Annotated in this window: 103 protein-coding genes, 3 tRNA genes and 1 pseudogene (1 of these 107 running past the window's edge); 50 read left to right on the top strand and 57 right to left on the bottom strand. The window is 43.1% G+C overall.

All coding sequences use genetic code 11. From position 1 onward, the window contains the following. Together DFP80_RS10165 and DFP80_RS10160 are read left to right on the top strand one after the other, a co-directional pair. On the top strand, positions 1-688 hold the 3' portion of the coding sequence (locus DFP80_RS10165) for a GntR family transcriptional regulator (protein WP_113916697.1). It extends 50 nt beyond the left edge of the window; the window shows 688 of its 738 coding nt (coding positions 51-738); its start codon lies off the left edge, out of view; it ends in the stop codon at positions 686-688. Between the two features lie 113 nt (positions 689-801). After that, complete coding sequence (locus DFP80_RS10160) at positions 802-1,131, top strand: DHCW motif cupin fold protein (protein WP_113916696.1); 330 nt, start codon at positions 802-804, stop codon at positions 1,129-1,131. 84 nt (positions 1,132-1,215) lie between these two features. On the opposite strand, the gene DFP80_RS10155 is transcribed toward DFP80_RS10160, so the two are convergent. Further along, a complete protein-coding gene (locus DFP80_RS10155; RefSeq protein WP_113916695.1) occupies positions 1,216-1,746 on the bottom strand; it encodes a peroxiredoxin-like family protein in 531 nt (176 codons plus the stop codon). A gap of 123 nt (positions 1,747-1,869) precedes the next feature. On the opposite strand from DFP80_RS10155, the gene DFP80_RS10150 reads away from it, so the two are divergent. After that, complete coding sequence (locus DFP80_RS10150; RefSeq protein ID WP_113916694.1) at positions 1,870-2,712, top strand: AraC family transcriptional regulator; 843 nt, start codon at positions 1,870-1,872, stop codon at positions 2,710-2,712. 1 nt (position 2,713) lies between these two features. Here DFP80_RS10150 and DFP80_RS10145 read toward each other — a convergent pair whose 3' ends face one another. Continuing rightward, a complete protein-coding gene (locus DFP80_RS10145; RefSeq protein ID WP_113916860.1) occupies positions 2,714-3,652 on the bottom strand; it encodes a GlxA family transcriptional regulator in 939 nt (312 codons plus the stop codon). A gap of 108 nt (positions 3,653-3,760) precedes the next feature. Between DFP80_RS10145 and DFP80_RS10140 the strand changes: the two genes are divergently transcribed. From DFP80_RS10140 to DFP80_RS10130, 3 genes are all read left to right on the top strand, one after another. After that, complete coding sequence (locus tag DFP80_RS10140; protein ID WP_113916693.1) at positions 3,761-4,279, top strand: isochorismatase family protein; 519 nt, start codon at positions 3,761-3,763, stop codon at positions 4,277-4,279. 174 nt (positions 4,280-4,453) lie between these two features. Next, positions 4,454-4,530: transfer RNA gene (locus DFP80_RS10135), tRNA-Ile, on the top strand. Between the two features lie 244 nt (positions 4,531-4,774). After that, on the top strand, positions 4,775-6,166 hold the full coding sequence (locus DFP80_RS10130) for an L-cystine transporter (RefSeq protein ID WP_113916692.1): 1,392 nt from the start codon (positions 4,775-4,777) through the stop codon (positions 6,164-6,166). Between the two features lie 185 nt (positions 6,167-6,351). Here the strand turns inward: DFP80_RS10130 and DFP80_RS10125 are convergent, their stop codons facing one another. From DFP80_RS10125 to DFP80_RS10090, 8 genes are all read right to left on the bottom strand, one after another. Continuing rightward, positions 6,352-6,756 (bottom strand): hypothetical protein, encoded by a 405-nt coding sequence (locus tag DFP80_RS10125; RefSeq protein WP_113916691.1) that lies wholly within the window; start codon positions 6,754-6,756, stop codon positions 6,352-6,354. Positions 6,757-6,789: 33 nt separating this feature from the next. Continuing rightward, a complete protein-coding gene (locus DFP80_RS10120; protein ID WP_147243846.1) occupies positions 6,790-7,125 on the bottom strand; it encodes a hypothetical protein in 336 nt (111 codons plus the stop codon). A 182-nt stretch (positions 7,126-7,307) separates the two neighbouring features. After that, positions 7,308-8,696, bottom strand: coding sequence for a DEAD/DEAH box helicase (locus tag DFP80_RS10115; protein ID WP_113916689.1), 1,389 nt, complete (start codon positions 8,694-8,696; stop codon positions 7,308-7,310). 232 nt (positions 8,697-8,928) lie between these two features. Further along, positions 8,929-9,810, bottom strand: coding sequence for a transglutaminase family protein (locus DFP80_RS10110; protein ID WP_113916688.1), 882 nt, complete (start codon positions 9,808-9,810; stop codon positions 8,929-8,931). Continuing rightward, positions 9,807-12,386: a circularly permuted type 2 ATP-grasp protein gene (locus DFP80_RS10105; RefSeq protein WP_113916687.1), complete on the bottom strand. Its 2,580-nt coding sequence runs from the start codon at positions 12,384-12,386 to the stop codon at positions 9,807-9,809. The genes DFP80_RS10110 and DFP80_RS10105 overlap by 4 nt, the downstream gene beginning before the upstream one ends. A 29-nt stretch (positions 12,387-12,415) precedes the next feature. Then, positions 12,416-15,790, bottom strand: coding sequence for a transglutaminase family protein (locus DFP80_RS10100; RefSeq protein ID WP_113916686.1), 3,375 nt, complete (start codon positions 15,788-15,790; stop codon positions 12,416-12,418). Beyond that, positions 15,787-16,731 carry an alpha-E domain-containing protein gene (locus DFP80_RS10095; RefSeq protein WP_113916685.1) on the bottom strand — a complete coding sequence of 315 codons (945 nt, stop codon included), beginning with the start codon at positions 16,729-16,731 and terminating at the stop codon, positions 15,787-15,789. Before DFP80_RS10095 ends, DFP80_RS10100 begins: the two co-directional genes overlap by 4 nt. 2 nt (positions 16,732-16,733) lie before the next feature. Next, positions 16,734-18,188 carry a circularly permuted type 2 ATP-grasp protein gene (locus DFP80_RS10090; RefSeq protein WP_113916684.1) on the bottom strand — a complete coding sequence of 485 codons (1,455 nt, stop codon included), beginning with the start codon at positions 18,186-18,188 and terminating at the stop codon, positions 16,734-16,736. A gap of 333 nt (positions 18,189-18,521) precedes the next feature. Between DFP80_RS10090 and DFP80_RS10085 the strand changes: the two genes are divergently transcribed. From DFP80_RS10085 to DFP80_RS10070, 4 genes are all read left to right on the top strand, one after another. Beyond that, the gene (locus tag DFP80_RS10085) at positions 18,522-19,727 is read left to right on the top strand and encodes an FAD-dependent monooxygenase (RefSeq protein WP_113916683.1); all 1,206 of its coding nucleotides are present in this window, start codon (positions 18,522-18,524) and stop codon (positions 19,725-19,727) included. A gap of 177 nt (positions 19,728-19,904) precedes the next feature. After that, a complete protein-coding gene (locus tag DFP80_RS10080) occupies positions 19,905-22,244 on the top strand; it encodes a glucose/quinate/shikimate family membrane-bound PQQ-dependent dehydrogenase (RefSeq protein WP_113916682.1) in 2,340 nt (779 codons plus the stop codon). Positions 22,245-22,553: 309 nt separating this feature from the next. Then, entirely contained in the window at positions 22,554-23,867 is a 1,314-nt protein-coding gene (locus DFP80_RS10075; protein ID WP_113916681.1) for a Na+/H+ antiporter NhaC family protein, read from the top strand. 142 nt (positions 23,868-24,009) lie between these two features. Beyond that, positions 24,010-24,900 (top strand): DMT family transporter, encoded by an 891-nt coding sequence (locus DFP80_RS10070; protein ID WP_113916680.1) that lies wholly within the window; start codon positions 24,010-24,012, stop codon positions 24,898-24,900. Here DFP80_RS10070 and DFP80_RS10065 read toward each other — a convergent pair whose 3' ends face one another. Next, positions 24,901-25,479, bottom strand: a complete 579-nt coding sequence (locus DFP80_RS10065) for a TetR/AcrR family transcriptional regulator (protein ID WP_113916679.1) — start codon at positions 25,477-25,479, stop codon at positions 24,901-24,903. 93 nt (positions 25,480-25,572) lie between these two features. Between DFP80_RS10065 and DFP80_RS10060 the strand changes: the two genes are divergently transcribed. Continuing rightward, positions 25,573-26,763: an efflux RND transporter periplasmic adaptor subunit gene (locus tag DFP80_RS10060; RefSeq protein ID WP_113916678.1), complete on the top strand. Its 1,191-nt coding sequence runs from the start codon at positions 25,573-25,575 to the stop codon at positions 26,761-26,763. A 3-nt stretch (positions 26,764-26,766) separates the two neighbouring features. Further along, on the top strand, positions 26,767-29,895 hold the full coding sequence (locus tag DFP80_RS10055) for an efflux RND transporter permease subunit (protein WP_113916677.1): 3,129 nt from the start codon (positions 26,767-26,769) through the stop codon (positions 29,893-29,895). Between the two features lie 82 nt (positions 29,896-29,977). On the opposite strand, the gene phnE (DFP80_RS10050) is transcribed toward DFP80_RS10055, so the two are convergent. The 8 genes from phnE (DFP80_RS10050) to DFP80_RS10015 all read right to left on the bottom strand — a co-directional run bounded on the left by phnE (DFP80_RS10050) (position 29,978) and on the right by DFP80_RS10015 (position 39,377). Beyond that, positions 29,978-30,775 carry a phosphonate ABC transporter, permease protein PhnE gene (gene phnE, locus DFP80_RS10050; RefSeq protein ID WP_113916676.1) on the bottom strand — a complete coding sequence of 266 codons (798 nt, stop codon included), beginning with the start codon at positions 30,773-30,775 and terminating at the stop codon, positions 29,978-29,980. 21 nt (positions 30,776-30,796) lie between these two features. Continuing rightward, on the bottom strand, positions 30,797-31,591 hold the full coding sequence (gene phnE, locus DFP80_RS10045) for a phosphonate ABC transporter, permease protein PhnE (protein ID WP_113916675.1): 795 nt from the start codon (positions 31,589-31,591) through the stop codon (positions 30,797-30,799). Next, complete coding sequence (gene phnC, locus DFP80_RS10040; protein ID WP_113916674.1) at positions 31,579-32,364, bottom strand: phosphonate ABC transporter ATP-binding protein; 786 nt, start codon at positions 32,362-32,364, stop codon at positions 31,579-31,581. Before phnC ends, phnE (DFP80_RS10045) begins: the two co-directional genes overlap by 13 nt. A gap of 87 nt (positions 32,365-32,451) precedes the next feature. Next, the gene (gene phnD, locus DFP80_RS10035) at positions 32,452-33,501 is read right to left on the bottom strand and encodes a phosphate/phosphite/phosphonate ABC transporter substrate-binding protein (RefSeq protein WP_113916673.1); all 1,050 of its coding nucleotides are present in this window, start codon (positions 33,499-33,501) and stop codon (positions 32,452-32,454) included. 218 nt (positions 33,502-33,719) lie between these two features. Then, entirely contained in the window at positions 33,720-35,087 is a 1,368-nt protein-coding gene (locus DFP80_RS10030) for a sigma-54-dependent transcriptional regulator (protein ID WP_113916672.1), read from the bottom strand. Further along, positions 35,088-36,980 carry an ATP-binding protein gene (locus DFP80_RS10025; protein WP_113916671.1) on the bottom strand — a complete coding sequence of 631 codons (1,893 nt, stop codon included), beginning with the start codon at positions 36,978-36,980 and terminating at the stop codon, positions 35,088-35,090. Between the two features lie 373 nt (positions 36,981-37,353). Next, the gene (locus DFP80_RS10020; protein WP_113916670.1) at positions 37,354-38,295 is read right to left on the bottom strand and encodes a 2OG-Fe(II) oxygenase family protein; all 942 of its coding nucleotides are present in this window, start codon (positions 38,293-38,295) and stop codon (positions 37,354-37,356) included. 152 nt (positions 38,296-38,447) lie between these two features. After that, positions 38,448-39,377 carry a LysR family transcriptional regulator gene (locus DFP80_RS10015; protein ID WP_113916669.1) on the bottom strand — a complete coding sequence of 310 codons (930 nt, stop codon included), beginning with the start codon at positions 39,375-39,377 and terminating at the stop codon, positions 38,448-38,450. A 133-nt stretch (positions 39,378-39,510) separates the two neighbouring features. On the opposite strand from DFP80_RS10015, the gene DFP80_RS10010 reads away from it, so the two are divergent. The 4 genes from DFP80_RS10010 to DFP80_RS09995 all read left to right on the top strand — a co-directional run bounded on the left by DFP80_RS10010 (position 39,511) and on the right by DFP80_RS09995 (position 42,573). Next, on the top strand, positions 39,511-40,287 hold the full coding sequence (locus DFP80_RS10010) for a CmcJ/NvfI family oxidoreductase (RefSeq protein WP_113916668.1): 777 nt from the start codon (positions 39,511-39,513) through the stop codon (positions 40,285-40,287). Between the two features lie 30 nt (positions 40,288-40,317). Then, positions 40,318-41,136, top strand: a complete 819-nt coding sequence (locus tag DFP80_RS10005; RefSeq protein WP_113916667.1) for an SDR family NAD(P)-dependent oxidoreductase — start codon at positions 40,318-40,320, stop codon at positions 41,134-41,136. A 170-nt stretch (positions 41,137-41,306) separates the two neighbouring features. Continuing rightward, positions 41,307-41,882, top strand: coding sequence for a nitroreductase family protein (locus DFP80_RS10000; protein WP_113916666.1), 576 nt, complete (start codon positions 41,307-41,309; stop codon positions 41,880-41,882). Between the two features lies 1 nt (position 41,883). Beyond that, entirely contained in the window at positions 41,884-42,573 is a 690-nt protein-coding gene (locus DFP80_RS09995) for a 4'-phosphopantetheinyl transferase family protein (RefSeq protein ID WP_113916665.1), read from the top strand. Between the two features lie 87 nt (positions 42,574-42,660). Here DFP80_RS09995 and DFP80_RS09990 read toward each other — a convergent pair whose 3' ends face one another. The 5 genes from DFP80_RS09990 to DFP80_RS09970 form a co-directional block, all read right to left on the bottom strand. Then, positions 42,661-44,883, bottom strand: a complete 2,223-nt coding sequence (locus DFP80_RS09990; protein ID WP_113916664.1) for a TonB-dependent siderophore receptor — start codon at positions 44,881-44,883, stop codon at positions 42,661-42,663. 35 nt (positions 44,884-44,918) lie between these two features. Next, a complete protein-coding gene (locus tag DFP80_RS09985; RefSeq protein ID WP_113916663.1) occupies positions 44,919-46,574 on the bottom strand; it encodes a multidrug ABC transporter permease/ATP-binding protein in 1,656 nt (551 codons plus the stop codon). Positions 46,575-46,665: 91 nt separating this feature from the next. Continuing rightward, positions 46,666-48,642, bottom strand: a complete 1,977-nt coding sequence (gene fhuB, locus DFP80_RS09980; RefSeq protein WP_113916662.1) for a Fe(3+)-hydroxamate ABC transporter permease FhuB — start codon at positions 48,640-48,642, stop codon at positions 46,666-46,668. Next, positions 48,642-49,529 (bottom strand): iron-siderophore ABC transporter substrate-binding protein, encoded by an 888-nt coding sequence (locus DFP80_RS09975; protein WP_113916661.1) that lies wholly within the window; start codon positions 49,527-49,529, stop codon positions 48,642-48,644. Before DFP80_RS09975 ends, fhuB begins: the two co-directional genes overlap by 1 nt. A gap of 20 nt (positions 49,530-49,549) precedes the next feature. Further along, a complete protein-coding gene (locus DFP80_RS09970) occupies positions 49,550-50,314 on the bottom strand; it encodes an ABC transporter ATP-binding protein (protein WP_113916660.1) in 765 nt (254 codons plus the stop codon). Between the two features lie 347 nt (positions 50,315-50,661). Here DFP80_RS09970 and DFP80_RS09965 point away from each other — a divergent pair, with 347 nt between their 5' ends. Both DFP80_RS09965 and erpA read left to right on the top strand, forming a co-directional pair. Further along, positions 50,662-52,248 (top strand): peptide chain release factor 3, encoded by a 1,587-nt coding sequence (locus tag DFP80_RS09965; protein WP_113916659.1) that lies wholly within the window; start codon positions 50,662-50,664, stop codon positions 52,246-52,248. A gap of 69 nt (positions 52,249-52,317) precedes the next feature. Then, positions 52,318-52,665 (top strand): iron-sulfur cluster insertion protein ErpA, encoded by a 348-nt coding sequence (erpA, locus tag DFP80_RS09960; RefSeq protein WP_110575191.1) that lies wholly within the window; start codon positions 52,318-52,320, stop codon positions 52,663-52,665. A 95-nt stretch (positions 52,666-52,760) separates the two neighbouring features. Here erpA and DFP80_RS09955 read toward each other — a convergent pair whose 3' ends face one another. Then, entirely contained in the window at positions 52,761-53,603 is an 843-nt protein-coding gene (locus DFP80_RS09955) for a hypothetical protein (protein WP_113916658.1), read from the bottom strand. A 100-nt stretch (positions 53,604-53,703) separates the two neighbouring features. Further along, a complete protein-coding gene (yhbY, locus tag DFP80_RS09950; RefSeq protein ID WP_113916657.1) occupies positions 53,704-54,006 on the bottom strand; it encodes a ribosome assembly RNA-binding protein YhbY in 303 nt (100 codons plus the stop codon). A gap of 99 nt (positions 54,007-54,105) precedes the next feature. On the opposite strand from yhbY, the gene rlmE reads away from it, so the two are divergent. From rlmE to DFP80_RS09875, 15 genes are all read left to right on the top strand, one after another. Then, positions 54,106-54,726, top strand: a complete 621-nt coding sequence (gene rlmE, locus DFP80_RS09945) for a 23S rRNA (uridine(2552)-2'-O)-methyltransferase RlmE (protein WP_113916656.1) — start codon at positions 54,106-54,108, stop codon at positions 54,724-54,726. Positions 54,727-54,795: 69 nt separating this feature from the next. Beyond that, complete coding sequence (gene ftsH, locus DFP80_RS09940) at positions 54,796-56,778, top strand: ATP-dependent zinc metalloprotease FtsH (RefSeq protein ID WP_241560267.1); 1,983 nt, start codon at positions 54,796-54,798, stop codon at positions 56,776-56,778. Positions 56,779-56,811: 33 nt separating this feature from the next. Beyond that, positions 56,812-57,645 (top strand): dihydropteroate synthase, encoded by an 834-nt coding sequence (gene folP / locus DFP80_RS09935; RefSeq protein ID WP_113916654.1) that lies wholly within the window; start codon positions 56,812-56,814, stop codon positions 57,643-57,645. After that, positions 57,645-58,991 carry a phosphoglucosamine mutase gene (gene glmM, locus DFP80_RS09930; RefSeq protein ID WP_113916653.1) on the top strand — a complete coding sequence of 449 codons (1,347 nt, stop codon included), beginning with the start codon at positions 57,645-57,647 and terminating at the stop codon, positions 58,989-58,991. The genes folP and glmM overlap by 1 nt, the downstream gene beginning before the upstream one ends. Positions 58,992-59,080: 89 nt before the next feature. Further along, positions 59,081-59,830 carry a triose-phosphate isomerase gene (gene tpiA, locus DFP80_RS09925; protein ID WP_113916652.1) on the top strand — a complete coding sequence of 250 codons (750 nt, stop codon included), beginning with the start codon at positions 59,081-59,083 and terminating at the stop codon, positions 59,828-59,830. Between the two features lie 3 nt (positions 59,831-59,833). After that, complete coding sequence (secG, locus tag DFP80_RS09920) at positions 59,834-60,187, top strand: preprotein translocase subunit SecG (protein ID WP_113916651.1); 354 nt, start codon at positions 59,834-59,836, stop codon at positions 60,185-60,187. A gap of 52 nt (positions 60,188-60,239) precedes the next feature. Continuing rightward, positions 60,240-60,325, top strand: a tRNA-Leu gene (locus DFP80_RS09915). A gap of 327 nt (positions 60,326-60,652) precedes the next feature. Then, positions 60,653-61,114 carry a ribosome maturation factor RimP gene (gene rimP / locus DFP80_RS09910; RefSeq protein WP_113916650.1) on the top strand — a complete coding sequence of 154 codons (462 nt, stop codon included), beginning with the start codon at positions 60,653-60,655 and terminating at the stop codon, positions 61,112-61,114. A gap of 28 nt (positions 61,115-61,142) precedes the next feature. Continuing rightward, positions 61,143-62,633, top strand: a complete 1,491-nt coding sequence (gene nusA / locus DFP80_RS09905) for a transcription termination factor NusA (protein WP_113916649.1) — start codon at positions 61,143-61,145, stop codon at positions 62,631-62,633. A 26-nt stretch (positions 62,634-62,659) separates the two neighbouring features. Then, positions 62,660-65,233 (top strand): translation initiation factor IF-2, encoded by a 2,574-nt coding sequence (infB, locus tag DFP80_RS09900; RefSeq protein WP_113916648.1) that lies wholly within the window; start codon positions 62,660-62,662, stop codon positions 65,231-65,233. A 12-nt stretch (positions 65,234-65,245) separates the two neighbouring features. Next, positions 65,246-65,635: a 30S ribosome-binding factor RbfA gene (rbfA, locus tag DFP80_RS09895; RefSeq protein WP_012068746.1), complete on the top strand. Its 390-nt coding sequence runs from the start codon at positions 65,246-65,248 to the stop codon at positions 65,633-65,635. 9 nt (positions 65,636-65,644) lie between these two features. Beyond that, a complete protein-coding gene (gene truB / locus DFP80_RS09890) occupies positions 65,645-66,571 on the top strand; it encodes a tRNA pseudouridine(55) synthase TruB (protein WP_113916647.1) in 927 nt (308 codons plus the stop codon). A gap of 111 nt (positions 66,572-66,682) precedes the next feature. Continuing rightward, the gene (rpsO, locus tag DFP80_RS09885; protein WP_113916646.1) at positions 66,683-66,952 is read left to right on the top strand and encodes a 30S ribosomal protein S15; all 270 of its coding nucleotides are present in this window, start codon (positions 66,683-66,685) and stop codon (positions 66,950-66,952) included. 166 nt (positions 66,953-67,118) lie between these two features. Continuing rightward, positions 67,119-69,227: a polyribonucleotide nucleotidyltransferase gene (gene pnp / locus DFP80_RS09880; protein ID WP_113916645.1), complete on the top strand. Its 2,109-nt coding sequence runs from the start codon at positions 67,119-67,121 to the stop codon at positions 69,225-69,227. Between the two features lie 155 nt (positions 69,228-69,382). Beyond that, the gene (locus DFP80_RS09875; RefSeq protein ID WP_113916644.1) at positions 69,383-69,973 is read left to right on the top strand and encodes an LPP20 family lipoprotein; all 591 of its coding nucleotides are present in this window, start codon (positions 69,383-69,385) and stop codon (positions 69,971-69,973) included. Between the two features lie 54 nt (positions 69,974-70,027). Here DFP80_RS09875 and DFP80_RS09870 read toward each other — a convergent pair whose 3' ends face one another. Further along, the gene (locus DFP80_RS09870; RefSeq protein ID WP_113916643.1) at positions 70,028-70,438 is read right to left on the bottom strand and encodes an acyl-CoA thioesterase; all 411 of its coding nucleotides are present in this window, start codon (positions 70,436-70,438) and stop codon (positions 70,028-70,030) included. Between DFP80_RS09870 and DFP80_RS09865 the strand changes: the two genes are divergently transcribed. Continuing rightward, positions 70,437-71,468 (top strand): DUF3080 family protein, encoded by a 1,032-nt coding sequence (locus tag DFP80_RS09865; RefSeq protein WP_241560268.1) that lies wholly within the window; start codon positions 70,437-70,439, stop codon positions 71,466-71,468. The two genes, DFP80_RS09870 and DFP80_RS09865, sit on opposite strands and share 2 nt — an antisense overlap. 11 nt (positions 71,469-71,479) lie before the next feature. On the opposite strand, the gene DFP80_RS09860 is transcribed toward DFP80_RS09865, so the two are convergent. Then, positions 71,480-71,803: a hypothetical protein gene (locus DFP80_RS09860; RefSeq protein WP_113916642.1), complete on the bottom strand. Its 324-nt coding sequence runs from the start codon at positions 71,801-71,803 to the stop codon at positions 71,480-71,482. 279 nt (positions 71,804-72,082) lie between these two features. Here DFP80_RS09860 and DFP80_RS09855 point away from each other — a divergent pair, with 279 nt between their 5' ends. The 4 genes from DFP80_RS09855 (at position 72,083) to DFP80_RS09840 (ending at position 76,421) form a co-directional block, all read left to right on the top strand. Beyond that, positions 72,083-73,183 (top strand): GGDEF domain-containing protein, encoded by a 1,101-nt coding sequence (locus DFP80_RS09855; RefSeq protein WP_241560271.1) that lies wholly within the window; start codon positions 72,083-72,085, stop codon positions 73,181-73,183. A gap of 102 nt (positions 73,184-73,285) precedes the next feature. Then, positions 73,286-74,260, top strand: a complete 975-nt coding sequence (gene glk, locus DFP80_RS09850) for a glucokinase (RefSeq protein WP_113916641.1) — start codon at positions 73,286-73,288, stop codon at positions 74,258-74,260. 19 nt (positions 74,261-74,279) lie between these two features. Beyond that, positions 74,280-75,755, top strand: a complete 1,476-nt coding sequence (zwf, locus tag DFP80_RS09845; protein ID WP_113916640.1) for a glucose-6-phosphate dehydrogenase — start codon at positions 74,280-74,282, stop codon at positions 75,753-75,755. Between the two features lie 39 nt (positions 75,756-75,794). Next, positions 75,795-76,421 carry a bifunctional 4-hydroxy-2-oxoglutarate aldolase/2-dehydro-3-deoxy-phosphogluconate aldolase gene (locus tag DFP80_RS09840; protein WP_113916639.1) on the top strand — a complete coding sequence of 209 codons (627 nt, stop codon included), beginning with the start codon at positions 75,795-75,797 and terminating at the stop codon, positions 76,419-76,421. Positions 76,422-76,519: 98 nt separating this feature from the next. Here the strand turns inward: DFP80_RS09840 and DFP80_RS09835 are convergent, their stop codons facing one another. From DFP80_RS09835 to rpsU, 5 genes are all read right to left on the bottom strand, one after another. After that, positions 76,520-77,917, bottom strand: coding sequence for a PhoH family protein (locus DFP80_RS09835; protein ID WP_113916638.1), 1,398 nt, complete (start codon positions 77,915-77,917; stop codon positions 76,520-76,522). Positions 77,918-78,264: 347 nt separating this feature from the next. Beyond that, a complete protein-coding gene (gene rpoD / locus DFP80_RS09830) occupies positions 78,265-80,103 on the bottom strand; it encodes an RNA polymerase sigma factor RpoD (RefSeq protein ID WP_113916637.1) in 1,839 nt (612 codons plus the stop codon). 115 nt (positions 80,104-80,218) lie between these two features. Beyond that, positions 80,219-82,219 carry a DNA primase gene (gene dnaG / locus DFP80_RS09825; protein ID WP_113916636.1) on the bottom strand — a complete coding sequence of 667 codons (2,001 nt, stop codon included), beginning with the start codon at positions 82,217-82,219 and terminating at the stop codon, positions 80,219-80,221. A 4-nt stretch (positions 82,220-82,223) separates the two neighbouring features. Next, a complete protein-coding gene (locus tag DFP80_RS09820) occupies positions 82,224-82,670 on the bottom strand; it encodes a GatB/YqeY domain-containing protein (RefSeq protein ID WP_113916635.1) in 447 nt (148 codons plus the stop codon). A 185-nt stretch (positions 82,671-82,855) separates the two neighbouring features. After that, complete coding sequence (gene rpsU, locus DFP80_RS09815; protein WP_009835737.1) at positions 82,856-83,071, bottom strand: 30S ribosomal protein S21; 216 nt, start codon at positions 83,069-83,071, stop codon at positions 82,856-82,858. Positions 83,072-83,520: 449 nt separating this feature from the next. On the opposite strand from rpsU, the gene tsaD reads away from it, so the two are divergent. Continuing rightward, the gene (gene tsaD, locus DFP80_RS09810) at positions 83,521-84,558 is read left to right on the top strand and encodes a tRNA (adenosine(37)-N6)-threonylcarbamoyltransferase complex transferase subunit TsaD (protein ID WP_113916634.1); all 1,038 of its coding nucleotides are present in this window, start codon (positions 83,521-83,523) and stop codon (positions 84,556-84,558) included. Between the two features lies 1 nt (position 84,559). Then, on the top strand, positions 84,560-84,925 hold the full coding sequence (gene folB, locus DFP80_RS09805) for a dihydroneopterin aldolase (RefSeq protein WP_113916633.1): 366 nt from the start codon (positions 84,560-84,562) through the stop codon (positions 84,923-84,925). Between the two features lie 32 nt (positions 84,926-84,957). Here the strand turns inward: folB and DFP80_RS09800 are convergent, their stop codons facing one another. From DFP80_RS09800 to DFP80_RS09765, 8 genes are read right to left on the bottom strand one after another with little or no spacing between them, the layout of a single operon-like run. Further along, positions 84,958-86,055 (bottom strand): tRNA nucleotidyltransferase/poly(A) polymerase-related protein, encoded by a 1,098-nt coding sequence (locus DFP80_RS09800; protein ID WP_113916632.1) that lies wholly within the window; start codon positions 86,053-86,055, stop codon positions 84,958-84,960. A 6-nt stretch (positions 86,056-86,061) separates the two neighbouring features. Further along, positions 86,062-86,382 carry a thiosulfate sulfurtransferase GlpE gene (gene glpE, locus DFP80_RS09795; RefSeq protein ID WP_113916631.1) on the bottom strand — a complete coding sequence of 107 codons (321 nt, stop codon included), beginning with the start codon at positions 86,380-86,382 and terminating at the stop codon, positions 86,062-86,064. Beyond that, positions 86,379-87,206 (bottom strand): symmetrical bis(5'-nucleosyl)-tetraphosphatase, encoded by an 828-nt coding sequence (locus DFP80_RS09790; protein ID WP_113916630.1) that lies wholly within the window; start codon positions 87,204-87,206, stop codon positions 86,379-86,381. The genes glpE and DFP80_RS09790 overlap by 4 nt, the downstream gene beginning before the upstream one ends. A gap of 8 nt (positions 87,207-87,214) precedes the next feature. After that, the gene (apaG, locus tag DFP80_RS09785) at positions 87,215-87,589 is read right to left on the bottom strand and encodes a Co2+/Mg2+ efflux facilitator ApaG/CorD (protein WP_113916629.1); all 375 of its coding nucleotides are present in this window, start codon (positions 87,587-87,589) and stop codon (positions 87,215-87,217) included. Then, the gene (gene rsmA, locus DFP80_RS09780) at positions 87,590-88,390 is read right to left on the bottom strand and encodes a 16S rRNA (adenine(1518)-N(6)/adenine(1519)-N(6))-dimethyltransferase RsmA (RefSeq protein ID WP_113916628.1); all 801 of its coding nucleotides are present in this window, start codon (positions 88,388-88,390) and stop codon (positions 87,590-87,592) included. Further along, complete coding sequence (gene pdxA, locus DFP80_RS09775) at positions 88,383-89,405, bottom strand: 4-hydroxythreonine-4-phosphate dehydrogenase PdxA (RefSeq protein WP_113916627.1); 1,023 nt, start codon at positions 89,403-89,405, stop codon at positions 88,383-88,385. Before pdxA ends, rsmA begins: the two co-directional genes overlap by 8 nt. Positions 89,406-89,414: 9 nt before the next feature. Further along, positions 89,415-90,665, bottom strand: coding sequence for a peptidylprolyl isomerase (locus DFP80_RS09770; RefSeq protein ID WP_113916626.1), 1,251 nt, complete (start codon positions 90,663-90,665; stop codon positions 89,415-89,417). 2 nt (positions 90,666-90,667) lie between these two features. Beyond that, positions 90,668-92,920 (bottom strand): LPS-assembly protein LptD, encoded by a 2,253-nt coding sequence (locus DFP80_RS09765; RefSeq protein WP_113916625.1) that lies wholly within the window; start codon positions 92,918-92,920, stop codon positions 90,668-90,670. A 128-nt stretch (positions 92,921-93,048) separates the two neighbouring features. Between DFP80_RS09765 and djlA the strand changes: the two genes are divergently transcribed. Further along, on the top strand, positions 93,049-93,852 hold the full coding sequence (djlA, locus tag DFP80_RS09760; RefSeq protein ID WP_113916624.1) for a co-chaperone DjlA: 804 nt from the start codon (positions 93,049-93,051) through the stop codon (positions 93,850-93,852). A 16-nt stretch (positions 93,853-93,868) separates the two neighbouring features. Here djlA and DFP80_RS09755 read toward each other — a convergent pair whose 3' ends face one another. Further along, positions 93,869-94,858, bottom strand: a complete 990-nt coding sequence (locus DFP80_RS09755; protein ID WP_113916623.1) for a DUF3530 family protein — start codon at positions 94,856-94,858, stop codon at positions 93,869-93,871. 89 nt (positions 94,859-94,947) lie between these two features. Between DFP80_RS09755 and rpe the strand changes: the two genes are divergently transcribed. Beyond that, on the top strand, positions 94,948-95,619 hold the full coding sequence (gene rpe / locus DFP80_RS09750) for a ribulose-phosphate 3-epimerase (RefSeq protein WP_113916622.1): 672 nt from the start codon (positions 94,948-94,950) through the stop codon (positions 95,617-95,619). Beyond that, positions 95,619-96,299, top strand: a complete 681-nt coding sequence (locus DFP80_RS09745; RefSeq protein ID WP_113916621.1) for a phosphoglycolate phosphatase — start codon at positions 95,619-95,621, stop codon at positions 96,297-96,299. Before rpe ends, DFP80_RS09745 begins: the two co-directional genes overlap by 1 nt. A gap of 90 nt (positions 96,300-96,389) precedes the next feature. Here the strand turns inward: DFP80_RS09745 and DFP80_RS09740 are convergent, their stop codons facing one another. After that, complete coding sequence (locus DFP80_RS09740; RefSeq protein ID WP_175020614.1) at positions 96,390-97,547, bottom strand: mechanosensitive ion channel family protein; 1,158 nt, start codon at positions 97,545-97,547, stop codon at positions 96,390-96,392. 60 nt (positions 97,548-97,607) lie between these two features. Beyond that, positions 97,608-98,939, bottom strand: coding sequence for a magnesium transporter (locus DFP80_RS09735; protein WP_113916620.1), 1,332 nt, complete (start codon positions 98,937-98,939; stop codon positions 97,608-97,610). A 366-nt stretch (positions 98,940-99,305) separates the two neighbouring features. On the opposite strand from DFP80_RS09735, the gene DFP80_RS09730 reads away from it, so the two are divergent. The 4 genes from DFP80_RS09730 to DFP80_RS09715 are packed head-to-tail and all read left to right on the top strand — an operon-like array spanning position 99,306 to position 102,236. After that, complete coding sequence (locus tag DFP80_RS09730; protein ID WP_113916619.1) at positions 99,306-99,884, top strand: anthranilate synthase component II; 579 nt, start codon at positions 99,306-99,308, stop codon at positions 99,882-99,884. Between the two features lie 23 nt (positions 99,885-99,907). Next, on the top strand, positions 99,908-100,954 hold the full coding sequence (gene trpD, locus DFP80_RS09725; RefSeq protein WP_113916618.1) for an anthranilate phosphoribosyltransferase: 1,047 nt from the start codon (positions 99,908-99,910) through the stop codon (positions 100,952-100,954). A gap of 13 nt (positions 100,955-100,967) precedes the next feature. Beyond that, a complete protein-coding gene (gene trpC, locus DFP80_RS09720; protein ID WP_113916617.1) occupies positions 100,968-101,783 on the top strand; it encodes an indole-3-glycerol phosphate synthase TrpC in 816 nt (271 codons plus the stop codon). Positions 101,784-101,828: 45 nt separating this feature from the next. Beyond that, positions 101,829-102,236, top strand: coding sequence for an OsmC family protein (locus tag DFP80_RS09715; RefSeq protein ID WP_113916616.1), 408 nt, complete (start codon positions 101,829-101,831; stop codon positions 102,234-102,236). A gap of 228 nt (positions 102,237-102,464) precedes the next feature. On the opposite strand, the gene DFP80_RS09710 is transcribed toward DFP80_RS09715, so the two are convergent. From DFP80_RS09710 to flgA, 12 genes and pseudogenes are all read right to left on the bottom strand, one after another. Continuing rightward, a complete protein-coding gene (locus tag DFP80_RS09710; protein ID WP_113916615.1) occupies positions 102,465-103,820 on the bottom strand; it encodes a reverse transcriptase domain-containing protein in 1,356 nt (451 codons plus the stop codon). 16 nt (positions 103,821-103,836) lie between these two features. Next, complete coding sequence (locus DFP80_RS09705) at positions 103,837-104,475, bottom strand: SLATT domain-containing protein (RefSeq protein ID WP_206610597.1); 639 nt, start codon at positions 104,473-104,475, stop codon at positions 103,837-103,839. 652 nt (positions 104,476-105,127) lie between these two features. Then, the gene (locus tag DFP80_RS09700) at positions 105,128-105,715 is read right to left on the bottom strand and encodes a YagK/YfjJ domain-containing protein (protein WP_113916613.1); all 588 of its coding nucleotides are present in this window, start codon (positions 105,713-105,715) and stop codon (positions 105,128-105,130) included. 352 nt (positions 105,716-106,067) lie between these two features. Beyond that, a complete protein-coding gene (locus DFP80_RS09690; protein ID WP_113916611.1) occupies positions 106,068-106,427 on the bottom strand; it encodes a hypothetical protein in 360 nt (119 codons plus the stop codon). 15 nt (positions 106,428-106,442) lie between these two features. Continuing rightward, on the bottom strand, positions 106,443-106,643 hold the full coding sequence (locus DFP80_RS09685; protein WP_113916610.1) for a helix-turn-helix transcriptional regulator: 201 nt from the start codon (positions 106,641-106,643) through the stop codon (positions 106,443-106,445). A 299-nt stretch (positions 106,644-106,942) separates the two neighbouring features. Beyond that, positions 106,943-107,593: a tyrosine-type recombinase/integrase gene (locus DFP80_RS09680; RefSeq protein ID WP_373962365.1), complete on the bottom strand. Its 651-nt coding sequence runs from the start codon at positions 107,591-107,593 to the stop codon at positions 106,943-106,945. A gap of 12 nt (positions 107,594-107,605) precedes the next feature. Continuing rightward, positions 107,606-107,803 (bottom strand): annotated as a pseudogene (locus DFP80_RS21070) (phage integrase central domain-containing protein); the annotation flags it as partial. 15 nt (positions 107,804-107,818) lie between these two features. Then, positions 107,819-108,160, bottom strand: a complete 342-nt coding sequence (locus tag DFP80_RS20890) for an Arm DNA-binding domain-containing protein (protein WP_241560270.1) — start codon at positions 108,158-108,160, stop codon at positions 107,819-107,821. Between the two features lie 221 nt (positions 108,161-108,381). Beyond that, positions 108,382-108,457 (bottom strand) — tRNA-Arg (locus DFP80_RS09675). Between the two features lie 80 nt (positions 108,458-108,537). Next, positions 108,538-109,017 (bottom strand): flagella synthesis protein FlgN, encoded by a 480-nt coding sequence (locus tag DFP80_RS09670; protein WP_113916609.1) that lies wholly within the window; start codon positions 109,015-109,017, stop codon positions 108,538-108,540. Between the two features lie 37 nt (positions 109,018-109,054). Beyond that, positions 109,055-109,369, bottom strand: coding sequence for a flagellar biosynthesis anti-sigma factor FlgM (gene flgM / locus DFP80_RS09665; protein ID WP_113916608.1), 315 nt, complete (start codon positions 109,367-109,369; stop codon positions 109,055-109,057). Positions 109,370-109,480: 111 nt separating this feature from the next. Next, complete coding sequence (flgA, locus tag DFP80_RS09660) at positions 109,481-110,173, bottom strand: flagellar basal body P-ring formation chaperone FlgA (RefSeq protein WP_113916607.1); 693 nt, start codon at positions 110,171-110,173, stop codon at positions 109,481-109,483. A 139-nt stretch (positions 110,174-110,312) separates the two neighbouring features. On the opposite strand from flgA, the gene DFP80_RS09655 reads away from it, so the two are divergent. Continuing rightward, positions 110,313-111,242 (top strand): chemotaxis protein CheV, encoded by a 930-nt coding sequence (locus DFP80_RS09655; protein ID WP_113916606.1) that lies wholly within the window; start codon positions 110,313-110,315, stop codon positions 111,240-111,242. Positions 111,243-111,300: 58 nt separating this feature from the next. Then, positions 111,301-112,137, top strand: a complete 837-nt coding sequence (locus tag DFP80_RS09650; RefSeq protein ID WP_113916605.1) for a CheR family methyltransferase — start codon at positions 111,301-111,303, stop codon at positions 112,135-112,137. 182 nt (positions 112,138-112,319) lie between these two features. Here DFP80_RS09650 and DFP80_RS09645 read toward each other — a convergent pair whose 3' ends face one another. Beyond that, entirely contained in the window at positions 112,320-113,726 is a 1,407-nt protein-coding gene (locus DFP80_RS09645; protein WP_113916604.1) for a peptidoglycan DD-metalloendopeptidase family protein, read from the bottom strand. Between the two features lie 108 nt (positions 113,727-113,834). Here DFP80_RS09645 and tyrS point away from each other — a divergent pair, with 108 nt between their 5' ends. Next, complete coding sequence (tyrS, locus tag DFP80_RS09640; RefSeq protein WP_113916603.1) at positions 113,835-115,139, top strand: tyrosine--tRNA ligase; 1,305 nt, start codon at positions 113,835-113,837, stop codon at positions 115,137-115,139. Positions 115,140-115,343 lie beyond the last annotated feature (204 nt).

The raw sequence follows: 115,343 nt of genomic DNA, 5'->3' as shown, positions 1-115,343 counted from the left end.
GGTACGTGATGAATTACTAGACAATATTAGTTCCGGAACTTGGTTGCCGGATGTGCCAATACCAACGGAAAGTGAGCTAGCAAAAAGCTATGAAGTTGCTATTGGTACGATTCGTAAAGCGGTTGATACTTTAGTGAATGATGGGTTGCTTTATCGTAGCCAAGGCCGCGGTACTTTTGTACGTCGCCCAGATTTTAATGCCTCTCTATTTCGTTTTTTTCGTCAAATGTCTTCTGATAGGCGGTTTGTTATGCCTACCAGTCAATTGCTTTCCAAGACATTAAAAAAGCCATCACTGCAAGCGGCTTCTGCCTTAAAAATAGATGTAAATGACAATGCAATTTGTCTTGAGCGTTTGCGCTTTTTAGAGAGTCAAGTGGTATTGACGGAAGAAATTTGGCTGCCAGCACCTCTTTTTAGTAGCCTTATTGATTTAGAGTTATCTGATTTTGGTAACTTGCTCTATCCATTTTATGAGCAACAATGCGGTCAGCTTATTGCTTCAGCAAAAGAAACCTTGACCATTCAGACGGCCAATTCGTATATAGCTGCAGCATTAAAAACCGCGCAAAACAGTCCTGTTGCTGTCATTGAACGAGTAGCTTACGGCTATGATAAAACGCCTTTGGAATATCGAATTTCTCATGGTGCTGCAGAGACATTTTGTTATCAAATAGAGATCGCTTAAACCGGTAAGATAGTACTTGACCTTAATCTTCTGCTAACGCTTACTACTTCTTATGTTATGTCGCTCAAATGAGGTGGCATTGTCTTGTAAATAGAAGGATTTTAAGGCGTTTTATGAAGATTACAGATTTACCCTTTGGTATTACTGATTGGCAAGGCGTCGAAAAAACGACCCACAAAGGAGAAAGTGGCTTCGCTTATTGGCAGACTAAGCAATTTGGTGATATTCGAGTGCGAATAGTGACCTATTCTGCTGGATATTTAGCGGATCACTGGTGTACAAAAGGGCATATTCTTTTTTGTATGAGTGGTGAGTTGAAGACCCTGCTAAAAGATGGCCGAACTTTTATATTGTCTGCGGGTATGAGCTATCAGGTAGCTGATGATGCTGAACCTCACCGTTCTTCAACTTCTGAGGGGGCAACTCTATTTATTGTAGATTAATGGGTTTGAAATATAAAAAGTAGAGCCAAGGTGTCGGTTCTACTTTTGAATATACAAGGTCAAATTGCAGCAAGCATCCTGCTATTAAACAAGTTCTCCACGGGCTGGGTAATCTCTGCTGACCGCAAATTCGATGGCGCCAAGAACTTCTTTGAAGTGTGGGCGTGCAAAAGGCATGGTGCTGATGTTGCTCCAATATAATGTGCCATCTGGGCGAACAAGGTACAGTCCAGGCTCAGTAAACTCAGCAGGTTCCTCAATCCCAATACTAGTCACTCCTCGGCCGGCGCTTCTATGTAATCCCCAAGCTTGAGATTGTTCAGCAGTCAGGCCGTATCCCATGGTTAAGTTCTTAATTTCCCATTCTGTTGACGCCTGTACTGCTCTCTCTTCTGTGTCCGAGCTTAGTACAAGAATATTCACGCCCTTTTCAGCAAAGTCATCGGCTAGACGACTTAATTCTCTTAAGTAGTTTTTACAAATAGGGCAATGCAAACCACGATAAATGACAAGCATGGTGAAGTTCTCTGGTGCTTGTTGAGCCAGTGACCAAGATCCTTTTAGAGTGTTAATAGTGAGATCTGGTGTTGCTGTTCTTGGTTTTAGGACGACCATTTTGCTTACCTCATAATCTATTGTTAGTTTGATGAAGGCATCTTATGATTTTAAGTGATACGATTGGTGATTAATTGTGCTTTATATATTGCAGATCGTATTTTCTCGTGAGGAGATATTATTATGGATCGTCTTTCATCGGTATTAAGTGCGTTTCGCCCTAAGGCGACTTCGGTAAGTGCTTTTCATTTTTCTTTTCAAAACGAGCGTTTAGTTTTATCTGCGGATTCAAGTTATTGGCTGTATTTAATCACCGGAGAACTTTCTTTAACCGCGCAGGGGGAAAGCCGAACAAGATTGAAAGAGGGGGATGGTGTATGGCTTGCTACAGGTCAGGATCTCAACGTATCGCTTATTCAAGGGTTACACGGTGAAGCTAAGTTATTAATTTGTGAATTTGATTTTGCTACAAAAGCACTTAATCCATTGCTGGATTTGGAATGGCAATGGGTGAAAGTCGAAAAAGACGATGAAATTGCTCTACAATTGATTCCCTTGAAAAACCTATTGCTCACTGAGAGTTTGCAGCCTCGTTGTGGTTCCCAGGTGGTGATTGAACGACTAGCCGAAGCGCATTTGGTACAAATGCTGAGGCTGTTTATTCAAAACCAAAAAATCGAATTAGGTTTATTGGCTGGTTTAAGTGATGCAAGGCTGGCGCGGGCAATAGTGGCTATCCATGAACAGCCTCAACAAGCTTGGCAGGTTGCTAGTCTTGCCGAGCAAGCAGGTATGTCGCGTTCGGTATTTAGTGGCTTATTTAAAAGTACAATGGGGATGTCTCCCATGGCTTATTTGACGTCATGGCGTATGCGTTTGGCCGCGCAGCGAATAAAAAATGGTGATAGCAACCTCGCGGTTTTAAGTGACGAGTTAGGTTATCAAAGTGAAGCTGCTTTTCGTCGGACGTTCAAAAAAGTCATTGGCGTGACGCCGGGCGATATTGGTCGTCAAGCTCGTCTTTGAGTTAATGAGATGGCGATACAAAACGTTGGCGAAAAGCACTGGGAGTTAACCCCATAACCTTCTGAAAGGCTTTACGGCAGCTGCCCGCATCTTCATATCCTACTTGCAGGGCGATACTCTCGAACGGTAGTGTTGTTTGTTCTAAGGCATTGCACGCTGTTTGAATACGGATGCGCTGTAAGTATTCATTTGGATTTAGCCCTGTGCATTTTGCAAAGCGCCTTAGAAATGTTCTTGGTGTGAGGTTTGCCAAAGCGGCCATATTTTCTGCGCGTTGTTGTTCCGCAAAATGGCCTTGTAAGTGACGCTGAACTGTTAGTATCGCGGTATCGCCATGGTCGAAATTTGGCTGAAATTGTTGGTAGTAGCGTTGCTCTCTTTTGCCTGTATCAATCACCAATGTTTTGCCTAGTTGACGAAGGATATTAGCATTGGTTAGTGTTTGTACTAATTCCATGGCTAAATCTATCCAAGACATCATACCGCCAGCACTGATGATATCGCCTTGATTAATCAATATCTTCGACGTATCCACCGCTTGTTGGGGAAAGCGTTCTTTGAACAGGCTTTCTAGTCCCCAGTGTGTCGTCATGACTCGTTTATCCGTTAGGCCTGTATAGGCCAAGAAAAACGCGCCAGCGCAGGCACTACAAAGCATAGCTCCTTGTTGATGGTGTCTGACTAAAAAATCATTAATGCTGACACTTTTCTCGCTATAGCTGGCTTTATTCACACTAGGAGGCAATAAAATCGCATGATAATGCTGCTTTGTAGTGGTTCTTAGTAAATCTGCTTCATATAAAATATGCGTTGAGATGCGAATATTCAGTCTCGCACTTTCACAAGCGTTATTGGCCAGTTCGAATGTTTCTGCAAAACCATGCACAGCCGATAAAAGGCTATGAGGGTAAGCGATTACGGCAATGTGATAGTGCTTCAAAGAAATCACCTGTTTGTCACTTTAGGCTTCTAATATGTCAAATTTGACACTGTAATGGAATCCATCGTTTTGCGATTCTAATGTTTTACAAACAATAGGAACCAAATTATGAGCCGTACCGCATTATTAGTTATCGATCCACAGAACGATTATTTTGATAAGGGAAGTTTTCCATTGTGGAATGTAAATAACACGCTAAAAAAAATTCTCAGCGCTATGAACACAGCCAAAGAGCAGAACGCCGACATTGTACTTGTGCAACATGTGGCCGCTGGTGAGTCACCATTGTTTGTAAAAGGTACCGAGGGGGTGAAGCTTCACCAAGCGATTCTAGATGCTGCACCAGATGCGCCAATTATAATCAAAGAGCATGCCGATGCTTTCCAAGATACTAACCTGGCACAAGTGTTAGCAGAGGGAGAAGTCGATCGTTTAGTTATCTGCGGTATGATGACGCAAAACTGTGTGACTCATACTGCGATTTCTGATTCTGCCTATCCATATCAAATCAGCATTTTGCCAGATGCTTGTACTACTCGAGAACAGCTTTTGCACCTAATAGCCTTAGGCGCGATTAAGACTAAAGTGACTTATACCGATGAACAGCATGCTTTTGAACGAGTCTAAATTAACCTGTAATGATAAATAAACATTGAGTAATACAATGCAAGCTAAGGGGCAGAATAAGTGATTGGTTGAAAAATAGCCTAATAATCAACCACTTCAAAAAAATATTATACATAAATTGCATCGACTTCTTGGCAAGAGGCGAGCATATCGATATAATCTGCAACGCTTTTAGGGCCTGTAGCTCAGTTGGTTAGAGCATCCGACTCATAATCGGCAGGTCCCCCGTTCAAGTCGGGGCAGGCCCACCATATAAAATAAGCCTCTAGAGGGTTAGTTAACGCTAACTTCTAGGGGATTTTTTATTTTTGTTTATAATAATTTCAAGTTTCTTCCTTATTCGTTTTTCTTATATAAGTTAATCATTTTTCCTTCTTATCCATTTAGTCAGCATTTTGTTACCATTGCGCCAACTTACCGATTTGTCTTGTTGATTGATGTTTAGGTGAACAGGGTTCGGTGTTCTATGGCTTATTTTTTTAAGGTTTTTTCTCCATGTTGTATCCCATTATTAACTTAGCGGTATTCGCTTTGTTGATCGCATTGCTGTTTAAACTGCAAAAAGCGAAAAAGACGTTATCCACTCAGGTATTTACTGGGTTAGGTTTAGGCGTTGCTTTTGGTGCTGCGTTGCAATTTATCTATGGTGTTGGCAGTGCTGAAGCTAACGAGACGTTAGAGTATGTGAATATCGTCGGATATGGTTATGTTAGCTTGCTGAAGATGATCATTATGCCGTTAATTTTGGTGTCTATTATTGGCGCTATTATTAAGGTAAAAGACACAGGTTCTTTAGGTAAAATGTCTGGTGGCATTATTGGTATTTTGTTAGCGACAACAGCAGTCTCTGCTTTGATCGGTGTTTTCGTTAGTAATTTATTTGGTTTGTCTGCCGATGGTATTGTGCAGGGCGCTCGTGAAATGGCGCGTGGTGCGGCTTTGGAAACCCGTTTAGATGGGTTAGCGAGTGTTTCATTTGCTGACATGATTACCTCTTTTTTCCCTGGAAACCCTTTTGCAGATTTAGCGGGTAGTCGTCCGACTTCTACCATTGCAGTGGTTATTTTTGCTGCCTTTGTTGGTGTAGCGGGTGTGACCGTTGCCCGTGCTGAGCCAGAGCTAGGGGTAAGTTTTGAGCGTTTTGTAGATGTCGCTCAATCTATTGTTAGAACCTTGGTTCGTATGGTGTTAAGCCTTACGCCATACGGTATTCTTGCTTTGATGACTAAGGTTGTTGCGGGATCGAATGTTTCTGATATTTTGACTTTGCTTAACTTTGTGGTGGCGTCTTATGTGGGTTTAGCGTTGATTCTTGTTATGCACTTATGTTTGCTAGCATTTAACGGTATATCACCACTTCGCTACTTTAAGAAAGTGCTACCTGTATTGCTGTTCGCTTTTACGTCTCGTTCTAGTGCAGGCACGATTCCATTGAATATTGATGCCCAAGTGAAGCGTCTTGGTAACGGTGAAGGCGAATCGAATTTTTCTGCTTCATTTGGTGCCACAATGGGACAAAATGGTTGTGCTGGATTGTATCCTGCAATGTTGGCTGTGATGATCGCGCCAACAGTGGGTATAAATCCATTGGACCCTGGCTTCATTCTTTCCCTGATTGCCATAGTAACCATTAGTTCATTTGGTATTGCAGGTATTGGTGGTGGTGCGACTTTTGCGGCTTTGATTGTGTTATCGGCTTTAGATATGCCAGTTGCGCTAGCAGGTTTGTTGATCTCTATCGAGCCTTTAATCGATATGGGGCGCACAGCGGTGAACGTTAATGGTGCGATGACTGCAGGCAGTATTACGTCGAAATGGCTTGGTCATACTGATTCGAATGTGTTCGAGCAAGATGAAGAGCCAGAAGCCGAGCTGAAAAACAGCTAAAAGCAAAGCAATATCTAGTCGATATAAAACCACCTTCGGGTGGTTTTTTTGTATGAAATTAACTCATAACACTCGAAGAGTGACGCGTAATCAAGGAAGTTTGTAAAAGTTATTGCTGGGCATGTAAGGTGTGTGACCTTATTTCCAGCCTCAACGTATCCCATTCAGTAGCTGTCTTTTCTTATTTAATGAGTGCGCTTTATTGCGAGGCTTTTTATGAAAATATCATTACTAAATGTGCCTATAATCGCACTAAACGCAAGGGTGAAATTTAAGATAAATATCATTTCATTGCCATATTCTTGGGCTTTTAGAGCATCTCCCCAAACGTAAAAAAATATAGATACACCATATAGAAACAAGCTAATTTTGTTGGTCATGAAAAAGAAAGGGATCTCAAATACCCACAATTCTTTTTTATTGCCAAATCGAATCAGAAAGCTCAGTAAGACATAAACCAATGTTGTTATGATCGCAATCAAATAGGCTATAAATGATTGGCCGTCCTCTAGCAGAGCATTTCCAATATAAATGGAAAATCCAGCAGCCATAATCCAAAAAAGTAAAAGAGGTCCTAATATCAGTCCCATGATCTGATCCTATCGTTTAATGTTTGTGATTTTTCAATGTGTTTGTTCGATGTTGTGTTTTTCCATGAAACTTTCGCTGCCAAATGAGCCAAGCAGAGTTCCTAATGAAATGGAGAAGGTGATAATGAAAATCAGAGATTTAATGGATGGGTTTTGAATGCGTTTCTTGAAAAGGAAGTAGGTTAAAAGTGCGGCTAAATATAAGAGTGCAGCCTCTATATTGAACAGGAAAAAAAACAATATTTCGAATGCCCAAAGTGACTCATTACCTTCAAACTGGTTGAGGGAGTGCTGCATATACATAATGGCGAGCAGAATAGCGGCTATCGTTGGGAGTAGTTTATAGGCAAAGAGTTTTTCTTCTTTCAATAGGGCATAGCCTATTCGGAGCGAGAAAAGAAAGCAGATTACCCAAAATAAAAACAGAGGAAGGATGATTATTCCCATAACACGTCCTTGATGTTGGTGAGTATTGTTAGATGTTCATTGAATAAAGCCACAATAAGACTATCTCATTGTGGCTTTATTTATTCTAGCAAATTAGCTGGAAATTAATCTGGCTTACGGTTACGGCGTGCTGGTGCTAAAGGTTTGCTACGTAAACCTTGGCCTGGTGTCATTTCAGCTTTCTGTGCGGCAGGGCGACGGTTGCCAGACTTAGGTGCATTGCCTTGTCTTGCTGGTTTACCGCCTTGCTTCGCGCTATTACCTTGTCTTGCTGCGCCTTGTTGATCGCGTGGTGCTTTTGGTTTTTTGGGTTTGTTGGGTTTAATTGGACGTGTATCCAGAGTGGTATCAGGCAACATGTGTGTTGGCATGAAGTCATCTTCATAGCGACGTTCAATAAGTTTCTGAGTCAAACGTTCAATTGCACGTAATTGATCAAGTTCGTCAGCAGCAACCAATGAAATGGCTTTGCCCGTTGCACCAGCACGGCCAGTACGACCAATACGGTGAACGTAATCTTCTGCTACATCAGGTAAGTCAAAGTTGACCACGTGAGGCAATTGTTCGATATCCAATCCACGAGCGGCAATATCGGTAGCTACAAGAATACGAATACGACCTTCTTTAAAGTCGGCTAAAGCACGAGTACGTGCGCCTTGGCTTTTGTTGCCGTGAATCGCGCTAGCACGAATGCCAGCATCTTCTAACTGTTTGGTGATTTTGTTAGCGCCATGTTTAGTACGAGAAAAGACCAATGCTTGGTCCCAGCGACCATCGGCGATAAGTTGGATTAACAACTCAGTTTTGCGTTTCTTGTCGACAGGGTGTAACCATTGTTCAACAGAAACAGCCGTAGCGTTACGTGGTGTAACGGAAATCTCGATAGGGTTATTTACCAACCCTTTGGCAAGTTGGCGTATGTCTGGAGAAAAAGTCGCAGAGAACAATAGGTTCTGACGTTTTTTCGGAAGAATCGCGAGGATTTTTTTGATGTCATGGATAAAGCCCATGTCCAGCATACGATCGGCTTCGTCTAGAATAAGCACTTCCAGCTTATCGAAACGTACCGCTTTTTGGTTATACAAATCCATCATACGGCCAGGAGTTGCGATTAAAATATCTGCCCCGCGACGTAGAGCCATCATTTGTGGGTTGATTTTTACACCACCAAAAACAACAGTGGATTTCAGTGATAAATGCTGACCGTAGTTTTTCACGCTTTCAGCGACTTGGGCTGCCAATTCACGAGTGGGTGTTAATACTAAAGCACGAACTTGGTTACTTTGTGCGTTCTCGCCTTTACTTAGAATTTCAAGCAAGGGCAAGGTAAAACCGGCCGTTTTGCCTGTCCCTGTTTGGGCTGCGGCCATCACATCTTGGCCTTCAAGAATGGCTGGTATTGCCTGAGCTTGGATAGCAGATGGCTCAGTATAGCCTTGATCTTCAATGGCTTTTAGGATGGGGGCAGAAAGCCCAAGTTTGTTGAAACTCATAGATGTTCTCATGTTTAATAAAGGCAGGTGCAAAGCTGAAAGGTCAGGTAATGCAAGAATTTCGCGAAGCTTACCTTATATCGGCTCTACATGCTATGTAGTATGACTTTTGAACGATAATTGTACAGGCTGAGGTCGCAGTAAAAGTTGTAGAAAGAGACGCCTTTGCATCGATTCACAATGTTGAGCGAAGACTTACTTTTATTTTTCCTGTTTTCTTCTTCTTTCTTTTCTAGACTCGTTTTACATCAACAGAAACAGCAAGTTGTTGAGAGCCGCCGCCTTCAAAAATAACGCCTTGCAGTGGTGTCACGTCGGCATAATCGCGACCCCATGCGGTGACGATATGCTGATCGCTTGGCATTAAGTCATTGGTTGGGTCAAATTCAACCCAGCCTAGTTCAGGAATAAACACCGCGAACCAAGCGTGAGAAGCATCGGCGCCAACCAGTTTTTCTTGCCCTGGTGGGGGCAAGGTTTCTAGGTAGCCACTCATGTATCGAGCAGGGATGCCTACCGAACGCAAGCAGCCGATGGCTAAATGAGCGAAATCCTGACATACACCGCTTCGCTGTTTAAGTACTTGCTCAAGCGGTGTTGCAACGGTTGTCGTTGTTGGGTCAAATTTGAACTCGGTGAAAATTTTGTGAGTGAAGGCTAATGCGGCTTGTAAGACAGGTTTGTCATCAGCGAAAGTACTGAGTGCGTAGACTTTTAAGTCTTCTGAGCAGCGAATTTGCGGTGAATCCAGTAAATACTCTTTTGCCATGCGCAGTTCAGGGGTGTTTGGGTTGCTTAATTGCGTACGTAATTGGCCACAAGTAAGTGAGCTCTGCATTTGCCATTGCAATACATCTAATGGTGCGATTTCAAAGTCGGTGGTGACGTCAATGACCAGTTTTTTATGGGCTTCTTGAATTGAAAAATAAAACGTCTGATTACCGAAATAATCCTCACCATCGTTTTGATAAACTGGTGGCGGATTGATTTGTACTTTTTGATGTAGACAGCGTTGATTGCGCGTATCTCGAGGTAGAAGGTGAGCCATGTTGTAGCATAAGCTTACAGGCGCTCCATAGGTGTATTCCGTAATATGGCGAACGCGGTATCTCATACATTTTTTCCTCTGAAGGCTTCGGTCAATGACTGCGGGCCAGCGGTATGGTCAAAATACTTATCGCTAATGAGGATGGTAAATTGCTCAAGTTGATCCAAAAGCTCCATCATGAGTTTGTCTAACTTTAACCGACTTTGGCTGTCTGGGTCGATCTTAGCGAGTGCTTCTAAATCAGCAAGCTGGATATCATTTAGTGATTTTAAAATAATTTTATTTTCAGGGCTTAGGCCGGGTGTCGTCGTCTCATTTCTGGGTAATTCTCTAATGTATTTACGTAGTTGTTCTACTTGATAAAGCAACGAGCGTGGATTTGTTCCATCAATCATCAACAGATCCAATCCGTAGGCAATACGTGCGCGATTACGGTAGCGGCGACGGAAGGAAATAAGGGCTTCTACGCTTAATAAAACGGATTCTAGAATTTGCTGTTGTGGGCCAGATGGTAGGGGAGTGGTTAGTGCTGAACGTAGTAAGGTTGCTGTTTGTAGAGCTCGTTCAGTGCGACGGCCGATTTCCTGAAAAGTCCAGTCGAGTCCACGCAACATACTTTCATGGTTCAAACCGGACAGCGCTAACAAAGAGGTAACCAGGCTGTCTAACGATTCTTCAGGTGCAGAAGGTAAACCATTAGTATATGCCCGATCCAGTTCATGAATATGATCACGTAGCTCATTGATAATGATGCGAGTATCGGCAGATAGCATTTCTTTTACTTGTTCGCCACAACTCAACATAGCTTGCAGGTTGGCTTTGATTGATCCAGCTCTATTTCCATCTGTAATGATAGACACGAGCTCAGCTTCTGGATCAGCGAGCAGTTTTTCATCGGCTTCCATAAACCCCGGCAAGCAGCCAGTTTGTGTAGACGCCATTTGAAGCAGCATGCGGCGGCTTTCTTCTGGTAATGGGTCGATGCCGTTCATCTGTTTAAAAATGGTGCGTAGTAGGCGCATGCTTATCTCTGCACGCTCGGCATAACGTCCCATCCAAAATAAGTTTTCTACCACTCGGCTTGGCAAGTTAGCTTGTAGGGCTTCGTCTTGCAATAAAACTTGATCATTAAGTAAGGTAGTTTGTGTTTCTGGTTCTGCTGCAATGACCCAAGTGTCTTTACTCTTTGAGATAGACATATTGGTGACTATGGATTCTTCCGTTGACTCGCCTGCGCGGGACAAGCCGCCAGGCATCACTGTGTAGCCGGTTGGGCTGGCTATTGTGAAAGCTCGTAATAGGCTTGGTCTAGCTTGTATTTTGCCGTCTAACCAAATGGGGGACATGGACCCCGGAACATAACTTTGTGCCGTATAGAGATGAGGTGTTTTTTTGATCTCTTCTATCGTGTTGAGTTTTTGTTTTTCGTTGAGTGTGTGGCCATAAATACTGTTGCTACTATGGCTGCGAATTGCAGGTTTGATGATTAGGTTACTAAGATTGGCGATAACATAGTTAAGGTCGTTTTCATCACCGCACCACCACGTTGCGACTGAAGGTAAAGTAAGCTGTTCACCTGTTAAGAACTCACTGATGGCGGGTAAAAACTTAACTAAGGCTGGCGCTTCTAAAATGCCGCTGCCTAAAGGGTTGGCTAATACGATATTGCCTGCTCGAACAACCTCCAGTAGGCCTGGAACACCCAGGAATGAGTCAGCTTTTAGTTCAGCTTGGTCGCAGTAGGCATCATCGACACGGCGTAAAATCACATCGACACGAGCCAAACCGTTTAAGGATTTCATCCATACCGCGCCATTGCGTACGGTTAAATCGCTGCCTTGAACTAATGGAAAGCCAAGGTAATTGGATAGATAAGCTTGTTCGAAATAGGTACTGCTGTAGGCGCCAGGAGACAGCATGACGATACGTGGTGTATCTGTCCATTGGCTGGCAAGGGACGTCAGCATATTTTTGAAGGATTGGAAAAAGCCTGCAAGGCGACGTACCTGACTATCGCGGAAACTGTTTGGGATCACTCGTGATACCACTGTGCGGTTTTCTAATGCGTAGCCTGCACCATTTGGTGCTTGAGTACGATCGCCAATAACTTGGAACTGGCCTTTATGGTCACGAACGAGATCCATTGCATGATGAAGCAATTGATGAGCTCCAGGAACCATAACGCCGTGGCACTGACGTAAAAAGCCAGGGTGACTAAAAATAATTTCAGAAGGAATTATGCCGTTTTTCAGTAGCTCTTGTGGGCCATAAAGGTCTTTTAGAATGAGATCAAATAAGTTTGAGCGCTGAGCTAAACCTTGTTCAATCTCAAGCCATTCATCGGTCGGAATAATATTGGGAATAAGGTCCAGCGACCAAACACTTGGCGTGAGTGGGTCGCTGGTCAAGTTGTAGGTGGCCCCATCTTCACGAAGGATACGTTGAGCGCGACGTTGCTTATTAAGCATTTCTTCGTCTGAAAGCTTGCTCATATTGCTTAGTAAAGCTTTCCAATGCGCGCGCGGTTGGCGATCTTCCGTGAAGGCCTCATCATAAGCATTGATAGGTTTATCATAGGCGGAAGGTAACGTCGGCTTTTCATCTATTACCGACGTTACAAAGTTACCTGTTTGAAGTTGCATAATGAGCTTGAGCCTAAAAAAATTAATTATTAGAGAACATTATACTGCTTCCTTAAGTCTAATGTATGCGGATATTCATTCATTGGCTCTTCTGCTGGTGGTGCCATGGCACGAGGTTCGTCTCCATTTGGGTAAAAAGAGCGCAATGCACTGAAGGCTGGTGGTGGAGACAAGGCGCCTTGGGTGAAGCCGTGATCCCAAAAACGGTTTACACGACGAGCTTCAGCTTCATTACTATTGACCGGTACATTGTCATAGGTGCGTCCACCTGGATGAGACACATGATAGGTACAACCGCCCACAGATAAGCCATTCCACGTATCGATAAGATCAAATATTAGAGGCGTATCAGTTCCCAATGTAGGGTGTAAGGCCGATGGTGGTGCCCATGCTTTATAGCGTACTGCGCCAACGTATTCGCCTTTTCGCCCAGTAGAACGAATCGGCACGCGACGACCGTTACAGCTAAGCACATAACGTCCATCGGTTAAGCCAGATAGTTTTACCTGCAAACGTTCAACAGAAGAATCCACATAGCGAGCGGTGCCCGATCCAGTGATTTCTTCTCCTAGAACGTGCCAAGGCTCAATCGCCCAGCGTAGTTCAATTTCCATGTCATCAATTTGTTGACGACCGTAATGAGGGAAACGGAATTCTTCAAACGGAGCCAACCACTCTAGTTTGAATGGGAAACCATGACGTTGAAGATCTTCGACCACTTCTTTTACATCTTGCCAAACGAAATGAGGCAGCATGAATTTGTCGTGCAAGCTGGTACCCCAACGAACCAGAGGTTTTTTGTACGGTTCTTTCCAGAAACGTGCGACTAAGCAGCGTAACAACAACATTTGTACGAGAGACATATGTGGATGTGGCGGCATTTCAAAGCCACGGAACTCTAATAAACCTTGTCGACCACTGGCGCTGCCAGCAGCATAAAGCTTATCGATACAGAATTCAGAGCGGTGGGTGTTACCTGTGATATCGACCAGCAAGTTACGCATTAAACGGTCAACTAACCAAGGTTCCTCAACAAAGCCTTCAGGCATATTTTGGAAAGCAATTTCCATTTCGTATAGGGCTTCATCGCGACCTTCGTCGGGACGTGGCGCTTGGCTAGTTGGGCCAATAAACATGCCAGAGAATAGATAAGATAGACCAGGGTGGTGCTGCCAAAAAGTGACTAAACTTTGTAGCAACTCTGGTCGGCGTAATAGCGGACTATCGGCGGGTGTGCGACCGCCAAGTGTCACATGATTGCCACCGCCGGTACCAGTATGGCGGCCATCCAGCATAAATTTTTCTGCACCTAGGCGGGAAAGGTAAGCTTGGCGGTATAAGGTTTCGGTATTGTGAACTAGCTCCTTCCAGCTTGCTGCAGGGTGAATATTTACCTCGATAACGCCTGGATCTGGTGTGATTAAGAATTTCTGCAAACGAGGATCTTTTGGTGGTTCATAACCTTCAATGACGATAGGTAGCTCAAGAGTCTTTGCAACCGCTTCAAGCTGCTCGAGAATGCTAACAAAATGCTCAAGGTGCGTCATTGGAGGCATAAATACATGTAATCGGCCGTCACGAGGTTCGATACATAAGGTAGTTCGAATGACGTTCTTCAGCGTTTTTTGAGGTGCTAATTTTTCCTGTCTAGGAGCGGGTTGCGCTGGTTTTTTAGCAAAATGCTGTTTGGCGACGCTGTCTAATACAGCATTGTCTTTTTTGTTTGCCAATGGCTGACGAGGGTCGAACGGGTCACGTTCAGGAATGCGATCTTCTTCCGCTTGTGCTGGTAAAGAATTCAGGGGTAAACGATAACCCATTGGGCTGTCGCCCGGAATCAAGGTAATAACGTCACTGCGCATTGGCCAAAGGGAGCTGTTCCAATGATTATTTACGCTATCGAATTCTAACGGTAAAACGAAGCCTGTTGTGGTGCTTAAGCCGCGGCTCAGCAGTTTTGCTAGGCGACGGCGCTCTAAATCGTCTTTTAAATCGGCTTTAGTTGGGTCGGCATCCGCAGGTAGGGATTGCTCCATCCACAAATAATACAGTGTGTCTTCGTAGGTACTTTGTAGATATTGTTTGTCTAGGGCTAGTTTTTTACACAATAATTCGCCAAACGCTTGAGCGTCTTTGATGGTGTGTTTGTAGTCTTTGTCTACGCGTGCCAAATAGTTTGGGTCATTCCACAACGCTTCTCCGTCGGTGCGCCAGAAACAACCCAACGCCCAGCGTGGTACTTCTTCGCCCGGATACCATTTACCTTGGCCATAATGAAGCAGGCCGTTAGCACCGAATTCTTGCTTCATTTTGATCAGCAAGTCTTTAGCTAATTTAAGCTTTTCTGCGCCCAATGCGCCTGTATTCCATTGCTCTGAATCCATGTCATCAATAGAAACGAACGTCGGCTCGCCACCCATAGTGAGACGAACATCGCCTTCTTCTAATTGCTTGTCGACCGCAAAACCAAGGGCTTTGATGGTGTCCCATTCGCCTTCTGCATAGGGTTTGGTGACACGTGGATCTTCGTGAATACGAGTCACAATATTGCTGTAGCTAAACTCACATTCACATTCGTCGATCAAACCTGTAATGGGGGCTGCCGAAGCGGGTTCAGGGGTACAAGCTAGGGGGATATGACCTTCGCCAGCGAATAGGCCTGATGTTGGGTCTAACCCAACCCAGCCTGCGCCTGGTAAAAAGACTTCACACCATGCGTGCAAGTCGGTGAAATCTTCTTCTGGACCAGATGGACCGTCGAGCGCTTTCACGTCAGATGTTAGCTGAACAAGGTAACCAGAAGCGAAACGTGCGGCTAAACCAAGGCTACGAAGGATCTGCACCAATAACCAAGAGGTGTCGCGGCATGAGCCTTTTTTCAAGGTTAGAGTTTCTTCACAAGTCTGTACACCAGGCTCTAAACGAATGCCATAGCCGATGTCTGCTGCTAAACGGCTATTGATCGCCACAAGGAAATCGTTAATCGGGGTGTTTTTACGATCCACTGTTGATAGCCATTTATCCAATAAGGGGCAAGATTCGGTTACTTGTAAGTAAGGATCTAGCTCTTTCTTGAGGGCTTTGTCGTAGGCAAATGGATATTCTTCCGCGTAGCTTTCAACGAAGAAATCGAATGGGTTGATTACCGTCATATCGGCGATAACTTCCACGTAAAATTCTAGCTTATTGGTTTTCTCAGGAAACACTAAGCGCGTCTGAAAGTTACCAAATGGGTCTTGTTGTACATTGATAAAATGCGTTTCAGGCAAGACTTTTAATGAGTAAGCATGAATTTTTGTGCGTGAGTGCGCCGCTGGTTGAAGCCTTAAAACGTGAGGGGCCACGTTGATGAAGCGGTCAAACTCGTAGGTGGTTTTGTGCTGTATTGCGACTCTAATGGTCATGCAGCGTCTCCTTGCCGAAAATGAAACCAGTTTTCGGTGATCTGGTGGTTTATCTCGATAATGGCAATCTGTATATCATTGAGATGATTATGGAAGTCTTCGTCCAAATCTTCTGAACTATTGATTGGGTAATCCAACTCTAAAAGCTTATCTACCTGAGCGGTAATTAAACCGGCACGAGGTAATTTTGTCGCCGCTTCACCTATTTGACCTAAGCAATAAGCTAAAGATCGAGGGAAACAAGGATCATTCATTAAAAAGGTTGTGGCTTTTGCACCATTAATCGATGTTCGAACAGTGCGGCGATAATCCAAATAGGCGCTTTGAGATTTTAATACTTTTGACCAAGTCACTTGTCCAAGTTGAATTCTGGCTTCTGGATCAGATTTCAACATTAAGGATACGGCCGCATCAAGGATACGTGTTCCCATATCTGCGCGCTCTAAATAGCGCCCCATAATCAGGAAGTTCCAGCCTGAATCACGGCTCATCGCACCGGCAAATAGGCCGATCACTTTTTGACAACCTTCAATAATAGTATTCAAGAATAGGTGTCGTTCAGAGCGATTAATACCTTGCTTGATATTCTGTTGTGCGTATAGGTCTAGCTCGTTTATTAACTCCCATGTTTCTTTAGGCACTGCATCACGAGTGGTACGAATGTTTTCTCGAACCATTTTTAATGATGACAACATTGAGCTTGAGTTTGTGTCATCGGCTAAAAGAAACTTCACGACGTTACGTTCGTCTTTTACTTTGTAGCGTTGCTCAAAAACTTCTTCACCACTGAGTATCTCGATTAAGTTATACCAAGATACCTCGATATTTTTTGGCAGGTCGAACAATAGGTCGTCATAAACACTGACCAAGCGGGCTGTGTTTTCAACGCGTTCCAAATAGCGTGCGCTCCAATATAAGCGTTCTGCGACTCTCGATAACATGATTACTGCCCCCTTGTTTCAACAATCCAAGTGTCTTTACTACCACCACCTTGTGACGAATTAACGACCAAGGAACCTTTTTTCATGGCCACACGAGTTAGGCCGCCAGTGGTAACGTAGGTTTCCTTAGCTTGTAAGATGAATGGACGAAGATCTAAATGACGTGGTTCTAAGACACCTTTTGATATAAGCGTCGGTGCGGTGGATAATTTCAACGTAGGTTGAGCAATGTAGTTACGCGGATTTTTAGTAATTAACTCAGCAAACAGTGCTTGTTCTTTTTTGGTTGAATGAGGACCAACTAACATACCGTAACCGCCAGATTCATTAGCCGGTTTAACCACCAGTTTGTCTAGGTTGGCGAGAACATAGGCACGTTGTTCAGGATCGTCACACAAGAAGGTTTCAACGTTATTAAGAATTGGCTCTTCGTTCAAGTAATAACGAATAATGGCTGGAACATAAGCATAAACCACTTTGTCATCAGCAACACCGGCGCCCGGCGCATTCGCCAGTGCGACATTACCTGCTCGCCATGCACGCATTAATCCCGCAACACCTAGTACAGATTCAGGATCAAAGGCTTCTGGGTCGATGAATAAATCGTCAATACGACGATAAATTACATCCACGCGTTCTGGGCCATCGATGGTTTTCATGTAAACACAATCGTCACTGTCAACAAATAAATCGCTGCCTTCTACCAGCTCCGCGCCCATTTGTTGTGCTAAGAAGGCGTGTTCAAAATAGGCAGAGTTATAAATACCCGGAGTTAACACCACTATCTCAGGGTTTTCTATGTCTCTTGGCGACAAAGAGGCCAAGGTGTCAAACAATTGCGAGGTGTAAGAATCGACGGGTAATATGGATTCGTTTTCAAATAATTCGGGAAGAACTCGCTTAGTAATAGCGCGGTTTTCCAACATATAAGACACACCAGAAGGCACGCGTAGATTATCTTCTAAAACAAAGAAGTCGCCATTTTCATCTCGTACCAGATCGGTACCACAAATATGTGCCCATACGCCGTAGGCTGGTGACACGCCAACGCATTCTGGTCTAAAATTTTTGGAATCTTTAATGATGTGTTCTGGGATAATGCCGTCTTTGATGACGTTTTGGTCGTGGTAGAGATCGTTGATGAAAAGGTTAAGAGCGGTGAGACGTTGTTTTAATCCTGCTTCGGCTATTTTCCAGTCCGAGGCTTCTATGGTTCTGGGGACAATGTCGAAGGGCCATGCCCTGTCTATATTACCTTCCTCTGTGTAAACCGTGAAGCTGATGCCCATCTCTTGGATCGTTGCTTCTGCGGTGAGGCGCCTTTTTTCCAGTTCGTCTTCTGAGAGACTTTCTAAATATCCCAAGAGTTGTTTTGCTGGAGATCTTGGGTCGCCTTTGTCATCTATTAACTCGTCAAAAAAATCAGATGACTGATAATGGCTGGTTAGTTTTTCCATGTATACCTCGTTCTCTTTATCAAGCCGGAGGTGGGTGCCTTAAACTTGCACACGTTTGTGGGCTTTTTTTGTGCATCCGCCCCACATTGGGGAGACTTCTTTGCTTTGTAAGGTTAAACCTAGCGATATCACTGCCTTGATTTACTAAGCTGCCAGTAATGTTTTCGCACTACTGGAAAAATATAGCAAGGATCGAGCCATAGTATTTGAAAAGTATTTCTACATTTTTTGTTTCACCATAAGTGATATAGATCGGTTTTATTTAGGCAAGAATTCGCTACTATGGCGTTTTTGATTCTTACAAAAAGCAGCATTAACGAAGAGGGCAAGTGAGTGGATCAGGTGAATCGTGTTGTGATTGCTGGTGCAGGTATTGGCGGCTTGTGTGCTGCGCTAGCGTTGGCTAAGCAAGGTGTTGAAGTCGTGGTGTGTGAACAAGCTGCGCGCCTTGGTGAAGTTGGCGCAGGCCTGCAAATAAGCCCTAATGCTTTAAAAGTATTGCGACAGCTAGGTTTAGAGTCTGAGTTAAGTCAATTTGTTTTTAACCCTCAATATGCTGCCATTCGAGATTATAAAACTGGCGAATACTACCTCAAATCGCCTTTAGGGAAGCAAGCTGAAGCACGTTATGGCGCGCCTTACTGGCATTTGCATCGTGCTGATTTGCATCAGGTTTTAGCTGAAGCTTGTACACAAGTCGGTGTTGAGATGGTGTTAAACGCGACAGCTGCTGGCTATCGCGAAAATACTGAGCTCAAGCAAGTCTATTTGTTGCTCGAAGATGGTCGTGAGTTTGGTGCAGACTTGCTGATTGGTGCCGACGGCATTCGCTCAAAAATACGAGAGCAAATGTTAGGGCAAGAGCGTCCAACTTTTATGGGACAAGTAGCATGGCGTGGCGTTATTCCAGTAAGTGATTTGAATATTGATATCAAGCCTGATGCTTGTGTTTGGGTTGGGCCGGGGCGTCATTTTGTGAGCTATTACTTGCGTGGTGGAGACTGTGTCAACTTTGTTGCAGTGGAAGAACGCAGTGATTGGCTGTCTGAGTCATGGCGTGAAGAAGGTGATGTTGAAGAATTAAAGCGGGCTTTTGCTGATTGGCACCCTGAAGTAAGTGAGTTGATAAAGTCTGCGAGTAGTACCTTCTTGTGGGCGCTAAATGGACGAGCAGAGTTGCCAATGTGGTCTAAAGGTCGAGCCGTTTTGTTGGGCGACGCTTGTCATCCTATGTTGCCTTTTATGGCGCAAGGAGCCGCGATGGCAATTGAAGATGGTTATGTTTTAGCTAAGTATTTGTCTCGCTGTGCTTTGGATGATGCTTTGTTGAAATACGAGCAATCTCGTAAGCCTCGAGCGACGAAAATTCAGCAAATGTCGAAAGCAAATGCTGGGCTATATCATATGCATGGGGGAGGGCTTGGTAAAATGAAATTAAAAGCGCTTCAAGCAGCAGGACGCTTTGTTCCCAATGTAATCCAGTCTAAGTTAGACGCTGTATATGGCTATGATGTGACTAAGGGTTGCTCCTTGTTTTGAGTATTGCTTTATAAATATGTAAGAAAAAAGTCTATTTCGTCATTTTATGCCCTGTGCTTTTCCTTTGAGCTGTAATCATCTATGGTAAATAGGTGGCGAGGCGACTGTTTTTCAGCCGTCTTGCTGCTTTTTTCCTGCATTAAATGAATGAATTCAAACACGAAGGGATTGTGTCATATGATTATTCTCTCTGTACTTTTTTTGGTCATTGGGTTGGCCTTGCTGTTAGGCGGTGGCTGGTTAATGTCACTGGGCGGCACTCTTTACTATGTGGTGGCTGGCGTTGCTTTTATTGCTGTTGCTTTGTCGATAAAAAAGCGCAATAAAATAGCGAACCTTATTTACGCCCTCTTGCTTATTGGCACTTTAATTTGGTCGATTATGGAGTCTGGTTTAAGTTGGTGGCCTTTAGCAACACGAATGGGACTGTTTTTAGTGCTCGCCATTCCACTTATTTTATTAGCGTATTTTAAACGTCGAGGTGGTGGTCGTTTACTATTTCCAATTTGGTTTGCAACCGCATTGGTCACTATATCGCCTTTGTTTATGACATCACCGACAACAGTTGAAGGCCAAATGACGCGTTCAGTCACCATGTCTGATGCCGACACAGGTGATGTTGATCAGGGTGAATGGGATGCATACGGCGGTAGTAATTTAGGTCAGCGATTTTCTCCATTGGCTCAAATCACACCAGATAATGCTGATGAGCTTCAAGTCGCGTGGCAGTATCAAACAGGTGACAAAAAAGGTCCGAAAGATGTAGGTGAAACTACCTACGAAGCGACTCCTCTAAAACTCGGTAATGCTCTTTACGTTTGTACACCGCATAACTGGATTGTGGCGTTAGATGCGGACACAGGTGAAGAACAGTGGGTTTATGATGCGAAAGTACCAGCAGAAAGCCAGCGTCAGCATCAAACTTGTCGAGGTGTGTCTTATTTGCCACCTTCAAATGCTGCAAAGCTCCCACCTATTCAAAAATCATCTGTACCTGCTCAAAATTTAACGAGCATGCAGTGCGATGCTCAGTTGTTTTTACCAACGTCAGATGCGCGTTTAGTAGCAGTGGATCCAACGACTGGCGCGCGTTGTGCTAACTTTGCCAATAATGGCGAATTGGACTTAATGCACAATATGCCATTTAAGCAGTCGGGTTATTATTATTCTACGTCGCCGCCACTGGTTGCGGGTGGTGTGGTAATCGTCTCGGGATCAGTGAATGATAACTATGATGTGAATTCACCGTCGGGCGTAATTCGCGCTTATGATGTGAAAACGGGGGAGTTGAAGTGGAACTGGGACTCTGGCCATCCTGATGATACAACGCCGATTGGCCCTGATGAAACTTATGCGACAAGTTCACCAAACAGCTGGTCTGTTGCTAGTGCGGATGAAGATCTTGGTTTGGCCTATTTCCCAATGGGGAATCGCACACCGGATCAGTTAGGTATGTATCGTACTCCTGCAGAAGAAAAATATGCGACTTCGGTTGTGGCGTTGAGTCTCGAAACCGGTCAGGTTGCTTGGGTGCAACAGTTTGTTCACCATGATCTATGGGATATGGATACGCCTGCTCAACCAGCTTTGTTGGATCTAGATACGCCAACGGGTAAGCAGCCAGCTTTGGTTGTGCCAACCAAACAAGGTGATGTGTACGTATTGAATAGAAAAACAGGCGAACCTATTTTTCCTATTACCGAGGAACCAGCACCACAAGGTACGATTCCTGGTGATTACGCTTCGAAAACTCAACCTACTTCGGCTTTATCCTTTAAGCCAGATAAGTTAACGGAAGCTGATATGTGGGGGGCGACACCATTGGACCAACTAATGTGTCGTATTCAATTTAAGCAATTACGTTATGAAGGTCGATATACTCCACCATCAGAGCAAGGCTCTCTTATTTACCCTGGTAATTTTGGGGTATTCAACTGGGGCAGTATTGCTGTCGATCCAAAACGTCAACAAATGTTTGGTATGCCTTTGTACCTTGCCTTTACGTCAACCTTGGTGCCGCGAGAAGGGGCTGATTTGACTAACGCCAATAAAGGCGAGCAGGGCGTTAATTCTAACGAGGGTGCTGAGTACGCGGTGCAATTGAAGCCTTTCCTTTCGCCTTTGGGGGTTCCTTGTCAGCAACCACCATGGGGATACGTGGCAGGCGCGGACCTAAAAACAGGTAAAACTGTCTGGAAACATAAAAACGGTACCATTGAAGATATGACACCATTGGCGTTGCCAATAGAAATGGGGATGCCTGGTATTGGTGGTCCAGTGATTACGGATGGCGGTGTTGTTTTCATGGCTGCATCAGTTGATAACTATTTGCGAGCTTATGATTTATCTACCGGTGAAGAGTTATGGAAAGGCCGATTGCCTGCCGGTGGCCAAGCGACGCCAATGACTTACTTAAATAGTAAGGGTGAGCAAATGGTCGTTCAGGTCGCTGGCGGACATGGCTCCATTGGCACAACTATTGGCGATTATGTAGTGGCTTATAAACTGAAAAAATAAGTTTTTATAGGGCTTCTTGTCCGCTGACAGTTTTGATAAAGAAACTACCTTTATCTGTTATTGAAAAGCCCAATTTTAAGTTGCTCGACAGTGGCAGTTTAAACAATTGGGCTTTTTTATTATCAAAAGATCATATATGTCTATTTGGTATAAAAAAAATTAAAACCTGAGTTTTTCGTTATAACGTTTTGTGACAACGACATCACTAATTATTATTGGTCTCGTGAGCTACTTTTTACTATTATTTGCGCCTTTCTACCCTAAGACCACAAGTTGCGGGGTTAACTCAATCTGGAATCCTCAGACGATATGACTTCTAAATCTCCTCTGGCATTGTTGCCACTGTTACTTTTCCTTGTTCTTTTTGTTGGCAGCGGCCTTTGGTATCAGTCAGAAGGTGTTGATTTTGCCTTCTATCAGATCTCTGCTCCTGTTGCTATATTGCCTGCTATTGCCTTGGCTATCTTATTAGGTAAAGGACATTTTAATCAGCGTATTGAAACCTTTATTCAAGGCGTTGGCGATAACACCATCATTACCATGGTGCTGATTTATCTTCTTGCAGGCGCTTTTGCTAGTGTGGCTAAAAGTGTTGGTGGTGTTGATGCAACGGTTAACTTTGGCTTGAGCGTGGTTCCGCCTTCGCTTCTTCTACCTGGCTTGTTTGTCATTACCGCGTTCGTTGCGACTTCCATGGGGACGTCAATGGGAACGATTGCTGCTATTGCTCCAATAGCTATTGGTGTTGCTGAAGCGGCTGATTTATCTTTGCTTTTGACCGTTGGTACCGTTATTGGCGGTGCTATGTTTGGTGATAACTTATCGATTATTTCTGATACTACGATTGCGGCGACGCGAACGCAGGGTTGTGATATGCGTGATAAGTTCCGCATGAACTTTAAAATCGCATTGCCTGCTGCTCTGGTTACTTTAGTTTGGCTATTTTTCCAAAGTAGCAATGCGAGTATTAACGACATTCAAGACTACGAGCTGATTCGTGTTTTACCCTATGTTGTGGTGTTAGGGTTGGCTGTTGCTGGTGTAAATGTCATGTTAGTGTTGTTCAGTGGCATTATTTTAGCTGGTGTAATTGGTTTAACTATGCAAGCTGATTACTCGGTGGCATCTTGGTCCGCTGATATTTATGCTGGTTACACTGGGATGCAGGAAATCTTGATTCTTTCCTTGTTGATTGGTGGTCTCGCAGCGCTAATGAAGTCACAGGGCGGTTTAGAATGGCTCGTCAGTGCAATTGAGCGCATCAGTAAAGCCTTAGGCGCTAAAGCCGGGTCAACAAGAGCGGGTGAGTTGAGTATTAGTGCCGCAGTTGCGTTAACTAATTTGTGCACGGCTAACAATACTGTGTCTATTCTAATTAATGGTTCTGTCGCAAAAAATATTGCCGAGCGCTACAATGTAGATCCGAAACGAAGTGCGAGTTTGTTGGATATTTTCTCCTGTGTCGTACAAGGCATTTTACCTTATGGTGCGCAAATCTTGTTAGCGTCTTCGTTAGCTAAAGTGTCACCTCTAGACCTAATTGGCTATGTGCAATACAGCTGGTTATTGGCTGTAGCAGCTTTAATCTCTATTTTTATTGCTTGGCCAAAAGGCGCTAAATAGGCTTTATCCTAGGACAACTATTTTATAGAAAAGCCCGCACAGCGAGTGAAGGACACTGGTTGTGTGGGCTTTTTGCGTAATGCTCATTAGTCTGTTTAATACTCTAAATTTAACAAAGTACGTTTTACTGTAAGGAAGACTCTTGAAACACGGTACTCATGTAAAAGCTGAATTGATACTAGTGCTGGTGACTATTTTAGCGGGATTTGGCTGGATTTTTTCAAAAGAGGCTTTGGCCGGTTTTCCGCCTCTTTTTTTCATGGGCGTGCGTTTTATTGTCGCTGGTTTTGTATTGTTTCTCGCGGGACAAAAGTATTTTCGTGGTTTAGATTGGCAAAGCGTTAAACAAGCTAGCCTGGTTGGCTTGGTGATGGGCGTCACCATGATGTTTTGGGTAACTGGACTGGATCAAGGCTCAAACTTAGGCGTGGGCGCTTTTATTACTAGTCTTGGTGTTGTGCTTGTTCCTGTGGTTGCGCGTTTTATGTTTGGTGCAAGGCCGCCAATGAGTATTTGGGTTGCGTTGCCCATTGCGGTGGTTGGTTTAGGCTTTTTAGCATTGAATAATGGGTTGAATTTTGAGTTTGCTCATTTGTATTTTTTAGGTGCCGCTTTTGGCTCAGCATTTCAATTAAATTTATTAGCACGCTTTTCCATGCGTATGCATGCTCTTGTATTAACGGCCATTCAATTAAGTGTGGCTGGGTGTTTTTTACTTTTGCTTTCTCTGTTAACTGAGACGCTTCCGCACAGTGTGAGTATGGCTGCGGCAGGATGGTTTTTGCTTAGTACTTTGGTGGCAACCAGTTTGCGTTTCTTGTTGCAGACTTATGGGATGAGTCTGACACCTGTAAGTCATGCGGCGGTGATTATGAATTTAGAACCCGTCTGGACGGCTATTTTTGCTGTCTTTTGGTTTAGCGAGTCTATGGCTTCTGGTCAAATGATTGGCTGTCTATTGATTTTTATTGCTATGCTGGTAAGTCGTTGGCCTCAGATTAGAACTATTTTTAAACCAGTTAAATCTTTTTGATTAAATTGTATCCGGTAAAATAGTGTCGATCACTTGGCTGTACATCTGATACATTTCTTTGCTGAGAGGGCGTTGCTGAAATTCCCAGCGCGCCATGAGTCCTTCTGTTAAGGTGACTAACATTTCGATGCGAGACGCTGCTTCGTCTACACTCATGTTAGGTTGGCGTGTCTGTAGTATCTCAATCGCGTGCTGTTGAAGGCGGTTTTGAGAGTCTTGGCAAATGTCGAACACAACCGGGTTTCTGGCTGCCTCAGCTTGTACTTCCGAGTGCATGATACGGATTTTCTGAGTGTCTTCTGTCTCATCCAAAAAGTGTCGATCCAGCCATTTTTCTTTGTTCAAAAATGATGACATGAATTGTAATTTTTTCTGTGTAGACTGTTCTACCAATGCGCGAATGATGTCGTCTTTGTGGGCAAAGTAGCGATAGATTTGACCAACACTTAATCCTGCCGATTTTGCGATCTCACTCATACTGGCTTTGTGAAAGCCTTTGGTGAGCACATGCTGTTCAGTGGCATCAATAATGCATTGTATACGTTGGTCTTTAAGACAGGGCTGTTTACTACTTCTCATTTATTTGCACGTTTAGGTCATGTATTTGGGATATGGCTTAGATTATAGTTTTGTGAATGATCATTCTCAATGTTTCTAAAGGAAGTCTCCTCAATGTTGTCTAAATTTAAATATACTTCAAGTTTATTGCTTGTTTTGGTACTTGTTGGTTGTCAGGAAGAGGCTTCTAAGTCTGAATCCGCAGCGCCAGCGGCTCAAAAAATTCCGGTCGGTGTGGTGACTATCGAGCCACAATCAACGGAATTAATTGCCGAGTTACCAGGTCGTACCGCATCTAGTCTGGTTGCAGAGATTCGACCTCAAGTTGGTGGCATCGTGGAGAAGCGCTTCTTTGAAGAAGGACAAGACGTCAAAACTGGTGACGTCCTGTATGAATTGGATGATTCCACTTATGTTTCCTCTTATAAACAAGCGCAAGCAGACTTAGAGTCGAGTAATGCCAGCTTAAAGTCAGCGCAACTTAAATATAACCGCTACAAAGAGTTGCGTAAGCAAAATAACGTTTCTCAGCAAGATTTAGATGACGCTCAGGTGGCTTTTTTAGAAGCGAAAGCTAAGCAAAAAGGTTCTGAAGCAGCATTGGAATCGGCCAAAATTAATTTAGGTCATACGAAAGTGCGAGCGCCAATTGATGGTCGCATCGGTATTTCTCAGGTTACCGTAGGGGCGTTGGTAACAGGTAGCCAGTCAACGGTAATGACCACAATACGCTCTTTGGATCCGATTTTCGTTGATTTAGCGCAAACCAGTTTAGATCAATTAAAACAACGCACGCTGTTGTCCCAAGACGGTGTTGAAAAAGGTTCCAATAAGGTCTCTTTGATTCTTGAAGATGGTACTCAATACGAATATGAAGGCCAGCTAAAGGCGCGTGAAGTCAGTGTGGATGAAAATACTGGCAGTGTGACGTTACGTGCAGAATTTCCTAACCCAGACGATTTGTTGTTACCTGGTATGTTTGTTCGAGGTTTGATTCATGAAGCAACGCACACACAAGCCTTGTTAGTGCCACAGCAGGGTGTGTCTCGTGATGTGAAAGGCAATCCGCTGGCGTATGTGGTGAACGATCAGAACATCATTGAGAAACGCATTTTGACGGTAGAACGTGCTATTGATAATCAATGGTTGGTGTTATCCGGAATTACCGCTGGCGACAAAGTGGTGGTGGAAGGCTCTTTGAAAATCCGTACTGGCAGCGAAGTCATTGCTTCTCCAATGGTTCGTGATGAAAAGACCGGCGCGATTGTCGACAGTGAACAGGCTTCAGCAGCACAAGGGAATTAATCTATGTTTGCGCAATTTTTTATCAATCGTCCAGTGTTCGCGTGGGTTATTTCCATTGCGATCATGTTGGCCGGTCTGGCATCGATTAATACGTTGCCTATAGGACAATACCCTAACGTTGCCCCCCCAACGGTGAGCATTTCAGCGACGTATTCTGGTGCTTCGGCGGAAACAGTCGAAAACAGTGTGACTCAGGTTCTAGAGCAACAATTAACTGGGCTTGATGGACTGTTGTATTTTTCTTCCTCAAGCAGTTCTTCTGGTCGAAGCAGTATTAATGTCACCTTTGAACAAGGTACGGATGCGGACATTGCACAGGTTCAAGTGCAAAACAAAATCCAGCAAGTGACGTCCAGTCTGCCTAATTCAGTTCAACAGAATGGCGTGACCGTTGAGAAATCCAATACTGACTTCTTATTAGTCGCTGCTATTTACGATGAAACGGATACCGATACGGCCAATGACATCTCGGACTTTTTGGTGTCCAGTATTCAGGATCCGGTTTCTCGGGTTGATGGTATTGGTAGCGTTCAAGTTTTTGGTGCGGAATACGCGATGCGTATCTGGCTTGATCCACTGAAACTGGCGTCTTATAAGTTGATGCCGTCGGATATTTCTTCTGCTATTACGGCACAAAATACTCAAGTGGCAGCGGGTAGCCTTGGTGCGTATCCCGTTGTGGATGGTCAAGAGTTGAATGTGACGGTTACGGCACAGTCTAAACTACAAACCGCCGAACAGTTCGAAAACATTATTTTGGCTTACGATGACAGTGGCGCAACGGTACGTTTGAGTGATGTCGCAAAAGTGGAATTGGGCAGTGAAAGCTACTCTTTCATTCCGCGTTTGAATGGTCACCCAGCCTCAGGTATGGCCGTTATGTTGGCACCTGGTGCGAACGCTTTATCCACTTCCGAGGCAGTTAAAGACGTTCTCGGTGGATTGGAAAAGAACTTGCCGGATGGTTATAAGTTATCTTTCCCTGTGGACAATACGAGCTTTATCAAAATCTCGATTGAAGAGGTGGTAAAAACCTTATTCGAAGCCATCGCGCTAGTTGTGATCGTGATGTTCGTATTTCTACAAAATTGGCGTGCGACATTAATCCCAGCCATCGCTGTGCCAGTGGTGTTATTGGGTACATTTGGGGTACTGGAATTATTTGGTTTCTCCATTAATACCTTGACCATGTTTGGTATCGTGCTGTCGATTGGTCTGCTGGTGGACGATGCCATCGTCGTGGTGGAAAACGTCGAACGGGTGATGGAAGAAGAAAAACTGTCACCAAAAGAAGCCACCATCAAGTCGATGAAGGAGATCACCAGTGCCTTGATCGGTATTGCTGTGGTGCTATCGGCGGTGTTCCTACCTATGGCGTTCTTCAGTGGTTCTACTGGGGTTATTTACCGTCAATTCTCGGTCACCATTGTGGCGGCGATGACCTTATCGGTATTGGTCGCGTTAACGCTGACCCCAGCCTTGTGTGCAACCATGTTAAAACCCAATCACCATGCGCCACAAAAAGGCTTAGGCGGCTGGTTTAACCGTAATTTTGATCGTGCAACCAACAAATACTTTGGTGGTGTGAGCAGCATCATCAAAAAGCCAGTTCGTTGGATGCTGGTATATGGTGCGATTGTTGCGGGTTTAAGTGGTTTGATGATGAATTTGCCATCAGGCTTTTTGCCTACGGAAGACCAAGGCCGAGTGATGGTCATGGTGTCGTTACCAGAAGGGGCGTCATTGTCCCGTACTGATAAAGTCATGCGTCAAGTGGAACAGCATTTTATGGTGGCAGAGAAAGCCAACGTGAAAGCCGTCTTCACCATTTCAGGTTTCAACTTTATGGGAACCGGACAGAATGCAGGTATGGCTTTTATCGCCCTAAAAGACTGGAGTGAGCGTGTTGGTCCTGCGAATAGTGCCGGTGCCATTGTCGGTCGATCTTATGGTGCCTTTGGTGGTATCAAGGATGCGATGATCTTTTCTTTGATTCCGCCTTCTATCCAGGGATTAGGGCAAAGTAACGGCTTTACTTTCCAATTGTTAGCGTCTGGTAATACTGACCGAGATACTTTGTTGGCGATGCGTGACTCCTTGTTACAGGATGCCAATGCTAGCCCTCTATTGTCGGGCGTGCGTTTGGGGTCTCAGTCGGAAGCGCCTCAATTACACATTGATATTGACCAAGAAAAAGCTTCGGCTTTAGGTTTGTCTATGTCAGACATTAGCTCGACCTTAAGCAGTGCTTGGGCGGGCAGTTATGTGAATGATTTTGTTGATCGTGGACGCGTCAAAACGGTTTATATGCAAGGCGAAGCGGAGTATCGCTCTTCACCTGAAGACCTTCAGCATTGGTATGTTCGTGGCAGTGATAACACCATGACACCTTTCTCGGCCTTTGCGAATAGCCAATGGACTTATGGTCCTAAGACGTTAAGCCGATTCAATGGTTCGGCATCCTATGAACTGCAAGGTTCGGGAGCGGATGGCGTAAGTTCTGGGGCAGCGATGGATGAATTACAGCGCTTATCTGATGAGCTGCCAGCCGGTACTACCGGTGCTTGGAGTGGTTTGTCTTACCAAGAGCGTTTATCAAGCGGCCAAACACAAATCTTGTACGGTATTTCTATCCTTGTTGTCTTCTTATGTTTGGCGGCCTTGTATGAAAGTTGGACTGTACCATTGTCGGTGATCTTAGTGATCCCATTAGGGGTGATTGGTGCCGCGGCAGCCGCGCATCTGCGAGGGTTGGAAAATGATGTGTATTTCCAAGTCGCTTTGTTGACCACCATTGGTTTGTCCTCAAAGAATGCGATCTTGATTGTGGAGTTTGCGGAAGCGGCTTATCGACGAGGCGTTAATGTATGGGAAGCGGCCGCGCAAGCAGCACGTCTTCGTTTACGTCCTATTATTATGACGTCCATGGCGTTCATTGTCGGCACCTTGCCTTTGGCCTTGTCTAGTGGCGCTGGTGCCAACAGTCGTATCTCGATTGGTTCAGGCATTGTCGGTGGTACATTGACGGCGACTGTTTTGGCGATCTTCTTCGTGCCTTTGTTTTTCGTCATTGTGCGTCGTATCTTCCCGAAACGCCCTGATGGTTTGTCTTCAATAGAGAACGACGCTTAAGCTTCATAATTTAAGCACTGATGAATAAAAAAGGAGCCGATTGGCTCCTTTTTTTGTGGGTAAGTAGAAAGTGTTGAGCCTTTTAGATTAAACGTTTTCGAATATTCACCACCACAATTTCGGCGATTATGACGACCGCGAAAATGGCCAAAAGAGACATGGCGACTCTATCCCATTGAAACAAGTTCATTGAGTCGTCTAATACCACACCAATACCACCGGCGCCCACTAAACCAAGCACGGCTGACTCACGGACATTAATGTCCCAACGAAACAGTACGATACTGAAGAAAGCCGGTAACACTTGTGGCCAATAGCCCTTGAGCAAAATCGACAACCATGATGCTCCCGTGGCTTTCAGTGCTTCAATGGACCCCATGTTGACTTCTTCTATTGCTTCGCCCAGTAACTTGCCGACAAAGCCAATAGAACGAAAGGCAATGGCCAAGACTCCAGCAATCACACCAGGGCCAAAAATGGAGACAAACAGAAGTGCCCACACTAGTGAATTAACTGAACGTGATGACACTAAGAAGAACCGAGAGATCCAGTGGCACCAGGCCGAATTCACGATGTTACTGGCATTCATTAACGCTAACGGAATGGCGAAAATGAGGGTGATAAGTGTGCCGAGTGTGGCGATGTTGAGCGTTTCAATCATCGCGTCATGAACTGCGACGGGATAATACGCAAAATCAATTGGCCACATACGGGCAAACATATCGGCCATTTGTTCAGGGGCATCCAGCAAAAACTCAGGAATCACCTCAACGGATTTTATGGATTGAACAAACGCTATGATGAGCACGAGGTAAACGGCATAGCGAGACAATTTCTGCTTTAGTGTAAAGCGCTGCCAGTGGTGATCTATTGTGTTCATAATGTGTATTCCTAGGTCAGGCTAGCGGAAAATGCGGCGTACGATATTGGATAAGAATTCGCCAAACATGATGAGTGCGATAATGATGATGAGGATGGCGGCGACAAAATCATAATCGAAGCGTTGGAAGGCGGAGAAGAGCGTACCACCCAATCCACCGGCGCCGACAATCCCGACCATGGTCGAGTTACGCAAGTTGGAGTCGAGTTGATAGGTCGAGAAACCAATAAAGCGCGAAAATACCTGTGGCATGACAGAGAATAAAATAATGCTGGTAAAGCCTGCACCGGTGGCACGGATGGCCTCAACCTGTTTTAGGGATATCTCTTCAATGGCTTCTGCAAAGAGTTTGGCAATAAAGCCTATCGACGCCACGATTAAGGTTAAAATCCCTGCTAACGCACCAAATCCCACGCTTTTTACAAATAAGATGGCAATGATTACAGGGTGAAAGGTACGACAAAGGGCGATCAGCATTCGCACTGGCGTGCTGACCCAAGTTGGCATTAGGTTGCGAGCGGCAAACAGCCCTAAAAAGAGAGAGAAGAAAATACCAAAAATACTCGAGATAATGGCAATTTCTAAGCTTTCAATGAGGCCACTGAGTAAGAGAGACCAGCGACTAAAATTGGGTGGAACCATTCGTCCTAACAGGTTGCTGGCATGGCCAAGACCATCGTTAAAACGCTCCCAACTTAAGCCCATTGCCTGAAAAGAATACACTACGTAGCCGATAACAATTAGCCAGATAGCTGTCACAAACCAGTTTTGTTTAAAGGGATTTTCTCGGTTTTGTGGGGAATTTATACCAGCCATGACTCGCCTCCGTAGATCTGTTTCAGATGCTCATCCGTGATGCCTTCAGGTGGTCCATCATAGACAACTACGCCATTACTCATGCCGATCATGCGTTTGGCAAATCGACTGGCCAGTTTTACATCGTGGATATTCACCAGCGTTGGCAATTGTTTCTCATCAGAGAATCGTTGTAAAAGCTCCATGATTTCGACAGCGGTTTTAGGGTCAAGTGAAGACGTTGGCTCATCGGCCAATAGAATTCTGGGGTTTTGCATGACAGCTCTGGCGATACCCACTCGCTGACGTTGGCCGCCAGACAGACTGTCAGCTCGTTTCTTCGCATGTTCGCTTAAGCCCACTGCGTCCAATAATTCAAACGCGGTATTGATGTCTTCTTGGCTGAACTTTCGACGCCACGCTCGCCAGGCCGACATGTAGCCAAGACGACCTGTTAGGACATTCTCAATTACGGTTAAACGTTCGACCAGATTGTACTCTTGAAATACCATGCCGACTTGGCGGCGCAGTTTGCGTAATTGCGCACCTTTTGCGAGGCATAGGTCACTGTCGTCGAATAATATTTGTCCATCAGTAGGGTCAATTAAGCGGTTGATACAGCGCAATAATGTACTTTTACCGGTTCCAGAGGGGCCAATGATGGCGATAATACCGGGCTCAGTAATGTTAATGTCGATCCCTTTTAGGATCGGGTTACCCGCGGTGTATTCTTTTTTTAAGCCTCGAATTTCAAGAAAATTAGAGTGCTCAGCTGTGTTATGAGTGACAGACATAGTGTTTCCTAAAGACAAAGAATGCCAAGCAACCTGATGACTCAGGTTGCTGGTCTTTATGTAAATGGGTAGTCAGTTAAAGGCGGTTTACTGAGTTTTGCTGGCTGCTGCTTTGGCGGCTTTCGCTCTTTTGGCAGCGGCTTTAGCAGCATCGGCTTCGGCGAGCTGTTTCAGTCCCGCTTTGGTATAGGCTGTACCGGATGCGTGAGCAATGTCTCGGATGACCTGCCATTCTTCTTTGTAGGTCACAGGGAAAAAGCGGTCAGCACCACCAAAGGTTTGTTGCATGTCAGCTGGGAAGCGGAAGGTAAAGAAAGCCTCTTTAATTTTTTCAACCAACTCAGGGTTTAAGTCATGAGCGTAGCCAAAAGAGGACGTTGGGAAACGAGGGCTGGTATAAATAATACGGAAGTCCTCTTTGTTGATTCGTTTGGCATCCACCATGCGTTTAAACACATCGGAAGCAACAGGCGCGGCTTCATAATCGCCCGATAATACACCCATGACAGATTGGTCATGCTTACCAGAGTATTTCACTTCATAGTCTTTATCTGGTGTGAGTCCAAGTGCTGGGAAGATGGCGCGTGGTGCTAAGTTACCAGAGTTGGAAGAGGCGGACGTGTGAGCAACGACTTTGCCTTTCAGGTCGGTCATCTTCTTAATGTCACTGTCCTGTCGAACGATGGTGATCAAGTTGTAGCCTTGAAATGACTCTTCCGTTCCTTTTACGGCGATTGGTACCAAGCCGCCTAGATTGACTGCATAACCTGTTGGTCCGGTAGAGAAACCAGCAATGTGCAATCGGCCAGAACGTAACGCCTCAACTTCAGCGGCATTGGAGTGGACGGTGTAATACACCACTTTTTTACCAGTGACATCGCTAAGGTATTTTTGGAAATCACTAAACGCGTCTTTATAGACGGCTGGATCTTCAACTGGGGTGTAAGTAAAGACAAGTGTGCTTGGATCACGCCATTGGCTTGAATCTTTTGGTAGATCGGCCACTAGGTCGTAGTTTTCGTCGCAGAATTTATCGTCCAGCACGCCACGATAGCTGCATGTGTCTGCTAGGGCGGCATTGGCACTTAACAGTAGTGAACTTGATAGCACTAAACCTGTTAATAATTTAATAGGCATTATGGTTTTCCTCATGATGTATTTTTTATTGTTATCACCGGTCGGGAGGTTCCGTTGTCGGAGATGAGATAACCCCACGTTAGTGTCGGGTTAAATCTTATAGAGCAAGGCAAATGCCAATATTAAAAAAGCCTTTTAAAACAGAGTCTTGATATTATTTAAGCGTCGCGAGCTTGAAGCTTGGGACGCTTTAGTCTCATCGTAAAATGCGAAATGGGTCATTCGTGTCCTTCGCCTTCGGTGGTCTTAAATTGCTGTTTGTCCAATTGGTGTTTTTTCATTTTGCGATATAACGTTTTGCGTGACATATCCAACAGTTCCGCCGCGTCATTTAACAGGCCGTTTGTCACTCTGAGTCCTTCTTCAATGATATGGCGTTCAAATTGATCCATGCGTTCTTCGTAGCTGCCATTGATGTCATCCTGACGTTTGATTGACGCCAGTGATGTTTCGCTAATACCGAGCACAAAGCGATCGGTGGCGTTCTTTAGTTCACGGACGTTGCCCGGCCACTGATGTTGAATTAAATAATCTAGGTAGGAGGGCGTGATGCTAGGCAGCGTCCGAGAAAAATGGTCAGACGCTTTTCGAGCATAATGATGAAAAAGAGGCAAAATGTCTTCGGGTCGATCCCTAAGGGGTGGAATGGTGAGGCTGGCGACATTGAGTCGGTAAAATAAGTCCTGACGAAATTTTCCTTCCTCTCCAAGTTGTGCGAGGTTTTCTTTGCTGGCGGCAATCACGGTGAGTTCAACGGGAATGGGCGTGGTGCTCCCAACTCGCTCGATGGTACGTTCCTGTAGAACTCGCAGCAGTTTGATCTGCACTGGAAGAGGCATGGTTTCGATTTCATCTAAGAACAATGTGCCCCCATTCGCGGCTTCGATCTTACCGATATGGCGTTTATTGGCACCAGTAAAGGAGCCTGCTTCATGACCAAACAACTCGCTTTCGATTAGACTTTCGCTGATACCGCCACAATTAATGGCAATGAAGCGACCTTTGTTTCTTAGACTGAATTGGTGTAATGCTCTAGCAACCACATCTTTGCCACACCCGGTTTCACCATAAATAATGGTGTCAACGTTTGCTTGTGCCAGAGAGGAGATGTGTTGACGAATGTTTTTAATGGCCGCTGACTCACCAATAATTAAGGCTTCTAGGCCGGATTGTTGGGCAAGATTCTGTTTGAGCTTGCGGTTCTCTAATACCAGCTGGCGTTTTTCGGACGCTCTTTGTAATTGATTAATAAGCTGAGCGGGTTGTAAGGGTTTTTCAAGGAAGTCATATGCTCCTTCCTTCATGGCTTCAATGGCCATTGGGATGTCACCATGACCACTCATTAGCAGGACGGGCAATTCGTTATCTAATTGCTGTAAATGAGCCAGTAGATTCATACCGTCCATTTTTGGCATTCTCACATCGCTCAGCACGACAACAGGGCTGTCTTTGTTGAGTAATGAAATGACCTTGTCTGCTCGACTGTGACTTTCAGTTTGGAAGCCTTCGAGTTCGAGCATTTCCGTTAATGCTTCAATGATGGTTTGATCATCGTCGATCATGATTATTTTTATTGTGTTGAGCATTTATTGTACTGCCTTTGCTAATTCTAAGGTGAAGCGACTGCCTGTTTCGGGAGTGGATGAAACTCGGATCTGGCCGCCAAAGTCTTGGACGATGTTATAGCTAATGGACAGACCGAGCCCGAGCCCTTGTCCTACTTCTTTTTGGGTAAAGAAAGGATCGAAAATTTGTTCTATCTGGCCTTCTTCAATGCCTATGCCAGTATCACTGACATCAATGATAACCTTATTGTTTTGTTCATAAACGTCGATGGACAGCTGTTTTAAGGTTGCGCTTGATAGGGCATCAACGGCGTTACTAATGAGATTGACCATGACTTGTTCTAAGCGAATGGGTTCCGCCAGTACATACAGGGGAGAGGTGCTTATTTGATAATCAAGTTGGCAATCTTGGTCTGCAATCTGGCTCGACATAAGTTCGATCGCGTCTCGAATTACTGTGTCTAAGCAAACGGGAGTTAGTTCGGTTCCAGCAACACGTGCGAAGGCTTTGAGATGCTTGGTGATGCGAGTGATTTTGATGAGTAATTGACTGATTTTTTGTAGGCTTATTTGTGCCTTGTCCACTTGCTCTTTTTCCATGTGCCGCCCTGCGGTGTGCAAGTGGCTGGCAATGGCGGTGAGTGGTTGATTGATTTCATGGGTAATACCGACACCAAGCTTACCTAACGCGGCCAGTTTACCGGCTTGTACCAACTCGTTCTGGGCGGCTTTTAATTGTGCTTCCGCCGCGACTCTTTCTTCGATCTCAGCCGCGAGTGTTTGATTGGTTTGTTCCACTTCGATCGCGGTTTTCTGAAAGTATTGAAGATCTCGGGCCATGCTAGACACTTCGTCATGGCCTGCAATGCGTATTTTAGTGTCCAATTGGGAGCTGGCAATGGCGCGCATATTTTGTTGTAGCTCAATGATGCGTTGCAAGACATTGCGACGTACGTAGAACCAAGAAATGGCACAAGCAATGCTCAGACTAATGAGAGACAAGAGTAAAATGCTGCGAATGCTACCGCGTATGGACTTAATGGCTCTTTCGAGTGAACCACGAATACTGGTGTTGGTGTTATTTGTGTATTGATTGATTTGAGCGGCTAGCTGTTGAATGTGCTGTTGGCTGTTTTCTAAGAGAAAACTTTGCTGATAGAGCAGGTCTAATTCTTCATTTTTGAGTTGAAAGAATTGCCCTTGTCTAGAGCTCATGATGAGTAAATCAAATAACGACTCCTGTAAGGAGGCAGGAACTTGTGGGAGCAAGTTAAGGTATTCCGCTATGTCGTCTCCCAACTTTTCGAGCCTTAGGAAGGTGTAGTCAAGCTCGTTAAAGGAGGTATCGTTGCTGACTTTTTCGATTAAGCCAGAAAAGTAGTAGAGTCGGTGGAGAACTTCTTCTAACTCAGGGGTATGGTGTACCTGATCAACTTGATGAATGATGTCTTGGAATAATGGGAAGATGAACAAAGAGTGTTTGGCGAGCTCCTGTCGGATGACTTCGCGACGTTCCACACTTTGATTTAACAGCGTCAAACTGTTGCTAATTTGTGTAATAAGCTCAAGAAAGTATCGGTTGTAATCCGGTAGATTACGCATCAGTGAATCCATTTCTCGAATGGCGGAGCTGAGTTCGCGCATGGCTTTTGCTCTGGCAACGGAAGAATCGCTGGTTACCAGAAGCGGAGCGGTGGCAACAATTTGTCGGCTTTTATCGTTGAGTCGAGCAGCGGCGTCTAACCCTGGAATGTCTTGCTGCTTTAGTAAAAGAAGACGATCACTGAGTTGTAAGTAGGTATTGGTTGCCATTCCACTTGCCACAATAGTAATGGAAGAGATCAACACAAAAGCTAAAAATAGCCTGCCACCGATGCCAATGTTACGCAGCCAAGAAAAACTGGGAATGCCCATGTTGGTATGTCCTATTATTTTTATAATGTATTAACCTAATGAAAGATTGATGCCAACTTTGATGTCTTATCCTTGTTAGGTTAGAGCCTATATTGAGGACAAAAATGTCCCATCACAAGTGTTTATGCTGTTTGTTCATCATGATCTGTGTCGATTATATCTGCTCTTTTTCCGAGAGCTACTGCTTAAAATCGAATAGAAGTCTTATTGTAAGTGAATAGTCACTAACTCTAAACTTCATGCTTTTAGAGTCTACTGTTCTAGAAAGTCTCAAAAACAAGGTGTGGTCTTCCAGAACTAATGATGGGTAAGAGTAAAGGTGGGTAATACAAGAGTGAGGATGGCCTCCTTGTTTGGAGGCCATCCTGCGGTATTAAAACGGAGCGAATTGATCCAATTCGACATCTGGGATTGTCCAGCGTTGATGTGCCTCTACCGGATCGGCTGGGCGGCCGGCAATAGGCGTTTGCATCCTGTCTCCGTAAAGCCAGAGTACCATGTTGCTGCGAGTACCACTGGTGATCGGTTGAGCCGCATGCGGAACCCCGCCAAGGTGCAACATGGCCGTTCCTGGTTTGAAGGTCAGTCGGTTGACCGTCCCTTCCTGGCGATCATAAAAATCCACTTCTGAGCCGGTAAATGTCTCGTCAGGCAAGTTCATATTGATGTTCAATGTGGCGGCACTGGCATCCGTATGAGGCTGTAATGACGTATCCATACCGGTTTGATATTGGATGGAAAAACCGAATGTTTGGTTGTCGTAACCCATAATGTTTGGGAACAATAAACGTGCAATGGGACGCATGTATTGATCCATCAGCTCTCGGTAAAAAGCTTGAAACGCTGGTGCGGCTAGATAACCTTCTGAACGAGGGTCGAGCATCGCGCCATGACGATTGAGTGCGATGCCATAAGGTGGTCGAGTTGGAATACCTGCATCGGCCACCGCGTTAAGATACTGACGCAGTTCAGCCAATCGTTGAGGGTCAAAGAATTGAGCCTGATATACTCCAGTTGACACTTCTTCCCAAAGGTCTTTTACCGCGGCTTCTTTATTTGGGTCTTGCCAAGCCTGTTCGACGGCATCGCGCAGTTTGGCGTCCAATAAAGAGGTATCTGGTTTAAGGTTGGGGGCTTCCCCATTCTCTTCCCATGCTTTCCAAGCTGCGGTTAACAGTGGCGTGTTGCTGTCCCAAAAGTGTTTAACTGAAGGCGCTCTCTGCAGCATGCTGTCGCGTGATGGTAACGTCAGCGCACGAGCCTGTGCTAACGAATCAAATGTCATATCGTTGATTTGGGTGGCTGTTTTTTTCATTTGCCTTCTCCTCATAATCTTTTATCTGGTTAGCAGTGAATGTCACTGTTGATGATGAGGTAAGTGTAATTAGATTAAATTTCTGGATAAAGATGCTAAATGTTGAATCACTATTTCGATTTTGAATATAATACTCGGTTCCGTTATGGGATTTACGATGTAAATGTTGGTTTTTCATCTTCCCAAATTGGCGGATCGCCTATCTTTTCTAATAAATAATCAATAAATACCCTGACTTTGGCTGTGAGTACATTGGACTTAGGGTACACGAGCCATACAGCACTTTGGTCATCAATTTGGTAATCCGGCAGCACGCGCACTAAGGATCCGTCGAGAAGCTCGGAATGGATATTCCAGAGTGAGCTCATGCAAATTCCTAATCCAGCTTTCGCTGCAATGCGCAGACTGGCACCATCATCACAAACGACTCTTGGTTTCGTATTGGCGGGAGGGAAGGTGTATTGTTGCTGATCCGAGAGCGCGATGAGCTTTCGAGCTTTAGCGTTCATAAACACCAGTAGTTGATGCTTGGTGAGATCTTCAGGTGTTTCTGGCGTACCGTGAATCTCGATATATTCAGGTGAGGCGCATAAGACTCGTGTATCACTGGCAAGTCGGCGACCAATTAAACTACTGTCTTCGGCAGCAAGGTTACGTAGAGCGAGATCAAAGCCACCTTCAATAAGTTTGACTTGGCTATCTGACAACATGAGCTCGACATTGATGTCAGGGTAGCGCTCTAAAAATTCCTGCAAAATCGGCATGACATAGCGTTGAGCAAACGTACTTGAGGCGGCAAAACGCAATGTTCCGCTGACATTTGGATTGCCACGACCCAGTGCTGCCAGAGCGGATTCTTGTTGCGCCAATATTTCTTTGGCATAAGGCAAGAATTCTTTACCTTCAATGGATAGGCTTACTTTTCGAGTCGTACGATGGAACAAATCAGCGCCCACCTGTGTTTCTAGCTTTGACAGCCAAGCGCTGGCCACAGAGGGGGTAAGTCCTAATTGCTGACCAGCAGCACTGATGTTTAGGGTTTCAGCGGCCAATACAAATAACTTAATGCCGTTCGTTTCCATCTATTATCTCCAAAATCAGAATTCTGATTCCATTTATAAATCATTTATCCTTTTTTTCCAAAGTATTATGCTGATGTCATTCAAAAGTAAGTGGCCTATCCCTGCTTATCTATCCATACGGGAGAGAGTAAAAGTGAACATAACAGCCTCTGTTAACTATCATGTAACCAGTGCTCAGCCTCAGGCGTTTCGTTTCGATGTCGATGGGGTTGTTGGCAACCTATCGTCTCCTGAGCTGGTCGCGGCTCATGTTGAGGTGAAAGATTGGCGAGATCGGATGAATCAGCTCGGCTTTGATGACGATGGCATCGTTTTTTTATCGTCTCGATCAGCGGTTAGTCGTTTTACGGGAGAGGATTGGCAAGCTCAGTATAATCAAGAGATTGCTGATTTATTGGTTAGTGGTATCGGAGCGAAAGAAGTGTTGGTGTTTGATCATACGGTACGTGTCGATGAGCCGGATTCTGCTCGAAAGCCTGCTCGAAATGTTCATAACGATTTCAGTGCCAAAGGCGCGAATCAACGGTTGATTGATTTGTTGGGCGAGGCACGAGCGACCGATTATCAACAGGGGCAGTTTGGCTTTGTTAATGTATGGCGTCCGTTGGCAATGCCGATTACCAGCTCTCCATTGGGTTTTATTCGTCCTAACTCTATGACAAAGGAAGATTGGATGACCATTGAATTGATCTACCCAGATCGGCAGGGACAGATTTTAGGTGTCGCTGAAAACCCAAATCATGAATGGTTTTATCTGTCTAATATGACGCCTGATGAAGTGGCCATTTTTAATGTTTATGACAACCAGCATCGACCTTATCTAGCACACAGTGCTTTGGATGTGGTTGGGCAAGTTGCGAGTACACCCAGAAAAAGCATCGAAACTCGTACGTTAGTACGATACGACTAGACCCAGACTTGGACAAATAGGAATACAAAAATGAAAAAGACCATATTAATCACAGGTGCCACTGATGGCATTGGTTTTGAAACTGTTAAAAAACTTGCTTCAGAAGGGCATACGTTGCTGCTACATGGCCGTAGTGAGGCTAAATTGCAGCAAACAAAAGGGGCGATAGAGGCGCAATTTCCTGAGGTGGAACTGGACGCTTTTTTAGCGGACTTATCGGATCTTGAGCAGGTCGTGGCATTCGCGGATCAAATCAAGGCGAAATACACATCGATTGATGTACTCATTAACAATGCGGGTGTGTATAAAGTGCCAAACGCGATGACTGAAAAGGGCCTTGATGTGCGTTTTGTTGTTAATACACTGGCGCCTTATGTGTTGACCAAGGCGTTGTTGCCATTGATGGGAACAGCTGGTCGAGTGGTTAATTTGTCCTCTGCTGCGCAAGCACCGGTTAAATTGGAGGCTCTGAAAGGTGACCTGTTGATGTCTGACAGTGATGCTTATGCTCAAAGTAAGTTGGCGATTACCATGTGGAGTTTTCAGCTTGCTGATGCTTTAGGAAGCGATGCAACCGCCATCATTGCAGTCAATCCAGCGTCTTTTTTAGGCAGCAAAATGGTGAAACAAGCCTATGGGGCAGACGGTAAAGATTTAGGCATCGGCGCAGATATCTTGACGCGCGCGGCGTTGAGTGATGAGTTTGCCAAAGGGACGGGGCGTTACTTTGATAATGACATTGGTGTTTGGGCGCAACCTCATCCAGATGCATTGAACAGTGGCAAAAATGATGCTTTGGTGAAGGCTATGGATGAACTTCTTGATCAGTTTGGTGTTCAGGTGGCATAACGTTTAGCGAGAGAAATTCAATGGGATTAATAACACATTCTTGAAAAAGAATGTGTTATTCGCATGAAACGGGCTTTGCTGTTGTCTGTACTGTTGGAAAGAAAACTGATGAACTTGTTTTAATCGTACCTTAATCTTAGTTTTTTAAATGATAAGGGATAAAACATTTTATGGATGCTATTGAAGCTTTGCTTAGTAGGCGCTCTTACGCTCGTGGCTGTCTTTTACAGCCTGGGCCAAATAGAGAAGAATTAGCTCAGATTTTACAGACAGCGATGACGGTTCCTGATCATGGTAATTTAAAGCCGTGGCGATTTGTGGTGATTCAGGGACAAGGAATGAAAGATTTAGAGGGATTACTTCGTACTATTTACGATGGTGAAGTGGAAAATGAAGTATATTTTCAGCATTTTGTTGAAGAGATTGTTAATACGCCAATGATGATTTGTGTCTATACCGCTATAAGCCAAGACACGAGTGTTTCGATATTAGATCAACAGTTGGCAGGCGCTGCCGCTTGTGAGCATATATTATTGGCGGCTCATGCAATGGGTTTTGGTGGAATCTGGCATACTCAAGAAACAGATAACGCGCTTCGTCAGATAATGGGCATGGGTGAAAAAGACCAAGTGCTTGGGATTATATCCTTGGGAACGCCAAAGCGTACTTCACGAGCTAAGCGAAAGTCCTTTGCAGATTATACTTTTGAGTGGAATCAAGAAAGCGGCTTACAGCCTTGGGAGTAGTATGCTATTGACGATCGCATTTAGTGAAAAGGCTTTTCCTGTAAATAGTACGCTTGATGACAGCGAAAAAAAACGTGCTTCAATGTTTCGATTTGAACATCTACGTGAACAATATACTTTTGCGCATGCTTTCAAACGACAGACTTTGAGTCATTATTTTCCATGTAAAAAAGCATCTGAATGGTGTTTTGATCAAACTTCATCAGGCAAGCCTTTTGTAGAAGAACGTATAGCTTTTAACCTTAGTCACAGTATCCGCTCAGTTGCGGTTGCTCTTGTCGAATCTACTGATAAAAGTGCTGTGGGTGTGGATATCGAGTGTTTTCGGGAAATGGCTGATCTTGAGTCAATGATTGAGATGGTCTGTCACCCTGATGAGATACAGCAACTTGATAGATGCAGTGAACGAAATAAAGGTTTCTTTACGTTGTGGACGGCGAAGGAAGCACTGCTCAAAGCTTGTGGAAGCGGTTTGATAGATGACTTAAATAGTATTAATTGTCTCCCAAGTTTACTAAGTGATCAGTCTTATTCATTACCATGGAAAGGCAAAAAATATAGTGTGAAAAGCTTTTCTTTTGACTGGGGGGTGATTACCGTCGCTTGGTCTGAAAGCCTATTTATATCGGATATTAGACTCGATGATTGGACTTCTGGAGTGCCTGAGTTCTCTAATTTTCGTCTTGAGTGAATCGATAAAAAAAAGAGCCTCGTATTTTGCAAAATACGAGGCTCTCAAATTCAAAAAGCTCTTCAAACTCAAAGAGCATTGGCACGATTACCAGTCGTAAGTCACGCTGGCCATGATGTTGCGACTGTCGCCGTAGTAGCAGAACCCACTACAGGTAGCGATGTATTCCTTATCGAGTAGGTTTTTTGCGACCAATTGGAACTTATAATTATCAACTCGGTAGCTTGCCATGGCATCAATAAGCGCATAAGACGGTACTTTGTTGGTTTCTGTATTGTCTGCGTAGGTTTCACCGATATAACGCACGCCAGCACCCAATTTTAAACCATCTAGTATGCCGTCAATGACGTTGTAGTTAGCCCAGACCGAAGCCAGCTTACTGGCGATTTGAGCTGGTGTTTTGCCGACATTTGCGCTATTGGTATCCTCAATAATTTCTGAGTCTACATAGCTCAATGTGCCGACTAACGTGACGGCTCTGTTTAGATTAGCAATGGCTTCAAATTCAATGCCTCGATTACGTACTTCTCCGAGTTGACGGAAGTTAGCTGTGCCACTGGAACCGCTGCTTAGATTTTCTTTGGTGACCTGATAAGCTGCTATACCGAATTGTCCATCAAAGCTTTGTGGCTTGAATTTTACACCTATTTCGTAGCTGTCTGCTTTTTCCGGTTTTGCTGGATTGTTGTCTGCATCCAAAGCAAGAATCGGGTTGAAAGACTGGGCGTAATTGGCATAAGGAACCAGACCATTATCTAACTGATAAGACGCACCTAGGTTTCCTGTCCATTGATGGAGGTCTATGTCCGTTTTTGTATTGGTCGACGTATTGTTCGTTTCGTTACTGGTATCGTCGTAACGTGCGCCTGCAATGACGGTAAATTTGTCTGTGATGTTAGCTTTGTCTTGAAGGTAGAAACCTAATTGGCGATTCTTAGTTTTCGTGGTCTGTAGGTCTGCATCTGTTAGCGTTGCGAATGTGCTGGAATTTAGTAAGACAATATTGTTGCTATAGCTTGGGTTATAAATATTGAACCTAAGGTCCGGAATGTTAAGACCGGGAACTATCTTGTTTCCATCGGCAATAATAGGGTCTGATGCATAGTCTTTATTGTTAATATAAATACTTTGATAATCTATCCCTGTTAACACTGTGTGTTTTGTGCTGCCAACATTGACTTTATAAATAAAGCGGTTGTCAATATTAAAGGCATCAGAGTAGCCATCAGCGGTTGAGGCAAGCCTGACAATATCGCTTCGACTATTTGTTGAATCAAGAAGAGCACCATAGGTAGGGACATCAGCTGAATATCGTCCAAAATATGCTTGGCGTAAGTAAATATCCATGTGGCTAAAACGAGCTGATTGTTGGAAGCTTAAGTTATCATTGAATGCATGCTCTAGCTCATAGCCTACCGAAGTTTGTTCACGTTGAAAGGTTTCCCAATCAGCATTTCCTAAAGCGGTGTTATAACCAATTTTACCATTTGGATTAGATGTTAAAGTGCCTTCCATCGGTAAAAATTGAAGGTAGGGATCCGAGTCGTCTTTTTGATAACTTGCAAGCACGGTTAGCTTAGTATCATCGCTGATTTTCCAGGCTAAAGAGGGGGCAAGTAGTGTGCGGTTCGCTTCTACACCGTCGACCTTGGTACCGTTCTCACGAGTGAGTGCCACCATGCGGAACGCTAGCTTATCATTGATGACCTTGTTCACATCAAGGTTGATTTCTTTGCGGTCATAGGAACCTACCGTTCCTGTCACTGAACCAAAATCTTCTTCAAGTTGAGCTCGTTTACTGATGACATTCACTACGCCACCAGGGGGTGTTTGACCATTCAGTGTGGAAGCAGGTCCGCGTAATACTTCGATACGCTCCAACATAAAAGGGTCAATTTGCCAGCTATAAAAGCCAGATGAATAAAGGCGTGTACCATCTTGGTATAAGCCGTTATTGGCTTGTTTAAACCCGCGAATAACAAACCAGTCTTGCTTGTTGTCTTCTCCATAAAAATTTGTCTGAATACTTGGTGTGTATTGCAGCGCATCAGATATGCTGATTGGTGCTCGATCATCCATTTGTTCTCGGGTTACTACGGAAACGGCGCGAGGAATCTTGGTGATTTGTTCGTCTGTTTTTGTCGCCGTTTGGGCAACATTACTGACATAGTTGAAATTGTTGGTGGTAGAACTTTGTTCTGTGTCGTCCTCTATAACAAGCGTTCCCATTTCCTCTGCATGAGTAATGTTGGTTAATAGTGCCAAAGCAATAGCCAATGACACAGGGGTTAATGTAAAGCGTGGTTTCATGTCTTGTCCTTTTTTATTCGTTGAGGAGCGTGTTTCTAGGAAGTAGCTTGTGAAAGAATGGTCTGGTTTTGTCGCTGTTCAGAAAGGCTGAGCTCGCTTAAACGGCCTAAATCCATTTTGAAAACTCGATCAGCAGAATCGAAATATTTGTCGTCATGAGTAATTGCGATGACAGTGACGCCGCGTTTTTTTAATTGTGGTAGTAGTTTTCGGTAGAATATTTTTCTGAATCTTGGATCTTGATCAGCTGCCCACTCATCAAGAAGAATGCAGCCGCGCTGTTCCATGACAGCTGCAAGTAATGCTAGCCGTTTACGCTGCCCTTGAGAGTAGCGAGTGTCTGATAAATGCCCCTTTGTATGAGAGACTTTGTGGGACATTTCTAGATGGTTTAGCCATTCATCAATTACCGTGTCGTCAACGTAATCACCATGGCTATCGACGATCTGACGAAAAAGGTAATAATCACTAAAAACAGCGGAAAACTGCAGTCGATATATTGGCCATTGCTCGGCTAGAACTGGAGTGTCATTAAGCAGTATTTGGCCAGAGTGCGGGAGATAGAGGCCGCTTAATAAGCGAGAAAAGGTCGATTTCCCACTGCCATTGCCGCCAATAATGAAGATGATCTGTCCTCGTTCGGCGGAAAAATTGATCGGGCCGACTTGAAACGCGCTTTCTTCTGAGTCTGCTTGGTATTGATAAGTGACTTCCTTCAAACTTAGTGATTTGAATGTGACTAGGTTTTTTTGTTGAGACGTGAACTCCGCCTTATCATCCAGAGCCAAGGATTCTAGCTTCTTGATCGATACGTTTGCTGTAACCAAAGTTGGTAAAGAAGCGATCGCTGTCATTAAAGGAGTGCGGATGAACAGAATAACGAGGGCAAAAGAAGATGCGACTTCGAAGCTGGCCCAGTTAAAGCTCAGCGCCGTATAATAGTTTAAACCAACGAGCGCTAAAATTAAGGTATTTGCCATATTCGCAGCAAAACCGTTATAGGTATCAGCTTTAGTTATCTGATTTCGATAATGTCGTGCATTCGGGGCAAATTCTTCTTCGAAGTAACGTTTGGCTTTATTTGGGTTGAGTGCCAGCTCTTTGCGGCCATCAATAATGGCTTGATAATCTTTGTACAGCCTATCGTCATATTCACGTACTTGTTTGATATGAAAAGTAATCTTTCCGATGAGGCTAAAGCCAATTAAGCCGGTAAGGGAAAGTGTGAGCAAACTAATGGTAAATAGCGGAAGTGATAGAAAGGCCAGATAAAGCATTGCCGCTATGGTAAGTACAACACCATAAATAAGTTGGGGCAAATGCACAAAACCTACTGTGACACTACGAATGTCAGTACTTAATGAGGCGAGCAGGCGGGCGCTACCAATATTATCGACTTTCTCAATATCTGTATTGATTAATTGTTTGATGAGTTGACAGCGCTTTAAATAGACAAACTGATGACCTAGCTTATGTAGTGCCACTTGAGCCCAAGTTGCTATCGTTAGCAATACCACTAAGAGTAATAAAAATTGCCACATGACAGTCGGTGTCGGATTAACGGCATCTAATAATCTGTATTGGATAAATGCGATGACACTTAGGGTAACTAATGCACTAGCAATACTAAGCAGCACGACAATAAAGAGTGCCTTAAATTGGTTATTGGCTAGTTGACGGAGTAGGTTCATGATATCTCTATTAAAAATCAATATTTTTGATTTGTATTATTATTCTTATTTACTTAGTGTTTTATCACTTATTTAATATAAGTAAGATGGCCTAGAGTCGTCGTAGTCCCCACATTAAATACAATCCACCTATAATTGAGGCGACCATACCCGCTGGAATTTCTTGCGGATATAGCCATTGTCGGCCAAGCCAATCAGATAAAAGCATCAGAAAGCCACCCACTAATGCAGCGGCAATAAGGTGCTCTTTGGCTCGGCTGAAGCCAAATAGGCGGGCCAAATGGGGAGCCATTAACCCAATAAAACTTAGTGGGCCAACGACTAAGGTTGCAGCGACGGTTAAACAGGCTGCCAAGAACAAAAGAATCAAGCGAGATGAAGCTGTTCGTATACCTAAAGCACTAGCTGTTGCTTGACCTAGAGGTAATATGTCCAACCATTTGGAAAATACAAAAGCGACGCAGGTAAGTACCACAGTAATAATCAGCAGCGGCAATAAAGTATCTACTGTAACGTAATAGGTTGAACCGGAAAGCCAGGCAAGAAACTCATAACTGCGAGGATCTCCGCCCGCTAAAATTAAGCTTTGTATAGCATTCATCAAGGCGGTTATAGCCACACCTGTTAAGAGCACTCGCTCTGGCTGAAAACCAGATTTTTTGTTTAATAGTATAATCAGCAGCATAGTAGCTAATGCGCCTAATAAACCTCCAAGATAAAGCCCTATCGTGCTGGTGGCTAAGCCTGCATAAAGTGCCACTATTAGGCCTATAGCCGTACCTGAACTGATGCCTATCACTTCCGGGCTTGCCATCGGGTTTCCGCTGAGTCGCTGAATGATTGTCCCTGCAATGGCAAGCATGGCTCCGGCTAGTAATGCTGTTATTAGCCGCGGCAGACGCCACTCCAACATCGACCAGTCGCCACTGAGCACCAGCCATTGCCAGCCATTGCTTTGTATAGAGATGGTAGAAAAAATAAACAGGCCAATAATCAGAGCGCCACATGCCCATAAGATGGCGGTTTTGTGTAGTCTTTTAACTTGGTTTACATGTCTCGTTAATACAGTTTCTACTTGGGTTTGGCTGCGTATTGAGAGTTTTGGAAGAAGCCATAACATCAGTGGGGCGCCAAGTGCTGCTGTAGCCGCACCTGTTTGGATCACCATTGCCATTATTCCAGGTAATTTCTGTACGAGTAAGTCAGCTAATGTGAGTAAGAGTGCGCCAATAATCATGGATGTGATTAGCTTGGGAACGAGTCGATGAATTCCTGCTAATCGCGTTATAGCTGGGGCAGCAAGACCAATAAAGCCAATAACACCAACACTTGCAACAACCCAAGAAGTAAGCAGCACAGCTAAGCCAAGGCAAACAAAACGTAGCTTAGCCAAAGATACGCCTAGGCTTTTTGCGCCTGATTCAGTTAGCTCTAAAAGGCTCAAGGGTTTAAGAAAAATGAAGGCAACAATAACGGCGGCTATAATTCTAGGGAATAAATAGCTGACATTATCCCAGCCAGTCTGTACCAAAGATCCCGCACCCCAAATCATCAAACCTGATAATTTCTCTTGGTTTAACATCAACAAAACCGTACTGAAGGCGCTGAAGTATAAATTGATCACCAATCCAGATATAACGACGATAGTTGGAGATAAAGCTCTACGCCAAGATAGGGCAAATACTAACCCCATGGTAATTAAGCCACCTGCCAAAGCGACTAAGCTATGGGAAAGCTCAATAAGCCAAGGTGCATATATTGTCGCCAGCATTAAGCTAAAGCTAGCACCGCTGGCAACACCTAGGGTTGAGGGTGAGGCAATTGGGTTGCGGAGAACCTGCTGCATTAATACGCCTGCAACCGCTAGTGCTGCACCACATAAAAGTGTTGTAAATAAACGTGGCCACCAAGTTAGGGAGAAGGTGACCGAAGCATTTGATTGCCAGTTTGTTTCAAACAGGCTCGATATATTTTGAGCAAAGTTCCCTGTGGTCGATAATTGCCAGCTCATTAAAAGCAACACTAAGGCGGCCAATAGAGTAATAAGCCCCATCGGAAATAGGCGCATTATTTTGTCTCCTTAGTCAGCTTATTTGTAAGCAATGTTGCAAACCTGACTGTTGATGGTATGGCGCCAAAACTCCATACAGGCGAAATTTTTAAAACGGGTTTGCCAGTTTGCTTCACTAAATATTGCCAAAATTGGTCATTCTGTAAATGTTGCTCAACACCAGCTGGAAGAGGATCGATAATAACAAGTTGACCTTTAATCTCGTTTAGCTTGTCTATGCCAACTAAAGAAAACCCCCAGGCATTGGTTTGACCAAGCCAAGCGCTGTCTAGGCCAATTTTATTGGCAGCAACTTTATACAAACTGTTGTCTCCGAATACCCTAACATGACGTGCATCCATAAACTGGATCATGATGAGTTTTGGGGTGTTTGCCGGAATTTTTTGTGCTAATTGAGCCAGTTTAGCTTCTGATTGGTTAATCAGTTTATCAGCCGCTTTTTCTGTTTTAGTTTGAGATGCTATTGTGCGCGTGAAATCTTTTAGCGCTTGCCATGAAATGCTGTTTTTTTTGTAGAGAGCAATGTTTGTGACTGGAGCAATACGTGATAGTTGAGGTTCGAGAGATTGAAACATGGGAGAGATAAAAATACGATCTGGTTTTAATTCAGACAAGCGTTCTAGGTTTGGTTGTGTTCGCAAGCCAAGATCGAAGGTATCTGATGGGATTGCTGGTGCTTTTACCCATGAGTTATAGTCAATCACTTGTGCTGCTGCAATGGGATGGATCCCAAGTGCTAATAAGGTTTCGGTTTGTGTCCAGTCTATGGTTGCCACTTTCAGTGAAGATGTTGGTAGATAATTTGTTGGTTCTTGTGTCGCCATTGCACTCGCACTCGTAGAGCTGGCAAGAAGCACTATTAGATAGGAAAGATAAGACTTCATAACTGCTACCTGATTCCTGATTAATAAGGCATGGCGATGGGATAGCCAGCTGGGTGCTCAGAGATATGCATCTTCACACCATAGATTCTTTGTAATTGATCTTGGTTGAAAATGTTCTCCACCGTGTCTGAAGCAATCATTTCACCGCTGTGAAGAGCCACAATGTGATCACAAAAACGTGCCGCCATATTGATATCATGAATAACGATAATGACGCCTAAATTGAGTTTTTTACTGAGCTTTTTAATAAGATTTAGTATGTCAATTTGATGGGCTATATCTAAAGCTGCAAGGGGTTCATCGAGAAGCAAATATTGCGTCCGTTGGGCTAGTAACATTGCTAGCCATAGACGCTGACGCTCGCCTCCAGATAAAGTGTTGACCAGTCTATCTGCGTAACCTGTTGTATCGGTTAACGCCATTGCCTCATCAATATAGCCTTGGTCTTCTTTGTTTAACCGACCAAGTAAACCATGCCAAGGGTAGCGGCCAAAGCTAACTAGATCTCTTCCTGAAAGGCTATCTGTAGAAGGTGTTTGTTGAGGTAGGTAGGCCACTTGTTGAGCAAACTTTTTTTGCGACCATGAAGTAAGGGGCTGACTATTTAGTAAAATGCTGCCTGCTGTTGGTTTTTGCTGTTGGGCAAGCAATTTTAAAAGAGTAGATTTGCCAGAACCGTTGTGACCAACCAGAGCGTAGATTTCCCCAGGTTTAAAGGTCATGGAAAAGTTTGTTAATAATGGACGGTCACCGATACTAAATTGCAGTTCTTTTGACTCTATCATTCTTAAGGTTCTACCATTTTTTAATCGAATCTTGACAGCGCTTAATTGAAAATCGTGCCTTTGAATGTTTGCCAACAGGCAAAGGGGAGATTATTTTATTGTCATCGCTAATGGTAATGCAAATCATTTGTAAAGTTGTTGCTGTTTTCTCTGGTTTTTATTGAGGATTTTTTAGTATCCTTGGCTGAAACTCTAAATAGTGATTAATTCCATAGGCATTGATTGTTTATAGCGCCGAGATCAGCGAAAATAGTCGCAACGAAATCACGATTAACACAACGGGGTTGAGCACTGACTTTTAGGTCGAGTGTGGTAAAAGCCCGCGTATAACCTAAAAGTACACTTTAATGGCAGACCAGAATTTTATTAATGAAGTAACCGATAGACGTACATTTGCTATCATTTCTCACCCTGACGCCGGTAAAACAACTATCACCGAAAAGCTTTTGTTGCTTGGTCAACTTATCCAAACCGCCGGTTCTGTAAAAGGCCGAAAAGGTGATAAGCATGCAACATCTGACTGGATGGCAATGGAGAAGCAGCGTGGTATCTCGATTACCTCTTCTGTTATGCAGTTTCCATATAAAGACCGTACCGTTAATTTGCTTGACACACCTGGGCACGAAGATTTCTCGGAAGATACTTATCGAACACTTACAGCGGTAGACTCTGTGCTGATGGTTATCGACGGTGCGAAAGGGGTCGAGGATCGCACGATCAAGTTAATGGACGTCTGTCGTTTACGTGATACACCTATTTTGACTTTCATTAATAAAATGGACCGTGATATTCGTGATCCGATTGATTTGTTAGATGAAGTCGAGGATGTGTTAAAAATCGCAGCCGCTCCAATCACTTGGCCGATTGGCATGAGTGATTTTTTCAAAGGTGTTTATAATCTATATACCGATACTATTCATGTATTTGTTCGTGGTCGTGGCCATACTTTGATGGATGATATTCGCATTGAGGGCTTGGAGTCAGACGAAGCAAAAGAGTTGCTTGGTGATGACTGGGAGGCTTACATGGAAGAAATCGAGCTAGTGCGAGGAGCAAGCCATGAATTTGATCATGCTGCTTATTTGGCGGGCGAATTAACCCCGGTGTTTTTTGGTACGGCGCTTTCTAATTTCGGTGTGCGTGAAATGTTAGATGGCTTTGTTGAATGGGCTCCAGCGCCGATTGACCGCGAAACCAATAGCCGTAAAGTGGAAGCCAAGGAAGAGAAGTTCTCTGGCTTTATTTTTAAAATACAGGCCAATATGGACCCTAAGCATCGTGACCGTATCGCATTTATGCGAGTGTGTTCTGGTACTTATAGTCGTGGTATGAAAATGCGCCATTGTCGTATTGGTAAAGATATTAAAGTGACGGATGCCGTGTCGTTTACTGCAGGTGATCGTGAAGGTGTTGAAGAAGCTTTTTCTGGTGACATTATCGGTTTACACAACCATGGCACTATTCAGATAGGTGATACTTTTACTGAAGGTGAGGATTTGAAGTTTACTGGTATTCCTCATTTTGCGCCTGAGTTATTCCGTCGCGTACGTCTAAAAGATCCAATGAAGATGAAGGCTTTGCAAAAAGGGCTGCAGCAGCTTTCTGAAGAAGGCTCTACTCAGCTGTTTATGCCTCAACGTAACAACGAGCTGATTGTTGGCGCGGTAGGACAGTTACAATATGAAGTTGTTGCTTACCGTTTAAAAGATGAATACAAAGTAGAATGTATCTACGAAGCGGTAAACGTCAACACTGCGCGCTGGGTTGAGTGTGACGATGTGAAAAAATTTGAAGAATTTAAGAATAAATGTCGTGATAATTTAGCGATTGATGGTGGTGGTCATTTAACGTATTTGGCGCCAACTAGAGTGAATTTGATGATGGCGGAAGAGAAATGGCCTCAGGTTCGATTCCGCTCAACGCGTGAACATTGATCAATACTTGACTAAATTACTCGGATAAGACGATAATTCATTTATCGAAATGGTTTTAGTGGTATTGGAATGAGCATGGTTGAATCAATTGATCCTATTGAATTTACAGACGCAGCAGCTGCAAAGTTGCAATCGCTAATTGAAGAAGAAGAAAATGATCGACTCATGTTGCGTGTGTATGTGACGGGCGGCGGTTGTTCTGGTTTTCAGTATGGCTTTACATTTGATGAAGAGCATCAGGAAGACGATACTGAAGTAAAGCGTAATGGAGTGACCTTAGTTGTTGATCCATTAAGCTTTCAGTATCTCGTTGGATCGGAAGTGGACTATAAAGAAAATCTAGAAGGTTCGCGTTTTGTAGTGCAAAACCCTAACGCTACATCAACTTGTGGTTGTGGTGCGAGTTTTAGTATTTAGCTGTTCATGATTCTAAGTAACTCAGTTTGGTAAATTGAAAAAAAACCTTCAAGGTGTTCACCTTGAAGGTTTTTTTTTGGGATTAATATTGGTTTTTAAGCTTTGGTATAAAGGTTGCTTGCTTGCCGTGCTTTTTCATCTTCGCTAATGGGGGTTCCTTCTATTGGCTTGTAGTGACCGACAAACAGTAAGCCAACTTGTTTGTCCCCTAAAACAACCGGTGTTAATGTGTTGTTTTTGGATCGCCAGATGCGTAATCCGAAAACTTGTGGCGAAAGCATATTCTCCCCCATTATTTTGCTTTGATTAATATGTACATAAAGTGGGGATAGTTGGTCGGGTTCACCATCTTGATCAAGTAGTATGTGGTGGTGAGTCACTTGTTGTTCTAAGAAATCTGGCGAATAGGGGGTGCGTAAAACTGGTAGCCAGCTCTCAGTTGAAAGGGTGTGAAAAATGCTTGGTGCTGTTGGCGAGCCGTGATGATGTGACAGCAGCACGGTCATTTCAATAGGAATGCCATAAGACGGTTTTACCGGGATATGGAATATTAGCTGTTTGGCAGGAGGGTGTTGTAAAACCTCTGGAGTAACGTATTCATCTGATTTATTACTTTTTTGTTTTGTCAGTGGTGGGACTTGTAAAAAAAGCTTCCACTCTTTGGTTTCTAGATTGAGTTCTTCCGGAGAATGTAGGTGTACATTGCTATTTATAAGATGATTAAGGACGTGCTCTATGAGGTTGGCGAAAATACTTGTAGCGGCTGTGAGCGGTATTTTTGCTTGGCTGTCTAAATGTATTTCTTTTACCTGATGAGCGGCAGAGCTTAGGTCGACAGAGTCTTTATGGCTAATTACAGAGCGGTATTTTGCTCTAGCAATCAACTTTTTTTCGTTCGGCTGAGTGCTGGCTCTATTGAGCGCCTCTATAAATAACATGGTACGACTCCTCTGTTAGCTGTCAAAGGTATCGGCCGCAATGTTGAAGAGTTTAGAGATAGTCTGTTTTTTGAACAAAAAAGACTATCTCAAGGTTTTTTTAGCGAAGTAAGTTGGACAATTTTGGGTTTGGCTTTAATGCAGCTCGGTAAAAAAGAGCCACTTTACCAATAGTTTGTACCGTTTCAGATTTCATTATTTTGTTGATTTCTTCAATCAGGGCGGTACGAACTTCGCGATCAGCAATGCTAATACGTACTTTAATCAGCTCGTGATCTTCAAGTGCGCGGTCGATTTCAGTAAGAACGGTTTCCGTTAAACCGTTGCCCGCAATCATAACAACAGGATTAAGTGCGTGGCCGATTAGGCGATACTGCTTTTTTTGGGCGTTTGTAAGACTCATAGTAAAATTTTCTCATATTAGTTGACCCTCTTTATTGGAGGCTTTAGAGGTTAAGCGATATTATAGCGGAATATTGACTGATTTAGGTATGATGAAAACGTGGCAAGATCAAAAAGTAGTAATAATTGGATGAAGGAACATTTTGACGATCCGTATGTCAAAAAATCCCAACAAGATGGCTATCGCTCTAGAGCGAGTTATAAGCTGATAGAAATTAATGACAAGGATAAGTTGTTTAAGCCGACAATGCGTGTTGTTGATCTTGGTGCTGCTCCAGGTGGATGGTCTCAAGTGGCGGCAAAGCTAGTGGGTGATCATGGAACTATCGTTGCTTCGGATATTTTGGAAATGGCACCCTTGCCTGGTGTAAGTTTTGTTCAGGGTGATTTCACTGAGCAAGAAGTGTACGAGGCAATTTTAGCTGAAATTGGAGATGAAAAAGCAGATCTTGTAATTTCGGATATGGCCCCCAATATGAGTGGTAATAGTTCTTCTGATCAGCCACAAGCTATGTATCTTGTAGAACTTGCCTTGGATATGGCTGCTCAAGTGCTACGTCCAGGCGGAAATTTTCTGGTGAAGGTGTTTCAAGGTGAAGGTTTTGACGAATATCTTAAAACCATGCGGGCTCAATTTGGGTCCGTTGTGACACGTAAACCAGATGCCTCGCGAGCAAGAAGTCGCGAAGTTTACTTATTAGGAAGACAATATAAAGGTTAATGGGGTATGTTCTGGTATGATTGCCAGAGACATTTAAAATAACCGTTAAGAGGTGTGCTCTTGAACGATATGCTGAAAAATATACTGTTGTGGTTGGTTATAGCTGCTGTACTACTGACTGTGTTTAATAATTTTAATACGACACCTGACACAAATAGAATTTCGTATTCTGAGTTTGTGAAAGAGGTCCAAGATGGCCGTATAGCTAAAGTCGTTGTTGATGGTTATACCATTAGTGGCAGCCGCACGAGTGGTGATACTTTTGATACTGTGCGTCCTGCTGCAGCTGATCCAAAGATTATGGATGATTTGCTTAGTAATAATGTTGTTGTTGAAGGGCGTATGCCTGAGCAGCAAAGCATTTGGACTCAACTGTTAGTGGCTAGTTTTCCTATCCTTCTTATTCTTGCTATCTTCATGTTCTTCATGCGCCAAATGCAAGGCGGTGGCGGTGGTAAGGGCGGTCCAATGTCATTTGGTAAGTCCAAAGCGCGACTTTTGCCTGAAGATCAGATTAAAACAACCTTTGCTGATGTTGCTGGTTGTGATGAGGCAAAAGAAGACACCTCAGAGTTGGTAGACTTCCTTCGTGAACCAAGTAAATTTCAGCGTCTTGGCGGTAAGATTCCGCGCGGTATTTTGATGTGCGGGCCTCCAGGTACAGGTAAAACCTTGTTGGCTAAAGCGATTGCTGGTGAAGCGAAAGTGCCATTTTTTACTATTTCAGGCTCTGACTTTGTAGAAATGTTTGTTGGTGTTGGTGCGTCTCGTGTCCGTGACATGTTTGAGCAGGCCAAGAAGCACGCTCCTTGCATCATTTTTATCGATGAGATTGATGCAGTGGGTCGTAACCGTGGTTCCGGCATGGGTGGCGGTAATGATGAGCGTGAGCAGACGCTGAACCAGTTGTTGGTTGAGATGGATGGTTTTGAGGGTAATGAAGGTATTATCGTTATTGCTGCAACAAACCGTCCTGATGTATTGGATCCGGCCTTGCTTCGTCCTGGTCGTTTCGATCGACAGGTGCAAGTCGGCTTGCCTGATATTCGTGGTCGTGAACAGATTCTTAAAGTGCATTTGCGTAAAGTGCCTTGTGATGATGATGTTGAGCCAAAAAACATTGCTCGTGGTACGCCTGGCTTTTCTGGGGCTGACTTGGCGAATTTAGTGAACGAAGCGGCATTGTTTGCAGCACGCTCTAATCGTCGATTGGTAAATATGGAGCAGCTTGAGCTAGCAAAAGATAAAATTCTCATGGGTGCTGAGCGCAAAACCATGGTGATGAGCGATAAAGAAAAGCTTAATACGGCATACCATGAAGCAGGTCATACAATTATTGGTTATTTAATGCCAGAGCATGACCCTGTTTATAAAGTGTCTATTATTCCTCGTGGTCGTGCGCTGGGTGTTACCATGTATTTGCCTGAAGAAGATAAATACAGTGTTAGTAAGCGTGGTCTTGAAAGTCAGGTGTGTAGTTTGTACGGCGGTCGTATCGCTGAAGAAATGATTCATGGCTTTGATGGCGTTTCTACTGGTGCTTCTAATGATATTGAGCGTGCTACTAGTATTGCTCGTAACATGGTGACCAAATGGGGTTTGTCTGAAAAGCTAGGTCCATTTGCCTACGAAGAGGATGATAATTCTGGTGGTTATATATCTGGGCCGACAGGTAGTAAAGCGAACTACTTCTCTCCTGAGACTGGCAAGATTATTGATGCTGAAGTTCAGGATATTATTAGTCGCTGCTATTCCAAAGCTACACAGATTTTAGAAGAAAATCGTTCTAAGCTTGATGTGATGTCGGAAGCTTTAATGCAGTATGAAACAATTGATGCTAAGCAAATTGAAGAGATTATGGCGGGTAAAAAGCCTTCTGCACCTGAAGGTTGGTCTGATCCAGGTGCTAATGCTTCGAAAGGCGATGATGCTGGTAAGATGAGTGATGACGCGGTGGCTTCATCTGAGGCGAGCTCTCCCGAGGGTGGAAATGAGTCAGTTGATCTCGATTCTAATTCAGATCAGGTTTCTCCCAAACCTACAGGTGAATAGCTTCAAATTATTAACTATTGATATGGTTTCTTCATGTCGTTAATGCCTTTTGGGGACAAGTCGTTAGACTTGTCCCTTCCTCATGTAATGGGGATACTAAATGTTACGCCTGACTCCTTTTCTGATGGTGGCGCCTTTAACTCCTTGGATGCTGCTTTACGTCAGTCTGAGAAGATGGTTCAAGAGGGTGCCAGTATTGTTGATGTAGGCGGTGAGTCTACTCGTCCTGGTGCTGCGCCTGTTTCCATCCAACAAGAATTGGATCGTGTTTTACCTATTGTAGAGGCCATAAAACAGCGCTTCGACGTTATTGTGTCTGTTGATTCTAGTACCGCAGAGGTTATTCAAGGGGCGGCTCATTTAGGGATGGGGTTGATAAATGATGTGAGGGCACTTGAGCGTGAAGGTGCTTTACAGGCTGCCGCTAAAACCAGTTTGCCTATTTGTTTGATGCATATGAAAGGTATGCCACAAACAATGCAGGATCGACCTGATTATGTATCTGTAGTTGATGATGTTGCAAGCTACTTGATGTCTAGGGTTGCAGAGTGTGAGTCGATTGGTATTTCTCGGTCTCGTCTTATTTTGGATCCGGGGATTGGATTTGGTAAAACGCTGGCTCATAACTTGTTGTTGTTGAAGCATATTGAAGTGTTTAAAGAGATGGGGGCCGAGGTTCTTATCGGTCTTTCGAGAAAGACTATGATAGGTGAGGCTTTAGGTTTGCCAGTCGAAGAGCGCTTATATGGCACTATGGGGGCAAATGCTTCTGCTTATTTGAAAGGCGCTCGTATTTTTAGGGTTCATGATGTTAAGCCGCATGTTGAAATGCTGGCGTTAATGTCTCGTATTGAGAGAGAAATTTAATGCGTAAGTATTTTGGTACAGATGGAATTCGTGGGAAAGTCGGTACGACGCCAATTACACCTGAGTTTATGCTTAAGCTTGGTTGGGCTGCTGGCCAGGTTTTTAAGGAAAATGATAAAAAAATCCTGATCGGTAAGGATACTCGCATTTCGGGCTATATGTTTGAGTCTGCGCTTGAGTCTGGCATTGTTGCTGCGGGGGCGGATGTGCGTTTGGTTGGTCCTATGCCAACGCCTGCTATTGCTTACCTTACTCGAACTTTTCGCGCTAGTGCTGGTATTGTTATTAGTGCATCTCATAATCCCTATACGGATAATGGGATTAAGTTTTTTTCCGCTGAGGGTGGGAAAATTTCTGATGAGATAGAAGAGCGAATTGAGTACTTTCTTGAGCAGCCAATGGTGGTTGTTGAGTCTAGTCTAATTGGCCGAGCTAGGCGTATTGACGATGCTGCGGGGCGTTACATTGAATATTGTAAAGGCACGTTCCCTATTGGCTTGCAATTAAGTGGCTTAAAAATCGTCGTAGACTGTGCTGATGGCGCTACATATCATGTGGCGCCTCGTGTTTTCTCCGAATTGGGTGCTGAGGTTATTTCGATTGGTGCTAACCCTGACGGCTTGAATATTAATGAGTTTAGTGGTGCGACTAAGCCTGAATTGTTGTGTAAAAATGTTTTGGCCGAAGAAGCTGACCTCGGTATTGCTCTAGACGGTGATGGCGATCGTTTAATACTGGTTGATCGTCACGGTGTGGTGCGTGATGGTGATGATATTTTATATATTATCGCTAACCATCTGATGCGTACTGGTCGTTTTAGCGGCGGGGTTGTTGGCACTCTTATGAGTAACTTTGGTTTGGAATTGGCGTTCTCTGAAACGGGTATTGGCTTTAGTCGTGCTGCGGTTGGCGATAGATATGTTAATGAAAAACTGATGCAGCATGGTTGGGTGTTAGGTGGTGAGCCATCTGGGCATATTGTTTGTCGCTCAATTACTACAACCGGTGACGGTATTATTGCCGCGCTTCAGGTATTGCGAGCTATGGTTGAAGAGGGTAAAGCGCTTGATGAGCTTTTGGTGGGGTTGGTTAAGTTTCCACAAAAGTTGAAGAATATTCGTGTTGCTAAGCGTTTTGTTCCAAATGAAGAGCCTGCTTTGCAAAAAGCAATCGCGATTGCTAATGAACGTTTGAACGGTCTGGGTAGGGTCTTGCTTAGGGCGTCAGGTACAGAGCCTTTGATTCGAGTGATGGTCGAAGGTCGAGATGATGATACGGTAGATGAGCTTGTTGAATATTTAGTGGAAGAAGTTAACGCTGTAGTTTCTGCTAAAACCGATACGTAAAACGAATTTTATGTATCGGATAACAATAAATACTTGAAACCAAAGCGTCCATTCCATAGAATGGGCGCCTCGAATTTAGGGGTTAGAATATGATTCGTCAAAAAATAGTGGCTGGCAACTGGAAAATGAATGGCTCAAAGGAGTCTATTGTTTCACTGATTAATGGCTTGCTTGAGATGGACGGTTCTAGCTCTGAAGTAGTTGTCGCTCCATCTTTTCCCTATTTATCTCAAGTTGATGACTTGATTTCTGCTAGTGATATTGTTTTAGCTGCGCAGAATGTGAGTAATGAGCTGAAAGGTGCCTTCACTGGGGAAGTGTCTGCTTCTATGTTAGGTGACTTTGGGGTTAAGTATGTATTGTTGGGCCATTCAGAGAGACGCTCTCTCTATGGTGAAACAAATGAGCTGGTTGCTTCAAAAGTAGAAAAGGTATTGGGTTTTGGTTTGACTCCCATGTTATGTATCGGTGAAACATTAGCTGAACGTGAGTCAGGTAAAACACTGGATGTATGTGAGCAACAACTTCAGGCGGTTATTGATCTTGTTGGGGTTGCATCATTTGAAAAAATGGTTATTGCTTATGAGCCAGTGTGGGCAATAGGGACGGGTTTGTCCGCAAGTGCGGAGCAAGCGCAAGACGTTCATCAAGCTATTAGAGCCTTTTTGGCTAAATCATCGGAGTCTGTTTCTCAAAAAGTACAGATTCTGTATGGTGGAAGTGTTAAAGCATCAACCAGCTCGGCTTTGTTTCAAATGCCTGATGTAGATGGTGCTCTTGTTGGTGGTGCATCTCTTGATGCAAAAGAATTTATCGCGATTGTTAAAGCAGCAGGTTAATTAATGGAAGCACTAATTTTGGTTTTGCATGTACTGGCGGCGATTGTCATTATCGCGTTGGTTTTGTTGCAGCAAGGCAAGGGTGCGGACGCTGGCGCCTCTTTTGGTGGTGGTGCGTCCCAGACAGTATTTGGTAGTCAGGGTGGTGGAAGTTTCTTCGGAAAAATGACTGCTGTGTTTGCATTGGTTTTCTTTTTGACTAGTTTTGGATTGGCGTACTTTGCCAGCGAGCAGGCAAAAAGTGTTTCAGGTGCGCTTGATTTCGTTCCTTCAGCTCCTCAGGTTGATGAAACAGTAGCCTTGCCAGAGTTGGGTGATAAGAACAAAACATCATCTGATCTACCTGTTACTGAGTAATATTTGGTTGTATTGATTTTGAAGTGTTAAGTGTTAAGCGTTAAGTGAACTTGCGGATGTGGCGGAATTGGTAGACGCGCCACCTTGAGGGGGTGGTGAGCTATGCTCGTGGGGGTTCGAGTCCCCCCATCCGCACCAATCTTGAATTGATGTCGTGTTTTGTGTATGATGTCGAAATATTGATGCAGAGTAATCTGGTTTGTCGAGATTTGAGTTGCTTTTTAAAAGGCTCTTCTCATGGTTTTCCTAGTTTAGGTATCCGCACCAGTTTGTTCTTAGTGTTTAGTGTCAGGATTGACGACCTTCCTTTGGAAGGATTCTCTCTCAGTTTTATTTGAGCAGAGTGCTGAGAACCCCTATATGGGGTTTTTTGTTATCTGTACTGTGACTGTTAATAAATGGAAATGGGCCTAGAGCCCGTTTTTTGTTTCTGCGTTTTACAAATTTGGTTTTCGGAGAAAACGATTGTCAGCAAAATATACGATTTTAGAAGAACTTATTCGACCAGTCGTTGAAGGTTTAGGGTTTGAGTTTTGGGGGATGGAATACTTATCTTTAGGTAAGGATTCGGTGCTTCGCATTTATATTGAAACGGATGATGAAAAAGGGATTGATGTAGAAGATTGCGCCCGTGTTAGCCGTCAAGTTAGTTCTATTCTAGATGTTGAAGACCCAATTACAGGGGAGTACAACCTAGAAGTATCGTCACCAGGTTTAGATCGGCCTTTATTCAGTTTGGCTCAATATCAGGCTTATATCGGTTCTATTGTTTCTTTGCGTTTGCGCGTGCCTTTCGACGGACGTCGCAAATTTAAAGGACAACTAATGGGGATCGAAAGCGAAGATATTGTTATTCGCGTAGATCAAGAAGAATACTTATTGCCTATTGATTTGATCGATAAGGCAAATGTTGTTCCACAATTTTAAAAATTAACCTTGAAGAGAGGCTAAAAGGATGAGCAAAGAAATTCTTTTGGTAGTAGAAGCCGTTTCCAACGAGAAAGATGTTCCGAAACAAGTTATTTTCGAAGCTGTTGAAATTGCTTTAGCTAGTGCTGCCAAACGCCGTTTTGAAGAAGATGCATTAATTCGCGTCTCTATTGATCAGCGCACAGGTGATTATAAAACTTACCGTCAATGGCATATCGTTGCAGATGAAGATTACTCTGCTCCAGCATTTGAATTAACAATTGATGATTCTGAAGAACAAAATCTTGGTGTGCCTATTGGCGAAATTTACGAAGAAGAAGTGGAATCTGAAGTTTTTGGTCGTATTGCTGCTCAAACAGCAAAACAAGTTATCGTACAAAAAGTACGAGAAGCTGAACGAGCTAAGATGGTCGCTTTGTATTCTGAGAAAGTTGGCAAGTTAGTTCATGGTCAAGTCAAAAAAGTGACTCGTGATAGTTTGATTATTGATCTTGGTGAAAACGCGGAAGCATCATTGCCAAAAGATCAATTGATTGCGCGTGAAAGCTTCAGAATGAATGACCGTATTCGTGCGTTGTTGCTTGAAATTCGCGATGACAGCCGTGGTGCTCAATTGATTCTTTCCCGTAATGATCCGGCATTCATGATTGAACTATTCCGTCTTGAAGTGCCTGAGATTTCTGAAGAAGTCATTGAAATTCGTGGTGCTGCTCGTGATCCCGGTTTACGTGCAAAAATTGCTGTAAAAACAAACGATCGCCGTATTGATCCAATCGGTGCTTGTGTTGGTATGCGTGGAGCTCGAGTTCAAGCGGTTTCAAATGAAATGAATGGTGAGCGTGTTGATATCGTACTTTGGGACGACAACCCAGCTCAGTTAGTAATTAATGCAATGGCTCCAGCAGAAGTGGATTCTATTGTTATTGATGAAGATGCGCATTCAATGGATGTTGCTGTTAAGAGCGATAATTTAGCGCAAGCAATTGGCCGTAACGGTCAAAACGTCCGTTTGGCGTCTACTTTGACTGGTTGGTCTTTGAATGTAATGACCAGTGAAGATGCAGAAGCTAAACAGCAAGAAGAATCGCAAAAATTGATTGATATCTTTGTTACAGGATTAGATATCGATGATGATTTAGCGATCCAGATGGTTGATGAGGGATTCACTTCTTTAGAAGAAGTCGCTTATATCCCAATGGAAGAAATGTTAGACATCGATGGATTTGATGAAGATTTAGTAAACGAACTACGTTCACGTGCAAAAGAAGCCTTGCTGAATCAAGCGCTTCAGGCTGAAGAGCAATTAGATGGTGCCAAACCTGCTGCCGATTTATTGGCGATGGATGGGATGGATAATCACCTTGCTTTGGTTCTTGCTTCTATGGGGGTTATCACTATGGAAGATTTGGCTGAGCAATCGGTTGATGAATTGCTTGACGTTGAAGGTATGACTGAAGAGCGTGCAGGTCGTCTTATTTTGACAGCTCGCGCACCTTGGTTTACTGAATCTGAATAAAATCTGAGTACATAAGGGGGAACTTAATGACAGTTCAAACCGTAAAGATACTATCCGAGCTGGTAAATACACCAGTCGATAAGCTACTAGCTCAGATGAAAGACGCTGGCCTATCTCAAACGAGTGCAAGCCAAGAAGTCTCTGAAGTTGAAAAGCAAACGCTATTGAATTATTTGAAGCGTCAACATGGTGAAGAAGGCGATAAGAGCCAGCGTATTACTTTGCAGCGTAAGACAACGAGCACCTTGTCTCGCGGCGATGGCGGAAAAGCTGTCAATGTTGCTGTTAAGAAAAAACGCACCTATGTTAAGCGCGATGATGTAGATGAAGAAGCTCAGAAGCAGGAAGAGTTGGCAAAACGTCTTGCAGAAGAGCAAGAGCGTTTAGCAGAAGAGAAAGCTCGTCTTGAGTTAGAGCGTAAGCAAGAAGAAGAGAAGGCGGCCAAAGCGAAGGCTGAAGCCGAAGAAAAAGCGCGTCAAGAAGCAGCGGTGAAAACTGTCGTAGCGGATGCTGGCGCGGTCAATGATACGGAGCAGTATGTTTCCGATACAGGAGCGGCAGAACCCGTGGAATCACCGAAGCAGCCTAAAGCGTCGAAGAAAGTGTCTCAACCAGCAATGGATAGTAAGAAGTCAACTGTTGCTCCCAAGGGTAAAAAAGGCCCAGTTAGACACGATAACGGCAAAGATAAAGACAAACCTCGTGGTCGCACAAACCCAGATAATAAGCGCAATTCACGTGTAAATGTGAATGACGAAGATGAGTTTACTCGTCGCGGTAAATTGGGGCGTAAGAATAAGAAGCCATCTAAACAAGAACACGGTTTCCAAAAGCCTACCGCTAAAATGATTCACGAAGTAGCATTGCCTGAAAGTATTACGGTTGCTGATCTTGCTGAAAAAATGGCGGTGAAAGGCGCTGAAGTTATTAAGATCATGTTTAAAATGGGCGCTATGGCAACTATTAATCAAACTATTGATCGTGATACAGCGACTTTGGTTGTTGAAGAAATGGGTCATACGGTTAAGTTTATCGACGAGAATGCAGTCGAGAATGACATGATCGAAGCGATTGACTATGAAGGTGAATCGATTAAACGTGCACCTGTTGTTACTGTTATGGGTCACGTTGACCATGGTAAAACATCATTGCTTGATTATATTCGTACTACTCGCGTTGCTGCGGGTGAGTCTGGTGGTATTACTCAGCACATTGGTGCTTATCATGTTGAAACACCTCATGGCATGGTTAGTTTCTTGGATACGCCTGGACACGCTGCGTTTACGTCTATGCGTGCTCGTGGTGCTAAAGCAACGGATATCGTTATTCTAGTTTGTGCTGCTGACGATGGCGTGATGCCGCAAACAATTGAAGCTATTCAGCACGCACGTGCTGGTAATGTTCCAATGGTTGTTGCTATCACTAAGATTGATAAAGAAGGTGCAGATTTAGATCGTGTTAAAAACGAACTAGTTGCACAAGAAGTTGTACCAGAAGAATGGGGCGGTGACGTTCAGTTTGTTGGTGTTTCGGCCAAATCTGGTGAAGGTATTGAAGAGCTACTAGAAGCAATTCTTCTACAATCAGAGGTGCTTGAACTGACAGCTGTACCAAGTGCTCCGGGTAAAGGTGTTGTTGTTGAGGCTCGACTCGATCGTGGTCGCGGCTCTGTTGCAACCTTACTTGTTCAAAATGGTACCTTGAAAAAAGGCGACATTGTGTTGGCAGGTCTTCAAATGGGCCGTGTACGCGCTTTGTTGGATGAAAATGGTAAAGCAATTAACTCAGCTGGCCCTTCTATTCCTGTTGAGATCCTTGGTCTTGATGGAACGCCTGAAGCTGGTGAAGAGTTCATCGTTGTTGCTGATGAACGTAAAGCTCGTGAAGTTGCTAACTTCCGTCAAGGTAAGTACCGCGAAGTGCGCTTTGCTCGTCAACATTCTGCTAAATTGGAGAACTTGTTCTCTGAAATGGGTAAAGACGAAGTCCGCACATTAAATGTGGTTCTTAAAGCTGACGTTCGAGGTTCTCTTGAAGCTTTGATTAAATCTTTAACCGATCTGAATACCGATGAAGTAAAAGTAAATGTTGTCTCTAGTGGCGTTGGTGGTATCACCGAAACAGATGCGACTTTAGCTTTGGCTTCTGATGCCGTGATTTTTGGTTTCAATGTGCGTGCTGATAACTCTGCTAAACAGTTTATTGAGCGTGAAAGCATCGATCTTCGTTACTACAGCATTATCTATAACATTATTGATGATGTTAAGTCTGCTTTGTCTGGCATGTTGTCGCCAGATCTTCGTGAAGACATTAAGGGTACTGCGGAAGTACGTGATGTATTCCGTTCGCCTAAGTTTGGTTTGATTGCCGGCTGTATGGTTATCGAAGGTACGGTTTATCGTAACAAGCAAATTCGTGTATTGCGTGACGATGTTGTGATTTACGAAGGTGAGCTTGAGTCTCTTCGTCGTTTCAAAGATGCTGTTAACGATGTGAGCCGTGGTATGGAATGTGGTATCGGCGTGAAGAACTACAACGATGTCAAAGTAGGCGATAAAATCGAGGTTTTTGAAACCGTCGAAGTAGCGCGTACGCTTTAATAGGACAAGATCATGGCAGGCGAATTTAGTCGTACTAGTCGGATTGGTGACCAGCTCCAAAAGGAGCTGGCGTCCTTGATCCAGTTTGAAGTAAAAGACCCACGTTTAGGGTTAGTTACTGTTAACGAAGTACGTGTAGCAAAAGACTTAGGCTATGCGGATATTTATTACACCGTACTCGGTAAAGATGATCAGCCAGAGGTATTGGCAGAGAACCAAGCAGCACTTGATAGTGCAAAAGGGTTCTTGCGTCGTCGTTTAGCGCAAGAAGTAAAGCTTCGCGTTATGCCGCATTTGCGTTTCCACTACGACCAAAGTGTTGTTAATGGCTCACGTATGTCAGCTCTGATTGATGAAGCAATTCGTGATGATGAGACAAAAAACGGTAACGAAGACGAGTAATAAGTTCGTATGGTTAAAGCAAAATGGCGTTCGGTGGACGGTATCATTCTACTGAACAAGCCGATAGGTTTAAGTTCGAACCAAGCGTTGCAGCGTGTCCGCCGTCTTTATCAGGCGGCAAAAGCGGGGCACACTGGAGCGCTTGATCCTTTGGCAACAGGAATGTTGCCACTGTGCTTCGGAGAAGCGACGAAATTTTCTCAATATTTATTGGATGCAAATAAGCGTTATTTAACCTGCATCCAGCTGGGAAAAAGAACCACAACCGGTGATCGTGAAGGCGATGTCTTAACGGAAGAGTTAATTCCTACCTTGACAGATGAATCTCTCGAAGAAATTCTAGATGGATTTCGTGGTGAAATTGAACAAATCCCTCCCATGTATTCTGCTTTAAAACACGAAGGTAAGCCTCTATATGAATATGCTCGTCAGGGCATCGTTATAGAAAGGAAGCGTCGTCGTGTTACGATTTCAAATCTAACGCTTGTTTCAAGAACTGAAGACACGTTGACACTGGATATTCAGTGCTCTAAAGGTACTTATATTCGAACTATTGGTGAGGATATTGGTGAGGTGTTAGGTTGTGGGGCGCATCTTCATTCTTTGCATCGTATTTCGACGGCGGGTTATTCACCTGAAAATATGATGACGTTAGAGCAGTTTGAAACGCTGGCAGAGCAGGGCTATGAGGCATTAGACTCCCATTTAATCACGATGGATACTGCTGTGGAGCATTTCACTAGTGTCGATTTACCGACGCCGGATGCAAGGGATATGATGTTTGGTCGCACTGTCCCTACTACTGTTTCACTAGAGCATGAAACAGTAGTGAGAATGTACGATCAAGAGTCGCGGCGCTTTTTAGGGCTTGGGCAAATTAAAGGTGCGTTTATTCGTCCTTATCGATTAGTAAATACTAGTGAGTTCTCTTTATAAATTGCAGTGAGTTCTGTTAAAAAGAGTGTTAAACTTGCCAGCCTAGGATGACTGAAAATATGCTCGGCTATCCTTTATTTTTTATAGCATATTAATTTGGAGATTAAGATTATGGCATTGTCTGCAGAATCTAAAGCAGCGTTGGTTAAAGAGTTTCAAGTGGCGGAAGGTGATACTGGTTCTCCTGAAGTTCAAGTAGCATTGTTGACTAAGAACATCGAAGGTCTTCAAGGTCACTTTAAATCTCATATCCACGACCATCATTCTCGTCGCGGTCTAATCCGTATGGTAAACCAGCGTCGTAAGTTGCTGGATTACCTTAAGCGTAAAAATGCAGCTCGTTACACTAGTTTGATCAAAAAACTAGGTCTGCGTCGCTAAGACTGAGAAAGGGCCATAAGTAATTATGGCCCTTTTTTTATTGGTCTCCCAAGGGACAGCCTGTACTTCATATGCACTTTTTATGTAGATATAAAAAGAGTTCATATGAGTACTGGCTTAAAAAGAGGTCTTTGGGAGAAGAATTTTTTTTATAAAAGGAATACGTGTGAGTATTACTACTAAAACTTTTCAGTTCGGTAACGATACCGTAACGCTAGAAACAGGCCGTATTGCTCGTCAAGCAACGGGTGCTGTTCTTTGTACAATTGGTGATGCACAAGTACTTGCTACTGTTGTAGGCGCTAAATCCGCTAAACCTGGGCAAGACTTTTTCCCATTGTCTGTTCATTACCAAGAGCGTGCTTACGCTGTCGGTAAAATCCCTGGTGGCTTCCTAAAGCGTGAAGGTCGTCCTTCTGAAAAAGAAACTCTGACTTCTCGTTTGATCGACCGTCCAATTCGTCCATTGTTTCCAAAAGGTTTCATGAACGAAGTACAGGTTGTTTGTACTGTTATGTCGACTAACACTAACCTAGACGCGGACATCGCGGCTATGTTGGCAACATCTGCCGCATTGACTATTTCTGGTATCCCATTCAATGGTCCTATCGGTGCAGCACGTGTTGGTTTTAACGATGAGTCTGGCTACGTTCTTAACCCAAGCTACGCAGATCTAGACGGTTCTTTGCTAGACATGGTTGTTGCCGGTACGAAAGATGCCGTCCTAATGGTTGAGTCTGAAGCACAAGAGCTTACTGAAGACGAAATGTTAGGTGCAGTACTTTACGCACACAAAGAAATGCAAGCGGCTATCACGGCCATTTCTGAATTCGCAACTGAGTGTGCTAAGCCTCGTTGGGAATGGGAAGCTGAAGCGGTTAATGTTTCACTAACTGAAGCACTAGCAACAGGCTATGCAGCACAAATCGAAGAAGCCTACGGCATCAGTGAAAAAATGGCACGCTACGCTAAACTAGGCGAAGTTCGTGCAGCGGCTGTTGAAGCGCTAGTAACTGAAGACGGTGAATTCTCAGAAGCTGACGTAACAGGTGCTTTCTCGAAACTTGAGAAACGTACGGTACGTCGTCGTGTTATCGACGGCCAGCCACGTATTGATGGTCGTGATAACAAAACTGTTCGTCCAATCAACGTTGAGGTTGGTTTGTTGAGCAAAACTCACGGTTCTGCTTTGTTCACACGTGGTGAGACTCAGGCTATTGCGACTTGTACTCTAGGTACTAGCCGTGATGCGCAAATGTCCGACGGCCTTGCTGGCGAAAGCAAAGACAGCTTCATGTTGCACTACAACTTCCCTCCATACTCTGTAGGTGAATGTGGTCGTATGGGTGGTGTTGGTCGTCGTGAAATCGGTCACGGTCGTCTAGCACGTCGTGGTGTTCAAGCGGTATTGCCATCTGAAGATGAATTCCCATACACAATTCGTATTGTGTCTGAAATCACTGAATCAAACGGTTCTAGCTCTATGGCTTCTGTTTGTGGTGCATCTCTATCTATGATGGACGCAGGTGTTCCTCTGAAAGCACCAGTAGCTGGTATCGCTATGGGTCTGATCAAAGAAGACGACGGCTTTGCCGTATTGACTGATATCTTGGGTGACGAAGATCACCTTGGCGATATGGACTTTAAAGTAGCGGGTACTGAAGAAGGTATCACAGCACTTCAAATGGACATCAAGATTGAAGGTATCAATGAAGAAATCATGGATATCGCATTAAGCCAGGCAATGGACGCGCGTAAGCACATCCTGCGTGAAATGGCAGGAGTGATTGGTTACGCTCGCCCTGAAGTGTCTCCAAATGCGCCATCTATGGCGACAATCAAAATTGATCCTGAAAAAATCCGTGACGTTATCGGTAAAGGTGGCGCGACTATCCGTTCTATTACAGAACAGACAGGTGCATCTATCGATCTAGATGACGACGGCACAGTGCGTATTTACGCTGCTGATAAAGCATCTTCTGATGCTGCATTGTTGAAAATTCATGAAATCACAGCAGAAGCAGAGGTTGATAAGCTTTACAAAGGTAAAGTGGTTCGTCTAGCTGAGTTTGGTGCCTTCGTAAATATCTTACCTGGTAAAGATGGTTTGGTTCATATCTCTCAAATCGCTGAAGAGCGTATTCGTGCGGTAACTGACTTCCTTTCTGAGGGGCAAGAAGTTATTGTTAAAGTGTTAGATGTTGATGCTCGTGGTCGTATTAAGCTTTCTATGAAAGATGTAACGGAAGAAGAAAAAGCCGCTTACACTGAATAATGTTTAGCGTAAATTGATCTAAGAAGGCGCTATTTATAGCGCCTTTTTTTTGTTTTTAATGTGCTGAATAGGCTAAAATGCCAGCATTATATTTAATGTTTTGGCGATGTTTTTTCACTATTTACCTTTCTGTGTCTTAGATAAAGGAAAAGATTATGACGATTAAAGTTGTAGGTTTATTAGCTGCTAGTATTTTGTTAGCAGCCTGTAGTAAAGATGTAGTAAATACGCCTGTTGCTGCTATTCCTGATTGTGCTTTTGCTGATGGTTCTAATCAGCCTGCACCTGATTGGGTGTGCGGCGCACCTGTTGAAGGTGTTGCTCTGTCTGCTGTTGGCTATAGTGAGAAATCTGCTGCTGGTGCAAATTATATGAAGCAAATGGCGGCGACAGCAGCACGTGTTGAATTGGCTCAAGTGCTCAGTGTTGACCTACAAAATATGGTTAAGCAGTATGTTGAAACAACAGGGGCTGGCGATGCTGAAACAGTGGATCGCGTAAATAGTGTTGTAACCAAGCAAGTAACTGAACAGAAATTGATCGGCTCTAAAGTGGTTCGACAGATGCCAACACCCTCTGGTGGCTTAGTGGTATTAGTGGGGTTAGACCCATCTCAAGCTGAAGGTGTTGCAGAAAGTATTTTGCGTACATCTATGCGTAATGAAGCGGCTTTATTTCAAAAGTTGGAATCCGAAAAAAGTTTTGATGAGCTTGCTGCTGAAATAGCTAAGCGTCACGCTCAGTAATACGCCGATGATGAGTAGTGCCTAATTCTAGTTACTACTCATCATATATTCTTTCTAAATATTGTTTTCTTCATCAAAAATTGGGGTAGGCTTTTTGTTGTTATCTACAGCAACGAAGTTGAAATGCCCTGTGACTGCTTTGGTGCGCTTATCACTATCCAACCGCTCTAGAAAAATAGACACTTCTACTTTTAATGATGTTCTGCCAACATGAACCACGCGAGCGATTAATTCGACTAAAATTCCTGAAGGGATAGGTTGTTTAAAGTCCACTTGTTCAGTGGATATGGTCACCATGGTTTTTCTGGCGAAGCGAGTAGCGGCTATATAGGCAACTTCGTCCATCCACTGTAAAGCGATACCACCGAATAAAGTGTCGTAATGGTTTGTTGTTGCAGGAAAGACCATTTTTGCAACGCGTGTTTCTGAAATTTCTTCTCGTTTTTGGATAAGTAGCTTGTTCATGTTAAAAAAACCTTTTTTTTCAGTGATTCTATTGAGCAGCATTATACTCGCTGGAGTAGTGGGTTGTGATACGCGCTTTAAAGTAGAAGGCGTTTTATCTAAATATGTTGCAGATTTAAATCGCTCACAATTTTTTTCCATTTCTTCCCCTGCAATGGTGATGCCAGCTAGCCTGCCATCGTCGCGTTATCGCCAACAAAGTTTGACTCAGTTCGATATTGGCCTATTAGATTTTTTGTCTTTGCAGCAATGCAGTGTGGGTATTGTTGCGGGAAGAAAAAATAGTATTCTTGGTAAAGTGATGTCCGACAGCCAGCGATTTTTGTATGAACTGGATATTATTCGAGCTATTGAGTCGTGTGAGATTAATAATGAGTCGTTGTCTAAAGAGTTGAACCAAATAGCGCGGCAAAAGCGCCTTGAATTACCAAAAGCGTTTAGTAATGCTCTTTTTAATGGCGCAGAGAGTGAAGCATTTTTTAGTTTATCTAATGGATTTCTTCCATTGAATTACTCTACTGCTGAGCAACAGGAGCTGTTAGATGCTTTGAATCGATTGATTACAATTGGTGAGAATCTTACTGCTTTACCACTGGTCGATGCGAATATTTTTGAGGGGGATTTAAAAGTGTTAATGGACAGTGAGTACGCAGGTCGACTGTTGTATTCGATGTCTCGTATAACCGGTTATTTGAATCTTGTTGCAAATAAAGTCGGTAGGCTAGATGTTGATATTTGCGGTGCTCCGATGTCTTATATTGCACAGCAATTTGAGGTTCATTATGTAAAAGTTATCCAGCCTTATATGGGGCGGATTAATCGTGGTGCTTATGAAGTGCTTCCGCTTATGGCTCGCCTGTTTGATATAAGTGAGCCATTAGGCCGTGATATGAATGTTTTTTTGAATCAATTTTCTATGGCGAACTCAAGCAGTGCATGGCAAGAATATCAGTTAGCGTCTCAGCTACATGCCAAGCAGTGGAGCGCTTTGTTTACGAAATGCTCTGTTTCTATTGGTGGAAAGTCTTAATGGCAAAATCATTAAATACGCGTGCTGATCTGTTGTTCTAGGCTTTCAATCGCATCATATTTATGTGCTGGGCCTTCCGCCAAAGGTTCGAAGCTTAGCGCTTTTAGTAAAGCGATATTTGCAATCGGGTTTGCTCCAATGCCATGTGAAAACTGTATGGGTCGTGTAATAGCATGAGGTTGGTGGACGCTTAACTCATCTGGTGTATCGATGACAGAGGGTCCAGGCTGATTGAATAGGCTCATTAATAAAGCAAAATGAGCATTGCCAGAAACCGGTTTTCCCGCTTTGCTGCTTTGGGTTACCTGTGTTTCAACAACTTCTCTTATATTCATTAACGTGCCTATTAAATTATCTACGATAACGCTATCGGCACAGGATGGTTTTTCTTAAAGAAAACAGATGATTAATTGAAATGGTTTTCTTGCTTGGTGAACTGTAATAATAGTTCGCACTTTTGAGTAACACGCTAGCGCAAGCTTATTTTAATTGTTATTTTTTGTATGCTAGGCAACCAATTTTATTCAATGTGTAGCTCAAAGTGTATAAGCATCGTACTATAATGCATTATAGATCAATTGTATTTTTAGGTTTTGGTGCTTTTATTGGGAAAAGTGAACCGCTTAATACTTGGCGGTGAGGCATTACGCATGCATGATATTAACGAACTGATCGACAACGTTAGGCACAATGAGGAGATCGCTCGTAAATTTTTTGAAATAGAGCGCTGTATTCTCTCGATTGGTCGTTGTGATCAATTTGTTTCCACTTTAACTAAGGAGGTGCAGAAGCAGTTTAGCGTACCTTATGTTTGGGTAAACTTAATCAACGAAGCCCCTTTGTCTCATTTAATCGAAAGCCTAGAAAAAATGCCAGATCTGCGTGATAGGGTGCTTTTTACAAGGCGTCATTCCATGATTGATATCATCAAGTCCAGTAACAAAACAGTTTTGGTGAATACTAATTTAAGTCAATGTAGGGAAATTATTCCTGCTGTCTATCGTGATATTATTTCTTCTGTCGCTATTTCACCTTTAACGATTGACGGTGAGTTGGTTGGATTATTTTGTCAGGCGGATTCTGATAGTTCTCGCTATGATGCCAAGACAAAAGACACGTTTCTACTTGATCAATTGGCCATAAAAATATCTATCTGCTTGAGTAATGTAACGGCAAGAGAGAAGTTAGAGTATTTGGCAACGAGAGACCCTTTAACAGGTTTGTTAAATCGCCGGCAGCTGGAGTTGATGTTGGATCGTGAATTTGCTCGATCTAAAATGCGAGAGCGCGATTTAACCGTCGTATTTATAGATTGTGATGCCTTTAAGTCTATCAATGATACATTGGGGCATAATTGTGGTGATGAGGTATTGGAGTATATTGCTAAGCGATTACTTAAATATGTCCACAAGCAGGGGTTAGCATTTCGATTTGCTGGCGATGAATTTGTGTTTGTCATGCCTGGGAAAAACTATGATCAAGCCATTTTAGTGGCGGAATCTATTCAAGAATATCTGCAATCTAACCCGTTAAGGTATAAATCTAATCTCGTACCTATTACTATTAGTTATGGTGGCGCCAGCGTCATGTCTGACTCGCCTAGTAACTATAAGCATTTGCTGAAAGTGGCAGATGAGCGCCTCTATGATTATAAAAATAACCGTAAAAGATTGGTGCCAACGAAAGTCTTTAAGTTTTTAAATAGACTAAGGTAATTGTGTAATTTTATTACATTATGACGCTAATTTTTCAAGGGTGCGGTATTTTTCACCTCAATTTTGTTGTAAAATTTCAAGAAAATTAAATAGGGTTCGTTTATGTCCCATGCTCTAATCGCCGATCTTGGTGGAACCAATGCGCGTTTTGCCTTGGTTCCTATCCATCAGTATGAGCCTCTAGAAATAAGAGTGCTTCCCTGTGAAAATTACGATAATTTTTTTGCTGCAGCAGCTGACTATATTGAAAACTGCAGTATTGGTATGGATAGAATAGATGCCATTGTTTTGGCGATTGCTGGGCCAGTGAACCAGCCAGTGATACAGTTTTCTAATAATCCCTGGAAGTTTACACGTGATGAAGTGCAGTCCTATTTTGGCGATAATAAGCCCGTTGCCTTATTGAACGATTTTGATGCTGTGGGGCATTGTTTGGAAATCCTCCAACCTGAAGATATGTTGGTTGTTGGGGATAGTTCGGCTGTGGATCCTAAAGGTGCATGTTGGGTTGTTGGTGCTGGAACTGGTTTAGGAATATCTTGTGTTGTTCCTCAGGACAATGGGCCTAACATGGTGTTACCTGGAGAGGGTGGGCATGTTGATTTATCTGCCTGTAATGATGTTGAAGATGATATTTTAAAGTTTCTTCGTACGCGTCATAAGAGAGTTTCAGCAGAACGTGTTTTATCAGGTATGGGTCTTGAAAATTTATATGAAGCATTGGCATTGCGCGAAGGGATTGAAAAGCGTTTAACTGCCCCTGAAATTGGCGAGGCTCTTAAGCTTGGTAATGACCCTATTGCCGCTGCAGCGTTGGAGCAGTTTTTTGTATTTTTAGGGCGAGTGATCGGCGACTTAGTATTGTCGGTTGAGTCTCGCGGCGGTGTTTATATTGCCGGTGGTATCGTCCCTCGTTACATAAAAGAAATCCTTAAAAGTCGTTTTCGTGAAGCGATGCAAGATAAAGGTCGCATGAAAGAATTTGTTTCCCCTATTCCGACTTTTGTTGTTATGTCTGAATACCCAGGGCTGATGGGGTGTGCATGTTATGCCTCCCATCTTGTGTCGAAAGCCTAGATTAGTTGGAGAATAAAGAATGAAGGCCAGTTTAAAAGCCTGTGATGTTGTAATTTTCGGTGGTGGTGGTGATCTTGCGATGCGTAAGTTGCTCCCCGCTTTGTTCCATTTGGATATGGATGGTTTACTTGCTCCGACGACTCGCATCATTGGTGCTTCGAGACGTGAAGTCAGTACGGAGGAATATCAGTCTAAAATTCGAGCGGCGCTCGATGAGTTTGTACCTTCAAGCATTGGTGATGAAAAAACGTGGCCACGATTTAAAGAGCGTTTAAGCTATGTTTCCGTTGATGCTCAGCAAGAGTCTGATTTTTCTCGATTGAATGATCATCAAGTCGGTGGTGATGATCGTGACGTGGTATTTTATCTTGCGACTTCTCCAGACCTATTTGGGTCTATCTGTTCATCATTGGCGACGCATGGTTTAAATGCGCCTCGTATGCGTGTTGTTTTAGAAAAGCCTCTTGGTCGAGATCTTACTTCCTCTCGTGCGATAAATGATGAAGTGATGAAAAACTTTAATGAGCAACAAGCTTTCCGTATTGACCATTATTTAGGAAAAGAAACGGTACAAAACCTCTTGGCGATTCGCTTTGGTAATACGCTTTTTGAGCCTTTATGGGACAGTGCACACATTGATAACGTTCAGATTACTGTATCTGAAACCGTTGGTGTTGAAGGGCGTTGGGGTTATTACGATAAAGCTGGCGCAATGCGTGACATGGTGCAAAATCATTTAATCCAGTTGTTATGTTTGGTGGCGATGGAGCCTCCGGGTCGAATGGATTCTGATTCTGTACGTGATGAAAAAATTAAAGTGTTAAAAGCGTTACGTCCTATTGTTGGAGCAAATGCTTATACCAAAACCGTTCGCGGTCAATATGCGAAAGGTATGATCAAAGGCAAGGATGTACAAGGTTACTTTGATGAAGAGGGGAGTAACCCTAATTCAAGAACTGAGACATTTGTTGCCTTACGAGCAGATATTGATAACTGGCGCTGGGCAGGCGTGCCGTTTTATCTAAGAACGGGTAAGCGTTTGGGGCAACGTTATTCTGAAATTGTTATTCAATATAAAGCGGTTCCACACAGTATCTTTAGTGACGAAAGTAATCGTCAGCTTCAGCGTAACCAGCTAATTATTCGCCTTCAGCCAGAAGAGAAAATTTCTCTAACAGTGATGAATAAGGTTCCAGGTGTGAGCGAAGGAATGGTGCTTCAGCCGGTTGATTTGAACTTGAGTTTGACTGAAGCGTTTAATGATAAGCGTAGTCCGGAAGCTTATGAGCGGTTATTACTTGATGTAATGCGCAATGATGCAACTTTGTTCATGCGCTACGATGAAGTTGAAGCTGCTTGGAAGTGGGTGGATGGAATCATGTCTGCTTGGAATCAAACGAGTGAACGACCAAAAGAATATGCTTCTGGTTCATGGGGGCCTGCAGCGTCTATGGCGTTGCCAATTAAAGATGGCCGTAACTGGCATGATTACTAGCCCTAAAAACAAAGAAGCTTTTTTAAAAGGAAAATAATAATGACCACTTCTTATACTGCTGAACAGGTGATGACAGCAACACCTGTTGTCCCTGTTATTGTTGTTGATGATATTGCTCAAGCGGTAGCGCTTGGTAAAGCTCTGGTTGCCGGTGGCGTGCCTGTTTTAGAGGTGACTCTACGTACTCCAGCCGCCTTAGAGGCAATTACAGCACTTCGTAAGGAAGTTCCAGATGCTATTGTCGGTGCGGGGACAGTATGTTCGCGTGAACAATATATTCAAGCGATTGAGGCAGGTTCACAATTTATCATTAGTCCAGGAATGACAGCAGACTTGCTGGCTGTTGGTAAAGAGTATGATGTTCCTTACTTGCCTGCCGTAGCGACTATTTCTGATGTTTTGTTGGGGATGGAATACGGTTATGACCGTTTTAAATTCTTTCCTGCAGAGGTGAATGGTGGTGTGAAGGCATTGAAGGCATTTGGTGGTCCTTTGCCTCAAATCAAATTTTGCCCAACGGGTGGGATTGGCGCAGCTAACTTTCGTGAGTACTTGGCATTGCCTAACGTGCTTTGTGTTGGTGGTTCTTGGATTGTTCCAACTGATTTAGTTCGTGCGGGTAAGTGGGATGAAATTACTGAATTGGCGAAATCTGTCTCGCAGTAGTATGTAATTAATCTATGCTGGGTAACTGATCTAGATGGTAGTAGAAAGGGGAAAGGTTTACACCTGTCCCCTTTTTTGTTTTTCGGCCCTTCTTATTGTTATAAATTTTCTTCGGCAAATTCAGCAAGTCGGCTTCGTTCTATGCCATTGACGTGCATAACGCTGGCGTATTTAAAGGATTTTGTTTTTTCGACTAAGTAAGTTAAACCGGATGTGAGTGGGGTGATGTACTTGTTGTCGATTTGGGCTAAATTGCCAAGTACGATGATTTTTGAGTTGCTACCTACTCGTGTCACGATGGATTTTAGCTGAAACTGTGTTAGTCCTTGCGCCTCATCGATAATAATTAAAGCATTGTTGAAGGAACGGCCCCGCATAAAATTTAAAGATTTGAATTGAATGTTGGCTTTTTGTTTCACGTAATCAATGCTGCTAAAGGAATGTTCGTCGGCACCATGTAAGATTTCTAAGTTATCATCGAAAGCAGCTAACCAAGGTGCCATTTTTTCTTCTTCTGTGCCTGGTAAGAAGCCGATGTCTTCAGCCATTGGTGGTGTTGATCTAGCAACGATAATTTTATTAAAGCGCTTTTCCTCCATGGTGACTTGTAATCCGTAAGCTAAGGCTAATAGTGTCTTGCCTGAGCCAGCTGGGCCAGTCATTACCATTAAGTCAGAGTTGTCGTGGCGTAGTAAGTAAAATGCCATAGCTTGCTCTAAATTGCGTGGCAGTATTCCCCAAAAGTTTTGATTCATCAGGTGTTGTTTGTTGATATCAAGTAAAAAGACATGCTCTTGATCAAGGTTAACCACAAATCCGATAAAATCTTCATCATCAATCACAAACATGTTGAAGTAGATATTTGGTAAATGGCTTTTGTTAATGACATGTACGGTATGGCGGCCATGAGCTTCTGTTTTTACGCTTTCTATCGTGGACCAAAAACTCCCGCTGAATTGAATGTAACCTTTACTCATTAAGTCTAGATCATCAAGAACCTTATCTTTTCTGTAGTCTTCCACGCGCTCTAGCCCAGACCCTTTTGCCTTGATGCGCATGTTGATGTCTTTGGTTACCAAGCAGACGGAAGATCGAGGGTGAGTGGCCTGTAAGCTTAGTCCAACATTGATAATGCGATTGTCATTGGCATGGTCGTGGTTGCCATTTAAAAAAGGTACGTTATCAGTAAGGGTTATTTGTTGATCTGGGTAGATGGCTAAAGAGCCTTCACAGCGCTTGGTGTCTGTATCGCTATCAGCTGAGTTGATTGGCACTCCTGCCAGTAATTCACGAGGAGAAGCGTCTCCAACGATTTTATCTATAGTGTTGATTGCCACACGAGCTTCGCGGCTTACATCTTTGTCTCTTCTATCTTTAATTACATCCAATTCTTCAAGGACGGTCATAGGGATAACTACTTTGTGTTCGGCAAAAGCATAAATTGCCAACGGATCGTGCAATAACACATTAGTGTCAAGAACATAGATTTTTTCCATAGAGTATTACTCCTGCAATGAACATGAAGGTTTCTTTTGAAGAGCGAATAGACGAACAAAAAAGTGGTGCTTAGTATCTTTGTGAAGAGCTGAGATTTTTGGTGGTGTGAATCGTAATATTGTAGAAAGTGATTGGATTGATATGGCATCTACCAAGAGGAGGTGACGAATTGAATTATGTTGATTATGGTTTTTTGGCAAGCTAAACCTCACTGTCTTTATCCATACTCTAATTAAAGTGTATGACAGTTTTGTTGCTTATGCTTGTTCTAATAGGTGTTTTTAACATTTTTTGGTTATAAAAAAACCGCTGTTTATGGCAGCGGTTTTTTTTAGAGCGAATCGTATTATTCGTCTAAGAAGCTTCTTAAGTGTTCTGAGCGGCTAGGATGACGTAATTTACGCAGAGCTTTCGCTTCGATTTGGCGAATACGCTCACGGGTAACGTCAAACTGCTTACCAACTTCTTCAAGAGTGTGGTCGGTGTTCATATCGATACCGAAACGCATGCGTAAAACTTTTGCTTCACGAGCGGTTAAGCCAGCCAATACTGTGGTAGTTGACTCTCTTAGGCCTTCAATTGTGGCGATATCTATAGGTGACTCCGCACCATCGTCTTCAATAAAGTCACCTAGGTGCGAATCTTCATCATCACCAATTGGCGTTTCCATTGAAATTGGCTCTTTGGCAATCTTCAAGACTTTGCGAATCTTGTCTTCTGGCATGTCCATGCGTGCGGCCAATTCTTCTGGCGTTGCTTCGCGTCCCATTTCCTGAAGCATCTGACGAGATATACGATTTAGCTTGTTAATCGTTTCAATCATATGCACTGGAATACGGATGGTGCGAGCTTGATCCGCAATAGAGCGAGTGATTGCCTGACGAATCCACCATGTTGCGTAAGTCGAAAACTTGTAACCACGACGATATTCGAATTTATCAACCGCTTTCATAAGGCCGATGTTACCTTCTTGGATTAGATCCAAGAATTGTAGGCCGCGGTTGGTGTATTTCTTCGCGATCGAGATAACCAAACGCAAGTTGGCTTCAACCATTTCTTTCTTGGCGCGACGGGCACGAGTTTCACCAATCGAAATACGACGATTGATCTCTTTTAATTCAGCAATCGTTAGGCCTGTTTCTTTAGAAACGGCACGTAACTTACGCTGACTGCGCATAAATTCTGCTTCGTTTTCTTCAAGCGTTGCCGCGTAATCAGCACCAGAGGCAATTTGCTCTTTTAGCCAATCTGGGTTTGTTTCATTGCGCGGGAAACGTTTCAAAAACTCAGTTCTTGGCATGCCGGCTTTGCGCACACACACTTGCATGATAAGACGCTCTTGGTCGCGCACTTTTTCCATGCGTGAGCGAACGCGATCGATCAGATCATCAAACAGTTTAGGAACAAGTTTGATAGGAGCAAAACTAATGCTCAACTCTTCTTGCTTGCTTTGTACTGCTGGATCTTGTCTGTCGCTATTCTCTAGCAAGACTTTTAGTTCGTTGTAGATGCGTGCGATATCATTGAAACGTAACGCTGTTTCTTCCGGATCTGGACCGTTGTCTGTTTCTTCTTCAGCGGTGTCGGAGTCGTCATCATCGTCGTCACTGTCTACAGTGTCTTCTTCGATGACCGGCTCTTCGACAATGGCTTCTTCAAAAACAGGCTCTTCGCCATCACCATCAATGAAGCCGCTAAATATATCACTTAGGCGGCCTTCTTCTTCCTGTACTTTAGCGTAAGCGTCAAGCAGTACGTCTACGGCACCAGGGAAGTAAGAAATAGCGGCCATGACTTCGCGTGTACCTTCTTCGATACGCTTAGCAATCGCAATTTCGCCTGCACGAGTCAAAAGCTCAACTGTCCCCATTTCACGCATGTACATACGCACAGGATCAGTTGTTCTAGTGATATCACCTTCTACTGCAGCTAGAGCTGCAGCTGCTTCTTCTGCTGCAGCTTCATCTGTAGCGTCGCCTTCTTCCATGAGAAGGTTATCTTTATCTGGAGCAACTTCAGAAACCGTAATGCCCATGTCGTTGATCATGGCAATGATTTCTTCTACTTGCTCCGGGTCTGAAAGGTCATCAGGGAGGTGGTCGTTAACTTCGGCAAAAGTTAGGTAACCTTGTTCTTTACCCTTGGAGATCAGCTCTTTGAGACGTGACTGTTGAGTGTCTGGCATTCGACAACCTATCGTTAGAAATTCATTTGGGAGTTTAGCAAGCCGCGGATTATAACAAAATTAATCACTTTCATCCACCGAATCCTATTCTTTTTGAATGAAAATTAAACGGTGTTTAATGTTTTTTTTGTCTAATTAAATCCATTAAATTCCGTAGCTCTTGCTTACTGCTACTATCCTTTATGGATTCATTCCCTTTGTTTTTCAACCGTGCAATGCTGCTATTTAGCCCAAGATTTTTTTCTAGTGCTGAAACCATATCGAGTACTTCTTGTTGTGCATTGGTTATTTTTTGCTTGGTTGTGGCGTCTTGGTGGTTTAATAGTGCGTAAATTGAAGATATTGTGGCTTTATCTGTTGTTTCGCCTAACAGGTGACCGGTGTTTTTGTTGGGGTGTTTTGCGAAATATCTCCATATTTTGCAAAAGATTTGTAGCTCTTCATTAGCTTGATTCACCAATGGGTCGGGTAAATCGATTTCTTTCGCGATATGCGGGTGTAGTAAAAGGCACAGAGAGGATTGTTTTACTCGACTGAGGCTCGGGGCAGCAGGTGGTAAGGCGGGCTCTTCGTGGTAAAATTTTCCTTTAGAAAAAGATTTTTTTCCAAATGGCTTTTTAAATGAGCCTTGTGTTTTAGTTTGGGTTGTCGGGGGGTAATCACCATGATGAAAATCATCATAATCCCCATTGGATGGTTCGTATTCGTAGTGGCTCAAATCTGGAGAGTCGCCATCGTAATGCGGAAGGTTCTGAGTGTTATTTTGAGGTGCTGACTCATGTTCCTCTATTGTTGGTGAGTGCTGACGGCGAGTTTTGAAAACAGTGTTACCTAGCGTTTCGCTATCGATACCTGATTGGTCGCTTAATTGACGAATCAACACAGAACGAAAGGTTAGTTCTTTTGGGATTTGTTTGATCATCTCCATGGCGTTGCGGGCAAATTGTGCTTCACCTTCTTCGTCGCCAAGCGTTACTTGATTTCGGGCGTGATCAAATAGAACGTGTGATAAAGATGATGCGTCTTCTAGGCGGAGATTAAAGGCTTCTTTGCCTTCTTTTCTGACTAGTGAGTCTGGGTCTTCACCTTCTGGCAAGAATAAAAAGCGTACTTGTTTTTCATCTTGCATAACGGGAAGGGAAGCTTCTAGGCCTCGGATAGCGGCTGATCGACCAGCTTTATCGCCATCAAAGCAAAGTACAACCTTGCTAACTAGTTTAAATAATTTTCGTATGTGTTGGCTATTTACGGATGTGCCTAGTGTGGCGACCGCATTGGTAATGCCGTGTTGGGCTAGCACAATAACATCCATATAGCCTTCGACTACAATGATTTGGTCGAGTATTGGGGTGTTTTGTTTAGCTTCAAATAAACCGTAGAGTTCTTGGCTTTTCTGAAAGACAGGCGTTTCCGGAGAGTTTAGATATTTGGGTTTCTCGTCGCCAAAGGCCCGTCCACCAAAGGCGATAACTCGACCTCTAGAGTCACGTATAGGAAAAATAATACGATCACGAAAGCGGTCGTAGTAATGACCTGGTTGGTCTTTTTTCTCAATCAACATGCCGCCAAGTAATAATTGTTCTTGGCTTTCTGCGCGTGTGCCTACTTTTTTGAGTAGATTGTCCCACCCTGATGGTGCGTAGCCCAAACCAAATACTTTGGCGATTTGACCTGATAGCCCGCGATCTTTGGATAAATAGTCTGTGGCTTTTTTCTTGTCAGGATGTTGGGTTAATTGCTTTTGATAGAATTGTGAACTTTCAGACAGGCGTTTTAGAAGTTCTGCGTTTTGTTCGTATCTATCTGGCGCGCCTTGCTCTCTGGGGACTTCCATGCATGCGTCTTTGGCGAGTGTCTCAATCGCGTCGACAAAGTCAACATGGTCGTGCTCCATAACAAATGAAATGGCGTTACCGCCAGCACCGCAACCGAAGCAGTAATAAAATTGTTTGTTTGGATTTAGGCTGAAAGACGGGCTTTTTTCGTTGTGAAAAGGGCAAAGGGCGCTGTAATTTTGCCCGGTTTTTTTTAAGCTAATGCGAGACGAAACCACGTCGGCTAAGTCGGTTCGAGCTAATAGCTCATCAATAAACTGATCAGGAATACGCCCCGCCATAGTATTAGCCTAGTTGAGCTTTAACTTGTTTGCTGATTTGCGCCATGTCGGCACGGCCTTGTACTTGAGGTTTTACAATGGCCATCACGGCACCCATTTGCTGCATGGAAGATGCGCCAGTTTCTGTGATTGCGGCTTTAACAATCTCACCGACTTCATCGTCAGTCAATGGTGTTGGCAAGAACTCACTAATAATCGCCATTTCTTCTTGCTCAACTACTGCTAGGTCTTCACGACCGCCATCAATGAATTGTTGATTGGAGTCTTTGCGTTGCTTGTTCATTTTGTCTAGAACGGCCAATACGCGAGCATCATCTAGTTCAATGCGTTCATCTACTTCAATTTTTTTGCATTCAGATAAAATGGTGCGAATCACGGTAACTCGCTGCTTTTCTTTAGCACGCATTGCGGTTTTTAGGGTTTCGGAAATGAATTTTTTTAATTCTGACATGGGATCCTCTTTATAATTCATAGAGCTCTGATTCATTGAGACGCTTGCTTATGACGTCGTACAGAGGTCTCTTTGAAAGCAAAAAAAACGGCTAGTTGCTTAACTAGCCGTTTTTTATAAGCCTAAATGTTAGAAACGTCTAGGCAAAAATTTGTTTTTAGCAAATTGCCAAACGGCATATTGGCCTAGTACAAACGTTGGAATTTCTTCTGCTCACGAGAAACTTTCTTAGCATGACGTTTAACAGCGGCCGCTGCAGCACGTTTGCGAAGAGTTGTTGGTTTTTCGTAGCATTCACGACGACGAACTTCAGCCAAAACGCCTGCTTTTTCACAAGAGCGTTTGAAGCGACGTAGAGCGATGTCAAATGGTTCGTTATCTTTTACTTTTACAGCTGGCATGTTATTACCTTCAATAATATTTTTTTAAAGTTTAAGTATTCACAAAAACGGCGTGAATCATACCCGTATTTAATGGGCTTTCAAAGCGCGCTTTTGTTGAACAGAGTGTGATCCGCTACGGATCGATTTTTCTGAGCTCAAAAAGCCCAACCCTGAACAGACTATTGTCGCGTCTGTAACTGTATTCATTCTTTAAGAGGGTGCTTGGATCGCCATATCATTCATAAGAAGCACTAAATATAAGAAGCACTTGTATTATGAAGCTATGTGCCAAACTAGAAAAATCACCTGCCTTTTAATTTAAACATTTAAAACGCGCGCATTATAATGCTTTTACTTTGCCGTGTCTAATGTCATTTGGCCTGTCTTTTGAGTAAGTCATTCTTTCCTCTGCAATGGTGAAGATAGATAGGGTACAATGCGCTCAAATTATTAATGAGATTATTCTGATGAAAGTATTGGGATTAGAAACCTCTTGTGACGAGACAGGTATCGCGATTTACGATACTGAAAATGGCTTGTTGGCCCACAAGATTTATTCTCAAATAGCACAGCATGCTGAATACGGCGGTGTGGTTCCGGAGTTGGCTTCGCGTGACCACGTTCGTAAAACTTTACCCTTGATCGACGAAGTGTTGGTTGAAGCTGGTATTACTAAGAAAGACTTAGATGCCGTTGCTTTTACCAGTGGGCCCGGGCTAGTTGGTGCCTTGATGGCAGGGGCGACGATTGGACGCTCTCTTGCTTATGCTTTGGAGATTCCTGCATTAGGTGTACATCACATGGAAGGTCATCTTTTGGCGCCCATGTTAGAAGAGAGCCAGCCAGAAATGCCTTTTATCGCTCTATTAGTTTCTGGCGGTCACACTCAGTTGGTTCGAGTGGATGGTATTGGTGAGTATCGACTTCTAGGGCAGTCTCTTGATGATGCTGCTGGTGAAGCGTTCGATAAAGCTGCAAAAATGATAGGCTTACCTTATCCAGGCGGTCCACAAATAGCGGCTTTGGCAAAACAAGGTAATCCTAAGTCAGGGCTTAAATTCCCTCGACCTATGACAGACCGCCCAGGTTTAGATTTTAGTTTTAGTGGTTTGAAAACTGCGTTTCTGACGGCAGTTCACGACGCGCTCGATAACGACCGTTGTGATGAGCAGTTTAAAGCAGATGCTGCTTTGGCATTTGAAACAGCAGTGGTTGATACCTTGGTAATTAAGTGTCGCCGAGCATTGGAAGCAGAAGGCTTAAAGCAGCTTATTATCGCTGGTGGCGTAAGTGCGAATCTGCGCTTGCGTGAGCAGCTTGAGGGGCAGTTGAAAAAAATCAAAGCCGGCGTATTTTATGCTCGTCCTGAATTTTGTACTGATAATGGTGCCATGATTGCTTATGCGGGGGCTCAGAGGTTGAAAAATGGTCAATCTTCGGAGTTAAGTTTGTCGATACGTGCGCGTTGGCCCTTGTCTGAATTGCCACCTTTGAAGGAATCTTAATATGAAAGACTTAGTATTTATTGAAGGTCTAAAAACTCAAGCCGTAATTGGTGTGTATGAGTGGGAAAAGAAGATTCAACAAGATTTGGTGTTTGATTTAGAAATGGAACACGATAACCGAGTTCCGGCGGAGACCGATGATCTTGCCAAAACATTAGATTACGAAGCGGTTTCGAATTATATTGTGGCATTTTGTAATGAGCGCCAGTTTGAATTAATTGAAACCTTGGCAGAGCATTTGGTGGGCGAATTAATTGGGCAATTTAAACTAAATGCTGTCACGTTAACTTTGCGCAAGCCTGGTGCTGTTTCGTCTGCTCAAGCTGTTGGTGTGAAAATTCACAGAAAGTCAGCAGTCACTTATTAAGCAATAAGTTACTGCTTTATTGCTATTTAGAGTTAGCTAATCAGTGGGGAAAGTGTTTTGTCGAGAGTGTCAGCGCGTATTTTCTTTAGTGCTTGACCTAATTCGGCACCGCTAAAGCCTTGTTTGATTAATCCTGCGGCATTAATAGCTGCAATAGTGTCTCGTAGCTTTTGCCAGTCCTCAAGCCTGCTATTGGTTAATCTACTTAGAACCTCAATCAGTAATAAAAATGGTTGAGGTTTTTTTATGGCATTAACGGAAATCAACCAATTCTCCCAAGCCACAGAGCTCATCGGAATACACTGATTCTCTAGAAAAGAGCGACTTTGTTCAGCAAGCGCTTTGAATTGGTTTGGGCTACGAATGCGCTGATGAAGTTGGATAAGTGTGGCAATCGGTGTGTGTTGACAAAGAATTGCCCAGCGCTGAGCGGGTGTTAATGTAGATTGGTTTAATGTATCGCTCAGTTCTTGGTTGTTCTTCCAAATCAATTCTGGGAAGAGTTTTTCTAGAGCGTTAGCGTCTTTTAATACAGAAAAAAATACATCGGCATGGCGGGTATTTAGCGCTTTTTCTAGTTCTTTCCAGATACGCTCTGCACTGAGTGTCGATAATTCGCCAGACGCACTGATTTTTTGCATCAAGGATAGGGTTTTTGGCGCTATAGTAAAACCAAAATGATGGAAGCGCGCCGCAAAGCGAGCGACTCGTAATACGCGTAGAGGGTCTTCTATAAAGGCATCTGAAACGTGGCGAAGCACTCGGTCGAGTAGATCTTTTTGGCCATTAAATGGATCAATCAAAGTGCCACTTTCATCTTGGGCGATGGCATTAATTGTCAGATCTCGTCGTTCTAGATCTTCTTCTAAACTGATGTCTGGAGAAAAGTCACAGATAAAGCCGGTGTAGCCTTCACCTTGTTTTTTTTCTTTACGGGCAAGGGCGTATTCTTCTTTGCTTTTAGGGTGTAGAAAAACAGGAAACTGTTTTCCTACTTGTTGGAAGCCTTTTTTTTCAAGCTGTTCTGGTGTTGCGCCTGTGACGACCCAGTCATGATCGATCACTGGAAGTTCAAGTAATGCGTCTCTTACAGCACCGCCTACTAGGTAGACATTATAAGGGAGGGTCATAGTTTTTTAGTTGCCCGTCTCGCATTGATCGGGGAACATGGCGCTCCACTGACTAAAGCCGCCATTTAAAGAGTAAACTTCTTTAAAACCCTGAGAGGCAAGGTATTCTGCAGCCCCTTTGCTGCTATTACCATGATAACAGCAGACAATAACAGGCTGGCTTTTCTCTGTGTTATCAATGAAATCTTGAACATTGTCATTGGTAAGGTTGATAGCATTTGTCATGTGACTATTTTCAAAGCTAACTAGGTCACGGATATCCACGACGGCAGCATTATTTTCCATAATGGGTAGGGCGTCAGCGATATCTATACAAGTGTAAGTCATGAGTTCTTCCGATTAATTGTGCAAGGTGTACTGAAGCGTTGTTTGTCTTCAAGGCGTAATGCAGTTAGGCTCCCGCCCCAAACGCAACCTGTATCAAGTGCATGAATACGATCTTTTTGGGTCTTGCCTTCAAGTGCGGCCCAGTGACCGAAAACGATATGGCAATTTTCAGGCATCTTTGTTGGGTAATTGAACCACGGTGCGTAGTCTTTCGTGGCGGTGTTGATGCCTTCTTTCGATTCTAAGTCGAGCTTACTATTTTCATCGCAAAAACGCATGCGAGTTAGATAATTGGTAATAGCTCGAAGACGCTCTAGTCCAGTAAGACTGTCGCTCCATTTGTTTGGTTTATTACCATACATGTTGGCAAAAAATTCATCAACACTGTCTGATTTCAGTTTGTCTTCCACTTCATATGCCAGAGCTTGCGTCTGTTCTAAATCCCAGCAAGGTGGGATACCGGCATGAGTCATAGCAACATTAAGATGCTTGTCATAATGAAAAAGAGGTTGATTGCGTAACCAATTCATCAGGTCATCACGGTCACCTGCAGTGAGTATTTCTGCCAGTGTGTCACCACGCTTTAGCTTTCCGTGACCATGAGATACTGCGAGTAAATGTAGGTCATGATTACCTAAAACAACGATGGCATTGTTTCCCAACGATTTGATGAAGCGCAGTGTTTCTAAGGACTCTTCACCACGGTTAATTAAATCCCCTGCAAACCAGAGTTTATCTTGCTCAGGATGATAATTAATTTGCTCTAATAGCCGTACTAGCGGTGTCAGACAGCCTTGTAAATCACCAATAACATAGGTTGCCATAAATAGCCTCAGTGAACCTGATTTGGAACGGATAAGGTAAACGGACGAATAGGGGCTTTGAACTCAGTGCCATCATCGGCTAGAAATTGGTAGCTGCCTTGCATGCTGCCAACCACGGTTTCCATTACTGTGCCGCTGCTGTAGTGAAATGATTCCCCAGGCCCTAAATACGGATATTCACCAATGACGCCGCTGCCCTTGACCTCTTGAACTTGCTCGTTGCCATCGGTGATTATCCAATGGCGAGTTTGAAGTTTGGCTGATTCTGTACCGCAGTTAGTAATAGAAATATGATAGGCAAATACATAGCGTGACTCAGTGGGAGTTGATTGGTTTGCTAAGTATTCTGTGCGAACGGAAACCACGACGTCATATTTTTGCATTTACCCTTCCTTCTTGAGGACGTAGTTGGTGATTCGAACAAAGTCTTCTACGTCTAACCTTTCTGGGCGCAGTGCTGGATCGATATTCAGCGCGGCAAAATCATCGTTGTTTAATACGCCTTTGTAGTTATTACGCAACGTTTTCCGGCGTTGCTGGAAACCAGTTCTTACCATATCTTCTAGCATTTTTGTGTTGCTCACCGGGTAAGGCAGTGTTTTGTGCGGCGTCATTCTAACAATCGCAGAATCAACTTTTGGTGCTGGATCGAACGATTCTGGCCCAACAATAAATAATGATTCGACAGAACAGTAATATTGCGCCATAACACTTAAACGGCCATATAAGCTGTCGCCAGGGCGCGCAGCTAAACGATCGACAACTTCTTTTTGCAGCATGAAGTGCATATCTTCAATTGCATCAGCTTGGCTTAAAAGGTGAAAAATAAGCGGTGTTGAAATGTTATAAGGTAGGTTGCCTACAACACGAATTGATTGCTCTGGCGTGGTAAGTGAAGTGAAATCAAATTTCATTGCATCCGCTTCATGAACGGTAAGCTCAGGAAAGCGGAATAAATTTACTTTCAAAATAGGAATAAGGTCACGATCAAGCTCAACGACGTCCATGCGCTCAGTTACATTGATTATGCCTTCTGTTAATGCGCCTTTACCAGGTCCAATCTCAACGATGCGTTGACCTTTTTTAGGGCCAATACATGCCACAATACGTCGAATAACGCCGTGGTCGTGAAGGAAGTTTTGGCCGAATCTTTTTCTGGCTTTATGGGATTGTTGTTTACTCATTTAGAAAACTTTTCGCGTTATTTGCCATGTTAATAGCATGTTGAATGGCCACGTTAAGGCTACCGTTATTTGCTTTGCCGGTGCCAGCTAGATCAATGGCGGTGCCGTGGTCGACGGATGTTCGAATAATAGGTAAGCCTAATGTAATATTAACGGCATTACCAAAACCTGAATATTTTAACACAGGTAAGCCTTGATCGTGATACATGGCCAAGGCACAGTCGGCATCATTTAGGTATTTAGGGGTAAATAGGGTGTCAGCAGGAAGCGGACCAATTAAATTCATGCCTTCTTGGCGAAGTTTATTTAGGGTTGGGATAATGACGTCAATTTCTTCTCTGCCAAGATGACCATCTTCGCCAGCATGAGGGTTTAAGCCACAGACCAAAATTTTGGGTTTTGCTATGCCAAATTTTTCTTGAAGATCTTTATATAACGCTTTAGTGACAAGGCGGATGTTTTTTTCAGTGATGGCCGCCGATACGTCTTTTAAAGGTAAGTGAGTGGTGATTAATGCGACTTTCATTGCCTCTGTTGCTAGCATCATGACAACGTGTGGAGATCGGCATTGAGCTTGAAAAAATTCAGTATGCCCAGAAAAGTGTACGCCTGTTTCACACAAAATACCCTTGTGAACCGGTGGCGTTACGATGGCATCAAACTCTTTTTTAATACAGCCTTCTCCTGCTTGCTTTAGGGTCTCTAAAACATATGGGGAGTTAGCAATATCCAGAGAGCCAGCTGTGGCTTTTTTCGCTAGTTGGATTGGCAAGACGCTAATGCTACCTTGCTGATGCGCAGTCACATCTTGTGAGCGAATTAGGGTTTGAATGTCTACCTTAAGACCTAGAGTGAGCGCTCGGTCTTTAAGTAACGCAGGATCCGCGAGGATAATTAAACGAGCAGGGAATGTCTGCTCGTTTAAAGCGCTTAAAATAATATCTGGGCCGATACCTGCGGGTTCACCAGAGGTAATGGCAATAATAGGGAGTGATTCTGCCGGATTATGTGCCATTTTTCTCTCTTACTTTTTAATGTCAATAAAGGCATCAGCTCGTAATTCATCAAGCCAATTGCCAAGCACGATATCTTGTTTTTGAGCCATCAAAGCGCGCTCTGCATTGCTGCGTTTCACTTTGTCGCTTATGTCCGCTTCACGGCGACCTTCCACTTCTAAAATATGCCAGCCGAACTGTGTACGGAATGGTTTGCTAATGCCGCCGATGCTGGTTTTTTTCATCATCTCTTCAAATTCAGGAACCATTGTGCCTGGTGCAACCCAGCCTAAATCACCACCTTGTAGTGTTGAACCTTGATCTTCGCTGTATTCTTTTGCTAATTGAGTGAAGTCAGCGCCATTTTTCAATTTTTTATAAAGGTCGTCTGCAAGGGCTTTTGTTTCGTCCATATCGCGTATTTCATTTGCCCTAACTAGGATATGACGTGCCTTAGTTTGTTGTTGTAAGGTGACATCTGGAGAGCGTTTTTCAATTACCCATAATAGGTGAAAGCCAGCATTACTTTGTAAAGGGCCAATAAGTGGGCCTTTTTCTGTTTCTATTGCTCGTACAAATAGCGGCGGTAATTGATTGAGCGGGCGCCAACCCAAATCGCCCCCTTCAATGGCAAATTGACCATCTGAATTTTCGATCGCTTGTTGAACAAAGTCATTCTCTGAGTTTATGTTTTTAGTAATGCTCTCAATTTTTGCAGCAGCTTCTTCAGGGTTGCTTGCACGAATAAGAAGGTGACGTAGGTGTACCTGCTCTTTTTCCTTCGTGATGCTGGTGTCTGAGCTTAGGTAATCGTTAATTTCTTGATCTGAAATCACGATACGTTTTCTAACCATTTCCCGCTTTATATTGTTGATAAGAATTTCTTGCTCGATCTGCTCTCGATAGCGTGTGTAATTAATGCCTTTATTTGCGAGAACATTTTTTAAGCCTTGTAGGTCTAAGTTCATGTTTTTCGCAACACCTAGGATGGCATTATCCACTTCTGTGCTAGACGCTCGCATACCAACTTTGCGAGCATAATTGGCCTGCAACGCCTCGTCTATCATTTGATTCAAAATTTGACGGTGAATATTATCCGTCATAACACCACCAGGAACCCGATCTTTGACAATCTGAAAGCGGCTAATGATATCGCTTTCTAAAATAGGTTTTGAGTCAACAATGGCTGCTATACCATCAATTTTTGTAGGTTCTGCATGCAGTGTTTGCAAGGGAGTTAATGCAAATAGGATGAGAGTGAAAAAAGAAAGCAATTTCATGATTAATATCCAACTTTTCCTTGGTTCCAGTAGGTATCGGCAATGCTTGACTCGCTATTAGCGTTGCCTGCATTACTTAGACCACGTAATGTAAATTGTAAAAAGACGCCACGATCAAACTCATCGTCATCGTTTAGCCAGTCTTGATAGCTCATTGATACCTTGATACAGCAGTTTTCATAGCCTAGGCCTGCGATCTGTTTAGTTGCCTCATCTTCTAAGAAGTCATAAGTGTATTGTGTAAACATGGACCAATTCTGGTTGATTGGAAAAATAGATCCTATGCTTGCTTGTTTGGCGTCATCATCTGAGTCTGTATTGTTAATTGAGTACAAATAACTTAGGTTGATTTTAATATCGTCAACAGGTTCCATCGAGGCAATGAGTTGCGCTAGGTTGACTTCACCATCGTCGAGATTGTAATTCAAATTACCCGTTAGACTGTAGCGGCCGCCGTTATAGCTTGCTGATGTTAGCAGGTCACTGCGTTTCGAATCATCAACAGCTGTGTCTTTATCACTGTCTCCGTCAATACCAACATAACGGTCTTCTAAATAGAAGATCTGACCGGCTTTGAATGCCCACTTTTCATTATTATTTTCATCATATAGACGACTTTCCAAACCAAGCGTCACTTGTTCAGTGTCGCCAATGCGGTCATTGCCATTAAAGCGTGTATGGCTAAATGCTTGGGAATAGGTCATCGTTGGTTCGCTAGCATCAAAGTCTGGAATTTGATCTTGTGATTCAAATGGCGAATTCAAGTAGCTTAAACGAGGTTCAAGGGTTTGACGCCACCTTGCCTGATCATTTGAAAAACTGCGTTCAAAGAGTAGTGATGAATCTATGTAACTCGTAATATGACCCACAGATGCATTGCTGTCTGTGTTAGAAGTATAGCTGTGAAGATTATAATCTCTGTACTGAGTTAACACCCCTGGGGTTAGACGCCACCAAGCACCACTAAAATCGAGTTTAATATCTTCATTAAGCGCTGTGCGCTGACCATCAAAATCGTCTTCTTCAGGATCGTAGAAGTCGGTATATTGAGCGTCTATTTGTATATCTAAAAAAGAATTGGCTAAACGATAAGAGCTATCGATGCGTGGTAACCACTCAAATGGTTTGTCATTTGAATCATCTGGTGTTTGATACGTTAAATAAGTCACTTTATTGAGGAAATTACCATTATTGAATGCAAAGTAAGCGCTGCGTTCGTAATCGTCTTTTTCGCCAATTGAAGTGCTGTTTGCCTCAGGGTATCTATCCTCAGTTGGATTGGCTTCGATAACCAAGCCTGCGTTTAAGTATTGGTTGAACTTTTGTGCGGATGTCAGTTTTATTAGTGTCTGTTGCCCCTCGTCCTTGTCAGAGAAAGTAGATTGCTCATAAACCGTCTGACCATAAGGGCTTAAATGGCGAAATTCTATGTCGATTCCTTCGCCTTTTTCTTGAATAAACTGCGGCGTAATGGTTGCGTCGTAGTTGGGAGCGATATTCCAGTAAAAAGGGGTTGAAAAACTGAGGCCGTCAGAGCTTGAATAACCGAAGCTAGGGAATAAAAAGCCTGTTTGTCGAGTATCATCTATTGGAAAACGCAGCCAAGGAAAGTAAAAAATAGGCAATTCACCAACGCGAATTTGTACATGTTTAGCGGTGCCGAAACCGCTTTTAGTATCAAGTTCAATAGAACTGCCGTAGAGCTTCCAGCTTTCTTGATTGGGCTCACAGGTAGTAAAGAAGCCTTCTTCAATAAACACTACGCCATCTTGACTACGAGATAGCGATTTTGCTTCTACACGTGCGCCACTGTCGTAGCTAAGGAATTTTGCGTCATTAAATTTTGTTGGCTCACTATCATTGTTTCCAATATAACTACTTGAGCTGCGAATAAGTTGGTTGTCGCTGCGTAAGGTTACATTGCCGCTGGCGCGATAATATTGATCCGGTATGCCTTCTATTTTATTTGCAGACAAAGTAGATTGTGGCTGTATGATCTCTGCAGCGCCTTGAAGATAAATCACACCGTCTTTGTCTCGAACGATAAGGTCGGCTGTGAGATTTGTTCCTTTGATGTTTGTCGCTTGCCAGGCGTTAATGTAGGAACCCTGACAATACTGATTTAGCTGCGCTTGCTGCTCAGTCGTTAGGGATTCTCTTGGAGCCCAATCCCATTGGCTTTCTTGCGCTTGTGCAAGAGGCAATATGAAAAGACTTTGAAAAAATAAAGCGTAGGTGCGTAAATGCTTAACCATGCAGGGTATACTTGTCGCCAATAATTATTGTCCGAAATCGGATGCTGCCCATAAGCGGATCCACGTAATAAGACAAATGATAATCTAAGCAGGCCCATAGGGGCTACCGATTCTGGAGAAATATCTTTATGTGGAAAATTGTTTGCGCAATTTTGGGTTATATCTTAGCTGGTTTTTTAGGTGCTTTATTAGGCTTTATTGTAGGTGGAGTCGTTGATAGAGCGCAAACTGGCGGTGCTTTTAGTGGTGTTCGTGGCCGTGCAGATATGCGCCTTCAACAAGAAACATTTTTTCGTACATTATTTCTTTTAATGGGGCGTTTGGCTAAATCAGATGGTCAAGTATCCGAAGCTGAGATCCAATTGGCACAATCTGTCATGCAGCGCCTACGATTATCTCCTGCGGCCCAAGAACAAGCTAAGCAATTATTCAATGAAGGCAAATCTGACAATTTTGACCTTGCTTCCGTTCTTGGCACTTTTAAACAGGTGGTAGGACCTGGGGATTTGACACGTACTTTATTAGAAGTTTTGCTGGTATCTGCTTATGCCGATGGCCATTTTAGCGTCGAAGAAAAATCATTTGTGTCTCAGGTCTGTGCCTACCTTGACGTGTCTGTGGCTGAGTTTGAGGCCTTGCATATCCAAGTTAAGCAGCAAGCACACTTCAGACAGGGTTATCAGTCTTCTTCTGATTACTCTTCGGCTAATATGGGATCAAAAGATTTATTGAAGGCGGCATATGAAGCCTTGGGCGTAACGCCAGAGATGAGTGATGCTGAAATTAAAAAAGCTTACCGACGTTTGATGAGTAAAAATCACCCAGATAAATTGAGTTCACAAGGCTTACCTAATGAGATGATCGAATTAGCTAAAGAGCGTACGCAAGAGATTCAGTCTGCTTACGAAATGGTTAAAAACGCTCGTAAGTAACTATATATTTAAATCGTTAATTGTCTATCGGGCTTTCATAGAAAAGCCCTTTTTTTGCGCTTGGTAATGCTTTTCGTTGGTTGATTTGGCGGGTGTACTGTTTCAAAAAACCACGTACTCGCTGAATTAGTAATGGTTTGCTGTTCCTGCCATTGACCCTATCTGGCAAGGCGTCTACCTGTATAAAATCAGTGTTTTTGTCCGTTCTTTGGTTAGCTGCTTGTTTGCGCCATATAGCAAACTGATTGTTGCCTGTTTTGTTAACATAATAATCTAGTATGGGCAGAGAGACTTGGCGAATTTTTTGTGCGACTTCGTAGTCGGATAGGTTTGGTGGTGATTCTATATCAATAAGGGCTAATGCCTTACCTGCACTTGGGTTAGCCGCTAAGAAACCAAGAGCGTAACTGGCGCCTGTACCGTAACCAAGAAAAGCAAATTGGCTGACATCTTGTGCTTGGGCGTCATCGATAGTGGCCTGTATTCGAGCGAAAACCAGCGCTTGGTTAGGTAGTTCTGCTGCGGGTTGTTGAGTATTGTCAGCTGTTGGTGTGGTTGTTTTAACCGGTTCGGCACGCTTAATAATATCGGGTACTTCAATGGCGAAGGTACACCAACTGTGTTCAGGCATGGCATTACGTAAGGGAGCTATGGCATCTGGCCAGTCCGGGTGCTCGTTGTCTGAATGCAGCATGATGACACAACCTTGAGTTGAACTGGTGAGAGCGGCTCTATAAAGAGTCAGGAAAGGTTCTCCGTTTGCTTCCAAAGTTTTAATTTGATGCTCTAAACGCCTTATTGCTAACGAGGTTTTGAGAGCCTCAATCCGAGAGCTCTGTGGTTTGGGGGTAATATATTCTTTCGTATTTTCTGCTGGTGCTGTTTGCGAAGGCGAGGTTGGGCTGTTGCTTGGCGTGGCTTGTGATTCTTCCGCGAAAAGAGCGGTGTTTATGCTCAGGGTAAGAAGAACGGTAATGATGTGGCGCACAGCAGTAAATTTATTCATTGTTTTCAATACTTCTTTTAAAGGCCTTGTTAAAATATGGCCTAAATTTTCATTATGAGACCTTTATTGTGTCACTGCTGGAGTCAGATATGAATGATTTTATCATTGCCCCTTCAATCCTTTCTGCCGATTTTGCTCGATTAGGTGAAGAGGTCGACAATGTCTTGGAAGCTGGAGCGGACATCATACACTTTGATGTGATGGATAATCATTATGTTCCTAATTTAACGATTGGACCTATGGTCTGTAAAGCCTTGCGTAAACACGGCGTGACGGCTGACATTGATGTGCATCTAATGGTGAAGCCAGTAGATCGCATGATAGGTGATTTTATTGAAGCAGGCGCGTCAATAATCACTTTTCACCCAGAAGCCAGTGAGCACATTGATCGCTCTTTGCAAATGATCCGAGATGGTGGTTGTAAGGCTGGCTTGGTATTTAATCCAGCTACCCCTCTTGAGTATTTAAAGTATGTGATGGACAAGGTTGATATGGTTTTGCTGATGTCGGTTAACCCCGGTTTTGGTGGGCAATCTTTTATTCCTGGTACTTTAGATAAATTACGCGAAGCTCGTGCATTGATTGATGCTAGCGGTTACGACATTCGTCTTGAAGTCGATGGCGGTGTTAGTGAGAAGAATATTGCAGAAATAGCGCGAGCGGGCGCAGATACATTTGTGGCAGGCTCCGCTATCTTTGGTAAAGATGATTACAAATCAGTCATTGATGCGATGCGTAAAGAATTGGCGAGTACACGTTAATGAAAACACCTAGTTATTTTTCAAAGTGGTTTGACGGTTGGCCGGAGCTCGTTTGCCTAGATCTTGATGGAACCTTGGTAGACAGCGTGCCTGATATCGCTGATGCCGTGGATGCTTTCTTAGTTGAATTTGGTGCTCCAGCTGCGGGTGAGGAGCTTGTTCGTGGCTGGGTTGGCTTTGGCTCAGCTAAGTTAATTGATCAAGCCCTAGAGTGGGCAAATATTGATTCTGCTAAACATGAAGAAGCGTATCGTATTTTTCTGATTCACTATCAGGCGCATTTGATCGACGGTACTACGCTTTATCCTAATGTGAAAGCCTTGCTAAAAGCTTTTAAACATAACGGCGTTCCTGTTGCTTTGATTACCAATAAGCCAAGTGTGTTTGTGAAACCCATGCTAGATCACTTTGAGTTGACCGAGCAATTTGGTTGGTTGTTGGGTGGCGATACATTAGAAGAGAAAAAACCCTCTGCTATGCCTTTATTACATTGTAGCGAGTCTATCGAAGCTTTGCCTGAAAATTGCCTAATGATTGGTGACTCGATTACTGATTTTAAAGCGGCAAACAATGCTGGTTTCAAATGTGCTTTGGTAACTTATGGTTATAATCAAGGTGTTGACCTTGCTGGGCTAGGTGCTGATGCGGTCATTGATGATTTAGCTGAGTTGCTTGTCTGATTTGTTAAGCGTTTGAGTGATATAAAAAAGGCCAGACTATTTCTAGTTTGGCCTTTTTAGTACTTGCATTTTAGTGTCTGAAGCGATGGACTACTTCAGCTTTATTCTCTCGGATGGTTCTTTTGTTGGCTGCTCTGATGGGTTTGCTTGTTCCGACAATAGTGTCATTTGGCTATCATTTGCCATGTGAACTGTGTGAGTTGGAAAGGCAACTTCTGCATCATGTGATTCAATAATCTGCATCGCTTTAAATAGTACGTCTTGTTTGACGTTGTGGTAGGTTCTCCAGTCCACTGTTTTAGTATAAACATAAATGAAGAAGTCTAGAGATGATGGCCCGAACTGGTTGAAGTTCACCATATAAGTCTCGTTTGTATCAAGGTCTTCATGGTTTGCCACCATGTCTTTTATGTCTGCTAAAATAGTTGGCAAAAGACTGAAATCGCGATAGCGCACACCAATGGTCTCATTGATACGGCGATGGCTCATGCGTGATGGGTTCTCAACCGAAATCAATGAAAAGGTGGAGTTAGGAACATACAGAGGCCGTTTCTCAAAAGTGCGAATACGTGTTTGACGCCAGCCAATATGTTCAACTGTTCCTTCAATATTCTGGTCTGGAGAACGAATCCAGTCGCCAATAGCAAATGGTCGATCCAAATAAACCATCAATCCGCCAAAAAAATTGGCTAGTAAGTCTTTAGCCGCAAAACCGACGGCAATACCGCCAATCCCACCAAAAGCTAGCACGCCGGAAATGCTATAACCTAATGTTTGTAAAACGACCAAGACTGAAGTGATGATAACGGATGCGCGTAATAATTTACTGATGGCGCTGGCTGTTGTGTAATCTACTTTGGTGGAAACTTTGCTGGAGCTAGTTAGGGTTTTTTCGCTCTCAGAAATGCAGCGTAAAACAAACCAAGTAAGAATAACAATTACACCCACTTCACGAACGGCTTTGATGAGAGATAAAAGGTCAGGGTCTATTTCTGAGCCTGATATTTCAGCCGCAATACTTAGACCCGCCAACCAAATAAACACACCAATGGGTTTTTGGGCGGCATGAATGAGTACGTTGTCCCAAGGCGTTTTAGTTTTTTCAAGTTGTTGGTCTACACGCATTAAAATGCGTGTAGCAATAAAGTTAACTATGAGGGTGCCAAGGACCACTAAAAAAACACGCACAACCCAGTGCATTTTAGTATCACCTAAGCCCAAATATACTTGCATCGTTTCCCAGTTCATTATGCTTTCTCTATACCTTTTTCTGGTTCGTGAATGGCTCGGATTTTAAATTAAATCCGACTATATAAGTAACAAGGTACCTAACCCCAAGAAGGCAACAAAACCTGCAATATCGGTCACTGTAGTTAAAATGACTGATCCAGATAGCGCAGGATCAATGCGTAATTTATCCAGTAAAACCGGTATTAACACACCAGATAGCGCAGCCATGATTATATTAATAATTATAGCTAGACCTATTACCATGCCAAGCATTGGGCTTTCGAACCACCATAAGGTGACAACTCCAATGACAATGGCCCACAAAATACCGTTTAGGCCACCGACCTTTAGTTCTTTGGATAATAAAGATTTTAAGTTGCTACGAGTTATTTGCCCAAGTGCTAGGCCTCGTACAATCAGGGTTAAAGTTTGGCTACCTGCAATGCCGCCCATGGAGGCGACAACCGGCATCAATACAGCTAACGCAACGACTTGCTGTAGAGTGGCTTCAAATAACCCGATGAAGGCAGAAGCTAAAAAAGCTGTTAGTAGATTAATGCCAAGCCAAATACCACGTGTAGCAGCGCTTCGCTTTACTGGGGCAAAGAGATCAGATTCCTCGTTTAGACCTGCTGTCGACATTTTCTGAGCTTCATGCTCTAAGCGCCATGTTTCCATGGCTAGTCCTGCGTGAAAGCGTCCTAATAAAACTTGATTTTCATCAACAACAGGGAGAGCGGATAAAGAAGAGCGTTCTAGTAGCTCGGCCGCTTTTGTGAGCTCAGTATCGGAGCGAATAAAAGAGCACTCTTCGTCAATTAGGTTGGAAATAGGTTCATGGCCTTGCGCTTTAAATAGTTTATCGAATTTGACACAACCAACCCAGCGGCCTGTTCTGTTTACCAAATACACCATATCTGTGTAATCTGGCGTACTTTTTTTGAGCAACCTTAGTGCTTCAGAAGTGCGAATCGATTGAGAAGCGATTAATAGCTCATGATCAATCCAGCGACCGACAACATCATCATCGTAAACAATACCTTGTTGATAATATTCACGTTGCTTGTTATCCATCTGCTTAAGGGCGATGTCGACCAAGCGGTCTGGTAATGAATCGGTTATCTCTAGAAGGTCTTCGGCATCAACGTCAGTAAATAAGGTTTCTATCTCTGAATCGTCTAGTTCTTTTAATAGTAATTGACGTGACTCACCGCGCATCTCGACCAAAATATCAAGGCGGTTAGCTTGCTTGATATTGGCCCAAGCTTGTCGTCGTTGGGTTAGCGGTATGGATTCAAGGGCCAGTGCCACATCATCTGGTGTTAACTCAGAAATGGCCTTGTTAACGGACTCGGGTGAGTGCTCGTTATGGATGAGAGTTTCGATGAGAGCGGCGACTTGGCTGTGCACAGAGCATCCTTAAAAACACTAAATGATGACGATAAAGGTAACACGCTTTCTAGTGTGCGGTATAACTGACTGTATATCAAACAAGGCTTTGTTTTTACTCAATATTATTGAAAATATTCCAAAATGTTGAAATAAGAATGGCAAATCATTACATGCGCGAATAAAGAAATGAGTATGTGGAGTGTTTTGTTGGTCTAAGAAGTGTGAGGTCTGGCGAGACAGCGTGTTCCTGACAGTGTAGAATTTAGCACACTTTAAAATGCATGTTTTTCTATTTTTCGGCAGTGCATTTTATTTTTTTGTGTCTGTTTCTGAGGATGACGACACTGGTATATCAACATTGTTTTATAGGCGTGTCCCTTCTTTATGTTATTGATGATTGATAACTATGACTCTTTTACTTATAACCTTGTGCAGTATTTTCGTGAGTTGGGTGCGGATGTGCAGGTTTATCGAAATGATCAGCTTAGTATTGAAGATATCGAGAGGCTAGCACCCTCCCATTTGGTTATTTCACCAGGTCCTTGTACGCCGAATGAAGCAGGCGTTTCGTTGGCAGCAATAGCGGCATTCGCTGGAAAAATTCCAATATTGGGTATTTGCTTAGGTCATCAAAGTATTGGTCAAGTCTTTGGTGGCGAGGTAATTCGTGCTAAAAATATTATGCATGGAAAGACCTCGTTAATTTATCACCAAAATACCTCGGTGTTTTCTGGTTTGCCAAACCCTCAGACTGCAACACGCTATCATTCTTTGGTCGTTTCAGCCGACACGCTGCCGGATTGCCTAGAAGTTACGGCTTGGAGTGAAAGTGCAGAGGGAAGTAGAGAGGAAATAATGGGAATTCGACATAAAACGCTTGCCGTTGAAGGGGTGCAATTTCATCCTGAGTCAATTCTGACTGAAGCGGGTCATGCTTTATTGGCCAATTTCTTAACAAGATAATTTTAATACGATAGGAGAGGCTGGTGGATATTCAAAAGGCGATTGCTGCTGTTGTTGAGCGCCAAGATTTGAGCGGCGACGATATGCGAATAGTGATGAATGACATTATGACGGGAAAAACCACGCCAGCACAGATAGGTGGATTTTTAATTGGTTTAAGAATGAAGGGTGAGACTGTCGAAGAAATTACGGCAGCGGCGCAGGTGATGCGTGAACTATCCAGCAAGGTGCACTTAGATCTTGATCATGTGGTTGATACCTGTGGCACAGGCGGTGATGGCGGTAATTTATTTAACGTCTCTACCGCGTCTGCGTTTGTTGTGGCGTCTGCTGGCGGCAAGGTTGCTAAACACGGTGGGCGCTCTGTGTCTTCTAAATCGGGTAGCGCGGATGTGCTAGAGCAAGCAGGTATTTATCTTGGTCTTGATGCCGTGCAGGTCTGCCGATGTGTTGAGGAGATTGGTTTAGGTTTTATGTTTGCTCCTAACCATCATTCGGCTATGAAATATGCGGTTGGTCCTCGAAAAGAAATGGCAACACGGACTCTTTTTAACTTACTTGGGCCGTTAACAAACCCAGCCAATGCCAAATGTCAGGTAATGGGGGTTTTTCATCAGAAATGGGTGCGTCCTATTGCTGAGGTGTTAAAAGCGTTGGGTAGTGAGCATGTCATGGTGGTTCACTCTGAAGACGGTTTGGATGAAATCAGTATTGCTGCGCCAACGTATGTGGCGGAGTTAAAAAATGGAGAAATTTCAGAATACAAAATATCTCCTGAAGATTTTGGTATTCCATTGCAATCTGTTGATACGATTCAAGCAACAGATGCGAGTGAAAGTCTTGCTCTGGTCAAAATGGCATTGGATGGCAAAGGAAAAATAAACCCAGCCAGAGACATAGTCGCGTTAAATGCTGGTGCGGCAATTTATGTTTCTGGTATTGCGGATAGTTTAGCTGAAGGTGTGAATATTGCGGAAGACGTGATTGGTGGTGGTACAGCCAAAGTTAAGATGTCTGAATTGGCCAGTTTCACACGTTGTTTTATGAGTCCTGACTCACTGAAATTATAGGAGCGGTAGCCTAATGCAAGTAGAAACACCGACAATTTTGAAGAAGATAGTAGCCCGAAAGTATGAGGAGATTACTGAGCGTAAATCCCATACACCTTATGGAAACTTAGAGGTTGCTGCATCTGTTGCGAATGTTCATAACGCACCTCGTGGGTTTGCTCACGCACTAAGGCATCAAATAGCTATTGGTAAATCTGGTGTTATTGCGGAAATTAAGCAAGCTTCTCCGAGTAAGGGAATTATGCGAGATCCGTTTATTCCTGCAGACATTGCTCGCTCCTATGAGCGATCTGGGGCTGCTTGTTTATCAGTGCTAACAGACAGCGATTTCTTTAAGGGGCACGAAGATTATTTAGTTGAAGCGCGTTCGGCTTGTAAACTGCCTGTGATTCGTAAGGATTTTATTGTTGATGAGTATCAGGTATTAGAGGCAAGAGCGATTGGTGCCGATTGCATTTTGCTTATCGCGGCATGTTTAAGCGGTGATAAGTTACGAGAGTTGGACCAAATGGCTCGAGACCTTGGTATGGATGTTCTTGTTGAAGTGCATAATCGTCCAGAGTTAGAGTTGGCTTTAGAATACACTCAGACAGAATTGTTGGGAATCAATAACCGAGATCTGCATAGCTTTGAGCTGAGCTTAGATCATACGTTTGAATTGATGGGTAGTGTGCCTTCTGACCGTTTGATTGTGACAGAGAGTGGCATCCATACTCGTGATGATGTGGCATTAATGCGACAAAAAGGCATTCATGCGTTTTTAGTTGGGGAGGCATTTATGATTGCTGATGATCCAGGTGAAAAATTAGCAGAGCTGTTTCAGTTGTAGCGACATAGTTTCGGCGGTAATAACAGAATTAAGTAAGGTGGGAATATGAAGACGAATGTTAGTTGGCAAGAAGATGTACATTTTACTGCAGAAACAGGTTCTGGCTTTAAGGTAGAAATTGACGGCAATCAAGAGGCTGGTCCTCGACCTATGGAGCTTTTGCTTGCTGGGTTGGGCGGTTGTACCTCTTATGATGTTGTTGGAATTTTAAAAAAGGCTCGTCAAGATGTTGTTTCCTGCGTAGCTCAAATTGACGCCGATCGAGCGGATGCTGTTCCAGCTGTATTTACAGAAATCCGAGTGCATTTTGTCGTTTCAGGTCGCAACTTGAAAGAGGGTGTTGTTGCGCGTGCTGTGAAGTTATCTGCGGAAGAGTATTGCTCTGCCTCGCTAATGTTGGAGAGAGGTGGCGTAAAAATTGTTCATAGTTATGAAGTCATTGAAGTTGAATAGAGTGTTATTTTCAAGATGATTTTAGAGAAGAGCCGAAAGGCTCTTTTTTTTGAAATTTTTTAAATGGTGTCCCCACCAGACAACGAATAACTATTTAAGTTTTTGATTTTCAATGTTTTATGTTCTTGTTTTGTATGGAATGCCCCCAATAATACCCCCATATTTACTGTGTGTTCGTATTGGTTTCATTGGGGGAGTTAGAACTTTTTCTTACTGGGGAGCGACGAATTATTGATAGCCAAAGTCCTTCACGTCAACTTCTAAGTCTCGTACCTGAGCGCCTATTTTTTTATGAAAATAGTAGCTGATATCTTCTTCAGTCATGCGAGCTATATCAAATTCAAAGTAAGAGCTAAGAGTGGTCGACATGTCCTGAATGGTATAGTTATCGAAATTGGGGATGTAAGAAGTTTGATGTTTACGGTGTATGATTTCTTTAAATGTGCGAACAAATTTCTTAGGTGTGATCCCATTATTTTCTTCTGTGTGTTCAACACCAAATCTAATCGTAAGTTTTCTAACATAAATATCTAATTCATGAAGTAAGCTTTCATAATTTATCTCTGAAAAGAAAAACTGCCAGCCCTTACACTTTTTTTCGAATACACAACCGGTAATCCTAAGGTTTAACCTCCATTCTAGAATAGCAAGGCTCTTATTCCTTGAGTGTTTGTAGCTTGTAAAAATTCCGGCTAAAGAAGATTTGAGCTTGTCTACAGATCCTGCTCTTGCAGAAACTTTATCTCCAGTAAATGTATAGCCCAAATATTCAAAACCTTTACTGATAAAGTCAATTTTAGACTTTTCGGGAGTAGTTATAGGATCATGTACCTCTAGTCCAAGTTCGCTGAATTTAGATATTATGGTCTTACTGAGCTCATTAGCCTCGGCTTGTGAACAAAGTATTAGAACATCGTCTACATACCTATAGCATCTAATATTAAGTAAGCTTGATAGGTGCTTATCAACACTTTCGAGATAGATCGCAGCAAGAATATTTGAGATTGATAATCCTTGAGGTATACCAATAGAGTTTTCTGGGTCATCTTTTTTTGATGTTAGAACTGTAGGGGATTTAATTGCAGAAGAGATTATATCTAAAATTTCTTGAGATTGGACTTGCTGTTTAAGTTTCGATATAAGCTTGTCATGCGGAATTGACGGGTAAAAATTAGAAATATCAAGCTTTATAAAGCCATTATAGCGACCTGATAGAGCTTCTGATTTGACATCTTTGATAACTTCCTGAGGAAGCTCAAATGTAACTGAATCTGAAAATCTGTCTTGCAAAAATTTGCATAATGCCTTCAATGCCACTCTATCGCGAATAGTTGGAATGGAGATCTCTCTAGGAGCTTTATTTCTTCCCTTGCTGATTAATTTCAGCTTGTACTTCGAAAACTTGTAATTACCAGAAATGGCTTTATTAGAAATGATCGAAATTTGTTGATCAACTTGTCTTCTAAAGGCATTTTGGTTCATGCTATCTATGCCAGTAGCGCTTGAATAAGCTATGTATTCGGTAAAAATCTCTTTTAAGTTTTCTTCACTGAAAATTGAATCAAAATCTTCCTTAACAGTCATTTTAGATCCCTTATGTCTAATTTTTAAATAGGAAACAGAAGTTGGAATTAATTATGTTTAAAAAAAATAAAATGAGCACAGGAAGAGAATAGAAAGCCAAAAGAGTAATGTATCTAAAAAAGAAGTATTTAAATGCTAAAAACCAATGGTGAGATGATGGCGCTCTAGTTAGAGCATTTTCAACATTATGGTAGCCAAATTTATGTTTTCTCTTTGTTGCAGCTTTAACTGCTGGGCTACTTGCCCAATACTCTTGACATAATGCAATAGCAAAATCGTTATCAGTATGATTCTCGCAGGCATTTAGCTTGGATTCGTATTCTTTAGATAAGGTAGATTTGTCGGAATCTTTATCTCTAGCCTTTATTAATATGCTAGTTAAGCTTTCATAACATTCTTTGATTAAGGCTGCTCTTTCTTTAAATGAAAGACCGTTTATGAATACTGATAAACATAAAATCAACACAGAGTATAGAACCCAAGCAATTGCTTGGGTTTCATCTTGTGAATTTTTTAGGTAATAAACAGATACGCAAACTGCAAAAAAGGAGTACCAAAGAAGTATGACTTGGGACTGAAATGCGTTAGCTAAAAGCCTTTTTTCTGCTTGGATTCTAGCTTTCCTTGTCCACCATATACTGTTTGATAAGCTCAAAATGAATCCTTAGTGGAGTTTGACTGGGGTATTTAAGTTAAGAAATGTTAACTCTCCTTTCGGAGTAAGCTCGGTTTTTCATGTCCGAAGCTAAGGCTAAAGCCTTCTGGATTAGTTTCACTCTTTACAGAGTAGGGCCACAAGATAGTGGTCACCCCAGCAAACGAATTCACTTTACACTTACTTAACAGAATCATCAATCCTTGATTTAATGATTGAGTAGCATTTAATGTGTCTTGCGGTCTTTCATTTGATATATGGATTATGCCTAGTGAGCCTGATATAAAAACTATCATCCAGTATATTTGCGAGGGATTTTGCGTACTTGAGGTGCGTACTTTCTGCACAAAAGAGCAATAAGAAATGTGCTAATAGCTCAAATGCTAAATAATTGTGGATAAATGTATACTTCAATTTCGCACTATTCTTAAGCAATACATGCTTGTTTTTTTTGGGTAGTAGTTATCGAATGAACTTTCGGGGTTTGCTTAGTGATCAATTCCGGTTTTTTTGGACTTCCCAGAGTTTTGCAGTATTCAGTCTCTACAAGACAGGGTCGATTTCTACACTTATTTGTGTTGATGCTTAGTCTATGTTTACGCAATGACAAGCGAGCAAAAGAGTCCCCTTCCGTGGGGGGGAATATGCTTTGCTATGTGGCCTCCTTATGTTTTATCCGGCTACCTTCGTAGTCATTGGCGCTGGCGTTACGTTGGCTAGGTGACTTGCTGTAGACCTTGGCTAAATAGCAGATACGACCGAAAGCCAGTTGGTAGGCTTCTTCATTGTCACGTCTCACTATTACGTAACATTTTTTTAATACTGACGTTTTCCCTATGTGTAGCTCGTCCCAATAATACTTTATAAGGCTTATGAGCTTCCCAGCTCTTTGATGCTTATTGCCGTCAACCATGACTGCTAAGTGATAGTGATGCTTGTTGGCCTTATCTTGCTCCCTGCACCACACATAACCCACACGGCTTAAACCTAGGCCTTTCTGTAAGCGCTTCCGATATCGCTTAATAAACGTGGTCATAACCTGATTGTCACTGCTTTGGTTATGTAGATGTAAATCAACACGAAACACCAAAACTTTACAGTGATGACTTAGCATGGCGCGTAGCTGGTCATCTATCTTGGTTAGTATTTGGACGTAAAAACCTTTGTTGGCCTTGCTGATTGGCAATTCCAATGGTCTGTCACCCAAAATGATGTGTGGGGCTGTCATCACTTTCTTCACGTCCTCCCTTGTGAATTGCAAAATGACCGCGCGCCATTTAACGGTATTTTTGAAGAGATTAGATTTAAGAAGCTGGTATCTATATTAGTAAATACCGAGTTGATTTTTGTTTGGTGAATTTCCGTCAGCACTTGCGCTACTTGGTGTACAGCATGACTCATTTGGTTTTTTTTAGGGGACAATCTCGAAAGGTTTTTAGCCCAATTATTTAAGCGAAATAGGGAGGTTAAGAGGTGAGGTAAATCCCTATTTAGTGAACCTATTTCACCATGGCAAACCGGACTCATGACTTGTATTGTTTGGTGATGGCCTAACGCTTGTGAGTTAGCTACATGCAAAAGCATTTTGCCCCCTATACTTCCAAAGTGTCGCAGTATTCGCCCAGTTCCTTTTCGGCTTGTTTACGGCAATGTGGTTTTAGTGTGTAACGAACATAAGTGATCACCTTGCCGCTTCGTCCTAGGTGACGCTCTCGCTTGCGGTCAAAGTCATAGCCTTGCTTGTTACATAGCTCGCTAACAGTAGTGTTGAGGCATGTTTCCCCGTATAGGTCGAATGCTTCTAATTTGTACATAGAACGATTTAGGAAGTGACAAAGGGCAACAATTCTCTTTGGCGCTGTTTTAGGTATGTTATAAATTTTATGGTTTTTTGGCTCTTTGTATAGAGTTTCGCTCCTGCGCATTGCGGGGGTATTATTTTCATTTTTCATGATTTCATCCCCCCGTTAAGCTATCAATGTGTTCGCTGGATCTAAGGACTCAATCCATTCCTCAATATCTTTCATACGCCATGCCACTCGCATTGAACTAATCCGAACTGGTTTAGGGAATTTTCCTTCTCTGATTAAGCGGTAGATGGTTGTCTTGCGTAATGAGGTAAGACGTTCGACTTCTCGACGGTCGACAATGAAAGGTGTGCTTTGCATGTTGTTTCTCCTTAGTGGTTTGAACTTGTGCTAAAGAGGATGCCTTGAGGCTTTTAGGGTCGCAATATGGTGGTTTTCTCGCAGTTTATCAGTATGTTGCCCCATACGATTTCATGCTGTCCCATACGATCCCATTTTTAGAGGTAGGTATTTTTGTAATATTTTGTAATTGTTGAGGTTTTTCTATATCCTCCCCCTCCTTTTATATTTGAAGGGGGGAGAGGGGGCTTTTATTAGCGTTGCTTAATCTTTCAATGAGTCATTTGCTGTTAATGTTTTGGAGTTTGGCATTCTCAGTATCAGGCTTGTTTGAAGTTAGCGCTTATTACGTTGCCTTGAGTTGCTTCGTGCTTGAGTTTATCAAGGTAGTCTGCCCAATGTTGCATCATTTCACGTCTTTGCTCTAGGTGCTGCGTGCGGTTGTAAGCTCGACCTAGAGGGTCGCGTACTACATGTGCTAACTGTTGTTCAATAATGTGTGGTGGGTAGTTAAGTGCTTCGTCGAGTAGTGTTCGTCCCATGGATCGAAAACCATGGGCGCACATTTGCTCTTTACTAAATCCCATGGCGCGAATTGCTACGTTTACACCGTTTTCTGAAAGGGGGCGACTGTCACCACGGGCACTGGGAAATACGTACTTTCCTTGGCTGGTAACCTTGTGTAGCTCTTTTAGCACTTCAATTGCTTGTCTTGAAAGTGGAATGATAAAACTCGCGTTTGTCTTTGCGGCTATAGTTTCTATTTGTGCTTTATCCCAATGAATTTGATCCCACTCTAAAAAGCGTATTTCCTTTTGGCGACAAAACCACATTGCAGAGCATTTTAAGGCGGCAACCACGACTGGAGTAACGGCCGGTGACATGGAGTAATAATCTATTGCTAACATTAACGCCCCAACTTCCTTTGGTGTGGTTAAGGCGGCAAGGTGTTTGGCTTTAGAGGTTCTCATGGCGCCACCAAGCTCACTGGCTGGATTGCTTTCTGCTCGTCCCGTTAGTACAGCGTATTGAAACGTGCTTTTGATATAACCTCTAACTTTGTGGGCTGTCTCTAAGATGTTGTTGTCTTCTAGCTTGCGAAGTAGATCCAGAATGTCTATTGGCTTAATGCTTTCTACTTGGTGTTTACCAATAGTTGGAAATACCATTCGTTCAAGTCTTCTGAGTACAGTCTGTTAGTGTTTTTTTGAGTTCTTAGCTTGTTTTATGGAGTGCCACTCTCTAGCCACTATCTCAAATGTGTTTGTACTGTTGTTGCTGTGTTTTTCAGCGCTTGGGTCAATGCCACTTGCTAGGTTGCTACGTGCTTCATCCCGCTTTAAGCGCGCGGTCTTTAATGGCACATCAGGGTACGAACCAATTGATAAACGCTTTTCCTTGCCTTCAAACCGGTACTTCATACGCCAAAGCTTAGAACCTGAAGGTGTTACTTCGATGTATAGCCCCTTTTCATCAGCGAGCTTGTAGGGCTTTTCTTTTGGCTTAAGTGCTTTCAGCTCTCGGTCTGTGAGTGACATAAGTCAGTCTTTTAAATAGTGCAGGTGGAGTATCTATGTGGGGGCATGGCATTATTGAATAGTCTAAATGCCCCCTGTAGTGCCCTCACAATTTGGGGGCACTGACGAAACCAATGGAAACTATTTGGAACCATTATGAAGTGAGAATAGGGCGGTAGGCCAGTATTTATAAGGGTTTAAGACGAAAAAAAGCCGCTATAGGAAGCGGCTTTTTTAGTGTGTGGTGTCCCCACCAGGACTCGAACCTGGAATAGCTGCTTAGGAGGCGGCCGGTATATCCTGTTTACCTATGAGGACTCATTGTAATGTGATTTTATACATTAATTGGGCGAAAAATACAAACTTAAGCTAAGTATGATGTTGATTTTTATCGCTTTTTAAGCGCGACCAAGTGTGTGTTTACTGCTAATTGGGCGAGTGGAGCCTCGAGCTGTGTAGACTTTGTTTTTGCTACTGTGACCTTGTAGTAACTCGAAGAGGTGTTTGTTTCGTTTTTGCAGGGTGTTTAGGACACGAGCATTTGTATTGTTTTTAACTTTACAGCTTTGAAGTAGTGTTTCGCACTCTTGCATTAAAAGGCGAACTTCATCCATTGAACTATCTTGTAGGGCTAGCCAGCTTTTGAACTCTTCTTCAGTAGGTTGTTTTCGGTCAACAATATCAAATTTAATGAGGATGTTGATTCGTTTCTCATTAAGAAGATTCATTTCATCAAGAAGAGTTTGCTTTTGTTCTGATAGATTGATGATGGCGTCACTGTCTAGTGCTCCATATGCCAACCGTTCTTTATCAAGAAGCGAAGAGAGCTCTTTTAGTATCTCTTTGCTTCTCACAAATATAGGGGTGATAGGAATCATAAGACAAACCGTTTACAGACTATGCAGGAGGTACAGTCTAGAATAGCGAATCCATAGAAGCCATATTATTTGCTAGCTTTTGGGTGTCTATTTTGTATTCACCTGCAGCGATTGCATTTTTGATTTGTTCTACTTTATCCATATCAACATCAGGCAAGCTGTTAATTTTCGATTGCTGATTTTGCAGTATTTGCGCAGTGCCACTTAGCTTTACTGTGTCTTCTGCTAGTGTGCCGCCACTTTGAACTTCACTTTTTTTGTCTGTGGCACTATGTGTCGCGTCGTCTTTTTGCGATCGTTCGCTTTTGTTTATCGTGCCTTGGTTTGATAGACCTGTAAAATGTATTGCCATTGGGTTTTCCGCCCTTTAATGATTTGCCTGTCTATATTGTCGGCAAGGCCTACAGGAACTTTAATAAAAAGCCCTAAAAAATGAATTTATTAATTGCCGATCAGTCTGTACTCAATAGTTTACAAGAACCTCACTGTCAGTTACAACTTTGGCGTATATAATTCGTTCAGAACTTGAGTTTTTTACACGTATTTGTTGGCCTTTTATACCGTTTTCCAAAGCAACTCCGTTCATTCTGACTATAATAGTGCCACTGCTAGCTGTAATTAGCACGGAATCGCCCTTTTTGATCAGTGTAGGTTGGTTTGTTAAGTCGTCAGTGATAACTGTGTTTATGCGTAAGTTACGGGAAGCGATTAGACCGTAAGGTGGATTTTTCTTGGTGTACACATGTCCTCTTAGGTTAGATATGTCTACGTCACCAATATCTGTGTTTGATTTATTTATGGTTTGGCCGCGATTTATAGGGCTAATGGTTTTTATTGCTGGGATAGTGATGGATTGGGTAACAGGGACATAAGATTTCCACGTTGGTGAGTCGCAACTTACTTCATAGTTCGTGCGTTTCGTGGCGTCTGGTCTTTGATTGCTTATTTGGATTGAGTTGCTTTCACAGTCAGGCAAGTAGCTGAGGGCAGCAAGGTTGTTTAGTGTAATGTTAATGGTTGCATCTGAGTATATTTTTGATAGACGAGGAATCTCTACCTGATTTATGTAGTGGTTGATTTGCTCTTCTGTGGATGCGGCAAATAAAAGTCCAGTTTGGAAATAAATGAAGGCTATGCTTAGCCTTATGATTAGCATGATTTATACTCTTTGTTTATTATTACGTTATAAATAAGATAGTTAGTAAAATACTTGAATTCACTTTATCATTGGATGATGCATTTTAACAATTTTGAGGTAATACCTCATATAATGTTTACACATTTTGGAGGCGTTTATGGCTGGAGTTTTGGATACTGTTAACCAACGTACACAGCTTGTAGGGGAAAACCGACTTGAACTGCTGTTGTTTCGCTTAAATGGTAAGCAAATTTATGGCATTAACGTTTTTAAAGTAAAAGAAGTGCTGCAGTGTCCTAAGTTAACCACTATGCCTCATAGCTCACCTGTTGTTAGAGGTGTTGCACATATTCGTGGTGGCACTATTCCTATTCTAGATTTAGGGTTGGCCACTGGCGCTAGTCCGATCGAAAATATCAGTCAATGCTTTGTGATTATCACTGAATACAATCGTCGTATTCAGGGTTTTCTGGTACGTGGTGTAGAGCGTATTGTGAATATGAATTGGAGCGATATTCAGCCACCACCGAAAGGGTTGTCGAATGATAATTACCTGACTGCTGTTTGTCAGGTAGACAAAGAAATGGTTGAGATTATCGATGTTGAGCAGATTCTTTCTGAAGTTGCGCCTACTCGTCAGGATATATCTGAAGGTATTGTGAATGCTGGCGTAACAGAGAATGCACAAAAGCATCACATTCTTATAGTAGATGACTCTTCTGTGGCGCGTAAGCAAATTAAACGTTGTATGGAACAGGTAGGTTTTGCAACTACAGTTTTGTGTGACGGTCTTGAAGCGCTTACTTACCTTCAGAATATGGTAGCGGAAGGTAAGGATGTAACTAAAGAGCTCTCTATGGTTATATCTGATATAGAAATGCCAGAAATGGATGGTTATACGCTGACAACTGCAATTCGTAATGATAGCCGTTTGCAAGATCTATTTATTCTTCTTCATACTTCCTTGAGTGGTGTGTTTAACGAAGCGATGGTTAAAAAAGTTGGAGCTGACGGATTTTTGGCGAAGTTCCAACCTGATGAATTGGCCAGATTGGCTATAGAAACAGTGCAGGTTCAATCAGAGTAATGTCAATGCTCTTGGTTTTGGGATTTTATTTGTTGAACCTGTCACTTATGGAGTTTTAATGCTCAGTAGTACAAATGCAATAACACCTAATGGATATATCAGGTTCAGGGATTACCTGCAGAAAGTATGTGGTATCTCGCTGAGTGATAATAAGCAGTATTTGGTTGCTAGTCGTCTAGGGAAAATTTTAGAAAGAGAAGGTTTTTCTAAGATTGAGCAATTAGTCGACGCTTTAGAGCGTATGGGGGGTTCTAAGCTAAAGGAAGAGGTCATTAATGCAATGACAACAAATGAGACTCTTTGGTTTAGGGATTCTCATCCTTTTGCAATTTTAAAAGATAAGGTGTTGCCAGAAATGACGACAGCTCCTTTGAGAATTTGGTCAGCAGCCTCATCTACAGGCCAAGAGCCATATTCAATCAGTATGGTAATTGAAGAGTTTAAGTCTTCTCGTCCTGGGGTTTTGAAGGCAGGTGAAAAGATAGTGGCGACCGATATTTGCACTAATATACTGCAACACGCTAAGCAGGGGGAATACGACAGTTTGGCTATTGCCCGCGGTCTTGGTGCAGATTTACAGCGTCGTTATTTTGATAAGATAAATGACTTAACTTGGAAGATAAAACCGCACTTAAGCTCTCGTGTGGAGTTTAAGTACTTAAATCTTATCGATTCATTTTCTATGTTAGGTAAGTTTGATGTTATCTTCTGTCGAAACGTTCTCATTTATTTCACGGTTGATCTTAAACTGGAGATTTTAAAAAGAATGCACGCTTCATTGAAGCCGGGTGGTTATTTATTTCTCGGTGGTTCTGAAGCGTTGAGCGGATTGTCGGATTATTTTGAAATTGTTCAATGTCATCCGGGGATTGTTTATAAAGCGAAAGCTTTGTAAGTTTTCGAGCCATATTCTTCGTATTCTCTAAAGCCTGCTTAACTGTGTTAAGTGGGCTTTTTTATGAAAAGGCATTTTGTCTTGCTGATAGTGGTCTAAGGGTGCTTTTTGTATTGGCTGAATGTGGGGGCGTTGCTTGCGTGGCCTGCTTTTAAGTTATGCCTGCCACGCCGTTGATAATGTTAGTCTTTTAGGGCTGCAAACTTTTGTGCAAACGATGGCGAGTGGGAATTCGATAGCGTAGCGACGACCTGTTTTGCATAAGGTAAATACTTCTTTAAGTCGTTTTTAGGCATAGGATCATCATTTGGTAACTTCACGGTTACTGGGTTTTTGTGGGTGCCATTTATTCTGAACTCATAGTGTAAGTGAGGGCCTGTTGCCCAGCCTGTTTGTCCTACGTAAGCAATAATTTTCCCTTGTTGAACTCTGGCTCCTCGTCTTGTGCCTCTAGCAAAGCCTTTTAAATGTGCGTAAAGAGTTTGGTAGCCTTTACCGTGATCAATAATAACAACATTACCGTAGCCATTTTGCTTTCCAGCAAAGGATATTTTTCCATCGCCAGCTGCTTTAACAGGAGTGCCGCTTGCTGCAGCGTAATCGACACCTCTGTGTGGTCGGCTGGTTTTAAAAATAGGGTGCAGTCTATTTGGGTTGAATTTTGATGAGATTCTTGTGAAATCTACAGGTGTACGTATAAAAGCTTTTCTCATGGCAAGCCCGTCAGGGGTGTAATAGCTTGCTCCTTTCTCTGTTTTGTATCTAATTGCTTGATAGGTTCGGCCGTTGTTGATGAATTGGGCTGCTATTATATTGCCGTGACCAATTTTTTCTCCATCTAGAAAGTTTTCTTCATAAAGAATGCTTAGGCTGTCGCCTTTTCTTATGTCTAAAGCAAAATCTATATCCCAGCCGAAAATATTTGCTAATTCAATGAGTAGAGGTTGGTCGATTCCAGCCTTTAGACCGTCAACAAATAGGGAGTTATTGATCTCTGCTTCTTTGTAGGTTTGGATAATATCGGGTGTTCTAGAGGCTTCTGTTCTGTTGAACTTTTCATTGTTACGTTCAAAAGTGACACTGTCTAGTCGATTGAGTATGAGAGTGAGTTGTGTGAGTTCGCCAGTTGTCTCATTTTTTGTAAAGCTAATTGTCTGTCCTGGTCTCATTTGAAGTAATGTTTTTTGTTTTTTATCAGCCAAGGATACCTTATATATATCTTGAGCAGATATTCCCTCATTTGATAGTAACTTTGATAGGGAGTCTCCAGATTTTACTTCAATTGACTGTTCTTTAAATGTTGCTGGACGGCTCTTTTTTACTAGAGCTTCTGGTGTTGGAATGTCGTGTGTAAATGTCGTGTTGTTTGTTGGTAGCGCTGCTAATGGCACTGTGTTGCTTCTTGGTGTGAGTTTTTGCAAGTCCTGTAACATAAGTTGGGACTGATCTATCACTTCAAGGTTTGCTTCGATGGAAATGTGGTTGTTATCGCTGTTTTCCTCTTCAGGAAATGCAATGAGCACGATGGCGATAAGTGCACTTATTCCTGAAATCATGAGTAAATGCTTAGTTGGTAATAGCTTGATCAAAATGCGTACCTGAAAAAATCTTTAATAAAAGCCTTATAATCCTACCAACATTACTTTTATAATTGAATGCTTAAGTAAGATAAACTAACTAGGATATGGATCAAAATAATGACTGTAAGCAGTAAAGCCCTTTTGAATGACTTGCAAGCTCGTGGACTTATCGCCCAGATGACGGCAGAAGATGAGCTAAAAAAACATCTAGATGGTGGAAGTCGTACTCTTTATTGTGGTTTTGATCCGACTGCAGATAGTTTGCATCTAGGTCATCTTGTGCCGCTTCTTGTGTTGAAGCGTTTCCAAGATGCAGGTCATAATCCGATCGCTCTGGTAGGTGGTGCAACTGGTCTTATTGGCGACCCGAGCTTTAAGGCGGCTGAGCGTCAACTGAATACTTCTGATGTCGTTGCTAGTTGGGCTGAAAAAATTCGTGGTCAAGTTAGTCAGTTTATAAAATTCAATGATGTGCCTAATCCTGCGCGAGTAGTTAATAATCTCGATTGGGCTGGCGAAATGAGTGTGCTGGACTTCTTACGAGATATCGGTAAACATTTTTCTGTTAATGCTATGATTAATAAAGAATCTGTCCAGCAGCGACTTAATAGAGAAGGTGCTGGTATTTCCTTTACAGAGTTTTCTTATGCTTTGTTGCAGGGGATGGATTTCGCTGAGTTAAATAGAGCTTACGATTGCACCTTACAAGTGGGTGGCAGTGATCAGTGGGGGAATATTGTTGGTGGTATCGATCTTTCTCGCCGTCAAAATAAATCTCAGACTTTTGGCTTGACTGTTCCGTTAGTCACTAAGTCAGATGGAACCAAATTTGGTAAAACGGAATCTGGTGCGGTTTGGTTGGATTCAGCTAAGACGAGCCAGTATGCTTTTTATCAATTTTGGATGAATACTGCAGATGCTGATGTTTATAAGTTTTTGAAGTTTTTTACCTTTTTGGATCTTGCTGAAGTCGATGCGATTGAAAAGGCGGATAAAGAAAGTGGCGGGAAGCCTCAAGCTCAATCAATTCTTGCTCGCGAAGCTACTAAACTAGTGCATGGTGAAGAGGGGTTGCAAGCGGCAGAACGTATTACTAATGCCTTGTTTAGTGGTGAGGCAGATCAATTGAGTGAGCAAGACCTTGAGCAAATCCAGCTTGATGGTTTACCAAGTAGTTCTTTGGCGGGAATTAATCTTTCTGACACACCACTTACTAGCCTAATGGCTGATGCAGGGTTAGCTGCTAGTGGTAAGCAGGTTAAAGATGCACTGCAGCGTAACTCGGTGTTTGTTAATGGTGTTGCGAAAGGGTTGGGCGAAAATATGGCGGCAGCAGATATATTCTCGACTGAAAATGGCTACTTCGGAAAGTACTTTCTAGTTAAGTTGGGTAAGAAGAAGCATCACCTTTTCGTATTGTAAGGTATGCTGGAAACCGTCTAAGTTAATGAGATAAACAAAAAGACACTTCGGTGTCTTTTTGTTTATCTATAGCTTGTTAAGTGAAATATAAATAAATTAAAAGAATTTCAAAAAAGAGCTTGCATAGAAAATTTTGGAATGTATTATACGCACCCACTGACACGGACAACAACGCAAACGAAAGTGAGCAACTTACTTAGGTAA

Source organism: Marinomonas rhizomae (assembly GCF_003315485.1).
Classification (GTDB): domain Bacteria; phylum Pseudomonadota; class Gammaproteobacteria; order Pseudomonadales; family Marinomonadaceae; genus Marinomonas; species Marinomonas rhizomae.
The sequence above is the reverse complement of the archived record's forward strand: the minus strand, read 5'-3'. Positions and strand labels throughout refer to the sequence as shown.

Bases quoted from the DNA above. Each gene is read 5' to 3' on its own strand.
- DFP80_RS10125 (WP_113916691.1), bottom strand. From the start codon at position 6,756: ATGGGACTGATATTAGGACCTCTTTTACTTTTTTGGATTATGGCTGCT.
- nusA (WP_113916649.1), top strand. From the start codon at position 61,143: ATGAGCAAAGAAATTCTTTTGGTAGTAGAAGCCGTTTCCAACGAGAAA.
- DFP80_RS10065 (WP_113916679.1), bottom strand. From the start codon at position 25,479: ATGAGAAGTAGTAAACAGCCCTGTCTTAAAGACCAACGTATACAATGC.
- rbfA (WP_012068746.1), top strand. From the start codon at position 65,246: ATGGCAGGCGAATTTAGTCGTACTAGTCGGATTGGTGACCAGCTCCAA.
- DFP80_RS10080 (WP_113916682.1), top strand. From the start codon at position 19,905: ATGATTATTCTCTCTGTACTTTTTTTGGTCATTGGGTTGGCCTTGCTG.
- DFP80_RS10130 (WP_113916692.1), top strand. From the start codon at position 4,775: ATGTTGTATCCCATTATTAACTTAGCGGTATTCGCTTTGTTGATCGCA.
- DFP80_RS09715 (WP_113916616.1), top strand. From the start codon at position 101,829: ATGAAGACGAATGTTAGTTGGCAAGAAGATGTACATTTTACTGCAGAA.
- apaG (WP_113916629.1), bottom strand. From the start codon at position 87,589: ATGCAAAAATATGACGTCGTGGTTTCCGTTCGCACAGAATACTTAGCA.
- DFP80_RS09820 (WP_113916635.1), bottom strand. From the start codon at position 82,670: ATGTCAGAATTAAAAAAATTCATTTCCGAAACCCTAAAAACCGCAATG.
- DFP80_RS09860 (WP_113916642.1), bottom strand. From the start codon at position 71,803: ATGAATATAAGAGAAGTTGTTGAAACACAGGTAACCCAAAGCAGCAAA.
- tsaD (WP_113916634.1), top strand. From the start codon at position 83,521: ATGAAAGTATTGGGATTAGAAACCTCTTGTGACGAGACAGGTATCGCG.
- DFP80_RS10110 (WP_113916688.1), bottom strand. From the start codon at position 9,810: ATGAGATACCGCGTTCGCCATATTACGGAATACACCTATGGAGCGCCT.
- yhbY (WP_113916657.1), bottom strand. From the start codon at position 54,006: ATGAGTCTTACAAACGCCCAAAAAAAGCAGTATCGCCTAATCGGCCAC.
- DFP80_RS09670 (WP_113916609.1), bottom strand. From the start codon at position 109,017: ATGATTCCTATCACCCCTATATTTGTGAGAAGCAAAGAGATACTAAAA.
- trpC (WP_113916617.1), top strand. From the start codon at position 100,968: ATGCAAGTAGAAACACCGACAATTTTGAAGAAGATAGTAGCCCGAAAG.
- DFP80_RS20890 (WP_241560270.1), bottom strand. From the start codon at position 108,160: ATGTCACTCACAGACCGAGAGCTGAAAGCACTTAAGCCAAAAGAAAAG.
- rpe (WP_113916622.1), top strand. From the start codon at position 94,948: ATGAATGATTTTATCATTGCCCCTTCAATCCTTTCTGCCGATTTTGCT.
- DFP80_RS10100 (WP_113916686.1), bottom strand. From the start codon at position 15,790: ATGACCATTAGAGTCGCAATACAGCACAAAACCACCTACGAGTTTGAC.
- DFP80_RS10055 (WP_113916677.1), top strand. From the start codon at position 26,767: ATGTTTGCGCAATTTTTTATCAATCGTCCAGTGTTCGCGTGGGTTATT.
- DFP80_RS10020 (WP_113916670.1), bottom strand. From the start codon at position 38,295: ATGAAAAAAACAGCCACCCAAATCAACGATATGACATTTGATTCGTTA.
- DFP80_RS10160 (WP_113916696.1), top strand. From the start codon at position 802: ATGAAGATTACAGATTTACCCTTTGGTATTACTGATTGGCAAGGCGTC.
- dnaG (WP_113916636.1), bottom strand. From the start codon at position 82,219: ATGGCGGGGCGTATTCCTGATCAGTTTATTGATGAGCTATTAGCTCGA.
- rpsU (WP_009835737.1), bottom strand. From the start codon at position 83,071: ATGCCAGCTGTAAAAGTAAAAGATAACGAACCATTTGACATCGCTCTA.
- DFP80_RS09710 (WP_113916615.1), bottom strand. From the start codon at position 103,820: ATGACTGTTAAGGAAGATTTTGATTCAATTTTCAGTGAAGAAAACTTA.
- DFP80_RS10115 (WP_113916689.1), bottom strand. From the start codon at position 8,696: ATGAGTTTCAACAAACTTGGGCTTTCTGCCCCCATCCTAAAAGCCATT.
- phnE (WP_113916675.1), bottom strand. From the start codon at position 31,591: ATGGCTGGTATAAATTCCCCACAAAACCGAGAAAATCCCTTTAAACAA.
- DFP80_RS09800 (WP_113916632.1), bottom strand. From the start codon at position 86,055: ATGACCCTCCCTTATAATGTCTACCTAGTAGGCGGTGCTGTAAGAGAC.
- DFP80_RS09730 (WP_113916619.1), top strand. From the start codon at position 99,306: ATGTTATTGATGATTGATAACTATGACTCTTTTACTTATAACCTTGTG.
- folP (WP_113916654.1), top strand. From the start codon at position 56,812: ATGTCGTTAATGCCTTTTGGGGACAAGTCGTTAGACTTGTCCCTTCCT.
- DFP80_RS10090 (WP_113916684.1), bottom strand. From the start codon at position 18,188: ATGGAAAAACTAACCAGCCATTATCAGTCATCTGATTTTTTTGACGAG.
- DFP80_RS10140 (WP_113916693.1), top strand. From the start codon at position 3,761: ATGAGCCGTACCGCATTATTAGTTATCGATCCACAGAACGATTATTTT.
- phnC (WP_113916674.1), bottom strand. From the start codon at position 32,364: ATGTCTGTCACTCATAACACAGCTGAGCACTCTAATTTTCTTGAAATT.
- glpE (WP_113916631.1), bottom strand. From the start codon at position 86,382: ATGACTTACACTTGTATAGATATCGCTGACGCCCTACCCATTATGGAA.
- tpiA (WP_113916652.1), top strand. From the start codon at position 59,081: ATGATTCGTCAAAAAATAGTGGCTGGCAACTGGAAAATGAATGGCTCA.
- DFP80_RS10025 (WP_113916671.1), bottom strand. From the start codon at position 36,980: ATGGGCATTCCCAGTTTTTCTTGGCTGCGTAACATTGGCATCGGTGGC.
- DFP80_RS09870 (WP_113916643.1), bottom strand. From the start codon at position 70,438: ATGAACAAGCTACTTATCCAAAAACGAGAAGAAATTTCAGAAACACGC.
- DFP80_RS09680 (WP_373962365.1), bottom strand. From the start codon at position 107,593: ATGAGAACCTCTAAAGCCAAACACCTTGCCGCCTTAACCACACCAAAG.
- djlA (WP_113916624.1), top strand. From the start codon at position 93,049: ATGTGGAAAATTGTTTGCGCAATTTTGGGTTATATCTTAGCTGGTTTT.
- glk (WP_113916641.1), top strand. From the start codon at position 73,286: ATGTCCCATGCTCTAATCGCCGATCTTGGTGGAACCAATGCGCGTTTT.
- fhuB (WP_113916662.1), bottom strand. From the start codon at position 48,642: ATGCGCCTATTTCCGATGGGGCTTATTACTCTATTGGCCGCCTTAGTG.
- rsmA (WP_113916628.1), bottom strand. From the start codon at position 88,390: ATGAGTAAACAACAATCCCATAAAGCCAGAAAAAGATTCGGCCAAAAC.
- DFP80_RS09985 (WP_113916663.1), bottom strand. From the start codon at position 46,574: ATGAACCTACTCCGTCAACTAGCCAATAACCAATTTAAGGCACTCTTT.
- DFP80_RS09975 (WP_113916661.1), bottom strand. From the start codon at position 49,529: ATGAAGTCTTATCTTTCCTATCTAATAGTGCTTCTTGCCAGCTCTACG.
- DFP80_RS10015 (WP_113916669.1), bottom strand. From the start codon at position 39,377: ATGGAAACGAACGGCATTAAGTTATTTGTATTGGCCGCTGAAACCCTA.
- ftsH (WP_241560267.1), top strand. From the start codon at position 54,796: ATGCTGAAAAATATACTGTTGTGGTTGGTTATAGCTGCTGTACTACTG.
- DFP80_RS09770 (WP_113916626.1), bottom strand. From the start codon at position 90,665: ATGAAATTGCTTTCTTTTTTCACTCTCATCCTATTTGCATTAACTCCC.
- DFP80_RS09875 (WP_113916644.1), top strand. From the start codon at position 69,383: ATGACGATTAAAGTTGTAGGTTTATTAGCTGCTAGTATTTTGTTAGCA.
- DFP80_RS09740 (WP_175020614.1), bottom strand. From the start codon at position 97,547: ATGAACTGGGAAACGATGCAAGTATATTTGGGCTTAGGTGATACTAAA.
- DFP80_RS10105 (WP_113916687.1), bottom strand. From the start codon at position 12,386: ATGCAACTTCAAACAGGTAACTTTGTAACGTCGGTAATAGATGAAAAG.
- zwf (WP_113916640.1), top strand. From the start codon at position 74,280: ATGAAGGCCAGTTTAAAAGCCTGTGATGTTGTAATTTTCGGTGGTGGT.
- DFP80_RS10150 (WP_113916694.1), top strand. From the start codon at position 1,870: ATGGATCGTCTTTCATCGGTATTAAGTGCGTTTCGCCCTAAGGCGACT.
- DFP80_RS09690 (WP_113916611.1), bottom strand. From the start codon at position 106,427: ATGAAAAATGAAAATAATACCCCCGCAATGCGCAGGAGCGAAACTCTA.
- DFP80_RS09765 (WP_113916625.1), bottom strand. From the start codon at position 92,920: ATGGTTAAGCATTTACGCACCTACGCTTTATTTTTTCAAAGTCTTTTC.
- DFP80_RS09865 (WP_241560268.1), top strand. From the start codon at position 70,437: ATGTTAAAAAAACCTTTTTTTTCAGTGATTCTATTGAGCAGCATTATA.
- DFP80_RS10005 (WP_113916667.1), top strand. From the start codon at position 40,318: ATGAAAAAGACCATATTAATCACAGGTGCCACTGATGGCATTGGTTTT.
- truB (WP_113916647.1), top strand. From the start codon at position 65,645: ATGGTTAAAGCAAAATGGCGTTCGGTGGACGGTATCATTCTACTGAAC.
- DFP80_RS09835 (WP_113916638.1), bottom strand. From the start codon at position 77,917: ATGGAAAAAATCTATGTTCTTGACACTAATGTGTTATTGCACGATCCG.
- glmM (WP_113916653.1), top strand. From the start codon at position 57,645: ATGCGTAAGTATTTTGGTACAGATGGAATTCGTGGGAAAGTCGGTACG.
- tyrS (WP_113916603.1), top strand. From the start codon at position 113,835: ATGACTGTAAGCAGTAAAGCCCTTTTGAATGACTTGCAAGCTCGTGGA.
- DFP80_RS09745 (WP_113916621.1), top strand. From the start codon at position 95,619: ATGAAAACACCTAGTTATTTTTCAAAGTGGTTTGACGGTTGGCCGGAG.
- phnD (WP_113916673.1), bottom strand. From the start codon at position 33,501: ATGCCTATTAAATTATTAACAGGTTTAGTGCTATCAAGTTCACTACTG.
- DFP80_RS09965 (WP_113916659.1), top strand. From the start codon at position 50,662: ATGGCAGACCAGAATTTTATTAATGAAGTAACCGATAGACGTACATTT.
- DFP80_RS09790 (WP_113916630.1), bottom strand. From the start codon at position 87,206: ATGGCAACCTATGTTATTGGTGATTTACAAGGCTGTCTGACACCGCTA.
- DFP80_RS10060 (WP_113916678.1), top strand. From the start codon at position 25,573: ATGTTGTCTAAATTTAAATATACTTCAAGTTTATTGCTTGTTTTGGTA.
- DFP80_RS09650 (WP_113916605.1), top strand. From the start codon at position 111,301: ATGCTCAGTAGTACAAATGCAATAACACCTAATGGATATATCAGGTTC.
- DFP80_RS10030 (WP_113916672.1), bottom strand. From the start codon at position 35,087: ATGCTCAACACAATAAAAATAATCATGATCGACGATGATCAAACCATC.
- DFP80_RS09955 (WP_113916658.1), bottom strand. From the start codon at position 53,603: ATGTTATTTATAGAGGCGCTCAATAGAGCCAGCACTCAGCCGAACGAA.
- DFP80_RS09995 (WP_113916665.1), top strand. From the start codon at position 41,884: ATGCTATTGACGATCGCATTTAGTGAAAAGGCTTTTCCTGTAAATAGT.
- DFP80_RS09755 (WP_113916623.1), bottom strand. From the start codon at position 94,858: ATGAATAAATTTACTGCTGTGCGCCACATCATTACCGTTCTTCTTACC.
- secG (WP_113916651.1), top strand. From the start codon at position 59,834: ATGGAAGCACTAATTTTGGTTTTGCATGTACTGGCGGCGATTGTCATT.
- DFP80_RS10000 (WP_113916666.1), top strand. From the start codon at position 41,307: ATGGATGCTATTGAAGCTTTGCTTAGTAGGCGCTCTTACGCTCGTGGC.
- rpoD (WP_113916637.1), bottom strand. From the start codon at position 80,103: ATGCCAGACACTCAACAGTCACGTCTCAAAGAGCTGATCTCCAAGGGT.
- pdxA (WP_113916627.1), bottom strand. From the start codon at position 89,405: ATGGCACATAATCCGGCAGAATCACTCCCTATTATTGCCATTACCTCT.
- DFP80_RS09655 (WP_113916606.1), top strand. From the start codon at position 110,313: ATGGCTGGAGTTTTGGATACTGTTAACCAACGTACACAGCTTGTAGGG.
- DFP80_RS10075 (WP_113916681.1), top strand. From the start codon at position 22,554: ATGACTTCTAAATCTCCTCTGGCATTGTTGCCACTGTTACTTTTCCTT.
- DFP80_RS09840 (WP_113916639.1), top strand. From the start codon at position 75,795: ATGACCACTTCTTATACTGCTGAACAGGTGATGACAGCAACACCTGTT.
- DFP80_RS10095 (WP_113916685.1), bottom strand. From the start codon at position 16,731: ATGTTATCGAGAGTCGCAGAACGCTTATATTGGAGCGCACGCTATTTG.
- DFP80_RS10155 (WP_113916695.1), bottom strand. From the start codon at position 1,746: ATGGTCGTCCTAAAACCAAGAACAGCAACACCAGATCTCACTATTAAC.
- DFP80_RS09685 (WP_113916610.1), bottom strand. From the start codon at position 106,643: ATGCAAAGCACACCTTTCATTGTCGACCGTCGAGAAGTCGAACGTCTT.
- rpsO (WP_113916646.1), top strand. From the start codon at position 66,683: ATGGCATTGTCTGCAGAATCTAAAGCAGCGTTGGTTAAAGAGTTTCAA.
- erpA (WP_110575191.1), top strand. From the start codon at position 52,318: ATGAGCATGGTTGAATCAATTGATCCTATTGAATTTACAGACGCAGCA.
- flgM (WP_113916608.1), bottom strand. From the start codon at position 109,369: ATGGCAATACATTTTACAGGTCTATCAAACCAAGGCACGATAAACAAA.
- DFP80_RS09970 (WP_113916660.1), bottom strand. From the start codon at position 50,314: ATGATAGAGTCAAAAGAACTGCAATTTAGTATCGGTGACCGTCCATTA.
- folB (WP_113916633.1), top strand. From the start codon at position 84,560: ATGAAAGACTTAGTATTTATTGAAGGTCTAAAAACTCAAGCCGTAATT.
- flgA (WP_113916607.1), bottom strand. From the start codon at position 110,173: ATGCTAATCATAAGGCTAAGCATAGCCTTCATTTATTTCCAAACTGGA.
- DFP80_RS09990 (WP_113916664.1), bottom strand. From the start codon at position 44,883: ATGAAACCACGCTTTACATTAACCCCTGTGTCATTGGCTATTGCTTTG.
- infB (WP_113916648.1), top strand. From the start codon at position 62,660: ATGACAGTTCAAACCGTAAAGATACTATCCGAGCTGGTAAATACACCA.
- phnE (WP_113916676.1), bottom strand. From the start codon at position 30,775: ATGAACACAATAGATCACCACTGGCAGCGCTTTACACTAAAGCAGAAA.